Annotated in this window: 135 protein-coding genes and 2 pseudogenes; 29 read left to right on the forward strand and 108 right to left on the reverse strand. The window is 43.5% G+C overall.

Going from position 1 to position 115,343, the window contains the following annotated elements:
- Positions 1–51: 51 nt before the first annotated feature.
- From JG50_RS0114455 to JG50_RS0114490, 8 genes are all read right to left on the reverse strand, one after another.
- Positions 52–1,377, reverse strand: coding sequence for a pyrimidine-nucleoside phosphorylase (locus JG50_RS0114455; RefSeq protein ID WP_033101834.1), 1,326 nt, complete (start codon positions 1,375–1,377; stop codon positions 52–54).
- 81 nt (positions 1,378–1,458) lie between these two features.
- On the reverse strand, positions 1,459–2,280 hold the full coding sequence (locus JG50_RS0114460) for a purine-nucleoside phosphorylase (protein WP_033101835.1): 822 nt from the start codon (positions 2,278–2,280) through the stop codon (positions 1,459–1,461).
- A gap of 166 nt (positions 2,281–2,446) precedes the next feature.
- Positions 2,447–3,628 carry a phosphopentomutase gene (deoB, locus tag JG50_RS0114465; protein WP_033101836.1) on the reverse strand — a complete coding sequence of 394 codons (1,182 nt, stop codon included), beginning with the start codon at positions 3,626–3,628 and terminating at the stop codon, positions 2,447–2,449.
- 149 nt (positions 3,629–3,777) lie between these two features.
- Positions 3,778–4,020 (reverse strand): DUF4227 family protein, encoded by a 243-nt coding sequence (locus JG50_RS0114470; RefSeq protein ID WP_033101837.1) that lies wholly within the window; start codon positions 4,018–4,020, stop codon positions 3,778–3,780.
- Between the two features lie 74 nt (positions 4,021–4,094).
- Entirely contained in the window at positions 4,095–5,225 is a 1,131-nt protein-coding gene (gene ald / locus JG50_RS0114475) for an alanine dehydrogenase (protein WP_033101838.1), read from the reverse strand.
- Positions 5,226–5,321: 96 nt separating this feature from the next.
- Positions 5,322–5,801: a ferric iron uptake transcriptional regulator gene (gene fur, locus JG50_RS0114480; protein ID WP_033101839.1), complete on the reverse strand. Its 480-nt coding sequence runs from the start codon at positions 5,799–5,801 to the stop codon at positions 5,322–5,324.
- A 119-nt stretch (positions 5,802–5,920) separates the two neighbouring features.
- Entirely contained in the window at positions 5,921–6,562 is a 642-nt protein-coding gene (gene spoIIM, locus JG50_RS0114485; RefSeq protein WP_033101840.1) for a stage II sporulation protein M, read from the reverse strand.
- A gap of 75 nt (positions 6,563–6,637) precedes the next feature.
- Entirely contained in the window at positions 6,638–7,147 is a 510-nt protein-coding gene (locus JG50_RS0114490; RefSeq protein ID WP_152568597.1) for a hypothetical protein, read from the reverse strand.
- 346 nt (positions 7,148–7,493) lie between these two features.
- On the opposite strand from JG50_RS0114490, the gene JG50_RS0114495 reads away from it, so the two are divergent.
- Positions 7,494–8,387, forward strand: coding sequence for a DMT family transporter (locus JG50_RS0114495; protein WP_033101842.1), 894 nt, complete (start codon positions 7,494–7,496; stop codon positions 8,385–8,387).
- 249 nt (positions 8,388–8,636) lie between these two features.
- Positions 8,637–9,008, forward strand: coding sequence for a hypothetical protein (locus JG50_RS19000; protein WP_052154363.1), 372 nt, complete (start codon positions 8,637–8,639; stop codon positions 9,006–9,008).
- A 43-nt stretch (positions 9,009–9,051) separates the two neighbouring features.
- Here JG50_RS19000 and JG50_RS0114505 read toward each other — a convergent pair whose 3' ends face one another.
- A complete protein-coding gene (locus tag JG50_RS0114505; RefSeq protein ID WP_033101843.1) occupies positions 9,052–10,227 on the reverse strand; it encodes an endonuclease Q family protein in 1,176 nt (391 codons plus the stop codon).
- A complete protein-coding gene (locus tag JG50_RS0114510) occupies positions 10,224–10,772 on the reverse strand; it encodes an NUDIX domain-containing protein (RefSeq protein WP_033101844.1) in 549 nt (182 codons plus the stop codon). Before JG50_RS0114510 ends, JG50_RS0114505 begins: the two co-directional genes overlap by 4 nt.
- Positions 10,773–10,870: 98 nt before the next feature.
- On the opposite strand from JG50_RS0114510, the gene mciZ reads away from it, so the two are divergent.
- From mciZ to trhA, 4 genes and pseudogenes are all read left to right on the forward strand, one after another.
- A complete protein-coding gene (gene mciZ, locus JG50_RS19460) occupies positions 10,871–11,023 on the forward strand; it encodes a Z-ring formation inhibitor MciZ (RefSeq protein ID WP_081943959.1) in 153 nt (50 codons plus the stop codon).
- Positions 11,024–11,175: 152 nt separating this feature from the next.
- Positions 11,176–11,961 (forward strand): annotated as a pseudogene (locus tag JG50_RS18375) (fructosamine kinase family protein); the annotation flags it as partial.
- A gap of 172 nt (positions 11,962–12,133) precedes the next feature.
- Positions 12,134–12,976 (forward strand): EcsC family protein, encoded by an 843-nt coding sequence (locus JG50_RS0114520; protein ID WP_033101845.1) that lies wholly within the window; start codon positions 12,134–12,136, stop codon positions 12,974–12,976.
- Between the two features lie 483 nt (positions 12,977–13,459).
- Complete coding sequence (gene trhA / locus JG50_RS0114525; RefSeq protein ID WP_033101846.1) at positions 13,460–14,125, forward strand: PAQR family membrane homeostasis protein TrhA; 666 nt, start codon at positions 13,460–13,462, stop codon at positions 14,123–14,125.
- Between the two features lie 115 nt (positions 14,126–14,240).
- Here trhA and JG50_RS0114530 read toward each other — a convergent pair whose 3' ends face one another.
- From JG50_RS0114530 to JG50_RS0114550, 6 genes are all read right to left on the reverse strand, one after another.
- Positions 14,241–15,386, reverse strand: coding sequence for a M20/M25/M40 family metallo-hydrolase (locus tag JG50_RS0114530; RefSeq protein ID WP_033101847.1), 1,146 nt, complete (start codon positions 15,384–15,386; stop codon positions 14,241–14,243).
- Between the two features lie 284 nt (positions 15,387–15,670).
- Entirely contained in the window at positions 15,671–15,820 is a 150-nt protein-coding gene (locus tag JG50_RS20200) for a hypothetical protein (protein ID WP_160173890.1), read from the reverse strand.
- 59 nt (positions 15,821–15,879) lie between these two features.
- Positions 15,880–17,421 carry an acyl-CoA carboxylase subunit beta gene (locus JG50_RS0114535; protein WP_152568604.1) on the reverse strand — a complete coding sequence of 514 codons (1,542 nt, stop codon included), beginning with the start codon at positions 17,419–17,421 and terminating at the stop codon, positions 15,880–15,882.
- A 69-nt stretch (positions 17,422–17,490) separates the two neighbouring features.
- Positions 17,491–17,907 (reverse strand): methylmalonyl-CoA epimerase, encoded by a 417-nt coding sequence (gene mce / locus JG50_RS21015; protein WP_033101849.1) that lies wholly within the window; start codon positions 17,905–17,907, stop codon positions 17,491–17,493.
- A complete protein-coding gene (locus tag JG50_RS21020) occupies positions 17,900–18,316 on the reverse strand; it encodes a cobalamin B12-binding domain-containing protein (RefSeq protein ID WP_052154364.1) in 417 nt (138 codons plus the stop codon). The genes mce and JG50_RS21020 overlap by 8 nt, the downstream gene beginning before the upstream one ends.
- Before the next feature lie 14 nt (positions 18,317–18,330).
- Positions 18,331–19,974: an acyl-CoA mutase large subunit family protein gene (locus tag JG50_RS0114550; protein WP_033101850.1), complete on the reverse strand. Its 1,644-nt coding sequence runs from the start codon at positions 19,972–19,974 to the stop codon at positions 18,331–18,333.
- Between the two features lie 235 nt (positions 19,975–20,209).
- Here JG50_RS0114550 and JG50_RS20205 point away from each other — a divergent pair, with 235 nt between their 5' ends.
- Complete coding sequence (locus JG50_RS20205; RefSeq protein ID WP_160173891.1) at positions 20,210–20,386, forward strand: hypothetical protein; 177 nt, start codon at positions 20,210–20,212, stop codon at positions 20,384–20,386.
- Between the two features lie 98 nt (positions 20,387–20,484).
- On the opposite strand, the gene JG50_RS0114555 is transcribed toward JG50_RS20205, so the two are convergent.
- Together JG50_RS0114555 and JG50_RS0114560 are read right to left on the reverse strand one after the other, a co-directional pair.
- Complete coding sequence (locus JG50_RS0114555) at positions 20,485–21,309, reverse strand: phosphoenolpyruvate hydrolase family protein (RefSeq protein ID WP_033101851.1); 825 nt, start codon at positions 21,307–21,309, stop codon at positions 20,485–20,487.
- A 14-nt stretch (positions 21,310–21,323) separates the two neighbouring features.
- Entirely contained in the window at positions 21,324–21,686 is a 363-nt protein-coding gene (locus JG50_RS0114560; protein ID WP_081943962.1) for a Tm-1-like ATP-binding domain-containing protein, read from the reverse strand.
- A gap of 81 nt (positions 21,687–21,767) precedes the next feature.
- Here JG50_RS0114560 and JG50_RS0114565 point away from each other — a divergent pair, with 81 nt between their 5' ends.
- The 13 genes from JG50_RS0114565 to JG50_RS20210 all read left to right on the forward strand — a co-directional run bounded on the left by JG50_RS0114565 (position 21,768) and on the right by JG50_RS20210 (position 29,636).
- Entirely contained in the window at positions 21,768–22,760 is a 993-nt protein-coding gene (locus JG50_RS0114565) for a hypothetical protein (protein ID WP_033101853.1), read from the forward strand.
- A 134-nt stretch (positions 22,761–22,894) separates the two neighbouring features.
- A complete protein-coding gene (locus JG50_RS0114570) occupies positions 22,895–23,155 on the forward strand; it encodes a hypothetical protein (protein ID WP_033101854.1) in 261 nt (86 codons plus the stop codon).
- A gap of 15 nt (positions 23,156–23,170) precedes the next feature.
- Positions 23,171–23,377 carry a hypothetical protein gene (locus JG50_RS0114575; protein ID WP_033101855.1) on the forward strand — a complete coding sequence of 69 codons (207 nt, stop codon included), beginning with the start codon at positions 23,171–23,173 and terminating at the stop codon, positions 23,375–23,377.
- Between the two features lie 13 nt (positions 23,378–23,390).
- Positions 23,391–23,822: a hypothetical protein gene (locus JG50_RS0114580; protein WP_052154365.1), complete on the forward strand. Its 432-nt coding sequence runs from the start codon at positions 23,391–23,393 to the stop codon at positions 23,820–23,822.
- Positions 23,822–24,607: a P-loop NTPase family protein gene (locus JG50_RS0114585; protein WP_152568599.1), complete on the forward strand. Its 786-nt coding sequence runs from the start codon at positions 23,822–23,824 to the stop codon at positions 24,605–24,607. Before JG50_RS0114580 ends, JG50_RS0114585 begins: the two co-directional genes overlap by 1 nt.
- 13 nt (positions 24,608–24,620) lie before the next feature.
- Positions 24,621–25,466: a hypothetical protein gene (locus JG50_RS0114590; RefSeq protein WP_033101856.1), complete on the forward strand. Its 846-nt coding sequence runs from the start codon at positions 24,621–24,623 to the stop codon at positions 25,464–25,466.
- 16 nt (positions 25,467–25,482) lie between these two features.
- Complete coding sequence (locus tag JG50_RS0114595) at positions 25,483–26,931, forward strand: DnaB-like helicase C-terminal domain-containing protein (protein WP_052154367.1); 1,449 nt, start codon at positions 25,483–25,485, stop codon at positions 26,929–26,931.
- A 15-nt stretch (positions 26,932–26,946) separates the two neighbouring features.
- Positions 26,947–27,147: a hypothetical protein gene (locus tag JG50_RS0114600; RefSeq protein ID WP_033101857.1), complete on the forward strand. Its 201-nt coding sequence runs from the start codon at positions 26,947–26,949 to the stop codon at positions 27,145–27,147.
- Positions 27,128–28,111 (forward strand): toprim domain-containing protein, encoded by a 984-nt coding sequence (locus tag JG50_RS0114605; protein WP_033101858.1) that lies wholly within the window; start codon positions 27,128–27,130, stop codon positions 28,109–28,111. Before JG50_RS0114600 ends, JG50_RS0114605 begins: the two co-directional genes overlap by 20 nt.
- Positions 28,112–28,116: 5 nt before the next feature.
- Positions 28,117–28,425, forward strand: coding sequence for a hypothetical protein (locus JG50_RS0114610; protein ID WP_033101859.1), 309 nt, complete (start codon positions 28,117–28,119; stop codon positions 28,423–28,425).
- Between the two features lie 56 nt (positions 28,426–28,481).
- Positions 28,482–29,105: a hypothetical protein gene (locus tag JG50_RS0114615; RefSeq protein WP_033101860.1), complete on the forward strand. Its 624-nt coding sequence runs from the start codon at positions 28,482–28,484 to the stop codon at positions 29,103–29,105.
- Positions 29,106–29,167: 62 nt separating this feature from the next.
- On the forward strand, positions 29,168–29,428 hold the full coding sequence (locus JG50_RS0114620; protein WP_033101861.1) for an LITAF-like zinc ribbon domain-containing protein: 261 nt from the start codon (positions 29,168–29,170) through the stop codon (positions 29,426–29,428).
- A 61-nt stretch (positions 29,429–29,489) separates the two neighbouring features.
- Positions 29,490–29,636: a hypothetical protein gene (locus tag JG50_RS20210; RefSeq protein WP_160173892.1), complete on the forward strand. Its 147-nt coding sequence runs from the start codon at positions 29,490–29,492 to the stop codon at positions 29,634–29,636.
- 34 nt (positions 29,637–29,670) lie between these two features.
- On the opposite strand, the gene JG50_RS0114625 is transcribed toward JG50_RS20210, so the two are convergent.
- The 38 genes and pseudogenes from JG50_RS0114625 to JG50_RS0114810 form a co-directional block, all read right to left on the reverse strand.
- Positions 29,671–29,850, reverse strand: a complete 180-nt coding sequence (locus tag JG50_RS0114625; protein WP_033101862.1) for a hypothetical protein — start codon at positions 29,848–29,850, stop codon at positions 29,671–29,673.
- 179 nt (positions 29,851–30,029) lie between these two features.
- Positions 30,030–30,740: pseudogene (locus JG50_RS0114630) on the reverse strand (peptidoglycan recognition protein family protein); the annotation flags it as partial.
- A 159-nt stretch (positions 30,741–30,899) separates the two neighbouring features.
- Positions 30,900–31,115: a BhlA/UviB family holin-like peptide gene (locus JG50_RS0114635; protein ID WP_033101863.1), complete on the reverse strand. Its 216-nt coding sequence runs from the start codon at positions 31,113–31,115 to the stop codon at positions 30,900–30,902.
- A gap of 12 nt (positions 31,116–31,127) precedes the next feature.
- A complete protein-coding gene (locus JG50_RS0114640) occupies positions 31,128–31,487 on the reverse strand; it encodes a hypothetical protein (protein WP_033101864.1) in 360 nt (119 codons plus the stop codon).
- A gap of 9 nt (positions 31,488–31,496) precedes the next feature.
- Entirely contained in the window at positions 31,497–34,328 is a 2,832-nt protein-coding gene (locus JG50_RS0114645; RefSeq protein ID WP_033101865.1) for a phage tail spike protein, read from the reverse strand.
- Between the two features lies 1 nt (position 34,329).
- Complete coding sequence (locus JG50_RS19470) at positions 34,330–37,587, reverse strand: distal tail protein Dit (RefSeq protein ID WP_160173893.1); 3,258 nt, start codon at positions 37,585–37,587, stop codon at positions 34,330–34,332.
- A gap of 6 nt (positions 37,588–37,593) precedes the next feature.
- Positions 37,594–40,641, reverse strand: a complete 3,048-nt coding sequence (locus tag JG50_RS19005; RefSeq protein ID WP_052154369.1) for a phage tail tape measure protein — start codon at positions 40,639–40,641, stop codon at positions 37,594–37,596.
- A 26-nt stretch (positions 40,642–40,667) separates the two neighbouring features.
- Positions 40,668–41,003: a phage tail assembly chaperone gene (locus JG50_RS0114665; RefSeq protein ID WP_033101868.1), complete on the reverse strand. Its 336-nt coding sequence runs from the start codon at positions 41,001–41,003 to the stop codon at positions 40,668–40,670.
- On the reverse strand, positions 41,000–41,311 hold the full coding sequence (locus tag JG50_RS0114670; protein ID WP_033101869.1) for a hypothetical protein: 312 nt from the start codon (positions 41,309–41,311) through the stop codon (positions 41,000–41,002). The genes JG50_RS0114665 and JG50_RS0114670 overlap by 4 nt, the downstream gene beginning before the upstream one ends.
- A 28-nt stretch (positions 41,312–41,339) precedes the next feature.
- The gene (locus JG50_RS0114675) at positions 41,340–41,756 is read right to left on the reverse strand and encodes a phage tail tube protein (protein WP_033101870.1); all 417 of its coding nucleotides are present in this window, start codon (positions 41,754–41,756) and stop codon (positions 41,340–41,342) included.
- 32 nt (positions 41,757–41,788) lie between these two features.
- Complete coding sequence (locus JG50_RS0114680) at positions 41,789–42,136, reverse strand: hypothetical protein (RefSeq protein ID WP_033101871.1); 348 nt, start codon at positions 42,134–42,136, stop codon at positions 41,789–41,791.
- A gap of 2 nt (positions 42,137–42,138) precedes the next feature.
- Entirely contained in the window at positions 42,139–42,501 is a 363-nt protein-coding gene (locus tag JG50_RS0114685; protein WP_033101872.1) for a minor capsid protein, read from the reverse strand.
- 14 nt (positions 42,502–42,515) lie between these two features.
- Complete coding sequence (locus JG50_RS0114690) at positions 42,516–42,938, reverse strand: hypothetical protein (protein WP_052154370.1); 423 nt, start codon at positions 42,936–42,938, stop codon at positions 42,516–42,518.
- Positions 42,935–43,255, reverse strand: coding sequence for a hypothetical protein (locus tag JG50_RS0114695; RefSeq protein WP_033101873.1), 321 nt, complete (start codon positions 43,253–43,255; stop codon positions 42,935–42,937). The genes JG50_RS0114690 and JG50_RS0114695 overlap by 4 nt, the downstream gene beginning before the upstream one ends.
- Position 43,256: 1 nt before the next feature.
- Positions 43,257–43,664, reverse strand: coding sequence for a hypothetical protein (locus tag JG50_RS0114700; RefSeq protein WP_052154371.1), 408 nt, complete (start codon positions 43,662–43,664; stop codon positions 43,257–43,259).
- Positions 43,665–43,674: 10 nt separating this feature from the next.
- On the reverse strand, positions 43,675–43,908 hold the full coding sequence (locus JG50_RS0114705) for a hypothetical protein (protein WP_033101874.1): 234 nt from the start codon (positions 43,906–43,908) through the stop codon (positions 43,675–43,677).
- A gap of 73 nt (positions 43,909–43,981) precedes the next feature.
- Positions 43,982–45,091, reverse strand: coding sequence for an SU10 major capsid protein (locus JG50_RS0114710; RefSeq protein WP_033101875.1), 1,110 nt, complete (start codon positions 45,089–45,091; stop codon positions 43,982–43,984).
- A 59-nt stretch (positions 45,092–45,150) separates the two neighbouring features.
- The gene (locus JG50_RS0114715) at positions 45,151–45,861 is read right to left on the reverse strand and encodes a phage scaffolding protein (protein WP_033101876.1); all 711 of its coding nucleotides are present in this window, start codon (positions 45,859–45,861) and stop codon (positions 45,151–45,153) included.
- A gap of 103 nt (positions 45,862–45,964) precedes the next feature.
- On the reverse strand, positions 45,965–46,591 hold the full coding sequence (locus tag JG50_RS19010; protein WP_052154372.1) for a head fiber protein: 627 nt from the start codon (positions 46,589–46,591) through the stop codon (positions 45,965–45,967).
- Positions 46,592–46,605: 14 nt separating this feature from the next.
- Complete coding sequence (locus JG50_RS0114725; protein ID WP_033101877.1) at positions 46,606–47,475, reverse strand: phage minor capsid protein; 870 nt, start codon at positions 47,473–47,475, stop codon at positions 46,606–46,608.
- Complete coding sequence (locus JG50_RS0114730; protein WP_052154373.1) at positions 47,475–49,169, reverse strand: phage portal protein; 1,695 nt, start codon at positions 49,167–49,169, stop codon at positions 47,475–47,477. Before JG50_RS0114730 ends, JG50_RS0114725 begins: the two co-directional genes overlap by 1 nt.
- 19 nt (positions 49,170–49,188) lie before the next feature.
- On the reverse strand, positions 49,189–50,973 hold the full coding sequence (gene terL, locus JG50_RS0114735) for a phage terminase large subunit (RefSeq protein ID WP_235281699.1): 1,785 nt from the start codon (positions 50,971–50,973) through the stop codon (positions 49,189–49,191).
- Positions 50,974–51,025: 52 nt separating this feature from the next.
- Positions 51,026–51,307: a hypothetical protein gene (locus JG50_RS0114740; protein ID WP_033101878.1), complete on the reverse strand. Its 282-nt coding sequence runs from the start codon at positions 51,305–51,307 to the stop codon at positions 51,026–51,028.
- Positions 51,308–51,325: 18 nt separating this feature from the next.
- Positions 51,326–51,556 carry a hypothetical protein gene (locus JG50_RS0114745; RefSeq protein WP_033101879.1) on the reverse strand — a complete coding sequence of 77 codons (231 nt, stop codon included), beginning with the start codon at positions 51,554–51,556 and terminating at the stop codon, positions 51,326–51,328.
- Positions 51,557–52,116: 560 nt separating this feature from the next.
- A complete protein-coding gene (locus tag JG50_RS0114750; protein WP_033101880.1) occupies positions 52,117–52,476 on the reverse strand; it encodes a helix-turn-helix domain-containing protein in 360 nt (119 codons plus the stop codon).
- Between the two features lie 1,086 nt (positions 52,477–53,562).
- Positions 53,563–54,105, reverse strand: coding sequence for a hypothetical protein (locus JG50_RS0114755; RefSeq protein ID WP_033101881.1), 543 nt, complete (start codon positions 54,103–54,105; stop codon positions 53,563–53,565).
- Between the two features lie 60 nt (positions 54,106–54,165).
- Positions 54,166–54,330, reverse strand: a complete 165-nt coding sequence (locus tag JG50_RS20215; protein ID WP_160173894.1) for a hypothetical protein — start codon at positions 54,328–54,330, stop codon at positions 54,166–54,168.
- A 483-nt stretch (positions 54,331–54,813) separates the two neighbouring features.
- Positions 54,814–55,206, reverse strand: a complete 393-nt coding sequence (locus JG50_RS0114760; protein ID WP_033101882.1) for a hypothetical protein — start codon at positions 55,204–55,206, stop codon at positions 54,814–54,816.
- A gap of 3 nt (positions 55,207–55,209) precedes the next feature.
- Complete coding sequence (locus JG50_RS0114765; protein WP_033101883.1) at positions 55,210–56,097, reverse strand: hypothetical protein; 888 nt, start codon at positions 56,095–56,097, stop codon at positions 55,210–55,212.
- Positions 56,098–56,135: 38 nt separating this feature from the next.
- On the reverse strand, positions 56,136–56,648 hold the full coding sequence (locus JG50_RS0114770) for a hypothetical protein (RefSeq protein ID WP_033101884.1): 513 nt from the start codon (positions 56,646–56,648) through the stop codon (positions 56,136–56,138).
- A 64-nt stretch (positions 56,649–56,712) separates the two neighbouring features.
- On the reverse strand, positions 56,713–57,996 hold the full coding sequence (dcm, locus tag JG50_RS0114775) for a DNA (cytosine-5-)-methyltransferase (RefSeq protein WP_033101948.1): 1,284 nt from the start codon (positions 57,994–57,996) through the stop codon (positions 56,713–56,715).
- 69 nt (positions 57,997–58,065) lie between these two features.
- The gene (locus JG50_RS0114780; RefSeq protein WP_033101885.1) at positions 58,066–58,272 is read right to left on the reverse strand and encodes a hypothetical protein; all 207 of its coding nucleotides are present in this window, start codon (positions 58,270–58,272) and stop codon (positions 58,066–58,068) included.
- A 42-nt stretch (positions 58,273–58,314) separates the two neighbouring features.
- Positions 58,315–58,497 (reverse strand): hypothetical protein, encoded by a 183-nt coding sequence (locus JG50_RS0114785; protein ID WP_033101886.1) that lies wholly within the window; start codon positions 58,495–58,497, stop codon positions 58,315–58,317.
- Positions 58,494–58,865 carry a hypothetical protein gene (locus JG50_RS0114790; RefSeq protein WP_033101887.1) on the reverse strand — a complete coding sequence of 124 codons (372 nt, stop codon included), beginning with the start codon at positions 58,863–58,865 and terminating at the stop codon, positions 58,494–58,496. The genes JG50_RS0114785 and JG50_RS0114790 overlap by 4 nt, the downstream gene beginning before the upstream one ends.
- Before the next feature lie 14 nt (positions 58,866–58,879).
- Positions 58,880–59,356: a DUF7680 family protein gene (locus tag JG50_RS0114795; protein ID WP_052154375.1), complete on the reverse strand. Its 477-nt coding sequence runs from the start codon at positions 59,354–59,356 to the stop codon at positions 58,880–58,882.
- Positions 59,357–59,415: 59 nt separating this feature from the next.
- The gene (locus JG50_RS0114800; RefSeq protein WP_033101888.1) at positions 59,416–59,847 is read right to left on the reverse strand and encodes a DUF6557 family protein; all 432 of its coding nucleotides are present in this window, start codon (positions 59,845–59,847) and stop codon (positions 59,416–59,418) included.
- 33 nt (positions 59,848–59,880) lie between these two features.
- Positions 59,881–60,084: a hypothetical protein gene (locus tag JG50_RS0114805; protein ID WP_033101889.1), complete on the reverse strand. Its 204-nt coding sequence runs from the start codon at positions 60,082–60,084 to the stop codon at positions 59,881–59,883.
- Complete coding sequence (locus JG50_RS0114810; protein WP_033101890.1) at positions 60,081–60,536, reverse strand: DUF6557 family protein; 456 nt, start codon at positions 60,534–60,536, stop codon at positions 60,081–60,083. The genes JG50_RS0114805 and JG50_RS0114810 overlap by 4 nt, the downstream gene beginning before the upstream one ends.
- Before the next feature lie 139 nt (positions 60,537–60,675).
- On the opposite strand from JG50_RS0114810, the gene JG50_RS0114815 reads away from it, so the two are divergent.
- Complete coding sequence (locus JG50_RS0114815) at positions 60,676–61,119, forward strand: hypothetical protein (RefSeq protein ID WP_033101891.1); 444 nt, start codon at positions 60,676–60,678, stop codon at positions 61,117–61,119.
- A gap of 37 nt (positions 61,120–61,156) precedes the next feature.
- Here JG50_RS0114815 and JG50_RS19015 read toward each other — a convergent pair whose 3' ends face one another.
- From JG50_RS19015 to JG50_RS20220, 4 genes are read right to left on the reverse strand one after another with little or no spacing between them, the layout of a single operon-like run.
- On the reverse strand, positions 61,157–61,831 hold the full coding sequence (locus JG50_RS19015) for a GIY-YIG nuclease family protein (protein WP_052154376.1): 675 nt from the start codon (positions 61,829–61,831) through the stop codon (positions 61,157–61,159).
- Positions 61,832–63,046, reverse strand: coding sequence for a hypothetical protein (locus JG50_RS0114825; protein WP_033101892.1), 1,215 nt, complete (start codon positions 63,044–63,046; stop codon positions 61,832–61,834).
- 50 nt (positions 63,047–63,096) lie between these two features.
- Positions 63,097–64,080 carry a 3'-5' exonuclease gene (locus JG50_RS19020; protein WP_052154377.1) on the reverse strand — a complete coding sequence of 328 codons (984 nt, stop codon included), beginning with the start codon at positions 64,078–64,080 and terminating at the stop codon, positions 63,097–63,099.
- Positions 64,081–64,086: 6 nt separating this feature from the next.
- On the reverse strand, positions 64,087–64,239 hold the full coding sequence (locus JG50_RS20220; RefSeq protein WP_160173895.1) for a hypothetical protein: 153 nt from the start codon (positions 64,237–64,239) through the stop codon (positions 64,087–64,089).
- 96 nt (positions 64,240–64,335) lie between these two features.
- Here JG50_RS20220 and JG50_RS0114835 point away from each other — a divergent pair, with 96 nt between their 5' ends.
- A complete protein-coding gene (locus JG50_RS0114835) occupies positions 64,336–64,719 on the forward strand; it encodes a hypothetical protein (protein WP_033101893.1) in 384 nt (127 codons plus the stop codon).
- A gap of 3 nt (positions 64,720–64,722) precedes the next feature.
- Here the strand turns inward: JG50_RS0114835 and JG50_RS19025 are convergent, their stop codons facing one another.
- The 20 genes from JG50_RS19025 to JG50_RS0114915 all read right to left on the reverse strand — a co-directional run bounded on the left by JG50_RS19025 (position 64,723) and on the right by JG50_RS0114915 (position 79,036).
- Positions 64,723–65,355 carry an AAA family ATPase gene (locus JG50_RS19025; RefSeq protein ID WP_052154378.1) on the reverse strand — a complete coding sequence of 211 codons (633 nt, stop codon included), beginning with the start codon at positions 65,353–65,355 and terminating at the stop codon, positions 64,723–64,725.
- 13 nt (positions 65,356–65,368) lie between these two features.
- Positions 65,369–66,274: an FAD-dependent thymidylate synthase gene (locus JG50_RS0114845; protein ID WP_033101894.1), complete on the reverse strand. Its 906-nt coding sequence runs from the start codon at positions 66,272–66,274 to the stop codon at positions 65,369–65,371.
- Positions 66,267–66,497, reverse strand: coding sequence for a hypothetical protein (locus JG50_RS0114850; protein WP_033101895.1), 231 nt, complete (start codon positions 66,495–66,497; stop codon positions 66,267–66,269). Before JG50_RS0114850 ends, JG50_RS0114845 begins: the two co-directional genes overlap by 8 nt.
- Positions 66,472–66,738, reverse strand: coding sequence for a hypothetical protein (locus tag JG50_RS0114855; protein ID WP_033101896.1), 267 nt, complete (start codon positions 66,736–66,738; stop codon positions 66,472–66,474). The genes JG50_RS0114850 and JG50_RS0114855 overlap by 26 nt, the downstream gene beginning before the upstream one ends.
- 112 nt (positions 66,739–66,850) lie before the next feature.
- Positions 66,851–67,294 (reverse strand): dUTP diphosphatase, encoded by a 444-nt coding sequence (dut, locus tag JG50_RS0114860; protein WP_033101897.1) that lies wholly within the window; start codon positions 67,292–67,294, stop codon positions 66,851–66,853.
- Positions 67,291–67,464 carry a hypothetical protein gene (locus tag JG50_RS20225; RefSeq protein ID WP_160173896.1) on the reverse strand — a complete coding sequence of 58 codons (174 nt, stop codon included), beginning with the start codon at positions 67,462–67,464 and terminating at the stop codon, positions 67,291–67,293. Before JG50_RS20225 ends, dut begins: the two co-directional genes overlap by 4 nt.
- Complete coding sequence (locus JG50_RS20915; protein WP_258560233.1) at positions 67,461–67,592, reverse strand: hypothetical protein; 132 nt, start codon at positions 67,590–67,592, stop codon at positions 67,461–67,463. Before JG50_RS20915 ends, JG50_RS20225 begins: the two co-directional genes overlap by 4 nt.
- Positions 67,589–67,993, reverse strand: a complete 405-nt coding sequence (locus tag JG50_RS0114865) for a DNA ligase LigA-related protein (RefSeq protein ID WP_052154379.1) — start codon at positions 67,991–67,993, stop codon at positions 67,589–67,591. Before JG50_RS0114865 ends, JG50_RS20915 begins: the two co-directional genes overlap by 4 nt.
- Before the next feature lie 102 nt (positions 67,994–68,095).
- Entirely contained in the window at positions 68,096–70,378 is a 2,283-nt protein-coding gene (gene nrdJ, locus JG50_RS0114870; RefSeq protein WP_033101898.1) for a ribonucleoside-triphosphate reductase, adenosylcobalamin-dependent, read from the reverse strand.
- 66 nt (positions 70,379–70,444) lie between these two features.
- Positions 70,445–70,621, reverse strand: a complete 177-nt coding sequence (locus JG50_RS20230; protein ID WP_160173897.1) for a hypothetical protein — start codon at positions 70,619–70,621, stop codon at positions 70,445–70,447.
- Positions 70,618–71,094, reverse strand: a complete 477-nt coding sequence (locus JG50_RS0114875; RefSeq protein WP_033101899.1) for a crossover junction endodeoxyribonuclease RuvC — start codon at positions 71,092–71,094, stop codon at positions 70,618–70,620. Before JG50_RS0114875 ends, JG50_RS20230 begins: the two co-directional genes overlap by 4 nt.
- A complete protein-coding gene (locus JG50_RS0114880; RefSeq protein ID WP_052154380.1) occupies positions 71,091–72,146 on the reverse strand; it encodes a hypothetical protein in 1,056 nt (351 codons plus the stop codon). Before JG50_RS0114880 ends, JG50_RS0114875 begins: the two co-directional genes overlap by 4 nt.
- A 97-nt stretch (positions 72,147–72,243) precedes the next feature.
- Complete coding sequence (locus tag JG50_RS0114885; RefSeq protein ID WP_033101900.1) at positions 72,244–73,374, reverse strand: DNA polymerase; 1,131 nt, start codon at positions 73,372–73,374, stop codon at positions 72,244–72,246.
- Positions 73,375–73,471: 97 nt separating this feature from the next.
- Complete coding sequence (locus tag JG50_RS0114890; protein WP_033101901.1) at positions 73,472–73,900, reverse strand: HNH endonuclease; 429 nt, start codon at positions 73,898–73,900, stop codon at positions 73,472–73,474.
- Positions 73,897–75,681 (reverse strand): DNA polymerase, encoded by a 1,785-nt coding sequence (locus JG50_RS0114895; RefSeq protein ID WP_081943966.1) that lies wholly within the window; start codon positions 75,679–75,681, stop codon positions 73,897–73,899. The genes JG50_RS0114890 and JG50_RS0114895 overlap by 4 nt, the downstream gene beginning before the upstream one ends.
- A 33-nt stretch (positions 75,682–75,714) precedes the next feature.
- Positions 75,715–76,005: a hypothetical protein gene (locus tag JG50_RS0114900; RefSeq protein ID WP_033101902.1), complete on the reverse strand. Its 291-nt coding sequence runs from the start codon at positions 76,003–76,005 to the stop codon at positions 75,715–75,717.
- 74 nt (positions 76,006–76,079) lie between these two features.
- Positions 76,080–76,400 carry a hypothetical protein gene (locus JG50_RS0114905; RefSeq protein ID WP_033101903.1) on the reverse strand — a complete coding sequence of 107 codons (321 nt, stop codon included), beginning with the start codon at positions 76,398–76,400 and terminating at the stop codon, positions 76,080–76,082.
- Between the two features lie 53 nt (positions 76,401–76,453).
- Positions 76,454–77,287 (reverse strand): hypothetical protein, encoded by an 834-nt coding sequence (locus JG50_RS0114910; RefSeq protein ID WP_033101904.1) that lies wholly within the window; start codon positions 77,285–77,287, stop codon positions 76,454–76,456.
- Positions 77,288–77,608: 321 nt separating this feature from the next.
- A complete protein-coding gene (locus JG50_RS20235) occupies positions 77,609–77,746 on the reverse strand; it encodes a hypothetical protein (RefSeq protein WP_160173898.1) in 138 nt (45 codons plus the stop codon).
- 24 nt (positions 77,747–77,770) lie between these two features.
- Positions 77,771–79,036, reverse strand: a complete 1,266-nt coding sequence (locus tag JG50_RS0114915) for a tetratricopeptide repeat protein (protein ID WP_033101905.1) — start codon at positions 79,034–79,036, stop codon at positions 77,771–77,773.
- A 365-nt stretch (positions 79,037–79,401) separates the two neighbouring features.
- Here JG50_RS0114915 and JG50_RS0114920 point away from each other — a divergent pair, with 365 nt between their 5' ends.
- Both JG50_RS0114920 and JG50_RS0114925 read left to right on the forward strand, forming a co-directional pair.
- Positions 79,402–79,623: a hypothetical protein gene (locus JG50_RS0114920; RefSeq protein ID WP_033101906.1), complete on the forward strand. Its 222-nt coding sequence runs from the start codon at positions 79,402–79,404 to the stop codon at positions 79,621–79,623.
- 23 nt (positions 79,624–79,646) lie between these two features.
- On the forward strand, positions 79,647–81,185 hold the full coding sequence (locus JG50_RS0114925) for a recombinase family protein (RefSeq protein WP_033101907.1): 1,539 nt from the start codon (positions 79,647–79,649) through the stop codon (positions 81,183–81,185).
- A gap of 304 nt (positions 81,186–81,489) precedes the next feature.
- Here the strand turns inward: JG50_RS0114925 and JG50_RS0114930 are convergent, their stop codons facing one another.
- The gene (locus tag JG50_RS0114930) at positions 81,490–82,380 is read right to left on the reverse strand and encodes a Tm-1-like ATP-binding domain-containing protein (RefSeq protein ID WP_235281701.1); all 891 of its coding nucleotides are present in this window, start codon (positions 82,378–82,380) and stop codon (positions 81,490–81,492) included.
- Positions 82,381–82,638: 258 nt separating this feature from the next.
- On the opposite strand from JG50_RS0114930, the gene JG50_RS0114935 reads away from it, so the two are divergent.
- Positions 82,639–83,637, forward strand: a complete 999-nt coding sequence (locus tag JG50_RS0114935; RefSeq protein ID WP_033101908.1) for a phosphotransferase — start codon at positions 82,639–82,641, stop codon at positions 83,635–83,637.
- Positions 83,638–83,847: 210 nt separating this feature from the next.
- On the opposite strand, the gene lipB is transcribed toward JG50_RS0114935, so the two are convergent.
- From lipB to JG50_RS0114980, 9 genes are all read right to left on the reverse strand, one after another.
- Entirely contained in the window at positions 83,848–84,513 is a 666-nt protein-coding gene (gene lipB, locus JG50_RS0114940) for a lipoyl(octanoyl) transferase LipB (protein ID WP_232330876.1), read from the reverse strand.
- Between the two features lie 93 nt (positions 84,514–84,606).
- On the reverse strand, positions 84,607–85,896 hold the full coding sequence (locus JG50_RS0114945) for a dihydrolipoamide acetyltransferase family protein (RefSeq protein ID WP_033101910.1): 1,290 nt from the start codon (positions 85,894–85,896) through the stop codon (positions 84,607–84,609).
- Between the two features lie 21 nt (positions 85,897–85,917).
- Positions 85,918–86,901, reverse strand: coding sequence for an alpha-ketoacid dehydrogenase subunit beta (locus JG50_RS0114950; protein WP_033101911.1), 984 nt, complete (start codon positions 86,899–86,901; stop codon positions 85,918–85,920).
- Positions 86,902–86,922: 21 nt separating this feature from the next.
- A complete protein-coding gene (locus JG50_RS0114955) occupies positions 86,923–87,912 on the reverse strand; it encodes a thiamine pyrophosphate-dependent dehydrogenase E1 component subunit alpha (RefSeq protein ID WP_033101912.1) in 990 nt (329 codons plus the stop codon).
- Between the two features lie 20 nt (positions 87,913–87,932).
- The gene (lpdA, locus tag JG50_RS0114960) at positions 87,933–89,357 is read right to left on the reverse strand and encodes a dihydrolipoyl dehydrogenase (protein WP_033101913.1); all 1,425 of its coding nucleotides are present in this window, start codon (positions 89,355–89,357) and stop codon (positions 87,933–87,935) included.
- Positions 89,341–90,456, reverse strand: a complete 1,116-nt coding sequence (buk, locus tag JG50_RS0114965) for a butyrate kinase (RefSeq protein ID WP_152568601.1) — start codon at positions 90,454–90,456, stop codon at positions 89,341–89,343. Before buk ends, lpdA begins: the two co-directional genes overlap by 17 nt.
- Positions 90,457–90,582: 126 nt before the next feature.
- Positions 90,583–91,683: a Leu/Phe/Val dehydrogenase gene (locus JG50_RS0114970; protein WP_033101914.1), complete on the reverse strand. Its 1,101-nt coding sequence runs from the start codon at positions 91,681–91,683 to the stop codon at positions 90,583–90,585.
- 18 nt (positions 91,684–91,701) lie between these two features.
- Positions 91,702–92,610 (reverse strand): phosphate butyryltransferase, encoded by a 909-nt coding sequence (gene yqiS, locus JG50_RS0114975; protein WP_033101915.1) that lies wholly within the window; start codon positions 92,608–92,610, stop codon positions 91,702–91,704.
- A gap of 218 nt (positions 92,611–92,828) precedes the next feature.
- Complete coding sequence (locus JG50_RS0114980; protein ID WP_033101916.1) at positions 92,829–94,886, reverse strand: sigma-54 interaction domain-containing protein; 2,058 nt, start codon at positions 94,884–94,886, stop codon at positions 92,829–92,831.
- 91 nt (positions 94,887–94,977) lie between these two features.
- Between JG50_RS0114980 and JG50_RS0114985 the strand changes: the two genes are divergently transcribed.
- The 3 genes from JG50_RS0114985 to JG50_RS0114995 all read left to right on the forward strand — a co-directional run bounded on the left by JG50_RS0114985 (position 94,978) and on the right by JG50_RS0114995 (position 96,660).
- Positions 94,978–95,289: a DUF2627 domain-containing protein gene (locus JG50_RS0114985; protein WP_232330877.1), complete on the forward strand. Its 312-nt coding sequence runs from the start codon at positions 94,978–94,980 to the stop codon at positions 95,287–95,289.
- A 142-nt stretch (positions 95,290–95,431) separates the two neighbouring features.
- Positions 95,432–96,406, forward strand: coding sequence for a superoxide dismutase (locus tag JG50_RS19475; RefSeq protein WP_232330878.1), 975 nt, complete (start codon positions 95,432–95,434; stop codon positions 96,404–96,406).
- A gap of 20 nt (positions 96,407–96,426) precedes the next feature.
- Entirely contained in the window at positions 96,427–96,660 is a 234-nt protein-coding gene (locus JG50_RS0114995; RefSeq protein ID WP_052154381.1) for a hypothetical protein, read from the forward strand.
- A gap of 76 nt (positions 96,661–96,736) precedes the next feature.
- Here the strand turns inward: JG50_RS0114995 and spo0A are convergent, their stop codons facing one another.
- Together spo0A and JG50_RS20240 are read right to left on the reverse strand one after the other, a co-directional pair.
- Positions 96,737–97,528 carry a sporulation transcription factor Spo0A gene (gene spo0A / locus JG50_RS0115000; RefSeq protein WP_033101918.1) on the reverse strand — a complete coding sequence of 264 codons (792 nt, stop codon included), beginning with the start codon at positions 97,526–97,528 and terminating at the stop codon, positions 96,737–96,739.
- A 31-nt stretch (positions 97,529–97,559) separates the two neighbouring features.
- Complete coding sequence (locus JG50_RS20240) at positions 97,560–97,976, reverse strand: hypothetical protein (protein ID WP_160173899.1); 417 nt, start codon at positions 97,974–97,976, stop codon at positions 97,560–97,562.
- A 152-nt stretch (positions 97,977–98,128) separates the two neighbouring features.
- Here JG50_RS20240 and gltP point away from each other — a divergent pair, with 152 nt between their 5' ends.
- Entirely contained in the window at positions 98,129–99,400 is a 1,272-nt protein-coding gene (gltP, locus tag JG50_RS0115010; protein ID WP_033101920.1) for a glutamate/aspartate:proton symporter GltP, read from the forward strand.
- Between the two features lie 108 nt (positions 99,401–99,508).
- Here gltP and spoIVB read toward each other — a convergent pair whose 3' ends face one another.
- The 16 genes from spoIVB to accB all read right to left on the reverse strand — a co-directional run bounded on the left by spoIVB (position 99,509) and on the right by accB (position 115,132).
- Positions 99,509–100,876 carry a SpoIVB peptidase gene (gene spoIVB / locus JG50_RS0115015; protein ID WP_052154382.1) on the reverse strand — a complete coding sequence of 456 codons (1,368 nt, stop codon included), beginning with the start codon at positions 100,874–100,876 and terminating at the stop codon, positions 99,509–99,511.
- Positions 100,877–101,112: 236 nt separating this feature from the next.
- Entirely contained in the window at positions 101,113–102,843 is a 1,731-nt protein-coding gene (recN, locus tag JG50_RS0115020; protein WP_033101921.1) for a DNA repair protein RecN, read from the reverse strand.
- Positions 102,844–102,854: 11 nt separating this feature from the next.
- Positions 102,855–103,307: a transcriptional regulator AhrC/ArgR gene (ahrC, locus tag JG50_RS0115025; RefSeq protein ID WP_033101922.1), complete on the reverse strand. Its 453-nt coding sequence runs from the start codon at positions 103,305–103,307 to the stop codon at positions 102,855–102,857.
- Positions 103,304–104,191 carry an NAD(+)/NADH kinase gene (locus tag JG50_RS0115030; protein ID WP_033101923.1) on the reverse strand — a complete coding sequence of 296 codons (888 nt, stop codon included), beginning with the start codon at positions 104,189–104,191 and terminating at the stop codon, positions 103,304–103,306. The genes ahrC and JG50_RS0115030 overlap by 4 nt, the downstream gene beginning before the upstream one ends.
- Positions 104,192–104,217: 26 nt before the next feature.
- Positions 104,218–104,742: a hypothetical protein gene (locus tag JG50_RS19030; protein WP_152568602.1), complete on the reverse strand. Its 525-nt coding sequence runs from the start codon at positions 104,740–104,742 to the stop codon at positions 104,218–104,220.
- A gap of 87 nt (positions 104,743–104,829) precedes the next feature.
- Complete coding sequence (locus JG50_RS0115040; RefSeq protein ID WP_033101924.1) at positions 104,830–105,651, reverse strand: TlyA family RNA methyltransferase; 822 nt, start codon at positions 105,649–105,651, stop codon at positions 104,830–104,832.
- Positions 105,652–105,660: 9 nt separating this feature from the next.
- Positions 105,661–107,550, reverse strand: coding sequence for a 1-deoxy-D-xylulose-5-phosphate synthase (gene dxs, locus JG50_RS0115045; RefSeq protein ID WP_033101925.1), 1,890 nt, complete (start codon positions 107,548–107,550; stop codon positions 105,661–105,663).
- Positions 107,514–108,056 carry a hypothetical protein gene (locus JG50_RS18380; RefSeq protein ID WP_152568603.1) on the reverse strand — a complete coding sequence of 181 codons (543 nt, stop codon included), beginning with the start codon at positions 108,054–108,056 and terminating at the stop codon, positions 107,514–107,516. Before JG50_RS18380 ends, dxs begins: the two co-directional genes overlap by 37 nt.
- Before the next feature lie 736 nt (positions 108,057–108,792).
- Positions 108,793–109,689, reverse strand: a complete 897-nt coding sequence (locus JG50_RS0115055) for a polyprenyl synthetase family protein (RefSeq protein ID WP_033101926.1) — start codon at positions 109,687–109,689, stop codon at positions 108,793–108,795.
- Positions 109,690–109,950, reverse strand: a complete 261-nt coding sequence (xseB, locus tag JG50_RS0115060) for an exodeoxyribonuclease VII small subunit (protein WP_033101927.1) — start codon at positions 109,948–109,950, stop codon at positions 109,690–109,692.
- The gene (gene xseA, locus JG50_RS0115065) at positions 109,943–111,307 is read right to left on the reverse strand and encodes an exodeoxyribonuclease VII large subunit (RefSeq protein WP_033101928.1); all 1,365 of its coding nucleotides are present in this window, start codon (positions 111,305–111,307) and stop codon (positions 109,943–109,945) included. Before xseA ends, xseB begins: the two co-directional genes overlap by 8 nt.
- Positions 111,308–111,333: 26 nt before the next feature.
- On the reverse strand, positions 111,334–112,191 hold the full coding sequence (gene folD / locus JG50_RS0115070) for a bifunctional methylenetetrahydrofolate dehydrogenase/methenyltetrahydrofolate cyclohydrolase FolD (RefSeq protein WP_033101929.1): 858 nt from the start codon (positions 112,189–112,191) through the stop codon (positions 111,334–111,336).
- A 133-nt stretch (positions 112,192–112,324) separates the two neighbouring features.
- Complete coding sequence (gene nusB, locus JG50_RS0115075) at positions 112,325–112,756, reverse strand: transcription antitermination factor NusB (RefSeq protein ID WP_033101930.1); 432 nt, start codon at positions 112,754–112,756, stop codon at positions 112,325–112,327.
- A gap of 76 nt (positions 112,757–112,832) precedes the next feature.
- Positions 112,833–113,231 carry an Asp23/Gls24 family envelope stress response protein gene (locus JG50_RS0115080; protein ID WP_033101931.1) on the reverse strand — a complete coding sequence of 133 codons (399 nt, stop codon included), beginning with the start codon at positions 113,229–113,231 and terminating at the stop codon, positions 112,833–112,835.
- 6 nt (positions 113,232–113,237) lie between these two features.
- Positions 113,238–114,590 (reverse strand): acetyl-CoA carboxylase biotin carboxylase subunit, encoded by a 1,353-nt coding sequence (gene accC / locus JG50_RS0115085; protein ID WP_033101932.1) that lies wholly within the window; start codon positions 114,588–114,590, stop codon positions 113,238–113,240.
- A 23-nt stretch (positions 114,591–114,613) separates the two neighbouring features.
- The gene (gene accB, locus JG50_RS0115090) at positions 114,614–115,132 is read right to left on the reverse strand and encodes an acetyl-CoA carboxylase biotin carboxyl carrier protein (RefSeq protein ID WP_033101933.1); all 519 of its coding nucleotides are present in this window, start codon (positions 115,130–115,132) and stop codon (positions 114,614–114,616) included.
- Positions 115,133–115,343: the final 211 nt, after the last annotated feature.

Below are 115,343 nucleotides of genomic sequence, written 5' to 3' on the forward strand. Positions count from 1 at the left end.
CTTCTTTGTCAACAACCTCAGCCCTCTTCAGAGGGCCGGATTTATCTTTATTTACAGCGGGATGACGCCATCTTCCGTTACAATCGAACGAATTAATTTCGGAGCCGAAACCGGAGTGGTACCGATCGGGATCGCCTGGCGCATCCGCTGCTTCACCTCCTCCAGCGCTTCGGTTCTGTTTACATAAAGGGAAGCCAGCGGTTCTCCCTTTTGTACGCTGTCTCCGACTTTTTTATGCAACAGGATGCCCACTGCATGGTCGATTTGATCTTCTTTTGTGGCCCGTCCTGCCCCCAATTTCATGGCACAAAGCCCTACTTCTTCAGCATGAATTGTCTGGACAATCCCATCCTGCTCCGCTTCGAGCGGAATGATTTTCCCGGGCTGCGGCAACGTCTCCGGTTGATCAATTTGTACCGGATCCCCGTGTTGGCCGACGATAAATTCTTTCAGTTTGGCCAGGGCTTTTCCGCTGCGGATCAGTTCTTCCAGCGTTTGCCGGGCGGCTTTGCTATCAGGGTATTCACCCGAGAGAACCAGCATCTGCGTTCCCAGCACCAAGCAAAGCTCGGTCAAGTCGGCCGGTCCGTTCCCTTTCAACGTATCAATCGCTTCTTTTACCTCGACGGCATTTCCGACGGCGTACCCAAGCGGCTGGCTCATGTCACTGACAACCGCGATCGTCTTGCGTCCTACATGTTTGCCGATCGCCACCATCGCCTGGGCCAGGCGGACAGCATCTGCTTCATCTTTCATGAAAGCGCCTTCCCCTGTTTTTACATCCAGCACGATCGCATCGGCACCGGCTGCGATCTTTTTGCTCATAATAGAGCTGGCGATCAGCGGAATTGAATCGACTGTTGCAGTGACATCGCGCAAAGCATACAGCTTCTTGTCAGCCGGTGTCAAATTGGCTGTCTGTCCCATCACCGCCACTTTGTTGCGATTGACGAGCTCGACGAACTCTGACGTGGCCAATTCGGTTGAAAAACCGCGAATCGATTCCAGTTTGTCAATGGTACCGCCTGTATGTCCCAGGCCCCGGCCGGAAAGTTTGGCCACCGGAACCCCGGCAGCAGCCACCAGCGGTGCCAATACCAATGTCGTCGTATCACCGACACCGCCCGTGCTGTGTTTATCCACCTTGATGCCTTGGATTGCGGAAAGATCGACCTGGTCGCCGGATTCCACCATCGCCATCGTCAGATCGGCGGTTTCTTTTTCAGTCATGCCTTGGTAAAACACGGCCATCGCCCAGGCCGACATCTGGTAGTCGGGAATCCTTCCGGAGGTATAACCTTGGATCAACTCCCGAATTTCATTGGTTTCCAACGTTTTTCCATCTCTTTTTTTGCGAATGATTTCCACGGTACTCATCTTTTGATCCCTCGTCCATCCTTCGTTAATCACGCCTGACGCGTTGCTGACAACTTCGGCGGGAAAGCATTCCCTTCCTTATTACAATCGATCGAGAATCCCTTTGACCAGGCCAATAAATTTTTCCTTGACCCGTTCGGCCGTTTCCATGACCTCCTCGTGGCTGAGAGGCTGGGGCAGAATTCCGGCGGCCATGTTGGAAATGCAGGAAATTCCCAGCACGCGAATCCCGGCATGCCGTGCAACAATCACTTCCGGCACGGTTGACATGCCTACCGCATCTCCACCAAGCGTCCGGATCATGCGAATCTCGGCCGGAGTTTCATAAGAAGGGCCCAAAACGGCGGCATAAACCCCTTCCCGCAGGGAAAAACCTTGTTCTCTTGCCACTTGCTTCGCCAAATCGCGCAATTCCGGATCATATGCGGTTGACATATCCGGGAAGCGCAGCCCCAGTTCCGGATCATTCGGGCCAACCAGCGGATTTTTAAACATGAGATTGATATGATCCTTAATCACCATTAAATCACCGGGATCATATGATTCGTTTACACCTCCGGCAGCGTTGGTAACCAGGATCGTTCCAACCCCCAATTCTTTCATAACCCGAATGGGGAACGACACCTTTTCCGGCTCATGCCCTTCATAGAGATGAAAGCGGCCGGCCATCACAACAACGGGCTTTTCATTCAAAACGCCGATAATCAGCTTGCCGGCATGTCCCTCCACGGTGGAAACCGGAAAGTGCGGAATGTTTTCATAATCGATGGAAACAGCGTTCTGAATCTCTTCCGCGATCACTCCCAAACCCGAACCAAGAATTAAACCGACAGCAGGTTGAATCGAGATTTTGCCTTGAATAAATTCGGCGGCCTCTTTGATATGTACACGAGAGTAACGCATGATCGTGTTCCTCCTCTTTTCTCTGTATCCGTTTATTGCAGCTTGGTGGTATTGCCCCCTGACCGCCCCTTATCTCATTTCCAATGGCCGGTCAGAAGGGCCTCACTCCGCTTACGAGTTTGTGAAGGCTTTCATCCTCAGGTTACGCGAGTTGACGTGACCGTCGTTATTCCAGTTCATTCAAAAAGCTCCGGCCGATCGGCGGTGCCTGGACGGCAAAATTGTGGGCAATGGTCGCCCCGACATCGGCGAAGGTTTCCCTCACTCCCAGGGATTTTCCGACATCAGCCAGTTTTTTTCCGTAAACCAGGAGCGGTGTGTATTCCCGTGTATGGTCCGTCCCATGATGAGTGGGGTCATTTCCGTGATCAGCTGTAATAATCAGCAAATCATCTTCGCGCAACGCAGCCAATATTTCCGGTAGACGCCCATCAAATTCTTCAAGTGCTGCCGCATACCCTTCCGGATCACGGCGATGTCCGTACTTGGCGTCAAAATCGACAAGATTGACAAAGGCCAGCCCGTCAAAATCTTTTTCCAACGTACGGAGCAATTGATCGACGCCATCCATATTCGATTTGGTATGTATGGCCTCGGTTACACCTTCCCCTGCATAGATATCGGAAATTTTTCCGATAGCAATCACATTTTTGCCGGCGTCCTTGAGATAGTTGAGAACCGTCGGAGCCGGCGGTTTTACCGAATAGTCACGCCGGTTTGCCGTCCGCGTAAAATTGCCCGGTTCCCCGACAAACGGACGGGCAATGACGCGGATCACCGAGTAGCGGTCATCCAGTGTCAGCTCCCGTGCAATCTCGCAAATCCGATACAATTCATCAAGCGGAACCACTTCTTCATGTGCGGCGATTTGGAAAACGCTGTCAGCCGACGTATAGACGATAAGCGCGCCGGTTTTCATATGTTCCTCGCCCAACTCCTTGATGATTTCAGTGCCGGAAGCGGGCTTATTTCCAAGTACTTTACGGCCTGTCCGCTCTTCAAAAGTCTTGATCAGCTCTTCGGGAAATCCGTTCGGGTAAGTTTTGAAAGGTTTGTCCGTATAAATGCCCATAAATTCCCAATGGCCTGTTGTCGTATCTTTCCCCTTTGAGATTTCAGCCATTTTGGCATAATAGGCGGCCGGCTTTTCCACCGGATTCACCCCTTGGATCGGAGCGATATTGCCAAGCCCCATTTTTGCCAGATTGGGCAGATGAAGACCTTTTTTGTAATCAGCTATATGTCCGAGCGTATTGGCCTCCTCATCGTCAAAGGCAGCTGCATCGGGCAAAGCGCCGATTCCGACACTGTCAAGAACGATCAGCGCGATTCGAGAAAAACGATTCATTCCATTCACTCCTTCATACCTGCACTGAAAAAAAAGAACCGACGACGCTTTTTGCTCACATCGTCTCGGCCTTATCAGTGAGTTGGGAGCAAAGCTCCCTTTCATAGTTTGTCACTGATCGACAAAAAGTGCAACATTTTCCGAACGTTTCATTCCCCGATCCAATAAAATTCTAGCAATCGCTCTTTCACTTCCTCCAGAAAGGATGAAGGACTGCTTCTGTCGGCATAAGCAAACACTTTGACTGCCCCGCCCGCCGGTTGTTTATACATAAAATCCGGCTTGAAGAGAGGAGTCAAAAAAGAAATCAACTGGTACAACAACAAAGTGAACAGGATGAACAACAGGATGAATTGACACCAATCTTTCAGCTTGCGAAGCGAGATTACCATAAAGATCGTCCTTTCCTCATATTGGTATAACCTATGGAAAAGGACGATCTTTTATGAGAAAATCTCCGGGGCATTTAAACCACTTGGCGCCCCATTATCTCATTCAGCGATACATACGGCAAGTTCAGACTCTCTGCAACGGCCTGGTATGTAACCTGCCCTTTGTACACATTGACTCCCCGGGCTAACGGGCGGTTTTCGGAAATAGCCTTTTCCAGGCCTTTGCTGGCGATTTGCACGGCATACGGAATCGTCACATTGGTCAAGGCAAAAGTAGATGTCCGGGGAACGGCGCCCGGCATGTTCGCAACAGCGTAGTGAACGACTCCGTATTTGACATAAGTCGGATCGCTGTGAGTGGTGACATGGTCAATCGTTTCGATCGAACCGCCCTGGTCGATTGCCACATCGACGATGACTGCCCCTTCCTGCATTTCTTTCACCATCTCCTCGGTGACCAGATGCGGGGCCCGGCGTCCGGGAATCAGTACCGCACCAATCAGCAGATCCGCCTGTTTCACCATTTCGGCAATATTATAGCGATTGGACATGAGTGTGTGCAATCGGCCGGCAAACAAATCATCCAGCTGGCGCAAACGGTCGGCATTAATGTCGAGGATGGTAACATTGGCTCCCATTCCCAAGGCGATTTTGGCAGCATTTGTTCCCACTGTTCCCCCGCCTATAATGACAACATTTCCCGGAACAACCCCCGGAACACCACCGAGAAGAACTCCACGCCCTCCTTGAGGCTTTTCCAGAAATCTGGCACCGATCTGCACCGACATCCGCCCGGCCACTTCGCTCATCGGGGTGAGCAGCGGAAGCGAACCGTTGTCCAATTGCACGGTTTCATAGGCGATAGCGGCCACATTTTTATCCATCAGCGCCCTCGTCAGTTCCGGTTCGGGAGCGAGATGGAGATAGGTGAACAAAATCAGATCCTCACGGAAGTATTCATACTCTTCGGGTTGCGGTTCCTTGACTTTTAAGATCATCTCCGCGTTGTTCCATGTGTCCGAAGCAGATGGTGCGATCTTGGCCCCGTGTTCTGCAAATTCCTCATCTTTGAAACCGCTTCCTTCTCCGGCGCCTTTTTCGATGATCACCTCATGACCAGCCTGTACCAGGGCATCAACGCCCCCCGGGGTGATGGCCACACGATATTCATTGTTCTTCACTTCTTTGGGCACACCAATTCTCATCAAACTTCCCCTCCTTCTGTTGCTGAATTATTTATTTCTAGGATGCAACAGCTCACCTTTTTTAAACAAAAACGTGAGATCTTTTTTTCCAAGATCTCACGTTACCTTTGAACCAACAAGCTTTTTTGGATCGGAAACCTTCCCTTTACAACGATGACAAATTCCGTGAAATGTTAACCGGTGATCAATGATCTGAAAATCATATTCTTTTTCAACCTGTACTTCAATCGGTTCCAACAAGTCTTCCATGATTTCATCAACTGACCCGCAATTGAGACAGATGAGGTGATGGTGATGGTGTTCCGCCCCTTCCGCCCGAAATTCATAGCGGGTTACGCCATCGCCAAAGTTCAGTTTATGAATGATTTGCAATTCACTGAGGAGCTCCAACGTCCTGTAAACCGTCGCTAATCCGATTTCCGGTGCTTTTTCTTTAACCAACAGGTAAACATCCTCCGCGCTTAAATGATCCTCCTCATTTTCCAGAAGGACGCGGACAGTCGCTTCCCGTTGGGGGGTTAATTTATAATTATGGGCGGATAATTGTTGTTTAATTTGATTTACCCGTTTTTCCACAGAGACACCCCCCTGCCTATCTGACTCCATTATATTGGAGAGCAACAAGGGAAGTCAAACCAATCAAGAAAAAATATCAGATGAGAATCATTTTAAAAACAATCCATTTCAGTATTTAGTTAGTTAAGTGTAGGGATTAATTCTTTCATGATCTGCGGCGAAAGAAATGCTTCAAATAGCGAAGAAATCATCAGAACCGCTGCCATTCCGGTCACCAGAATGCAAAAGGAAACAAATTGCGGATAGATCCGGCCGCGATGGTGAATCAGGCGATTGCGCACCAAATCTTTCGAAAAGTTGATCCCGGCGACGGTTACGATGATCAATGCCGGAATAATCAGCAGATTTTGCGGCACGACGGAGACAAAGGCAAACCACAATCCCTGCCAGGACAGTTGATTTACCAAAAAACCGACGGTAAAGCCGATCACCAGTCCCTTGATGAAGATAAAAATCAACAAAAGCGGAATCCCGATTACCGAGAGGCCCAAAATCCACATCAATCCGATTGTTTTCAGATGATCACCCGCCGAATGTTGCAAAGCGATGGAGGAATCGGCAATCGAATCCTGTTTCAGGCCCTGAAAAAAATACCCCAGATAATGAATCAAGCCTTCTTTTTGAGTTGGGTCAAGGGCATTGACAATCAGGGAACCGAAAATGACTCCCATCATAAACAAAACAGTGACAAACAGATAGAGCGATTTTTGCTGTTTAACATGAAGCCCGATGGTAGACCCGAGTTGATTTTTCCTCTTCATTTCGCGATCCTCCTTATCCTGTCACTCTACTCTATGACAGCACAAGGAGAAATATACAGCCCGGCATTCCTAGATTTACAGATTCTTGCCGAAACGGGTTTTCGCCGGCTGATTTTCTTTTTTGGCTTCATTTTCGGAAACTTCCGCGACTCCTCCCTCTCCCAGCCAGCTGTCAATCACCCAGCCATCTTTGGAAACGATCTTTTCCGCCTTGGTTTCATCGGCCCGAATTGTCAATTTGCGCGCTTTTAATCCCAATATGCCGCGGGCGGGACCAATCCAAAAAAGGATAGCCAATCCCAAAATGATAATGGAGATGATCAGGTTACGCAAATTCCGCAAGTCTGAAAAGTTGAGAATTTGATAAATAAAAAATCCGATCAAGGAAAAATAGCAAACAAAAAATAAAACCCAACAGCTTTTATAAATCAAAAGAAAAGAAGCGATTCGCCGACGCCGCAGCATAAAAATGGCAAACTTGCAGAGGATGATCAGGCCGATACTAACCAGCACCGCGATCAATAGCCACTCGAGCACAAATTCCTGAGAGGAAAAAGGGAAGATCATGAAATCACTCCATTGCAAAAGTAAACTCCAACTCCGATGTGATCATGGTATTTTCGCTGCCTTTTTCTTGCATAGGCAGAATTCTGCTACTCTTATCATATCAAAATAAGCGGATCAATTTCGATTTATGTTTATCTATTTTCATCATGCTGGCAATTCCATGGTCTTGTGACAAAACGGCCCGCCAGCAAAAGACAATGAATCTGTAGTCAGCTTGTGTTGACAAAACACAGGAATCCGTCATGCCCTGGTTCTTCTCAAAATTATTAAAAGAATAGATCCATTATCCTGTTTTATTTCGATTCTCGTTATTTTTGATATACTAATATAAGATTTTCAGCTTGATATAACAGAGGTGTACCCATTGGCAAAAGAACGATTTCGAACAATTGGTTTCATCGCATTTCTTGTCATCGTATGGGGCCTGTGCTGGCCTATTTATAAAATGACCTTACAATATACCCCGCCGATTCTTTTTGCCGGAATGAGGACCCTTTTGGGCGGGATCGGTCTCTCCATCCTGGCTCTGTCCCGATACCGGCAAATTCAATTCCGCACCCATTGGAAAGTCTACCTGGTGTCCGCTCTGTTCAACGCGGTTCTTTTCTATGGAATCCAAACCGTCGGGTTAAAGTATTTACCCTCGGGCCTGTTTTCGGTCATTGTCTATCTGCAACCGGTGCTGGTCGGATTTCTCGCATGGTATTGGCTTCGCGAATCGCTTAACCTGTTCAAGGTAACCGGTTTGATTTTAGGCGTGATCGGAGTGGGGGTCGTAAGCTGGGACGGGATGGCCGGTCATTTGTCGGCAACCGGAATCATTCTGGCGTTGATCACTGCTATCAGCTGGGCGATCGGCACTGTATATATGAAAAAAGAAGGAACAAATGTGGACACCCTCTGGCTGGTCTCCCTCCAATGCGTCATCGGCGGCGCTGTCATGACAGTTGCCGGTCTGGCCGTTGAAGATGCAGGGCAAATTGTATGGAACCTGCCTTATGTCTCGGGGCTGTTATTTGGCGCTTTCCTCGGAATCGCGGCTGCCTGGGTTGTTTACTTCAAACTGGTGAGAACCGGAGAAGCCAGCCGCATTGCTTCCTATACTTTTTTCGTCCCTCTCCTCTCCGTCTGGTTTGGCGCCATCTTCCTGAAGGAGCCGCTGTCGTTCCATTTGGCGCTGGGCCTTCTCTTTATCATTTTGAGCATTCTCCTGGTAAACCGCAAAGAAAAAAGGAAAAAACCGCTTCCTTCCGCCTAGCCTTCAGGGGATAATCCTTAAGCCGTTTGAAAAGGGATTATCCCTTTTCATTCTCTGTCCATTGCCAAGCTTTTCCCAACACCAGCCCATATGCCCTTTCCGCCGCGCATGCCAACCCTCCGCAAGCACAATTGTCCACATTATTCCACATCTTTTACCGCTTAAGGGGAAGCCTTTTTTTCGTTTGCCAGATGAATAATTTCTCTGAAAAAAACGACATTATATAGATGAAAAAGGAGGGATTCCCTGTTGGAGCAAAAATATCTTTTCGGTTACTTCCGAACCATGGAAGCGGCCAAACAAGCTGCACAGGCTTTGAAAGAAAATGGCTTCGAGGCTTATATCGACCGTTTTTCCCCTCTTGGCGGAGGAAATTTGCATGATCGGGACGATGATTTGAAAAATCCCTTTACTGACCCGACCATGTCGCTGCAGGCGAGCACGCTGGGCGGTGACCGCTCGGACCGGGATATTTTAAAAGCTGTCCATCCCGATGCCAGCGGCCTGTCCGGCGGGCAACCCTTTGATTCAATGGAAGATGTTTGCGTCACCGTTTTTACGGAGCCGGAACGATCGGCGCAAGCGCAACAAATCCTGGAACAGTTTGGCGCCCGTGACTAACAGAAAAGGACCTTGGCACAAAGCCAGGCCCTTTTTCTTTCATCTAGGTGATTTTCACTTTTCCGTATTTCCCGCCGCCGCCTTCTTCCAGCTCGAGCCTCTGCTCCCTGGCCAACCGGATCTGCCAGGCAATTTTCTCTCCGGCGACTGCGGCGATTTCCTCCATCCCGGCATGATGCAACACATTCATTTCCGTACCAAATACCGCCAACAATTTCTCCAGGGTTCGTTTGCCGAGTCCCGGGATAAATTCGAGAGGAACCTGATAAATATAAGGAGGGCGGTGATCAGGATGGACGCTTTCCTGGTCGGCGATTTCCATGATTCGGTCCCGTACGCCTCGTACCTTTTTCGCACTTCCGCATTCCGGGCACCGGTCTGCTTCCGGATAAGCCGGCCACAGTTCCTCACAATTGAGACAACGGGTTCGGTAATATTTCCCCAGTCTCGGATCCAATCCGTAGTTGGCGCACACTTTTCGCCCTTCTCTTCTTGACAGTGCCAGCTTCAATTCGGCAAAACTCGGTTCCTTGATCAGAAATTCGTTATACTCCCGCCCGATTTTCGGCAATGAATGAGCGTCGGAATTGGTCACAAAAGTTAACGGGGAAAGTTCGGACAACTGATCGGCCAGGCTGGAATCCGAGCTGAGTCCGAGCTCCACTCCCGCGACAAGATCAGGATTGAGCAGCTTGCTCATGCGGTCAGTCGCGTTGCCGTACACGCTTTTGAACGGGGTAAAAACATGAGCGGGAACGATGATCCCGTCAAGTTCATACACCTTTTCCTGCAAAGCTTGGGCAGGCCTGTACAGTCGCTGGGTGCTCAACTGGACATTTTTCATGTAGTTGCGGCACCACTTCGTAAACTCACGCATGTGAGCCAGCGTCGGCAAGTAAGCGAGAATGTGTGCTGCACCCATGCCCGGATCTTTAACCTCAATCTCCGCCCCAAGGATACAGATCGTGTTATGGTACAAAATCCCTCCGTCAGGATGTTCCTTGTACAAACCGGAGGAAAGACCGGCTTCAATATCTTCCTGCACCGGCGGTGACTGGGCATCAATCACTCCGATCATGCGGATTCCTTTGCGGTGTTCCGCTTCCTTCACGATACTTTCAAATGTCAGATTTCGCGCCGCTGTGATTTTGACGGGAAGATTGCGGCTGGTCCGTCCGATGTGAATATGCAGATCAGCAAAAAAAGGTGTTAAACTCATTTTTCAGTCAGCACCCGATTTTGCCACAGATAAACGGCGGCCACCGTTTTGGCATCGCAAATCTCTCCTGATCTGATCCGTTCAAAACACTCCACCAGCGACAGCTCCATTCTCTCCACAAATTCGTCCTGATCCAGATTCACCCTGCCGGCAGCCAGATTTCTCGCCTCGTACAGGTGCAAATATTCATCGGCAAAACCCGGGGAAGTATAAAAAGAAACAACGTGTTTTACCTCGCCCGCTTTGTATCCCGTTTCTTCCTCCAATTCCCGCTTGGCACAATCCAGCGGATCCTCCCCCGGCTCCAGCTTTCCGGCCGGAATCTCCAAAATCGTCTTCTCCAGCGGTTTTCTGAACTGACGGACAAACACCATTTTGTTTTCATCCGTTACTGCCATTACCGCGACAGCCCCGGGATGTTTCACGATTTCGCGCTTGGAGGTATTGCCGTTTGGCAACCGTACCTCGTCCACTTGCAGACGGATGACCTTTCCCTCAAACACCGTCCGGCTCGAAATGGTCTTTTCTTCCAAATCCCGTTTCATCACAGTCACTCCTGTTCACATCCTCTTCATTATACATATCTTGCGGGCAGAATGCGTATCAGAAAGATAATCCTCAAAATGGAAGCGAGTGAAAAAACATGAAAAAAAGATGGGACGAACGTTCTGTCTGGATCAGCGGAAAAGCATGGCAAATCCGTCTTTATCTTCACCATCTGGCCCAAAGCAACCTCACCGTCAAACAATATATCCGAAAGCGATCAGCCGTTTTCCACTATAATAGAAACAGATAAAATTGACGAGCAGGGCACAGTTCTGACCATGCGGCTGCAAAAATCAGACAGAGAACAGGGAGATGATCCTTCTTGCTGGCAACTCTTCAGGCACTTTTGCAGGGAATTGAGAAGGAAGCTGAAATCATCCGTTACCGCCCCGTATCCGGCGGATGCATCAATCGGTCATTTTATGTACAAACCCGGACCCGTGCCTATTTTGTCAAGGTGAATGAACAAATGGATCACCGTTTTTTTCAAGCGGAAGCTCACGGATTGAAGTTGCTGAAAAAAACAAACACCATCGCCGTTCCTGACGTAATCGGCATCAGCCGGGAAGAAACGGACAATCGCCGTTTCTCGTGTTGGAATGGATTGACGGGGAGGAGAGCTTCCGGACCGAGGAGGAGCTCGGGCGGGGGGTGGCCGGGCTGCACCGCCACAGGGGAACGCATTTCGGATTGGAAATGGACAATTATCTTGGCATGTTGCCGCAAAAAAACGGCTGGTCAGATGATTGGCCCGCTTTTTACCGTGACCGTCGCCTCGGAGTTCAATTGAAACTCGGACAGAAAAAAGGCGCCATCTCCCCTCTGCGCTCTCAAAAACTGGAGAGATTGATGGCCCGTCTCGATTCCTTCTTACCGGCTGATGTCACCCCATCCCTGATCCACGGAGATTTGTGGAGCGGCAACTGGATGGCTGGTCCCGGCGGACGTCCCTATTTGATCGACCCGGCTGTCCAGTATGCCCATTCCGAGATGGAGCTGGCATTTACCGAGCTGTTCGGCGGTTTTTCGCAGCGTTTTTACCGCGCATACACGGAGATGAATCCGCTTGATCCCGGATATGAAGAACGGAAGCCTTTATATCAGCTTTACTATCTGCTCGTGCACTTAAATATCTTTGGGGAAACCTATGGCCCGGCCGTGGACCGAATTTTGGATTATTATCTTTAAAAATCCCCAACGTGGTCTCAGGCCGGTTCGCGTTTCTTCACTCCCAATTTTGCTTAACTTTGATGCGGTTGTATATGACAAGACATGAATGATTTCTAACATTATAGTGAAAAAATTTCTGACTCACAAGACAGGAAATATTATTCAAGCTTATCCAAGGAGAGGATCAAACTTGCACACCTCCTTCCCGACTGACAGCAAAGAGCAATTGCTGAGGGAACTCAGCCTGATTCAAAAATGGGAAAAGGATCAAAAAGATTTATGGTTTTGGGAAAAACTCGGTCGTCTTCCCTTTGTGCTTTTGGACCGCATCACACCCAAAGCCGTTCAGGACTTCTTGGGAAAGGTGCTGGATGAGTTGGGAGGCTTTATCCAGACAGGCGGCAAATACTTAATTTCCGAAAAAGAGATCATCAACGATTTGGAAAAGCACGCAGGTCTCCCGTCCGGCGGGCTCACGCTCGATCAGGTGGCGTCACTTCCTCTCGGTACAATGAATAAAGCGGCAGAAAAACTGAAGGAATCCCGGAGCGAATGGGCCATGATCCAAGGAGCCACAACCGGAATCGGCGGCATTTTCACACTGGCGATCGACATCCCGGCTCTGCTCGGTCTCTCCTTGAAAGTGCTTCAGGAGATGGCTTTGGTTTATGGCTATAATCCCCTGGAAAAAAGGGAACGGATCTTTATCGTCAAGTGTCTCCAGTTCGCTTCAGCCGATTATGTGGGGAAACAGGCGGTCATTTCGTATTTAACCCGTTTTCAGGAGGGGGAAATCCAGCGGGAATCGATTTCGGAATTACAGGGATGGCGTGAAGTGGTCGCCACCTATGGCGAAAATTTCGGATGGAAGAAGCTGTTCCAAATGGTTCCCGTCATCGGAATCATCTTTGGCGCGTTTCTGAACCGTTCCACGGTAGAAGATGTTGCAGAGGCGGGAATGATGCTGTACCGCAAGCGTCGGATTCTGGAAAAACTTGAGAGTCTCAACGCTGAACGGCATCCGAACCGCTAGAGTAATAAAAAACGGGCCGCGATCCGCTGTTGCGGCGGATGGCCCGTTTTTTGATTTTGCATTTGAAACCGTTATCTGAGCAATCCAAATATCCAGCGATGCAGTGAAGGCCATTTAAATCTCCGCAACCAGAACCATACTTTCCTGAACCACCAAATCCGCCAAATCCACCGAATAATGGCCATTATACACCCCCGGCAAACAGGATTCGCTTCATCCTATTCCCATATGTGAAAGGTGGAAGTGCATTCTCCCCATTTCAGCCGATTTTAAACGAATGTTGACTCAAAACAAGCTCCTCCCCATCCGACCAGTTCCGGATTTGCCCTGTACAGTCAGCAAACATAAATGCTAGAATAGCTAACAACAAGCTGGAAAGGTGTGGGAGGCTTTAAACAAAATTGTCTTAAAATAACGAAATCACTCCTGCTGCTCCTTTTGTGAAAGTCCGCATATGATCCTGAACCCACCGGAGGTTATGAAATGAAGCGATTGAAAATGAAAGAACCTGTTAATACCTGGACCCATTTCGTCACATTCCTTGCAGCTATTGCCGGTTTGGTGTTTCTGATCAAACTCAGCTGGTTTCACCCCTCCGCACTCGTAACGATGACCGTCTACGGTGTGAGTGTCATTTTATTATATGGCGCCAGTTCCCTCTATCATTGGGTATCCACGACTCCGAAAAAAGAGCTTTTCCTGCGAAAGATGGATCACTGTGCGATTTATCTCTTAATTGCCGGATCCTATACCCCGGTCTTTTATTATGGCTTGGATGGCAATTGGAAATGGATCATGCTGTCCAGTGTCTGGAGCCTGGCGCTGATCGGGATCGTTTTAAAGGTGTTTTTTATCCACGTCCCCCGCTATATTTCCACGGCATTCTATGTGACACTGGGCTGGATTGCCTTGATTCCCTTCGTACAACTGATTCATAATTTGCCTGCGGGAGCGATTACCCTGATGGTCGCAGGCGGCGTTTTTTACACGATCGGCGCCATCATCTATGCGACCAAGTGTTTTAATTTTTTCCCGAACAAATTCGGTTTCCATGAGATTTTTCATCTGTTTATCATGGCGGGAACCGCTTTTCACTTTGCGATGATGGTTCTCTATATTCTGCCGATTGGCCTGGAAACCACGCATTGAACCTGTTTCACCGCGGATGGATGAATAGATGGCACGCTTTCAATGCACACTTAATCATGTCGTTTAAAACAGAGGAGCATCCTCACGATGAGGACGCTCCTCCCAATTTGGCTCCTTATTTTGATGTCGTACTGTGTACGGGAACTTTTGCGCATTCACCGACCAGCTCGACAACCAGTTCTGCCGCTTTTTCCAATTCGGCGATCGGCATTCTCTCTTTGGTTGTATGGATATTTTCATACCCGATCCCCAGATTGACCGTTGGAATGCCATGGCCGGCAATCACGTTGGCATCGCTGCCTCCGCCGCTTGCAGCAATTTTGGGCGTGCGGCCCACTTTTTCCACGGCAGCTTTCGCTTTTTTCACGACAACGTCTTCTTCCGTAAATTTAAAACCGGGATACAGCACCTTGGTTTCCACTTCGGCACGTGCGCCAAATTGCTCCGCCGCCTCTTCAAACGCTTGTACCATATGTTTAACCTGTGCGCGCAGCTTCACTTCATTGCGGCTGCGTGCTTCGGCTACGATCTCCACCCGGTCCGGAACGACATTGCTGGCGATGCCGCCCTGAAATTTTCCTATGTTGGCTGTGGTCTCGGCATCAATGCGCCCCAGACGCATTTTTGAGATCGCCCGGCTCGCCACCTGAATGGCGCTGATCCCATTTTCGGGATCGACACCGGCATGAGCGGACTTTCCATGAATGGTGGCCAAAATTTTCACCTGCGATGGGGCTGAGGTGATAATCGTTCCAACCGGCCCGTCCGAATCAAAGGCAAAACCAAAATCGGCATCAACCAGCTTCATCTCCAAATGACGCGAGCCAATCAACCCCGATTCTTCTCCGGCCGTAATGATCAATTGAATCTGACCGTGAGGCAGTTTTTGTTCCTGCATCACACGCAAGCCTTCCAAAAGAGCGGCAAGTCCGGCTTTATCATCGCTTCCGAGAATGGTCGTGCCATCGGAAACGATGTAATCTCCCTGAATCGACGGTTTGATCCCCTTACCGGGAGCAACCGTATCCATATGGCATGTAAAATAGATCTTCGGCGCGCCTTGTATCGTCCTCGGCATCGTGGCAATTAAGTTTCCGGCTCCGTGTCCCGTCAGCTTGGCCGAGTCATCCTCGATCACCTGCAACCCCAGCGAGGTCAATTTTTCTTTGAGAAGATCACAGATCGCTCTCTCATCACCAGTTTCACTATCCGTTGTCACTAGCTCAATAAATTCATCGATTAGGCGTTGTTTGTTTATCAACGGGGTGCGCCTCCAATCGCTATTTAAATTTCTTCCTATTTTACCACGTTCAAGCCGTTTGTCATGGGAATAATCAAGGCGATAAACGGCCAAAATACCGGGTATCCGCCAAAAATACCTAATTTTAACCAAATAAACCCAACATTGCTGAGAAATTGACGAAAATCAGCACGCCCTTGGAAGAAATCGAATGAAATTTTGTGTCCCTGGCGCGGATCAAATTTCCGAAATCTTCTTTTTTATACATTTTCCCCGATCACCATCGTTTTATTCACCGATGACCCTCATCCGTGAATCTCCGCCGCAACCATCCTCCGTCCCGTCTGCCGGCGAAGTGCCTTGGCCAAACAGGGCTTGCCCCTGACGGCCAGTTTGGCCTTGACCGAATGGTATGCCCTGCATACAATCGCGCCACCCGGCCCATCGTTTTCCAACGTGAACGATCCACGGAACCCCGGATAAAGAAAATCTCCTTATTCACTTTATCCCTCCATTATAACGGAATATTGCCGTGCTTTTTCGGCGGGCGTGTCTCCCGTTTGTTTCGCAGGATCTCCAAGGCGGTTTTTAATTTTTGTCTCGTTTCCCGCGGATCAATGACATCGTCAACCATTCCATGGGCTGCTGCGATATACGGGTTGGAAAACTTCTCTTTGTATTCTTCGATTCTGCGTTTTCTCGTTTCCTCCGGATGCTCGCTCTCCTCAATCTCCCTGCTGAAAATGATATTGGCCGCGCCTTCCGCCCCCATGACGGCAATTTCCGCACTGGGCCACGCGTAGACAAGATCTGCGCCGATCGCTTTGCTGTTGAGCGCCACATACGCCCCGCCGAATGCTTTGCGCAAAATGATCGTAATTTTCGGCACGGTCGCTTCCGAATAAGCGTACAGGATTTTGGCGCCATGGCGGATGATCCCGTGATGTTCCTGGTTGACTCCCGGGAAAAAGCCGGTGACATCCACGAAAGTAATGATGGGAATGTTGAAACTGTCACAGAAGCGAATAAAGCGGCTCAATTTATCCGATGCATCAATATCCAGGCTTCCTGCCATCACTTTCGGCTGATTGGCGGCAATTCCCACCGTCCGTCCGCCGATTCTGGCAAATCCGACGACGATATTGCGGGCAAAATCGGGATGAACTTCCATGAAATCCCCTTGATCGACAATCAGTTGGATCACTTGTTTTACATCGTAGACCCGGCTGCCGTCAACGGGAACGGCCCCGGCCAGCTCTTCGATCCAGCCATCATCCTCTTTTTCATAGACTCGCGGCGGGTCTTCCATATTGTTTTGCGGCAAATAACTCATTAAACGGCGGACTTGTTCCAGCACCTCCGGTTCGGTGGCAGCCGTGAAATGGACGTTGCCGCTCAGGCTGGCATGGACTTCGGCTCCCCCCAGCTCTTCTGCGGAAATTTTCTCCTTGGTCACCGCTTCGATTACTTTTGGGCCGGTGATGAACATCTGGCTTGTATTTTGCACCATAAAGACAAAATCGGTAATCGCCGGAGAATAAACCGCTCCCCCGGCACACGGACCCATGATGACGGAAATCTGCGGAATCACCCCGGAGTAGATCGAATTCCGGTAAAAAATGTGGCCGTATCCGTCCAGAGAGACAACCCCCTCCTGAATGCGCGCTCCCCCCGAGTCATTGAGTCCGATGACCGGAGCTCCGTTTTTTGCGGCCAAATCCATCAGGCGGGCGATCTTTAAAGCATGCATCTCTCCCAGCGCACCGCCAAACACGGTAAAATCTTGGGCAAACACATACACATCCCGTCCGTGGATCTTTCCGTAACCGGTCACCACGCCTTCCCCCGGCGCTTCTGTTTGATCCATGCCAAAATGGGTGGCGCGATGCTCGATAAACGGATTGAGTTCCACAAAAGAGCCTTCATCCACCAACAGGTCAATGCGTTCCCTTGCGGTCAGCTTTCCGCGTTTGTGCTGGGAGCGGATCCGCAATTCCCCGCCGCCCTGCTCAACTTTGGCCCGTTTTTGATTCAGTTCCTCAATCTTTTGATACATATCCATCTCTCTGTCGCTCCCCATCAAGTTTTATCCTGGATATCCTTTCCACAAGATTGGCAAAAGCGTTCAATCTTCAACCAAATGATTCGGTTCGCACAGTTCCACCAGAACGCCGCCCGCCTGTTTGGGATGTAAGAAGGCGATATTCATCTGATGCGCGCCGGGCTTGGGCCTTTCATTGATGAGGCGAACCCCTTTTTCGCGCAGGGCTTTGAGGCGCTCCTCCAATTCCTCCACCTCGAGGGCAATATGGTGAATTCCTTCTCCAAACCTGGCAATATATTTGGCGATGGCACTGTTTTCCGAAAGCGGTTCCAGCAATTCAATCCGGCTCTCCCCCACTTTAAAAAAGGCCACCCGTACCTGCTCGCTCTCGACGGTTTCGATCCCCTCCAGCGGCAATTCCAGCACATCTTGATACCAGGAACAGGAAGTGTCGAGATTTTTCACGGCGATGCCGATGTGGCTGATCTTTTTAGCCATTTTTCATCCCCTCCCTGTCCAAAACGGCTTGGCGAATAAAATCCGCTGTCTCCTTGGTCGTAGTTCCGGAGGTGAAAATCTCCGCGATTCCCTGCTCTTTTAAAAAAGGGATGTCGGCTTGCGGAATCACACCGCCGCCCACAACAATGATATCCTCCGCTCCCTGTTCCCTGAGCAGGCGCACCACCTCCGGAAACAGCTCATTATGGGCTCCGGACAGGCAGGATAATCCGATCACATCCACATCCTCCTGAATGGCTGTAGCCACAATTTGTGCCGGAGACTGCCGCAAACCGGTATAAATCACTTCCATCCCTTCATCGCGCAGTGCTTGGGCAATGATTAACGCTCCGCGATCATGCCCGTCGAGCCCCGGCTTTGCCACCAAGACGCGAATTGGTCTGTTCATTTTGCTTCCTCCCTCTATACCGATTGATATTCGCCGAAAACACCACGGAGTGTATGGCAAATTTCACCAACCGTCGCATACGCTTTTACCGCTTCCAGAATTCGTGGCATCAAGTTTTCCGATGTCTGTGCCGCCTGTTTCAGCCGGTCCAGACATGCTTTCACCTTCCCGGCATCCCGCTGTGAACGGACGCGTTTCAATTTTTCAATCTGCTGTGTGGCGATTTGCGGATCTACCCGCATCAGTCCGGGCTGTTCCTCCTGCTCCAGCCGGAAACGATTGACGCCGACCACCACTTCTTCACCGGATTCAATCTTCCGCTGGGTATCAAGGGCGGTACGCCGGATCTCCCCTTGCATGAACCCTTGTTCAATCGCTTGGACAGCCCCGCCCATCGCATCGATCTTTTCAATATATTCAAGTGCCGCCTGTTCAATCTGATCTGTGAGCGCCTCAATGAAATACGATCCTCCCAACGGATCAACCGTGTCGGCGACTCCGCTTTCGTAAGCGATGATCTGTTGCGTCCTCAGGGCGATACGGGCTGATTCCTCCGTGGGCAAAGCCAGCGCCTCATCGCGCGAGTTCGTATGCAGGCTTTGCGTTCCCCCCAGCACCGCGGCCAATGCCTGCAGCGTAACCCGGACAATATTGTTATCCGGCTGTTGCGCGGTGAGGGTGGAACCCCCGGTCTGCGTGTGAAAACGCAATTGTAACGAGCGCTCGTTCGAGGCATGGAAACGCTCCCGCATGATTTTCGCCCATAACCGCCTCGCTGCCCGGAATTTGGCGATCTCCTCAAAAAAGTGATTGTGCGCGTTGAAGAAAAAAGATAAACGCGGAGCGAATTGATCTACTTCGAGGCCGGCCTTCAGCGCCGCTTCGACATAGGCGATCCCGTTTGCCAGCGTAAACGCGACTTCCTGAACCGCGGTGGAACCAGCTTCCCGAATGTGATAACCGCTGATGCTGATCGTATTCCATTTGGGCACTTCTTTCGCACAATACGCAAAAATATCCGTGATCAGCCGCATCGACGGTTTGGGTGGAAAAATATAAGTGCCGCGCGCCACATATTCCTTCAAAATATCGTTTTGAATCGTCCCGCGCAGCTGGTGTGGCTTCACTCCTTGTTTTTCTCCGACGGCAATGTACATTGCCAGCAAAATGGCGGCCGGCGCATTAATCGTCATCGATGTGCTCACTTTATCCAGGGGAATTCCGGCAAACAAGGCTTCCATGTCCTGCAAACTGTCAATCGCCACTCCGACCTTGCCCACTTCGCCCGTTGCCATCGGATCATCGGAGTCATAACCGATCTGCGTGGGTAAATCAAATGCGACGCTCAGCCCGGTTTGCCCCTGCTTCAACAGATAGTGAAAGCGCTGGTTTGTCTCCTCCGCAGTTCCGAAACCGGCATATTGACGCATGGTCCACAAGCGGCTTCGGTACATCGTCGGCCGAATTCCTCTGGTGTACGGAAATTCTCCCGGCAGTTCCTCATCTTCCCGTGCCCTGTCCTCTTTGGTATATAAACGCTTCACTTCGATGCCGGAAAGCGTAGTAAACGGGTTTTTGCGTTCAGGAGATTTGGCCAATAAAGTCTCCGTTTTCTCTTCCCACTTTTGGATCCGTTCGTTCCATCTCTCTTTCTCCACGCGGACAATCTCCTCTCCATCTGAAATAAAACGCTTTCACTTCTTAATATAACAAATATTTATCCTGTTTGGATTCTTAATTATTGGCCGATAGATAGACATCATCAGAACAGTCGATTAAAATAAATGATTGAGGCCGTCTATTTTCATGTTTTTTTCACTGGAAGTTGATTTATACTGATTAGTGAAAACGCTGTAGCAAAGCGCGGATGAAAGAGGAAAGCGGGTGTGAAACGTGCAATACTTTATGGTTCCATTACTGGTCTTGATCAGCATTTTCGCGATTCGCGGCACCTATTACAACAAAAAGACCGGCAACAAGCCGGGTTTCATCATCGGCGGAATCTTCACATTGGGTCTCGTCGGTGTCACTGTACTCGCTTTGTATGATTTCTTTGTCGGTCTGCAATAAGAGTGAGGAGACTCCACTAGGCACGGAGTCTCCTCATTTTTTTAACGCATCGGATCATAGCGAAGGGATCGCTGTGCGTTCCCGGCTTCACCAGTTTGTCACAGCGATTTAAACTGTTCCACCTGAGACCGGATTGCCTTTTCCGTAGGCAGTCTCTCTATGCTGGATGCTCCGAAGAATCCGGCCACCCCTTTGGTGGATGCGAGGATTTTTTGCACATCGGCCGGTTCGGCAATCGGTCCGCCATGGCACAAGACGATGATGTCCGGATTCACCTCTTTTGCCGCATCATGTATGGCTTGAATCCGTTCAGCTGATTCTTCCAGCGTGAGCGCTGTCTCCGCGCCGATTGATCCTTTGGTGGTCAGACCCATATGGGCAACCAGCACATCCGCTCCTGCTTCTGCCATCGCAATCGCTTCCCGTTGGTTAAATACATAGGGACAGGTAAGCAGATCCAATTCATGGGCGATTCGGATCATTTCGACTTCCAGGTTGAACCCCATTCCCGTTTCTTCGAGATTTTGGCGAAACACCCCGTCGATCAGGCCGACAGTGGGGAAATTTTGTACTCCGTCAAAGCCCATCTCTTTCAATTGTTTGAGAAACACGGGCATCTGACGGAAGGGATCTGTTCCGCACACTCCGGCCAAGACAGGAGTGTTTTTGACAATCGGCAATACCTCCGCTGCCATTTCCACCACAATCCCGTTCGCGTCTCCATAAGGCATCAGCCCGGCAAGTGAACCGCGGCCGGCCATGCGGTACCGACCCGAATTATAAATAATGATGAGATCTGCGCCACCCTGTTCGGCGAATTTGGCGGAAATGCCTGTCCCCGCACCGCAGCCGATAATCACCGATCCGTCTTCGATCGTCTGTTTCAAGCGCTTCAGTGCATCATCACGAGTGATAAAAGGCATAAAAAAACCCCCTCTTATTTTTCTTCATTTTGCAGAAATTCAAGCAGTTTATCCGTCACGGCCCGGGCGAATAAGGGATCGTTAATATTGCAGTCAAGTTCGATAATCGGGATTTCGCTCTTTGTATTCTTCTTGATCGCATCAAACAGAGCCTGATCAGCTTCCGGCCACCAAAAGTCTCTATCCGGGGCATCCAATTCGGATATGCCCTGAAGCGGAAGGAAAATGGCGACAGGCCCTTTGGACTGGTTTGCCTTCTCGGCCAGAATCCGGCCCAGTTCTTCATTCTCTTCCGGAGTGGTTCTCATCAGCGTGACATTCTCATTCCAGGCATAGAGTAACCGGTTTTTATACTTGTCGGGTACACCTGAAGTCACATTTGCTAAAAACTTTTTTCATCATGTATGTAACGTCAGGTTATTCGATGTCACCAAAAAACACTCTGGGAGGAATTCAAAATGAAAAAACATATCAAAGGCCAACAAGTTGAACGGAAAGGTTTGCACCATGTTTATGGAGAACCTGCTGACAATTTCAATAATCGCTGGCAACCAATGGCCTACACCACAAAAGAAATGAATGAATGGGCAATCGAAGCAAAACCTTTTGTTGAATGGGCACAAAATGAAACTGATCCACAAAAGCAAAAAGAAATTCTTGAAATGTCAGTTGGTTTGAACAAGTTGATGAACATCTATTTTGGTTATCGTGGTGAAGGCGGGAAAAATGACGTTCAACGGTTGACAGAAAAACTTTGGTATCCACTTCCCGATGAATCAATTATCACAAACAATGCTTGGAAGCTGCTGAAGGAAGCAATTCTTGAATACGACATTTCAATTGGTGATTTCAAACCGTTCTATGACAAAAAGTTGAAAAAACGTGCAACATCGGATTTGAACAAAGTAAAGGAAAATCGTGCAGAAAAGCAGGTCCCAGTCAGTCAATTGGAATCATACAAATCTAAGAATTCAAATGATGATGCTGATCAGTCGGAATTTGTTTATGGAATCGTCGAAGATAACTACTCACTTGAAGTTGATGACGAACTTCAATATTACGTGAAGAGATTGTTGAAGAATATTCCGGGAAGAAAAAATGCCAAAGAAAAACAAAAATTCATCCTTGATTTTATCATAAAAGATATGGTGAAGTCACAAACCGAAAGGAAAGCATTGATTGAACGGAAATTCCCAACAAAAGAAGTTGCTGAAAATTTAACAGAAAAATTTGGTGGAACTTTTGATGCAAATAAACGGTTTGTCATTCGTTTCAGAGAGCAAGCAATGGAAGAACTTGAATTGCTTGGGCACAAATTGAACACCACTTACACCAACGACAAAAAAGTGCTGAAAGAACGGAATATGAAAAAATTCTTCAACAAAGAAACACACGAGAAAAACAAGCACTATTCAGAATACCTGGAAAAATTCAAGAAAGGTCTTGCTTAAAATAGATAACTTGTAGAATTTGCAGATTTCAAACAAGGTGGGGAAATTCAACCTTCCCCACCACAAAAAAAATTTCTCCTTATGTCACCTTTGAGTAAAACGTTCCCCATATATATAGTGAGGAGGTAAAAACAATGAAAAACAAAACAAAAGAACAACTGAAAATTTGGTCCGCTGGAAATGGTCGGTTCTTCGCTTACACTGAAAACTTGAAGCTGAAAAACAAACTGGAAAGCATTGATGGAATTAGATTGATTGGATCATATCATACGCAGAAAGGTAAATTGTTTGGCCTTCAATTTGTGATTGACAATATTGAACTTAAAGAACATTTTGTCAAAATTGCTAAAGATGGAAACGTTGCAGAAACTAAAAAGCAACTTTCACTTTTCTAAAAGGAGGAATTGAAGATGAAAAAATCCCAGACAAAAACAATCTGTTGTGTCATTTGTGGTGCAGAAGAAGCAGTCAATGAGAAAACTTCCACTGATGGAATTGCACCTGATTGGTTCATCTTTAATGAAACGATTAATGAATTTGTTTGTTCTTGGGAATGTGATGAAATTGCAGAAGGAATGTTCAATTGTGGTTCTGGATATTTCATTGAGGAAATTTGAGGAGGTGTAGAAATTGCCTAAAGAAAAATTGCCATCTGCAAAAAATTGGCGGGAACGGAAAATTGAAACCTGGAATGCGACAACTTTTCATGAATATTTGAAACATAAACATCAGGAGAGATTTTCCCTTTCCTATCGGGCAGGCAACATTAGAGGCCAGAATTCACAGATAAAACGGTTGTATGAAGAAATCGGAAAAGAAGCAACTAAGGAATTCATTGACCTGTGCTTCCAAACCTACAAACCAAGGCAAGGTTACAATAGTTTAAATTTCTTTTACATGATTAGAAGCATGAATTTCCTGATCCCAAAAGCAGTTGACAACATTGAACGGAAAAGAAAAATTGCAGAAATGAAACAACGTCAACAACAACAAGAAATTCAACAACCTGAAGTTAATAAAGGTGAAGTTGAAAACATTCTTAAATATTGGGGGATTGAGTAATGAGAAAAACTAATGAAAAGAATTGCATTCTTCGGGGAGTTTGTGTAAAAGCAGGTTCTGAATCGCATTGTAATAAACTTTGTCCACTTTACAATTCTATGCACGGTCATAAAGGAATAGGTGGTCGTGTAGCAATGGCAAACATTCCAAAGGATTATCAGAAAATGACCATTTCTCACAATCCAGTTCGTGAAGTACAAAAACAAGCATATTTCCTGATTGACCGTTGGGCAAAGAAGTTTTTCCCTCTGATCTTTGAAGAAAATGCGGAAAGAATTAAACCACTTTACCTTTATTCAAAAGAAGTCGGAACCGGAAAAACAGCAACTGCTGCTTCTATTGCAAATTCATTTTTGGTTTACACCTTCACAGAAGCATTGAAACGTGGACAGCAGCCATTAGAACGTCCAGTATATTTCTTGGATTTTAACCAATGGCAAAGGGAATTTGCTGCTTTCAATAATCCAAAGATTCCCCGTGATATGGGAGAAAAAATGGCACGTAAGTTTTACGAAATCCGGGATATTGCAAAGGACGTTCTTTTACTTGTGGTTGATGATATTGGAATTGAGGACCCAAGCAATGCTTTCCATGGAATTGCCCATGATTTGATCAACCACAGACTTGTGAATTGGTTGCCCACAATATTTACGTCAAACGTTGAGATGGAAGATTTGCTTTTACGTTATGATAAACGGCTATTTGATCGAATTCGAGACCACAATTCCCAAATTGAATTCATTGGAACTTCCCACCGTGGAATGAGACAGGATTTTGACGTTTAAGGGGGAAACCTGAATGGATTATAAATCGAAGTTCAAAATTGGTGATTTGGTTGTTGTAAAAAAGATTCCTAATGAAGTTTGGAAAATTGATACCATTCATTATGGAGTGGTCAATTTTTACTACATCATCAATACAATGTCGAATCTTCCTTATTTCTGTGCAGAATTTGAACTTGAACATGCAGAAATGGGTTCAGATCGAAATTCTAAATTTAAGGTTGGGGATTTGGTTGTTGATAAAACTATGCCTGATGCTGTTTTTAAAGTTGAAGAAATTAATTATGGAAAAATGAATGGGTACACAGTGAGTGATTTACAAAACGGAACCTTATTCTATTTTTTGGAAATTGAACTTGAACATGCAGAACCGTCAAAACCAGAACTAAAATTGATTGGATCAAAATTCAAACCTGGTGACATCGTGATGGTTGATGGATATATTGGACAATTTAAAGTAATTGAATGTACTGGTTATGAACCAATGGTTGAAGATGTTATTTATAAATTGATCAATATTCACACTGGTGAAGAAGTTTTTGGTGCTGAATGGGATATGAAATTTTTTGGTAAGAAAAATGAAATAATCAATATAAAATTGAATGTTGAAACTGGTTATATTGAACAATTGCCAAAGAAACAACCACAACCAAAGAAAACACCAAAACATAGAACACTTGAAGCTGGAATTATTTCCAAACTTGAATACAATAGATTCCTTGTAGAAAAAGGAAAACAAATGATTGATGATTATCTTGATTTATTTAGTAATTTTGGTGACGAAAAATACCTAAGGAGAATCAAACGGATCAACAATTTTATCAATAAAATTCCTGTTCGTGCATTTCAAATTGAAGATTGAATGGGAGGAATTTTGAATGACCATTGCAAGCATGAAATTCTTTTCAAAAATGCTCGATCTGAAATTTACTGATGCATTTGTTCAATACGGAATTACTGAAGAAAAATTGACCACAAAAACAGAACGGGAAATTTTCAACTTCATTGACGAATACATCACCAGAAATGGTGAAACTCCCACGCCTGAAGAAATTGCAGTTAAGTTTGAAGGGTTTGTTTATACTCCAACCAATTCTTCCTTTGATGTTTTGGCTGAAGAAATTAATCAAAACCACGCAAAGAATGAATTGATCCGATTGATTCAAGGAAGGATTAACGCTGAAGATGAATTTGAGAAGAAAGAAAACCTGAATGATCTTTTGAACAAAAAGTCAGGGTTTGAATTGATTGATCTGTTGCAGAAGCAATTGGAACAAATTAAAACGGAGACTTTGACACAAAAGAAAGTTGGCCTTTCTTTAACTGAAGATTATGATTGGTTCTTTGAAGAGTACGAAAACCGGAAACAAGGGAAATCGTTTAAAGTTTGGGAATCGAAATTCCCTAAACTGAATCGTGTTTTAGGTGGTGGTTATGTTTCTGGCAACCTTTACACCTTTTATGGTCGATCTGGTCGTGGTAAGTCAATCATCATGTTGGAAGAAGCAATAAACGCAGCAGTTCACGGTGCAAAAGTTTTGTATTGGGGATTGGAAATGATTGCTTTTGAAATGTTTTGTAGGGCTTATGCATCTTTATCCTCCCGTCAGAAATTGTTTAGGGGAAGTTTGACAGACGAACAATTGCAGCAGATTTTTGGTAACAGTGATGAAATCTTGGAACAGATTCGGGAAGTCGGAATGGATATTGATGCTGGTTTCCCGCAAAAAGAATTGATGATGACAAAACTGTCTGATGATCTATTTGTTTTGCTTAGGGAATTTGCAAAATCACTGAACGACATAATTCCTGGAAAGTTGATCTTTAAAACTGTGGACATGAAGGCATTCAAAGACAAAAGCATTAAAGCACTTCATGCTGATATCATTCAAACCAAAGCTGATTTTGTTGTGGTCGATCCAGTTTATTTGATGCACCGGGAATTCAACACCAGCAGAACTGCAGGAGGAGATTTAGCAAAAACGGTTGTTGCTTTACGTGAACTTGCAGGAATAACCCAAACTGCAATTCTAACCGCAACACAAGCAGATGAGGTTGACGAAGAAGAAAATGAAAATGGTGTTCGTGAACTTAAACCACCAAAACGAAAAGATGTTAAGAAATCAAGTGAAATCAGGGATGGCAGTTCCTATGTGATTGGTTTGGATACTATTGATGGCCGTGGAATTCTTGTACCACGGAAAGCAAGAAGTGGCGGCGAAGGTGAAAGAATTGAAATCATCTTCCTTCCCAACTATGGAATCGTTCGTGAACTTCCAAGCATTGAAGAAGTTAAAGAATATTTGGCTGACAATCCATCATTCTGATAAGGAGTGGTTTACATGAAAAAATATGATGTGGAACTTTTTTATCAAACCGCAGGTGTAACCCGTTTGACCGTTGTTCCCGTTTCTGCACAAAACAAGCAGGAAGCTGGACGAATGGCCATGATTATTTTGATAGATCAAGTTGAAGACTGCAATATGGTCAGCGTGAAATATGTACACTTAGTAGGTGAAGAAAATGGCACAGATGAAACTTAATGATCAGATTGTAGAAATTGATATTGTTTCTGAGCTTGAAGAATTTGAATGGAAGTGTGCAACTTGGAAACCTGATAAATTAATTGCATGTTCCCCCTTCCGTGATGACCATTCACCTTCATTTTATGTTCGATTTGAAGATGGTGAAAAAGTTTCTGCTGGTTTTTGGCAAGATTCAGCCGGAATTGATGGTTATGAAAAAGGTGATTTTATAACTTTACTTTCATTTCTTCGGGAAGAAACACCAGAAGATGTAATTGAATATTTGCTTGAAAAATACGGTTCCAACAATGGTTCCACCTTCCAATTCAAAAAACTGAAGGTGGAACAACAAGGAACCAGAAAACCAACCCTTCCCCATTCCTTGATTGAAGGTTTGGAACCACACAATTATCTTGTCAATCGTGGCGTTTCACCAGGGATTCAAAAAGCACTGAAAATTGGTTTTGATCCTGATAAAAATGCAGTTGCTTTGCCCTGGTTTCTTCCAAATGGTGAACTTGCAAATGTGAAATACAGACGAATTGACAGCAAACGATTCTTTTATGCAAAAGGTGGATGGTCCATTGGAAAACTGTTATTCAACATCCAATTGTTCCATCAAAAAGATTATCTGGATCTTGCAGTGATCACAGAAGCAGAAATTGATTCCCTTTCATGTATTGCTGCAGGTTTCCCTTCCTTGGCCGTTGGTGGTTCCAAATGGTCAAAAGAAAAAAAGGAACTAATTTTAGGGACAAATATTAAGAAGATCATCATCGCATCAGACAATGATGCAGCAGGTGAAAATTTGAAAAGTGCAATCACGGAAAGTTTGAATGGTTATGTGCAAATTTTCCACGTTACCTTTCCAGATGATTGTAAAGATTGCAATGATGTTCTTTTGAAATATGGAAAAGAAGGTTTGAGGCGAATGATTGAACAATCAAAAGCAGTTCCGCAGTTTAAATTAAGGAGGAATTGAAAAGTATGGCTAAATTCAAAGGATGGGATTTTATTGAACTTGCTGACCATTGGGGTTTAGATTATGAAGATGTTGAAGATGAATATGAATTGATCAGAGAATATATTTACTCAAAAATGACGTTTGACTATTCAGCAAGTGAACAAAGAAAAGCGGAAATGAAACAAATTGCAGATGATATTAGAGAATATTTGAAATCATTGTCTAAATATGAAACTCATGATAAACCTGTTTGGGAAGGATTATTGAAGGTTAAAGATGATTTTACTTTTCTCAGATTTTGTGCCGATCTTTTGCACCATATGTGGATTTAATCTCTCCCCCACTCTCCAATTGGTGGGGGAATTTTTTATGAAAAGGTGGTGATTCCATGAACCTAAAGGACAAGTTGAAAGATGGATTTTTTCATCTGTTGGCGAAAATGGTGGACACGGTTCCAAAGGACGGTGAACTTCATTTTGTTTCTGAAGATGATTTTAACTCGATTGAATATGAACTTTATGGTGGACACGCAACCTATATTGACTTAACTAAATTTGAAGATAAAACAAAAGATAAGGCTGAACTTTATGATTTAAGTTCACGATCTGCACCCAAATGTTCTTTTCTTAATTGTAAAAAGAAAAAAGAACCGCCACGAATCTTCTTCCATGGCCGGTTGTATCACCTGGATTGTTTTTTAAATGAAGAATTGATAAAAGCAGAATTAAGCGATGACATTAAACGGCTAAAAGTTCCCGTTGGAATTGTTGTTTTGAAAAATGAAAAACGAATCCCCATTCTTTGGGATTTTCGTATTGATACGATTGAAGAATACGAGCAGGCAAAGGAAGAAGGACGTACAGCGTTGTTTTTTGATCCTACAGGTTCCCCATTTTATCTGGAACCTGAAAATGTTCTTATGCTGAAACGGCCTGTAGATGCCAGCACTCATATTTGGTCACTTCCGCCCAAAGAATTGTATGATAAAATTCGTGGAGCTGCTGATTTGTGAGGACATAAATATTTAGGATAATGCGAATATAAAAATGAAAAGGAAAAAGGAGTTGGGTAATCATGAAAAAATCATTTTTTGAATGTCCCAATTGTGGGCAACATAAACTTGAAAAGCACGGAAAGAAATGGGCATTGTCCGTTTTTGGTGTTGCCGGTTTAATCGGTTGCGTTATTACACTTGGAGTTTTCTTCTTCATTTACCTTCCTGTTTTACTTTGTATTGTTCTATTTAAGAAAGAAAATTACAGGTGTAGATATTGTAAAGTGTTAATTCACGAGTCTGAATATAATAAAATGATTAACCAGAATATCAATGGATAATAACGGTTCCCCACAAAACAAACTGGTGGGGAACTTTTTCCATTTAAAGGAGGTTTGCCAATTGGAAATTATACGTGCTGTCATTGGAAACCTGAAGCATGAAGGAGTTGAACTTGAACTGGATGAATTGCAGATGTTGCAGAAATTGATTGATGGTGAAATTTCTGAAGAAGAATTTGATCAGTGGGCAATTGAAAAGGTTATGTAAATGCAGGCAGGGGATTTTCCCTGCCACTTTTTTTTTATTTTTCCCCGTCAATGATTCCGGCCAGAACAGCCACATAAAGAACTGCTTCCACAATTTTATTGTATTGTTCATCAACAACGTTGACGTTCAATTGGTGCAGAATCAACAATACCAAAGAAGCAAACGCTACCCACAATGTTTTAGACCGCAAACGTCCTTTCAATTTTTCCCACATTAATAATCAATCCTTTCAATTTTGATTTCTTTTGCTTTATTATCTTTAATGGCATCTGCAATTGCTTTCAAAACATTGACATCAATCGCAGATGTCATAACATTTTTGCCATCAACGGTTACATCATAAGCAGGTTCCCTTTTCTGTTGTGGTTTTTCATCCGGGAACATAGCGTAATATGTTTTTTCGCCGACAATGCCGTCAGCAACCAAGCCTTTTCCTGCAGGAACTGCTTTTCCATTTTCATCATGCAAGGATTGCCACATTTTCACATCAGCTTCAGTTGCAGGACCAAACAAACCATCAACCACTTTACACTTCAATCTTTCTTGAATTTTCTTCACAACTGTACCTTTAGCACCTTTGGCAATTGGAAGAACATTATCTTCAATATATTGGATCGAAGGAGAAACAGAAGCTCCTTTAATTTGTTGAACAAAAGAATCCCAATAAGTCAAAATATGGCGTGGACAATTTTTCCCACTCCAATGCTGATGTGGAACCACCCGGTCAATTGGAATATTATGTTTGCTCATCAATTGGCGAATCAACCAGATGGCGTTAGATTTTGCTTTTTCAAAATCCCCATCAGAGTTTACGCAAATTTCCACAGCAAGAGATTGACGGTTTCCGGTGCCGTTATGACCATCACCAGCATGCCATGCAACCTCATCATCGGGGATCGACTGCCATATTTCGTGGTCGTCAACTGTATAATGCCATGAAGCTGTGCGTGAGTTTCCGTTATATTGCAATCTGGCATGTGCTGCCGCTGTAGCCCCTTTGCTCGTATTGTCGGTTTCATGAACCGTGATGTAGTGCGGAACCAATTTAATTCCCGGTCGTGTTTCTGTGAGACTTTTGGGAATGAACAATTGTTTTATTTCCATATCATCACCCCATGTTGATTTTTTTCAATTTTATGACACCTAATAACTGAATCGCTTTTGTTGCATCACCCCTTTCACTTCACTTATTTTCATGTTAAAATTAAAATCGGCAATCACAATTTTGTCTCCATTCCCCCAAGAATGGTTTGTGATTGCCTTTTAATCCCCACTCACTTTTTCCCTGATCTTATCAACATCTTCTGCCAACTTTTCAAGATTCCAACTTAACTTTTCAAAATTATCCGACATTTCATCAATGAAATTCATAAGTTTTTCTTCTCGTTTTTCTGCTTGTCTCAAAGTGTACAACAAAAGAAACACAAATAATGTTGCCCAAACACCATTGTTTTTCACAATATCAAGTAAAACTTCCACAATTACACCACCTTAACCACCTAACGCAGCAATTCTTGCTTCTAATTGATCAATTCTTTGTGTTAAGGTTTTAATAGTTTCTTGGGTTTTTGTATCGATAGTTGCAGGTTCAGGATCAATATTTTCAAGAATATTAACCCTTCTATTTATGGTTTTGCAACTATCCGACAAATCAGCAGTTTTGATTGTATCATTTATCGGATCACCAACTTCAACAGAAAAATCATCAGGAACAATTAGAACTTGGCTTTTTGCACCAAAAATTGCATTTGCATGGTTGTTCCAGTAAATGTTTTGGTCTTCAATTTCAACATTTTGAGCATCAATTATATAGGAAATGACGGTACAACCGTCATGGAAAACAATTTTCATAATCAACACCTACCAAGTAATTTCAAGTGTTGCTGTTGGTTCCATTGAAGCATAATAATATTGTGAAGTATTTGACGTGTAAATTGCAATTCCCTTTGCCGTTCCATCCCTCAAAGCATTTGCAAAGGAAATGGGAAGATTCACCCACTTTTCTTCACCTGAATCAAAGTTTGCAAGATTTCCCGCACTATTTGAAAGTGTGGGTTCACCGCCGGTTGCACTGGATAAATTGTGTGTCCAGAAATACAAAGGGATTGGTTTGTAATATCCTCCTTTTGACTGCCTTTTTAGTTTAACCCTGATTGATTTTGGTGTTTTTCCTGCTAGTGTATTTTTTATGTCTTCGTAGTCGAAGAACCACAAACCCTTGTGGTTTCCTGCTGGTGACCAACTTCCACCATCTCCTTGTTTTGGGTTGTTCGCATTCCAACCATAAACCGTATCCCAAGATTTTGTGGCTGTTGCATTCCACGTTTTCTTTCCAGGAACTGAAGTTGATGGTGCAATTCCACCACTATTTGGTTCTGACCAACTACCATAAACAACCCCACCATTGATTTGAATCATTTCATTTGCAGCGTTTGCTGCTGACGGTCTTGTTCCATATCCTGCAATTTTCCCTGTGTCTGATGCCTTCATAGCATTATAAGATGTGGTTCCTGAGCAATCGACAACCTTAATTAAACCACCAAAAACAGCATAAATCAGTGAATCAGTTGCACCGTAACATTCAGTGTTCAGAATTGTCATATTCGCACCTTCAGAAGCAGCACAAAACAATGCTTTATTGCTTGCTTGAAGTATCATTGAATCGACAACCACCCAGTTTGAAACTAGTGTTCTAACACATGCATATGGACCACTATCTTCTGGATGGGTTTCACCAGTATGAACAATTGTTCCATTTTGAATGGTGATTCTTTGAATGCATGATGCAATTCGTATATAACCATTCACGGTTGATCCACCAAAATCAATTTCTACGATTCCACTCCCTGATTTACCTTTTAATTCAATCACTTCATTCAATGTGGAATTTGGAGCAACTTCAATTGAAATATATCCTTCATTAATTTCTGGAATCATATAAACTGCTTTTTGTAGTGATTTGAAAGCAGTTTGCCATGATAAACCGTCATTATTATCTGAACCGTTGGCAGGATCAACATAATAATGGATTGTTCCGAAATTCTTTGTCACAACATTATTTCCAGTCAATGTTCCCACAAACAATTTATCAAAACCAACCGTTTCAGCATCCATTTGGCAAACAATCTCATCTTCAGCATTCATCAAATAAAACTTTCCATCTTTTCCTATTCCGTCAACAACGCCACCCAAGTACAATTCCCCACCACGAACACGGTCAGCCAACATTGTTCCAGCCACAATTTTATCAGCAAATGCACCGTCACCTGTTAGGAAAGTTCCATTGGAAAAATCCCAACCTGCTGCAGTTGCTGGATCATTGGCAGGATTCCTTGTGTTTGATAGTGCAATGATTCCATTGTTCAAAAGAATTGCTTTTGTAGGATTGTTGTCTGGTGCTTTGTCCAACAATAAGATTCCATCATTTGTTTGCCTGACGGTTCCAGCACCACCAATAACTTCATTCTGAAGTGCGTCAATGTAACCATCCAACCAGGAAGTGTTAATGGTTCTGTCTTGTTGTCTTTTTTCATTATCATAATTACGTTCAGCATCTTGGAATGCATTTTGAACGTTTCCCATTGTGATTTTGGTGTTGTTTGGTTCCAACAAATCCCGTTCTAATTCCATTACACGTGCCGTCAATCTCAATTCCGGTTTAAACTTCTTATCAATAACTGCAACCGTGTCACCCAATCGAACAACTTCATGTTCATATCCTTTAGCACTTTCAAGATCAACAACTTCTAATTCATAAGTAACCACTGAATTTTTCATTTCTTGAAGTGCATCCCAAGTTTTTTGTAGAAGAGCAGCCGGGTCTTCTTCATCCGGGAATTCAACAATTCTTGTTCTGTGAATCAATCCACCTTGACCATCGGGACGGCCAAATTGTTGTAATGCAATTGGGTCACTTACCCAATCTTGCCCTGCTGGTTTATCTGCAGGATCACCATTGGATTTTGACCAAACCACATCCGAAAAATCTAACTTCCTTCCATAACCAGTTCCATCTTCAGTTTCTACACCTTTCCCACGTCCAACAAGTGCGGTTACAAGATTTGCTGTATAAACCTTTCGGTTAACATGCGTTAAATCTTTTCCGTAAACAAATCTTTTTCCACGATTTGTTCCCCGTTGTGCCAATAAATCAACATACCTTGCAGTAATTTTGTTTCCCGTGAACTCCGTTCTGAATTGCAATTCCCCACCAAAAAGATCAACCACTTCATGAATGCATTCCAGCACGGATTTATTATAGAAAACATGGGTGTTGATTCCGGCGACAGTTACATTTCCAACTGACCATCTTGTTCCTTGCAGGATTTGATTCAACATATAAGCCGCATCACGGTTTTCCGGCCTAATGTCCCTAATCACATAATCATTCAATTCTAAACTGGAAGATTCACAGGTCACACGTTTGAAAAGACCGTCAGCATGTTCATCTTCAATGTGTCGAATCACAAATTCATTCCAATTCCCATCCAAATCTTGATATAAAACAATGTTTTCTTCAATCAAAAATTCTGCTTTTTCGTGGTCTGCTGGTATTGTGAAATCAAGATAATTTTCCCCGTTAATTTCTTCATGGTGAATTGCATCAATCAAATCGGAAGCGGTTCCCCGATTTTGGAGAACCGCCACAATTTTTTCATCACGATCTAAAACCCATAGTTTTAAATTTGCCATATTACAACCACCTTTCCACAAAGGAAACATCAACAGTTGCAATTCCTGCTGGGTCAATTGCGATTACATCGCCGCTTTTCACATTGAAAAAGTCAGAATCCAAATCCAAATATTCCATTATTGAAGCACCATTTAAAGTTACCAGTTGTTTTTCACAATCAACAATTAGAACATCATTGGCCGCAAAGTTTCTTGTCACCTGAACATATTCGCTGTCATTTGTGATTTTAAAGTTTGTTGTGCTGGCCGCAAATGTGATTGTGAAAATCGGGAAAGTTTCAGCAGTTCCGTTATAGACAATTGTCGAATCCCCAATTGCAACTAGGGATTCATCAAATGGATAAACTTTAGATGTCAAACTGTTCTGTGATGGAATTGTTGAATTCGCACGTTCTACAAAATAGTTGATATCTTTAAATTCCTGCGACACAACCAAATCATCAATTAAGCTATTCCATTGGTTTGTTCCCGATTTGGTACATCCGATATAAAAATAATTTGTTCCTGTTAAGTTGATCCCAGAAATTAAACTTGCAGAACCTGCTAAATTTCCGTCCAAATAAAGATTTAAGGTTGAACTGTTCCAAGTGATTCCCACGTGATGCCAACCAGCAGACGGAGAAGCAGCCACAATTTGTTGTGATCCGTTATGCCAGACTTCATATTGATTATCCGAATTTCGGAATAAAGAAAATCCATAGGTTCCATCTGCATCTATTAAATATCTTTTGAAATTTTCTGCTTCCTCATATGCAAAGAAGTCAATTGTTCCTGTGTCTTTTCCGTCATTTACAATTTCTTGTGCAAAAACTTTTAGTACTTCAGAATTTCTAGTTCCCGTGTCATTCCATCCCGTGGCATAAGGTTTTTGCTCCAACTGCCACCTGGAAACATTAGTTGGTGTTAACCTTAAAGTTGAAGTTGCTGGTTTAATTTTGTTTGGTTCTTGTTGCTGGATGAACCAAGTGATTGATGAACCAAGTGTTGGTGTTTTGCTGTTATCTGATGTTGAAAGTGTGTAACGCAAATATAACGTTTTTCCCGTCAAATCGCTTCCAGCAGGAAACAATGTTCCACCATTGGTGACGGTTGACCAGTTGGTTCCATCTAAACTTGATTCAAAAACAACATTTGTTCCTGAAGGTTTTGTTTCTGACCATTCCAAGCTGGAATTTGCAGATGTTCCAATACTCCCAACTGGATATCCTGCAATTGTTATTGTTTGGGAAGGTTTATATCCAGTTGTGAAAGAGTAGGTTGTTTTATCCAACTTTGGTGTAACTGCAACATCTGAAGTTGACAAAGTGAACTTATATTGGAACCTTGCATTTGACAGATCAGTGGTTTGTGTTATTCCCGGAATGGAACTGCCATTGGTTGTGTCTTGGTATGCTGACCAAGTTGTTCCACCATCGGTTGAAAATCTTGTTTGCAAAGAAATTGATGTTCCTGCTGGTTGTGAGCCATAAGCAGTCCAGTTTTGCAAAGTTGAAGATGCTTTCTTAACTTGTGAAATATCAATTGCAGGTGATTCATAGGTTCCTGAAGTTTTATATCCAGATGTTAGTGAAATTGTTTGGTCATATAGACATGGTGCATCGCCGGAATCTTGCATCGAGAGATGTACCCAATATTTTAATCTTTTATTTGTCAGGTCGTCCCCTTTTGTGAATGGCATAGTTGAAGACCAAGTTCCTGACCATGTGGTTGTTCCGCCTGTATTTGTTCCCAATTGGAACTTAACATCATTTGTACCACTTACACCTGAATATAAAGATTCCAAAGAAGCTGTACTATTGGAACTAAAAGTGTTTACTAAACCAACATCAGAAAGATCAAATTCCCTTGAATAAAAATCACCTGTGTAAATATGGTTTGCTGGTGGTTGGCCATAGTTTGCACCGATTTTATAATAAACTGCATCAAAATCCTTTATGATTCCTGCTGTTCCTGCTGATTGATAACCTAATAAAATTCTGCGTGTTGCATATGATTGTGAAGTTAAGTTTTTCACTAAAGTTCCATTCTGATAAAGAGCACCAGAACTTGAATTTGCAATTGCAATTCTGAACCATGCCCAATTGTTATTTGTGTTTGGAATGTTATCAATGAAACCAACTGTTCCATCAGAAATGTAAAAAGATGAAGTTCCTGTGGTTCTTGCACGAAAATCAATAGTAAATCCATTTGTGAATGTAATTGCCGGCCTTTTATCAATGCCTGTTGCTGCTGAAGCAGATGACGTGACACGAATAAAAGTTGTTCCGCCTTCAGTTGTGACAGCAGCACCAGCGGTTGAAGCACCATTCCATTGTGTTAGATCATTCATACCATCCAAATCATCCCAAGAAGGGAGTGTGATTGTAATATAGGAATTCGTTCCAGTTTGATAAACTGTGATATTATTTGTTGTTCCAGCGTTCCAATCTGAATCCGTTGTGTCCACAAACGTTTTGTCTGTTCCAGATTTAGCAAGTTGAAGAACTCCATATTGGTTTGTTCCATCTGACGCCGCAGCCGTTCCTGTAAGAGTTCCTACATTCCATGAATTGTCATTGCTGCCTGAAAAATCGGTTCCTTCCTTATCAATTGTTGTTTTCGGTGCAGTTTCCGTTCTTTTGTGTTCAATAGTTGCTAATCCATCAACTACGGATAAGTAATAGTCTTGACCAATTTCAACCTGAACCTCTTCTTGAGTAGGATTGGCAGCAGAATCTAATAAATTGGCGGTTCCTTCTTCAACCAAGATTGCCTGACCGAACTTTCCGGTTTTGTAAACCGGGTAATTGTCGGTCACTTCTGTTCCATCTTCCCGATATCGAATCCCGGTTCTTGAAAATTGTGCTGAAGCCGAACCAACCCTTTGTTCTTTTGTTTGTCCTTCAGCAACCGCATCAGGTGCAATGAATCGGATGGTTCCAATTCCAAACTCTAAAATTTCGTCAATGTCTAATTCTTTCACACAAACCGCTTGATATGTCAATTCCGGCTCATCATCAAACACCAGTTCTTTCAATTCGTCCTGCAACAACCAACCGTTTGCAATTCTAATCTTTCGCCAAAGGTCTTCACGATCTGTTCCTTTAATCAAAACACTGCATTCAATTTCATAAACATCTGTATCTACTCCGAAAAAATAAGCACCTACTTTTCCGGGAATAGATTGAAGTTTTGGTGAACGTGGTGCAGACATTCCACGTTTCACATCCAAAACTTTAGAGAAATAAACATTTGCATGTTTTCCGTTGAATGAAAACACCACGCATCACCTGACCTTTCCTTGTGATCTTAACCGTTGGTTTTTCAACCGATCTAATTCTTTTGCAAGTTTGCGAATATCGTTATCAGAACGCATGTTAACCGGTCCCGTTAAATTGATAATAGTACTTCCACTTTGCACTGCTGGCACATAATTGCTAGAACTTGCTGTATAAGAACCTGCAATTGCTGGATTGTTCAATTGTGGATTAATAGGAACGACAGATAAAGATTTCATTTGACTGGCCATTGCAGAAAGTTGTTTTTGAACTAACGGTTGTGATTTCCGCAATCCATCAGCAAACATTTTTACAAAGTTTGGTGCCCAAGTGTCTGAATCAGATGCTGGTCCCTCTTCAGTTGGTGAGTGGAATCCCAAAATCTTGGCAATTGCTTTTGCTGCATCTTTTGCTGCAGTTATTACTGCTGAAACTTTGGATTTAATTCCATCGGCAAACATGGTCAGCAAGTTTTTCCCCCACTGCAACGCCTGAGATGCCAAGCCACTAAGAGTTGATTTGATGCTATTTCCCACATTTGAAATTGTAGTTTTAATCGAATTCCAAGCAGAAGAAGTTGCAGACCTAATGCTATTCCAAACACTTGTAATCTTTGATGATATCCAAGACCAAACCGAAGAAACAACAGATTTAATTCCGTTCCAAATTGAAGAAAGAACGGATTTGATCCCGTTCCAAACGGTTAATGTTGATGTTTTTATTCCATTCCAAGCAGTTAGAATTACACTGCTAATAGCATTGAACACACTGCTTGCAACAGATTTAATACCATTCCAGACAGAAGAAACAAAAGATTTCACTGCATTCCAGACCTGATTTGTCACCTGTTTTGCAATGCCCCAAACCTTCACAATGAAGTCAACCAAATCTTGAAAATAATAGTTGTGGTTATACATCCATTCAAAGGCAGTTACAACAGCAGTTTTAATTGCATTCCAAACAGTTGACGCAAATGTTAAGATGCTGTTCCAAATTCCGACAATGAATGAAACAAGGTTATTCCAAATTGTTTGTGCAAACGTCACTATGCTGTTCCAAATTCCTGTGAAGAATGAAACGATTGAATTCCAAATAGAAGTTGTGGTTTCCACAATTCCATTCCAAAGATTAGAGAAGAATTCACCAATCGGTGCCCACAAAACCTTTAGTACTGCAATCAACCCGTTCCAAAGTGCAGTGAGAATTTGAACGAGTGAATTCCATAAAGTTTGGGTTATTTCCACCACTGCATTCCAAACCTGTTTCCAGTTGCCTGTGAATACTCCAGCGAAGATATTAATGATGTTGATGATTATGGTTATGGCTGTTGAAATGACCGTTTTAATTATGTTCCACGTAGTTTTAACAGTTATGATCATGGCCGGGAATGCCCACTTGAAATAAGCCATCACAGTTTTTGCAAATGGAGAAACAAGTGCAATAATTCCGTTTAGGATATTTGAAAATGCTTCTTTTAGGTTTGGCAAAATTTCGTGAACCCATTGGGTGACAATTCCCCACTGCTCCATAAAAAAGGAAGTCACTTCTTTAATTGCAGGTTGAAGATAAGCAACCAATTTTGAAAAACCTGCTTTGATTGCTTCCCATGTTTGGTTCACAAATTTCCTAAACCCACTGAAATGATTGTAGGCATATACAATGGCAGCACCGATTGCAATAATTGCAGCAACAACACCTGCAATTATTCCAATTGTTGCGGCAACGGTTCCAATAGCAACACCAAAAGCAGCAGCCATTGCCCCCAAACCGGCAACAGCTAGTGCTATAACACTCCCAACAATGAGAAGGATAGAAACAATTGCTGCTGAAATTGCAAGGAAAGATTTCATTGGCTGGGAAAGGTTATTGAACCAATTGGCAAGTTTAGTCAATGCTTGAGCGATTACATTAATTGCTGGTGAAAGTGCATCCCCAATGGAAATTTGTAATGTTTCAACAGCACCACCTAATTGTTCGATCGAACCTTTCAGGTTTTCTTTCATTTGTTTGGCTGTTCGTGCTGCCGCACCGTCCGATTTTTCAAGTCCAGCAACCAGCTTATTAAATGCAGATGGGGATTTATTTAATAGTACTAGCATTCCAGACATTGCTTCCGTTCCAAAGATGGTTGAAGCTGCTGCGGTTCGCTGTTCTTTTCCCATTCCTCGCAGTTTTGTCATTACTTCATTTAATAACTGGGGAGTTGGTTTGATTTTTCCATTTGCGGTTGTCAAACTGATTCCCATGGCTTCAATTGCTTTTGCTGCTTCTTTAGGTGGATCGACCAGTCTTGCCAATGCCATCCTCAATGTCGTCCCTGCTTGTTCACCTTTTAAACCTGCATCCGTCATTACCCCAACTGCTGCGGATAACCATTCCAAGGAAAAACCAAGTTGTTTTGCAACTGGTGCTGCATATTTGAATGCATAACCTAAATCATTAATATCTGCTGCTGATTGGTTTGCAGATTGTGCAAGAACATCTGCAACGTGTGAAGCTTCACTTGCTTTCAATCCAAAACCGTTCAATGCTGCAGTCACTACATCGGTTACGGTTGCCATATCTTCACCAGATGCTTCTGCTGCAGCAATAACACCAGGCATAGCAGCAATGATTTGATTTGTACTGTAACCTGCAGCAGCCATTTGCTGCATCCCTTGTGCAACTTCACTTGCAGATTTAGAAGTTGATGCACCTAAATCAAGTGCTGCCTGCCTTAACCTTTGCATATCTGAACTTGAAGCACCTGCAATTGCACCCACTTTATCTATTTCTGCTTCAAAATCTGCTGCTTTTTTGATTGAAAATCCTAAAGCCGCACCAATAACCGTCCCAGCTGTCCCCAAAGCAGCACCGACTGCAAACCCTTGGTCTTGAATTTTCCTGCCAGCTTTTTCAAAACTGGTTCCGGCCTTTTCAAAGGATTTTCCCATGTCATTCCCAGATTTTTCAATTGCAGCACCAGCAGCCTGTACTGATGCTTGTGCCTTAACCATAGATGCCTGGAGTTGGGAAATGTCCGCAGTAAATTTTGCTGCAACCTGAGATATTGCCAAATAAAAAACCTCCTTTCTTGGAGGGATTAATTAAAACCAAATGTTTTCTTCAACTCATCTAGTTTCTTCTTTTGAATTTCTTTATCCATTTTCTTTGTTTTCTTCTTCTTGCCTATCAATTTTTCAACCGAAACTGGCCGTTTCAAATTTCCTGAAGCGTTCATGATATTAGCAGCGTGCCATGCAAGCATTTGTTGATAAATTTCCCATTTTCTTTCTTCTACTTCATTGTAAGAATCAACCAGTAAAAGAAATTCACTAGGGACGAGTTCCCAAAATTCGTTTGGTTTCATCCCTAGTGGTCCATATGCTAATTTTTGAAGTTCATCCCAATTCCATGACAAACTGTCATCATCATTCACTTTCCCGGTTCTTGTTCACCTTTGTTTCCCAGTGCAAGTTGAATTGCTTCTGCAACTGCTTCAGAAATTTCTTTAAGTTCTCCTTGGTCGATCATTTCACCAGCTTCTTCAACAGTTAAATCAGGAAGTTCATGCAGCAATCCTGCCCAAAGAAGCAAACGAATATCTTTAAACTTAACTTTTCCATCCTGCAATTGCATCAAATCCATTCCTGCATCCTCAAGTTCGCAAAAAGCATTGAACGTATATTTCAATTTTCTAGGTTTATCGAGGTTAACAGAAACAAATCCTCTTTTTTTGTTTGCCATAGAACCACCAACTTTCTATTTATGTGAATTAGTTCGTGATCGTTAATGCACCAGAACCGGAAATTGTTAAAGAATAGGTTGCACCGTCATCATTGGGGAACTCCAATGGGAAATCAGTGATGTATCCGGCTCCGCTATATTTTTTGCCACTGGGCAACCGCAGTTCGACCTGAACAGGTTGTCGATCTTCAAATAAAGTTTCCAAATGGTCAAGTGCTTGATCAGAATCAACAATAAATCCTTCGCACTCGATTGACCAATTTTTTCTTCCTATGATCGTATCACCATAACCTGCCGGATCAGTTTTAGAACTTACATCAATTTCATCTGCACCACGGTTTAAAGTTGCGTCACCTTGGCCACCTAAAACAACATAGTTTGGTGACGCATCCGTTCCAACATTCACATAAAGCAGAACGTCAACACCAGCAATTTTGTTAGACATGAAGCACTACCACCTTTCAATTGTTAATTAGATTAAAGGGAAACCTTCAAAACACAAACATTGCCCGTTGCACCTGCAGAAAAGTCAACATAAACTGTGCTGGCAGAATCCTGATTATACAAATCAGTGTTGAATGGTCCAATGACCTTTGTCGCCCCAGCAGCAACCACAACATCTTTTTGACCAGTACGGCCAAATTCATCAGCAGCAAATTTGACCGTTACGGTCATATCCGAATCACCAGTATTTTCGGCAAACAAAATATGCCTTCCACTATTGCCAGTGAAAGACATTCCATTGGTTGCATCAATTGTGGTATCAATTGCAAAAACAAAACCGTTATCTGTTGCAACATCAACCGGAATTGAAGTCCTTGCCATTCTCATTCCTCCTGATCAGTGATGAATTGAAAATCAACCGAATATAAAAAACAACCATCTTCCATCTGTTGAATGAAAGAAGGTTGTGAAGCAGTGCAAAGAATTACATAGGCGGTTCCAACCTGGAAACCTGTTTTCATTCGCAATGACTCATATATTTCCCATGATTTTGACTCTGCAGTTTGCATATCAGTATTTTTGATTAAACATTGTGCGTTGATGCGGTTGATAGAACTGGAATTGGTTTGCGTTGGAAACATTCTCACCATTCCGATGTTGGGATTTTGAACAGATGGGAATTGATTATTAAAAAATGTGTAGTCGAAATTAGATTCCAGAAATGATGAAAGTTCATAAACGTGCAATTTCGCATCACCACCTATTCAAAAGAATCAAGAATGTTTCCAATTCCATCATTAACGTACTTAGCATAAGTTTCAGCTTCGCCTTCAAGGGGTCTTGAAAGGTATTTAGGCCCGACTGAATAATGCTTTCCTGACATACCAATCCCACCTGGTTTTGCTCTAGAACCAGGCCCAAGGTTATAAACTCCATCATGCATTTTAACCGCATAATCACAACCATTATTAAAAGCAGAAAATGAAACGGTTGCTGATCTTTTTGTTAATTCTACTTTATAACTCTTTTCAAGAATCCCCTCATCGTGTGGTGCTGCACCTGAAGAGGTCAACGCCAAAGAATCCCCGATATCACGAATTCTATTTGCAGTTTCTTTATCAATCAATTCGTAAGCAATCCCGAAATTCTTCACGTCAATGTCCACTTTTGCTTTAAACTTCATTGGGCAAACACCACCGTGAGCACAGCCGTTCCATCTATAAATTTAATCAACTGAATTTTTGCCGGCGAACGTTCAACGGTTTGATTCAACTCATTAGTAAAAGAAATTTTGTCCACATACTGAACATCGACAGCACCTTCAAGAAAAATTTTGAAGGTGGTCATGATTGTGTTTCCATGTTGATCCACAATTTGTTGGGAACCTTCTTCAATTCTGCAATTGTAGTCAATTTCTTCACCGTAGATAGGTTTCCCCCAAGAGTCAACACCAGTTGCTTTTTTGATGGTAATTTTATCGGGCAATGGAATCAATGCCATTTCACATCACCAACCAACCAATGTTGCCATCATAGGAAGTGTTTCCACGGTTGCTTTGGTCTTCAGCAATGATCCTGCTTGCTTCCGGTGCAATATATTGGACAGGAACACCTTTTGTTTGAATACTAATTCCAGAAACACCAATTCCCGTTACTCCCATTTCAGCTTTCAGAATAGTGTCGTCCTGTCTCAGCATCCAAAGTGCTTGTTCATAGATTGCAGGTAAAGGAATTTGGTTGACAGGGTTGCTAATATCATAAAGACCACGAAATTCACGATATAGAACAATTTCAGCATTGTTTAGTGCTTTTTGTTTAACAGTATCATCTGCTTGATCCCAAGGTTGGGAATGAAGAACGTTTTCATCAAAATAGGCGTTGGCATCTGTTAAACTAACGGTTTTTGCCATCATAAACCACCTACTTCTTTTTAGAAACTGGTTTTGTTTTGGCCTTTGCTTCCTCTTTAGGTTGATCTTTTGATTCAGATGTTTGTTCAGATTGCGGTTGATCCACCCGTTCAACATCAGCTAATTTTTCTAGTGCTTCAATTACTTCCTTAATAGTTGTTTTAAATTTTCCGTTGCGGAATTTGTAATAGATGCCATTTACTTTGAAACTTAGTCCTTTGTATATGGATTTGAATTCTGCCAACAAAACCACCACCTTTTAGATTGAGATGAAAAATAATTCCCGTGGAATTGTTAACCACGGGAATCAATTGTTATTAAGCAAGGTTTTTAATTCGTCCATGTGCTTTTTCTTGTTTGAATTCCAAAGTATATTCCCCAACAATTTGCCCCGTGACATAGTCACCTTTTTTGCCCAGGTATTCATGGAAGAATTCACGACCAGCCAAAGGACGAATTTGAATCCGGTTCAGATCAATCATGAACAATTCATTTGGATCAAGGTTGTTGTTCAGGATCACCGGGAATTTACCGAAATCAGTTACAATCGTGTCAACAACTTGACCACGGAAAGTTTCTTGCTGAGTTAGGCGAAGTTTGTCAGCTTGCAGGTTAGAAATAACCACTTTTTGTTTTGCAGGAACCATGATGATATGTTGACTTCCACCTTTGAAACCACCAGCTTCATAAATATCTTGTGCCAATTGGTTGATGTCGTCCAATTTCAAAGTAGCCCCTTGAAGATTAGAAACATTGGTGTTTACGAATTTACGCACACCATTCATTTGGCGAACTTGACCATTTTCATATTTAATGCCGTTAATCAATGCTTTTTCCAATTGATGAGCAACAACCATCAATTTTTTAGCACGTTCATATTCATAAGGATCTTGCCCATTCGTTCCATAAAGAGACATAGACAAAGCAGTTCCAGAAACTTCAATCGTTTCATCAATAATTTGCGTGATATTATCAACACGCACACGGGAACTTTTGCGTGCCGTTCTTGCATCAGCACCTTCAGTTCCTTCTACGAACATGAATTGTACTTTTGCGTCATCAGCAATTGCTGCTGCAGTGGTTCCAGCATAACCACGAACAACCGTGAGCGTATTGGTTCCAGCATCAACAGCAGTTACCAACAACAATTCTTCACCAATTTTGATTACGTCATTTGCAGCAAAAATGGAGGCATCATCAACAACTAAAGAAGTATCGGTTGCAAGATAACCTTCACCATTATTAATTGCGGTTTCATCCGGCAACATTGCATCTTCGATCCATTCGTGCTTGACATTGGTAATCGGTTGACCAAAACCAAGCAAAGAAATCAAAGGTGTGTCATGGGGATTAAGCAACAGCATTTCATCAACAACAGATTCTTGAATGCCGACAAGATCAGCTTTGTAAATCGGATTTTTTGCCATTAAAAATCATCTCCTTAACAATCATAATTTTCATTAAATATAATTTATAGAAATGCGGTTTAACGGTTATAGAATCCGTATTTCCGCTTTAGCATCACCAAGTTCACATAATCAGCAGGTGAATTTGTTCGTTTATATTTTTCTTCAGCTTCTTTAACCAATTGCTCAGCTGTTTTTTCAGGTTTTTCAACATCAGGATTGGAAGGTTCACCAATCGGTTTTGGTTTTTCCTTTTGTTGGCCAACCAAGAAAGGATTTTGTTCAATCAGGTTTTTCACAACATCTTCAAGACCAACAAAATTTCCTTCTTCATCAATTTCTACATCAGAAAGATCAGCCAGTTTAAGTGCAGCATCTACATATTGGATATTGTTTTGTTGTGCCAGTTGGCGGAATTGGAATTGAAGTTCTTTTTGTCTCATTTGTTCCTGCATTGCGTTGTACTTGTTCAACAACTCATCCCGTTCTTGCTGCAGTTTTTCAAATTGTTTCTGCATCTTTTCTTGTTCGGAAAGTTGTTGAAGTTCCACTTCTTCTTTGAACTTCTTCAATTCCTCGTACTCTTTCTTGATGTCGTTAAATCCTTCATATTTCTTACGTTCACGGTTCAAGCGGTCTTGAACTGCCTTTTGAATGCGTTCATTCAATTCTTCCTCCGTGAACATCTTTTGTTGCTGTTGGTTTTCAGTTCCCGTGTTTTCCGTCCCGGCAGACGATTCACCAACAGTTTCACTTGATTCTATGCTGATCATATTTTTGTTATCTTCCATATTAAACATCCTCCTTTACTCGTATAGCTTTTAAGGACTTCAAACGGTTTGGTCCATAAATACACGACAGTTTAACGACTTATCGGAGGTCAACTATTTTATATTACTCGGCCATAATTCCGGCCGCTCTCAACTTCGCAAGAAGTGCATTAAAGTCAGCAACAAGCCTCGCCACATCTTCAGCAGAAGAATCCGCTTGTGCTTCTGCCTGACTAGCTGAAAGCTTAGCCGCAAGCTTTGAATCAACTTCTGTTTTTGTGTAAACGGAACTTGCATCAGCTTTAGCAGAAACTAAGGAATCCACTTCAGTTTTTGTGTAATAACTTCCTAAGCTGTTTTCTAACTCTGATGCATCAATAAATTTAGAATCAGCTTCCGATTTTGTATAGTAATTCGAAAGATCGGCGGACTCTACAAATTTGGTATAAACAAATTTCCCACTCTCATCCTTTTTAACAAGAGTAAACGGAATTGCTTTTACCCCGTTGACATCTTCATCTACAACTTCTTTTTTGCCCCTCGTGTCTTCCTCAATGTCTGTTTTCATCTTATTATTAATGGGTTTTGTCACATCAGGATTGTTGCTGTGTCTAAACTTCCCGTCTGATTCTTTGGCAACAAAAACAATAGGAATGGCTTTTTGTCCTGCAGAATCTTCATCCACAACCATGGCCATTCCTTCGGAATCTGTTTCAATGGGATATTTCATTTTATTGTTCAGGTCTGGCAATTCATTCACCACCTTTAAGAGATATTGTTTTTCGCCTTAATCTGTGGCGGTAAAACCTCGAGTGTTCTAAACGGTAAGACGTGATGCTTGCAATTTGGATGGAAAATTCCGCTTCCTCTCATTCTTAGAGTAGAAAGCAACGGATAATCCCCAGGTGCTCTTTCGTCCAGTTTGACAATTCGACCTTCCCACCTTGCACAGGAAGCATGTTTTGATCCATGGGAACTAATCACTCCATAAAATGCTTCACGTGTTAGTGATTCATTAACAGTCCCGTCAATTTGTGCTTGCATGATTTTTGTTCTGGCAATCATTTTTGAATAAGATTCAATTGTCCAATTCTTTCCTGCACGGTCAATGATTGAAAAGTGTGCATCCTTCATTGCTTGTTCTCGCAAATCGTTTATAATCTTGCGGGAAATTTCTTTTGAAGAACGGTTTAATTCCCGTCCTTTCAGATTTTCAACAACTACTTTAGTAATTGTGTCTTTAATTCTTTGTCTGGTGTTATTGGTCATAAGAAGAAGGTCATTATATGTGACTTGACCAATTGATTTCATGGTTGCTTGGGCAAGTTGATTTTCCAAATCAACCATTTTTCGTGCAATTGTCATTGACCTGGCATCTCCAAGCGTGTAAATGGCATTTGCTGCACCAGTTTCATATGCAAATTCAACTGCTTTCTTCACCCATTTGGATGCTTGAGTATCTGCATCAGCAAGAATTTTATTGACGTTTCTTTCAACCTTGTCATAATTAGTTAAGGAATAAAAATCAATGGTTCCCAAATAAGAAACTAATTTTGAAGCTGCCTTTTCATAAATGGCAATTAGTTGGGCAACAATTTCTTCATAAGATTCCCGTGGTGGGATGTTGAAGGTCATTATTGACCACCACCATTATCTTGTTGGGCATTGTCTTGTTGTTGGTCATCTTGCTGCTGTTGTTCATTGTCGTTCCAATTTAAATCCACAGACGGTTGGATTTTCATTTCTTCAAGTGCTTGTTTCTTTTCTTCTTGAATTGCTTCATAAATCATTTCCGCCTGTTTTGTATCCATGTTTTGCAGATATTTAATGGCCGTCAGTGTATCAATGGTTTGTTTATTCCCTGTTCGCAATGCCATGATTTGTGCTTCTTCTAATTCGTTCTGTGGCAATCCATCTTTCCAAACAATTTTCGGATAAACAGGTTCATATTCGGGAATGTCGGTTTCAAATTTTTCACGAACATATCGTTCCATTTGCATTGCTGTCCAAAGTGCATCCCGAATTGCTTTGTCAATGTTAACCCGAATTCGTTTTACTTTAGACAAGATTGGCATGAAACGTGCCTTGATTGCGGCACCATCCGTGTGTGAAGTTCCCGTTCCCCCATTGTCAATTTCGGTGATTGTACTTCCGAAAATCCATTGTGGGGTTTCAGAAATTGCAAACACCATTCCAATTAGTCGATCCAATTCACGGAAAGCAGAATCTAAACGGGAATCAAATTGGATAACACCCGGCACAACGTCACCAGGATTAATTTTCATATATCTGCCGCCCATTCGGATATCATCATCATGATTGATAGGTGGTCCATAAAGTGTGGGATCGGCATGTTTCCATAAAACGTAATCAATCTGTACTAAACGATCTTCAATTGCCGTAATCAAAGATTCAATAGGTTCAATATTGTTCCTGCCTTGCCAATCATCATCAACTGATAGATATGGAGCATGAATGATCGGAATGTGATTCAATCCCGTTTCCTGAACATCGCTTGATCTGCCAGTGCTAACCCTTTCAACAATCCTATAAAGCTGAATGTTTGCACCAAATTGATCAAACACATCTTTTTCTTCTAGTCTATATTTCTCATAAAAAATGAATCCTGGGATGTGACGTTCAACATTCAGGTATGGCGTTTCCTTTTTCACTTCATCAACATAGGAAACATAACAAATGTTAACCGCTTTGTATTTCTTTCTATCCTTTTCTGAAACCTCAGGGAAAACTAAGTTTGCCGGGATTGGTTCAATAATGACTTCAGGTTGAATTCCAATTTCAGAAAGGTCTTTGATTAAACCAGTTGCAAGCAATTCACTATAATCTTCACGATAACCATAATAAACTTTTAGCCAACCATCACCACGTATTCCACTGCCTACAACTAAATCATATCCAACCTTGTTCAAATCGTTTTCCTCAATCAAATATTCAAGCCTTTCCTGTTCTGGTGATCCATCACTTTCACCTGAAAGATAGGTCGGTGGTTCACCGAACATCAAATCGGCAGGTTTTGTAGTTAATGCTTGAACAAGATTACATGCAATGTACAATTTCGCTAATTTATCAGCATGCGGTGTATCCTTCAAAATGCTGGTTGCCCGCTCAACCAGTTCTGCTTGTCGTCCTTCAAAGTAATATTTGCCTCTAATATATCGGGATAACCGCCTCAATGACGCATCATCCGGGAATTGTTTCCCCACATCAAACAGTTTATTTGGAGAAATTGCAGGATAATAACCTGTTTCAAGTACACTATCGTTATCATCGTTTAAATCTCCATCATAAATTGGTTTTATATAATCCATCGATTTCACCACCTTTCTGTTACATCCACCAGGGTTTATCTATCACTTCGACATTCCCAGTTTTAGCAACATCAAGCGACATGGACAAGGAATCTGGACCGTCATCATTAGCGTTCGCCCCGAACAGTTCAAATTGTTCAAGCAATCGCACGTGTTTCCGGTTGAATTGAATATGGCCGTTCACAATATCAGGTTTCATTGCTTCAATTCTCAATTCTTTCTTGGTACGGTTTTTGATTTCTTTAACTCTTGTATAACTTGGATAACCAACGTTCTTCAACCGTTCCTTCAAAGTAAAGGTTAAAAATTCCTGTGCAACGTTGGAATCTGCTGCAATTCCGTCAGGTTCCCAATATAGAACCCGGTCAACAATGTGATCCAAGAATTGATCAGGATGAATTTTTTCAATGAAAGATTCGGCTACATATGATGTTCCGGTTCTTTTATGCTTTGCAATTACTGTCAAAGCATTATAATCGCCACGTTCTTTCTTGCCCATTGCAAAGTCAATTCCAAAATAGATGTAGTAATTTCCATCCTTGAAGTTCTTCTGTGTCGGTTCGTAGAAATGAAAGTCACGTTCAATGTTAAAGATTTGACTTTCTTCATCAATGGGATTGTTCTGAAATTCTGTGTTGAATTTCTTTGAATCCGTCCATTTAAATGTCATCAAATCCCAAAGTTCTTTTGCTTCCCAAAGAACAATTGCACCTTTGTCCATTTCTTCTTTGTGTTGTTCATAAAAAAGACGTGCTTGCTTAGCACGTTCTTCTTTAGGAAGTTCTTGATTTTTATAAATTTGCTCACATTCCGCCCACAAATCCATTCTTTCAGGCGGTTTTACCAAAGCACGATAGATTTTAGTTTTAAAATCTGGCCGTTGATGGAGAATATCCATCAATAAACATTCAGGATGAACTGTCGTTCCCATATAAACCATTGCCGTTTTCTTCCCTTTGGGATCACCCAATGGTTCAATCTTGCCCACAAACCAATCTTTTAATTTTTGACGTTGTTCTGGTGTTGCTGCGTTGCTATGGTCATCTTCCAAATCATCACAAATAATTAAATCTGGCCTAGTTCCCATCCAGTTTGCACCACGTATTGCTTGCCCGGTTGAATATGCTTCAACCAATGTCAACAGCTTGGGGGAATCGCCATGGTCTTCCCATGCAATGAAACTTGTGGCATTATCCTGTTTGTTCCGCTGTTCTTTTGGATGAAGAAGTTCCCCGTAATCTTCCCTTAACTTATCGTTATATTTAAGTTGTGTTTTTAGCCAGTCAAGATTTTTTGTCGATACGTTTGGTGTTTCAGAAATTGTGATGATGTATTTTCTTTTCCTGAAAACCACTTCATGGCATGGAAAAGCCTTAGAAAGATAAGTTGATTTTGCATGACCACGTGGTGCGGCCACACAAACCTTTGCGTTCCTTTCAACTAAGGAAACGTGATTCATGATATCGCAGATTTCACGGTGAAATTGTGCAAATTCATCCGGCGATTTTAAATCAAATCCATCGAAGTTTCCAGCTTTGTTTTCATGATTGCCTACTTCGCTAAAATACTCCCAGGTGAAATATGCTAGATCAACTTCTGAACGGTGAATTCTTTTTAACCGTTTAAGTTCCTTGGCAATTTGCCAAACCTCAATTGCTTTTTCCTCATCCATTTCTGCTAAAAGTGATAAATCATCAATTTGATAATCGGATTTGATTTTGGTTAAGTATTTTTCATAAAGATCAATTAGTTCTTGTCTTTGTTTACGATTTAGGAATCGTTTTTCAGAAGCTATCCATGCCATTTCTGAAACCACCACCTTTCATGACCATCCAAGTAGTTCCTGGAACAGCTTTCTAAATTCGTCTATTCTTTTCTTCAATTTTTTTGTTTTCCAGTTCTAAAGCAACTTTTGCTTTGAAATCTTCATTCATCTTGTCCCAAAGCCAGGCATTCATTTCTTCCAAATTTACATTTCTTTTGATTAATCTTTCTTTGTCGGGATTATTTAGTTCCTTGTTGGTTTCTTTCAATTGTCGTTCCAAAACATTAATCTGAGATTCCATCATCTTTACCAGGTCTAAATCAATTGCAAAATTGGCCAATGTTTCAATCAAAAACTTTCCGTCATCATTCATTTCGCATTTCCCCTTTCATTAGTCAAGGTCTAACGGTGGTCGTTCTAACTTCCCACTAAATCTTCCTTCTAAAATCAGAGTGTTTACAGCGGACTTCTTCAATTCATACCAAGATGATGTTTTTCCATTTTCCCAATGTACACGGGCAAACTTTCGGCCAGGTTTATGATTTACCCAAACATTCCCGTTCTCATCATGAATTGGCTCACCCTGCAATTGCTCAGTAACAAATTCTACGGACTTCAACATTGGCATCCACCTGCTTTTTCCTGAAATTGTTCGGCACACAATTGTGCAGATACTTTTACTTCACAATTCCGGCTCACAATGTCGTTACCAAACCATTGAGCTTTAGTTGCAATTGCTTTATCACAATAAAGTCAAAGTTTAAAATTGATATCTAGATATATTTCCCACAAGCCGCACGGACATCAGATACCCGGCTTGGGGGTTTTGTTTGACCATCTTTCACGGTCAATTTTTGTGTTGGCAAACTTTTGGTTCACAAATTTATAAGGTTACGTTTCTGCGGTTTTGTAACCTTATCAAGCCAAACCATTGATCCTACAAGCATTTGAACCCAACGGTTTGCCCCACAATTGTTACGTAACCACCATTGCTTTGCTCCTACAATTGTTGCCTCGAAAATTTTTCAAGTCGCTTTCCATTCCGGGCCTGCACGAAGTGTTTTTAATGCATTTCTGACGTTTAAGACAAGAAAAGCAACATAAAAACAGCCATCAATTTTTCCTAGAAAATCAATGGCTACTCTGCAATCGTGCCCCCTAAAATTGTTAATGTCGCAACTGTCATAAATTCTTTAATTCTTCACGCAATTTGCTGATGTCAATTTGATTATTAACCGTCACTTGTGCATCCTTATCTGGTGTCAACAATCCATGACTGGACAAAATCAATTTTGTCATGGCTGCATTCTTTTCAACAATGGCCGCCTCATATGCAGCATCCAAAACTGCTTTTAATCTGTGCTTTCCGCTATCTACGATCATTTGATTAAGGCATTTTCTGAAATCAGGATCACGTTGCCATCTGTACAATTGCCGAACAGAAACTTCAACCTTATCCTTGTGTTGCTTGGCAATTTGTTCAATAGACATTCCTTCAAGTAATTTTTCCATCACAAAATAATGCCTGCTGTCTAGTTTCATCTACAAACCTCCTCACTTTTTAAACTTATCCAAAAACTCAGTTAGATAATGATGCCAATATATTTTTGTTAGCACAAACAGATAAATCCACAGAGGAATTGACTTGATCAGCAATCGTTTGATTCTCAATTTTATCTTTGATTGTTTCTGAATCACTTTTCATCAAAACTTTCTATGTCAACATTCAGGCACGAAAAATCGGCCATGTGTTGACCGCAAATGCTCGTGCCGGCGAATCTCGCTGCCTATCTATTTTTAATTGGGAATTGCATGCAGAAGAAATGAAAGGTGTAAAGATTGTTTATGTGAAAAGTTGAAGATAAAACACTTTAATCTAATTCAATTGTCTTTTCTCTGCGATTTCTTTTTATAAAAGATAATCACAAAAGAATAATAGATCTTGCAGGAAGAAAATCTTTGATTTTCTGACTGCACTTGCGTAAGCAAGTCTATATAATGAACTTTGATATGTGATTTAATAGCATTAAAACCCTTATATATCAATGGTTTTAATTATCGCTGCAATATTTATTTATTTTATAGTTATATTTTTTTTAGTTTATAATTCTTTTTTTTATTTATAGTTCAACCGTTTGAACTTTGACATGAACTTGTAACAAAAACAAAATCCCCGTCACCTGGCAAATGGCAACGGGGAACGTTCTCTTCTGGGAATGGTTCAATTCCATTCCAGCGTATAAACTTAGGTCAACCAAGAGTGGTCGACAGAGTTGGTCGCATGGACCTAACATTCACTTAAGGTTGGATTCTTTGACCCAACATAATGACAAGTGATTGCTTTGCAGCAATGCAAACATGTCGTCTTACTCAATTGCTTCTGTGCAATTGGGATGTTATTCAATGAAAGGGGAATGGGAAATGAAAAATGGTTTTACAACGTAAGTTCATGATTAATGAGAATTTAGGCAGGGCGACATTCCTGCATCTCCAATTTGATGGTGATGGCTGCCTGTTCCATCCTCTAAATTCTCATTTGAGTTTGAGGAAAAAATAATTTTTCCCCTATAATAACGCGAAAAAGTCCCGTAACTCATCATTTTTGTGTTTTTGAACAAAAAAAAACCATCATACAAGCTGAGGAATTGTTTTAAGGTATTCCGTTTTGATCCGTTCTAATTCTTCCATCTGACCATATGGTATGGAAACAAATTCTGTGCCCAATCTTATATCAATCTTTTCGGGCAACTTATATGTATCCCACAACCACCTGCAATTGTCGATCAAATCCAATATATCCCCACTGCATCCAATCCCTAGATGGTACATTCCAACCTTTCTTTTTTCCAATTCTGGATTCAACTTTGCCTGGACAAAGAATTCAACAGCCAACGGTGGATAACCTAATGTGATTCCCAACAGTCTGTGGAATTCGGGTGAATTTGCTTCTGTGTATTCAAGTTCTTTTTTGAACCGTTCCTTTTGCTCCTGATCTTGAAAAAAGACATAAGTTTCAGCACCAGGAATCAGAACAATCTTTTCAGTTTCTTGGCTGCTTATGTAAGGAAAGTTTTCTACAAGAAAAGGCAGTCTCTTTGCAAACTCTGATTCCAATGTTGTTCTGTAAATGGCCGGTTTCAATCCTTGGATAAACATCTCAAAGAAATTCATGTTATTCCTCCTTAGCGAAAAGAGAGAGGAACCAAAAAGTGGTTCCTCCCCCATTATAGTTTACCATTGTGGCGAGTCACACTCAGTGCAAACAATTTTTCCGCCGTCTGTCCAGACTAATTTCTCAGCACCACAAACTCTACATCGACCTTTAACTTCCCTGCCAGTTGGGACAATCCCAAAAGCGACAATCAAATTTTCCATCTCCAATTTCTCTTTTTCCATCGGGCATTCCTCCCTGAAAATTTGAAAATTTTGATGTCTGGAAGTTGGAATGTTGGTGGAAAAAGATTTTGTTGTTATATTTTGAATATTTCCATTTCTTATTTTCATTATATTCAATTTCTGTAATTTGTTCAATATGTCTAACACTTATTTTTCAGAAAATTTTCCGCCCGGAATTTTGACCTTATGTTATGAGCAACAATGATTAAATTTCACAAACTCATGAAAAGCACTTCCAGGCCTTATGTATCAATGGTTTCAGCGATTTTATCCTCTTCCAACCACCCATCTAAAATCCTCTGTAAGCAAAGTTTGTGAAAAAGAGAAAAATGGCGGAATCACTTGCCATTCCTGAGGTTTCACGATCACGACAATTTTGCAGGTGTCATAGGTATCTGGATTTAAAAGTTGCCTTAGAAAGGCGTATAGAAGGCCATTTTGAACAAAAAAATTGCTGGCAGTTCCATCAAGGAACCACCAGCGTTAAAAGTTAAACATGGGTACGTATACGTTTTTTGCGTGGCCTTCATAAGGTATCTTAAATTGTTCAATCAACTGTTCCTTAACAAGTATTTCATTCAATTTTGCAATTCGTGAACGGTGAACCCCTGTGTTTTTAGTAATTTGATCCATGGAAGGAAAAGCACAACCTTCCAATTCATGACCTGGAATTCTGCAGACCATTGACAGATAAAACATATAAAGGACAATAGCATCCCGTGCATCTGACTTTTTGTACTTTTTCAGCATGGCTGGCAATTTCTTTTGATAAGCAAAAAGCGGGAACATCCCAAATTTGATGTCCCCACATTCTAACTTCTTTCTTTGCTCTTCTGATTTCTTCACGGATTGTTTAATCAAATCCATCTTTTTCATTTTTCATTCCCCTTTGTTTAAATCTTCAATTCGATAAGTTTTTACTGGTCGATTTTCATTCAGTTTTTCGATTTCCTTAATCCTCATTTCCTCTCTCAATTTGCGAAGTGACTTTTGCCCAACCGTTCCATGATCAACTTCCAGATCTCCCAAATAGTGCATCCATTGTTCAAACGATATGGTTTCAACATCATTGTGTGGTTTCCAATTTGGAGATAAAACCCGGTTTTCTTGCCAACTTCTTTCTTCCCGTCTTTCACTTATTCCGAATAGTTCTGATTGTGTCAATTTCGATCCTGTTTCCCGTTCCCGTTTCAAAGAAACCTTGTGCAATACCTTGCAATGGTTACTGCAAAATTTTGTTCTTCGATCAAAACCACCTTTGCCAACATAGAACACATTGGAACAACGATAAAATTCACACGTTTTGAGATCCTTCAAAATTCGTTCTGCTTTCTTCTCAGTAACCAAACCAACATCCACATAACCTTTCATCAATTCCTTAATCTCATCAATTGTGGTTCCCTTGTTTTGTTGTTTAACTTCTTCAATCAAACTGTTATATTCCAATTCTTCAAGCTGTACTAATTTATTTTCAAAATATTTTGCTAATAAATATTCATCTAAATGAATAATCAAATTTCCAAGTTCCTGCAGTGTGGTGATTCCTGAAGTTCGTTTCCTGAACTTTGGAATTGCTGCATTGACATTTCTGTTTTGTGGAAGTTCTGCAGGTGGAAGTTGATCGAAATGCTGTAGATAAGAATCAACTGTTTCTTCAATTGCAGTCAAAAGAAATTCCATCGAAATTTCATGATCCTGCACCTTTTGCTTTAAACGATTGCAGGTTTCATTGTATTGGTCGATCACTTGTTGATTCGTCAGATTCATTCAACATCAACCCTTTCATTAAACTTTTGAACTACAAATTAACTAACTTCTTCAATTTCTTCATCAAAATCAATACTAATAGGAAACCATACATAATCATCTGCGTTCAGTTCATAAACTAATTTATTTCCCCAAGGGAAAAATGGTTTTGGCTCACAACCGTCAACAAGAAATTGCAAATCATGTTTTTTCATTATTGTGAATAATGGTTGTTTAGTGGTTAGACCATTTACCCACAAGATTCTAACATCTTGTTTAAGATAGGAATTTACCTGGTATGTTTTAATCCTGAACACTTGTTGCATTTCACGGTTGAATTTCACTTCCAAAGGAACACCATTCACAAGAAAATCCGCTTTTGTGGTTACTCTCTTCTGTACCTTTCCTGTGTTATCCGTCCCGTTGTCCTTAATGGTTAATTCAATTCCAAATTTATTAAATATGTGATTTGCGTAAGCATCAACAATTTTCCGTTCAATCATAGTACATTCAAAAATATCTTTCTTAAATTGTTCAGGTGTGCGATTGTCCATCCGATATGCTAAACTCATGTCTCCATTCCCCCATTTGTTTTTGGAAATAAAAAAGGACTAGGAAAAATCCTAGTCCCTCAATTCATTTCAAATATCCATTTACGATAACTTTTCCAAGTTCTCCAATAACGTTCACAGTGACAGCATTACCTGCCATTTTGTAAAGTTGTGAATCTGAAATCCCTTCACCCTTTAATTTGTGGTAAAACTCATCGGGAAACCCTTGTAGTCTGAAACATTCAAGTGGTGTTAATTTTCTTATCCTGTAAATTGGGAAGTGACCAATGGCAATTCCATGCCTATCAATTGCAGTTAATGTAAAAGCAGGTTCCCCATCTTCTTTGAACCTTCTTCCGTTTTGTCTTTTGTTTAATCTATCTGGTGTTAAAACCGGACGAACTTCTAACACATGTGTTCTTCTTCCTTTTCCAATTGAACCAGGACCAATACCCTTTCCATAACTAGCATCAACGCAATATGAAATTCCATAGCCATCTGAAAATTGTTGTGGTTCAATTATCTTTTCCCTGTGACCACCACCCATTGTGGTTAAGGTTGGACAAATACCAGTTGGATCATAAACACGTTTAACACAATCAGCACCTTTCATTTCCAAGTGTCCAACCATTTTCAAATCATTTGCAGGTGCTTGATATTTTTCGTTCAGTTTTTCAAGCAATTTTTTGGCCTTTTCTTCTTTGATGTAATATTTTTCAGCAACATTTTCTTCAAGAACGTCAATCAATTTTGTGGCCACTTCATTGTTTGATGGAAATGGAAAGTTAAAAGTTTTCAATCCAAGTTTGTTCAATCGTTTCTTTGCTTTTGCAACCGAATTGTTTCCAACCACTTTATAAGGTTCTGTTTTTCCATCCAAAATTCCAATGATGAATATCCGTTCCCTGTTTTGTGGAACACCAAAATATTTACTGTTCAAAACTTCAAAATCAACTGCATATCCAAGTTCAGAAAGTGTTTGAATGATGACTTCCAACGTTCTTCCTTTGTCGTGGCTCACCAAACCTTTCACATTTTCCAACAACAAAACTTTAGGTTTCTTTTCTGCTGCAATTCGTGCAACTTCAAAGAATAAGGTTCCCCTGGTGTCTTCAAACCCTTTCCTTTTTCCTGCGATACTGAATGCTTGACACGGAAAACCTCCAACTAGCAAATCATGATTGGGAATTTCAGTAGCATCAATTTTTGTTATGTCCCCGTGCGGTTTGATTCCATGAACAATTTCAAAGGACTTAGCAGTTTTTTGGTCAATTTCTGAAGCAAAAACACATTCACCTCCAAGTTTGTTCAATGCAGTTTCAAAACCACCAATTCCAGAAAACAAAGAAGCATATTTGAACATTTCCATTCCCCCATTGTTTTGTGGAATAAAAAAGACCACCAACATCAACTGCTGGTGGTTAATCAAACCAAAATTCTATTTTTCCAAATCCATTTCAATAAATCTTCTTGGTATCTTCTCCCCAGGATAATCAGGGTCATGTTCAAAAATCACGTCAACCCATCCCCAACCTTTTTGGGGCGATGGTCCAATCCTGACAACCTTTCCGATTAGTCCTTTAAACTTTGGATCAGCGTGTCTTGCGTCCTTACGAACTTTTACCTTGTTTCCACGTTTGAACATTTCGTCATTCCTCCAATTTGTATAATTAGTTTAATTTCTACATCACGAATTGAAGTGCTGCTTTGCCAATTCCAGCACTTCCTTTTTGTGATGAACCAATTCAGTTTTAACCAATCTTCCCTTCTTAAACAATTTCACTTCCCAATGATTCCCGTGACGTTTTGCGTTAATGCTTTTTCCTTCAATCGTTTCAATATAAGCAGTTCTGGGGTTCAAGTTAATCATTTCAATTCCCCCTTTAATTGTGCAATCCACATACCTTGTTCATATGGAAAAACTTCTTTCAATTTAGCAACAAATTTCATAGCTTCTTCATCTGAGGTGAAAACAATAGCTTCATTAGCATTGAATGAATAGATAACTTGAAGCGTTCTTTCATCAATTCCAGCATAATAAACAATTTCGTCAAGTGTGATCTTTGTTAGAACAAAACCACCAACTTCACCATCTTCCATTTCTTCCTTCATAATTCTTGTTTGCAAGTGCTTATAATCTTCCTTTAGGTTAGATTCAGCAATTTTTGCATTCTCAATTTCTTCAAATTCATCCCAATCCTGCCATTCGCCATGTAAGTAAATTTGAAGGATATACAATTTTCATTTCCTCCCTAATTTCTTTTTATTTTTCCAATCATTCTGATAACCAACTCATCATCACCCGGTTTTCCTGATCCGCACAATATAGTTCTAAGACCTTCAATTGCCCATCTAGCAGGATACCCGGGAAGATCAACAATTCGTGACCACCAATATGTTGCTTCTTCTTTACTGAATCTTTCAACCCGTAAAGCAATCAATTCTGCACGTTTTCTATCCTGCAAACGTTGTTGTAACTTCATAATTAAAGCCAAATGATAAAATGATTTCTCTGTAATGTTCATCTTCTGCCCTGGTACAATTTTACTTTGCAATTCTGCGGGTGCACCGTAATCATCCGTCTCATATGAAATAATTCGTTTGATAACAGGGAGGCAAGCAGATAGATTAGTTCCATAGATACTACATTTGTTTGTTTGATTGTTCCTTTTCTCAGTCAGCGTGAGAGTAAGACCGTTTTTGGTGCTTTTGGATACTGTTAAAAGCACAACTCATTTCCCCTTTCCTTGAGAAATTAAAAAGGACCGGTAATTGGTTTCTGGTCCAATCACTTCAAAGATTTAATTGCTTTAATCAAATCATTCTTTGTATCTTCAACTTTCCGTTCGGAAAAACCGTGAAAAGTCATTTCCCATAAACTGTGACTAACAATTTCAGCAGGTGAAAACCGTTTTAATGAATCTTCTGATACCTGCATTCCCAACCATTCATTCCAGGGTGTAAAGGATGGAACGAAAAATTCCCCATTGATCAAATGGGAGACTGCAATAAATTCCCCACCATCAATGAAATTTTTCGCATATCCAACAACAATTTCCCCTTCAACTTCTTCAGGTTCCATTTCATTCAAACGATTGAACACATTCTCAAATCCAAAAAATGATTTATTCCAATCTTCTTCATATTCAACTTGTAGAACTTCTGCAACTTCATTCCAAGAAACACGATCAACCAACTCTTTGAATTTCACGTTTTTCATGTCCATGTCTCCATTCCCCCAAGAACAGTTTTATTAATCGCTTGAATCCCAACTGTGGATCAAAACGTTCCCTTCAACCTTATGGAAACCGTAAGGATCAATAAAAGGATATACTTCACTGTTCCAATATTCTTCAATAATTTCATTTTCATCAAATCCTTCATGTCCTTCAATTTCAATAGCACGTTCGTGAAAACCATATCTTGAACTTTTGTGTTCTTTCACTTTAAATTTCATTCTCCATTCCCCCATTCGCCGGGCAACCGGCCAAAGATTTTCATGTAGTTGTTTTTTATTTGTCGTGGCGAAAATCCGTACTCCGTCATTTCAAACATCACCATGAAAACCACGTCAGCAGCATCAAAATCTTCATCATCAATATCTTGAACTTCCATTCCCAAAACTTCTTCCCAAGGTATGAAATCAAAACTTGATGTCTGGCCATTGTTATAAACGATAATTGGTTCAACTTCAACAAATTCTGCATCTTCGTTTTCATCAAGAATTGTAAAATCAAATTCGATCACGGCATCTGTTTCTTTTGGTTTCATTGCCTTCATGATCTGATGAGCAATCGAAAATCCTTTTGTGTAGCTGTCGATCTTTTCAGGTTCAAGTTCAAAGTTTTCTTCAATCCGTTCCTTTATTTCATCAAAACCAACACCCAAAATGTAATCTTTGAATTTCATTTTCATGTTCTCCTTTCTTTTTCCCCTTCACTATATATATGGGGAACGTTTTACTCAAAGGTGACATAAGGGAAAACTTTTTTCTCATTAATTTTTGGTGTAAAATATTCCTGATTAATCCGAATTGGGGGAATGGAAATTGAATGACGAGATATTGGGGAAACTAAAGGAGATTGAAGCGAAACTTGACCAGATGGTTACATATGAAGAATTCAAACAAGTGGTCACCACATTGGAAACCATTGTTGAAGGTGAAGTTTCTGCTTCTAAAGAAAAAGTGGAAGACAAAGCTGAAGCTGGTGACATGCTTCTAAAATCATTGCTGGACGGTTTGGAAACCAGGATCAACCGCAAGTTTGGCGTTATTGAAACAAATCAACTAACGATCATGGAAAACATAAATGGCCTATTGGAAAAGCTGGACAAGAAATTTGAACAGGATGAAATTCACAAGGAAAAATTGAATGATCTGTTAGAAGAAATTGTGGATAAGCATAAAACATATGATGATACTTTCCGTTTCTTTGATGAGCGGTTAAGAACCCTCGATTTTATTATCAGAAGGAAATTGGGCGAATTATAAAAAGAGGAGGGAACCGTTTTTTGGTTCCCTTTTTTTGTCAATCCAGGTGTCTGTTTTTCAATTCAGCCAAGGCAAGCTTTGCATAATGTTCGCTGCATCCCGTTCTTTTCATCAAACTATGCCTTCCTACACGTCCAACTTCCCTTTTAATATCTAGTGCAGCAGCCATTAGTGCATTTAAATCTACTAGCACATTCTTGCTTTCCACTTTTATGTCGTTTTCCTTGGCTATTTCTTTAAAGGTGTTGGTTCCTTCTAATGTGCCTTTGAGAGATTGAAGTAGATAAATGTTATTCTGATGCGTTTTTATTTCCATGTCAATGATCACGTTAATGGCTTCAGTCACAGTTAATCCTAAGTTATAGCAATAATTTTTGAATTGGTGATATAGTGCATTACAAATTCTTTCATGCATATCTTTGTTATCTTCACAAGATTGCAACCGCATATTATATCCTTTATCATAGGCATCGAGTTTGTCAATCCATTTTTGCTCTTTAGCATCCAATGAGTCAACATCGCATATTTCTAAAATCTTGAAAGCAAAAGCACCAATTCCCATTGAATCATATGCTTTTTGTAGTTTGATTGAATGATGCTCACCTTTTGCTAGCATCGCCATGTGCTGTTGGAATCGTGCTTCAATGTTTTTACTCTGCCCAACGTAGCATTCACCAGTGACTGTATTTTCAATTGCGTAGATTCCAATCATTTATACAACCTCCCTATTTTCTTCTTCCAATTGTTCCAGTGCTTTTAGTGCTCTTCTGGCCTGACCTTGTGTACATCCGGTCAATTTTTGCAATTTCACCCGGCCAATCTTCCCATGCTCTCTTTTATAACGTTTCGCCACTTCAATGATTTCTGCCAATTCTTTTTCATCATCTACCAATTCATTGCCTACCATTTTTTCGTTACCGTTTGCTAACTTACCATTATCATTTACCATTTTTCCTTCTACCATTTTTTCTTTACCAATGTTACCGTCTACCAATTTATCATCTACCGTTTTTTCCTTACCAATATCAGCTACCATTTCATTACCTACCGTTTTACCGCCTACCGTTTTCTTACCGTTTGCTTTTCTTTCCGGTAGGCTTACCACTTTACCGGATTTACCACCTACCGTTTTGTCTACCGTTCTTACCATACCATCGTTACCGTTTTGTTGCTCATCTACCGTTTCTACCGTCATTGCTTGTCTTACCATTTCTTTATCGTCTACCGCTTCTTTGGATGGTAGGTCTACCGCTTCCCTACCGCTTACCGTTTCCTCTACCGTCTTACCACTACCATTTGTTTGCTTACCATTACCACTTACCACTCCTACCACTTCATTCGGTAGGCTACCGTCACTTACCGTTTCGTGTGGTAGGCTGTTACCACTTACCGTTTTATTCGATAGGTCATTATGGTATTGGCTACCGCCTACCATTTCGCTATTCAATGTGGTAGATGGTTTGACTACCGCTTTTTTGGTGCTTACCATTTCATCTTCTTGCTCGCTACCGGATTCAGTTTCAATTCCAAACAGGTGTTTATTCTTCTCCATCCAAGTCAATAGTATTTTGATCAGAAGCAAAGCAACCACCGTTGAAGCTCCAACCGCTACACCTTCCCAATTCCCTACCTTTAAAGCATCACGAATATTTGACCACAATGTAAAGGACAATCCAAAAATCAAACAAAACCATGGGGGAATACCTCTCCCCCGCGATTCGGTCAGCACAATCACAGACAAAATGAAAACTGTATCTAGCGAAACCACACCCACATGATAGAGTAGGGGAGATGGGAAGTATACTAAATCCATAAACAATTGTAAACAATGCACATAGCTAATAATCACATTACAAAGCAAAATGAGGTAAGCACCAAAGCGAACGACATAGAAAACTTTCTTTTCTTTCTTTCTTTTCGCTTTCACCTTTCGATCCCCCATTTATATAAAATTAGGTGGGAACCTTTGGAGGTTCCCTAACTTGTTTTCTTTAACTCTTCCCTGGAAATGATTTTTGTGTAATCATTCGGCACATAATAAATCGGCCGTTCAGGTGAAGCCACAATTAAGTTTGTATAATCTTTTTCGTGCAATCCTTTTTTCCGCAACTCCTCTTTCAAAATCCTAAATAATTCAACTTCAGCTTCCACATCGTTCATAGCTTGATGTAACCGTCCATGTTCAATTCCATATCGCTCAACTAAATTTCCCAAACTTGCTTTACCTTCAGGATCAGCAAGAATTGCCATTGACCGGGTACAAATAAACCGTTCAACTGGAATGTGCTTATGGTATCGGGAAAGGAAACCAAGATCAAATTGTGCATTATGAGCAACAACAATTGAATCACCAATGAAACCATCCAAACATTGAAGTGCTAATTGTTCAAGCATTCCTGACTTTAAATCAACTTCATTAATTCCTGTAATTTCTTTTATATGGTCACTCAATGTAATCCCATCATTTAATGCAACTAAAGTGTGGAACTTTCCGATTTCATTCAGTCTTTTGTCAAGTTTAACCGCTGCAATTTCTATTACCTGATCACTTTTATAATCTAAACCTGTAGTTTCTACATCATATACAACATATGTTTTCGTTCCCATGTAATCCATCTCCTTCTTTTCCCCACAATAGGATTTTGAAATTTTGTGAAGTGATGCCTTCAAATCGTGATGAATTTTTCCTTTTGACAAACCTGTTTCAACTTCAATTTCATTAACTTCAAACTGCTTTTCATAAAAATAATAGATCACTTGTTTTTCTGTCTTGGTCAATCCTGCATTCCGAATTACACGTTGAAGATCAACCACAAAATCAATGCAAGCATGATTTTGATATTTTTCAACGTGTAATTTATGGATATCCCGTAATGCTGCATGCACGCCACTTGTTTTATTCATTGGATATCGCAATTCTAATTGCTTCATCTGGTGTTCTGTGTTATATCCAACAGCCATATCCTTTCATCTCCTTTGCTTTAACCATTCATTTTCCTGCAACTTCTTTATTGAAATTGAGGCCTTATGAATGTTTTCCATCTGTTTTTTAATTTGTTTAATTTCTGGTTTCAATTCTTCCATTTCTTTAATTAAATCCTGATATATTTTTCTATCCAATCGTGATCCCTCCATTAGGCGGCATAAGTTTGTCAATTTGTTCAATTTCATCTATAATGTAAGCAGTCAGTGATAATTGGAAGGTAAGGTGATTAGATGCCAATCATCCCTTTTAACAATGAAGATTTTAAGTCGACTGGTGAAATGGTCGTGACGGTTGATAAAAACAGAAGGATTTATATCAACCGTCAGGTTCAACGTTATTTTGATGCAGTTGAAAAACCGATTAAACTTTATTTAGGTTATGATCCAGTTAATAAAAGAATTGCACTTGCAAAACCTGATGTGGTGAGACTTACGAACCACAGACCAGTTCAGTTCAACAAAGCAGGTTTCATAAGTGCTAGAACCTTCATTGATAGGTTTAAGATTGAATATAAAGATGGACCATATCATTATATTTATGACGGCAAAGAAAATGGTTGGCTAACCTTTCGGCTCCAAGGTTATGAAGCACCGGATCAGCCAACCAAAAGTTGAACATCAAAGCAATAAATGAGCACCTATTTTAATAGCGTGGTACGTCCAAATAAGGTCTTCTTGTGATTCTGTCAGCGGTTGTGAATTATCAATCAATGCATCATAAGCCAAAATATCAATCCATTTTTCCGTTTCATGGTTCAGCAGATCATAAGTTGGTTCAACGCCACGTGCCTTAATTCTTTCCATTCTTTTTACAACGTCACATTCAATTTTGATTACTGGAAAATCGTACTGAAAACAGAACAACCGTTCATTCGGTTGTCTTAAATCCGTAATCACAAATTTTCGATTGCCAAATTCATATTGGCGATAAAGATTACAAATCAAACAATCAATCCAAATGTCTTCATATTCTTTTCTGCAATTTTGGCCAAACCATTGATATAGATGTTGTGGTTTTGGTTCCTTTGGTATCCCCGTCATTTTATGTGCATAATGTTTCAACCAATTCCCAAAAGACGTTTGTACATGACCAAATTTTTCAGATAAAAAATTGGCAAGCGTATCTTTGCCGCTTGCCATTTTACCCATAAAAGCAATGACTTCAATTTTATCTAGGAAATCTAGATAAGGAACTTTTGATTTTTCACGAATTTCAGCAACCACATTCTTGAAATCAAGATCAATGTTCATCTTCATTCCTCCATTACCAGATAGATTTTTGCTTTCCAAACTTTTCACGGAAAAATTCTTCAATGTCAGCATCCCAAATTTTATTTAAACCATGAGAAATAACACCATCATAAGCACCTTCATCATCATAACCATATCGATCAATCAATTCCTGCTGATATTCCTTACCACCACCAACTTCAAACAGCAATTCTGCAAAGGTGGTTTTCTTTTTTCTCAACTTTTTCTGAACATCTTTCCACTCCTTTGTGTGCGGTCCGTAAAGTTCATAAACCGTTTCCCATAATTCAGGATCAACAGCATGACAGAGTGCAAACATCCCTTTCACAACTTCAACCGTTAACCCTTGGGCTCCGACTTCAAAAATTCTTTGTGGGAAAAGTGCTTGAATCAAGGTTTGAAAGTTGAACTGAAGTTTGAAGGTGTTCATGTTTGCATTAACTGGCATTGCTGCACGGGCAACCTGTGGTGATTCACCTGCATCAATTAAATCATGATATGCATACATTGATTCCTTAATTTTTTCAGCAACTAATTCTTTATTTTTTATTTTGTCCATCGGCAACGTGCATGAAGTAGAAATCAAAGCACGATTTCCACCTGCAACTCTCATATTCATTGTTTTGTACGTAATTAGATGATCGTACACCTGCTTTGCTACATCGTAAAATTTGAATGTAGCAGTTTCACCACGGAAAATTTCAAGTGCATGACCTAGTTTTAATATATTCAACGGTCGTCTAATGTTGTCTGTATCAGGTTTCCCAAGATAAATTGCAGCAGAATCTGCAAGGTTTAAACGGTCAGGATCAGAATATCTGTAAAGCTCAATCTGGAATGTGCCATTATCATAAACCAAATTTCCCTGCTCATTCTTTTTAATAAATTTCCCCATTTCCTGGATCATTGCTTTATTCATCTTTACCACCACTTTCTTCTTGAGTAAAGAAAACTTGGTTTGCTTGATCCCGTAAGTCTTGGAATTCATAGTACAGTTTTAGTTTATACATGGCACGTTCTTCTTTTGAACCTCTTGTCTTGTCTCTTTTAGATAAACGGTTTCTGGCTTCTTTCAACCTTTTTTTAGTTGTGTGATAAACCATTCCATGGTTAATCTCATTTATCCGTTTTTCTTTGTTCATCTTCTCTAACCTCCATAAAAGTAATTAGAAAATCCAAAGCTGAAACAACATCTTTAGCCAATTTCCTCAAACATTCAATTTTATCCTCAACAGGTGCTTCTCTGTCTGCACGGGCAATAATTTCACCGTCCATCAATATTTGAACCTCAAACTTTGACGTTTTATGATCATTCCATAATCGTTCATACTCACGTAAAAATTCAGCTTGGTTTTTCTTATTGCTGAACATTTCATTTTCCATTTCCCACTCCTCCTTTTAATCAAATGGTTCAATATCATCTTTATCAGAGAACTGACGAAGCATGATATTCACCACCTTTAAAAGAAATGGACGGGAAGAAAATTCCCCGTCCTTAAATGTTTGTGCTACCGAACCCACCACCCCTATCATAGCCTGTAAGTTCATCAACAACTACAATTTTTGCAATAATGATTTCTTTGATCAAAGCTTGTGCTATCCTGTCACCATCGTGAACAATAAAATCATTTTCACCATGATTGATGAGAATCACCCCAACCTCATTTTTAAATCCATGGTCTACAGTCCCCGGCGAATTAAGAACCGTAATTCCGTGTTTCAATGCCAAACCTGAACGTGGACGAATCTGCAGTTCATAACCAAATGGAACTGCAACAGCAATTCCCGTCCCAATAACAGCATGTTTGCCTGCTTCAATAACCATCGTTCCATCTGGAATTCTTGCATGCAGATCAAACCCTGCACTTCCAAATTTCTGATATTCAGGAACCAAAGATGCATCAGAAAGAAGTTTCACTTCCAATTTTGCATGTTTCATTTTTCATCTTCCCCTTTATCTGGAATAATTCTAATACCATGAATCGTCAACCAAACACCAGAACCAACTAACCTATCGAAAATGTGATTTAAAACAAAAGCTTCTGCTTCACGTTCAGTTCTAGGTGTGAAACCTAGAAAATGAATAGACAAGTTTACTTTAGCCATCATTTTTCGTCTTCACCTTTGCTTCTGTAGATTTTTTCATAACGATCTAAGTTAAGATTTCCAACCACAAATTCAGATTCATCAATTTCACCATTCTGATATAATTCATATAGTTCTTCAAATTTGGTCATGGGTTGTTTCCTCCTTTGATTTGATCAAGTAAACCTTTTTCCTTCAACCATTCAACAGAGGATTTTAATCGTCGTGCAGCTTCAACAATTTCAGGAAGATGAATTGGAAGGTCAAAACCACTTGTTGTTTCTGTGTAATCTTTGAAATATTCATGATAAATAACTTCCTTCGATAGTTCGGAAAAAGTTTTTTGAAGCAATTGAAGATCCTTCCCTAATTGGTCATATGTGTGATCATCAATTTCAGTATGATTCATTCGATAATAAAGGCAGCTATGAACCAAAATCTGTTTTCGTCTACGTTTGATCAACTCCTTAATCAAATCATTAAGGTTTGCATCTTTCATAAAGGTTTTCTTCATTCGGTTTAATTCTTGTTTTAAATGTGTTGGAAGTTTCATTTATTTTTTCCCTCCTCATTATATATATGGGGAACAAATCGACCAAAAGTGACATAAAAAGAAAAAAAATTCCCGGCCTAGATTGACCGGGTGTTGTTTTCATTATTTAATTGGGCAATGGCCACCTTGACATTCCCCAACCACATCATCACTATCATCAAAGGAATTCAATGAATCGATCAATTCCCAAGGTTTATGTCTAATGCGTTTAATTTCCTGCTCGTAACGTTCCTTGGAAATGGTTTCTTCAGGCATTTGGCGATAAGCACCAGATTCAATATAAGGCAACAATGACGTTGATTTAATCGTGTCTTTATATTTGAACAGTAGTTCTGCAATTTGATTAACAACTTTTTCATCTTCAATTTCATTTGTTCCTTTGTGGAAATTCAACGTTGCAGAAACTGCATTGTCAGACCAATATTTTGCAAGAAGTGCTTGAATTGCAAATTGTTCTTTCAAGCTGATTGTTCCCCTGGTCTGAAAATCTGGATGCTCTGCAGTTGGTGCTTGAATTGGGAATTCAAACACCATGGTTCCATGATCCCAAATATCATTTTTGTTTTCATCATATCCTTTGTGCAAGAATTCCCACTTATAATTGCATCGAATAAGAATTTCCACCAAAGGATTGTTTGCAGCAAACCGAATTCTTCTGATTAGATAAGGTGCTTGATGTGCGTGCATGCCAGCAGAAACGCCCATCATAATGGAAACTGTTCCGCTTGGTTTGACCGTAGTCAATTTGATTGAAGGATTAGCAAGCAATTCTTCAGCATGTAGTTTGTTGGTTTCCTTCACCCATTTGTACATTTGATCCAAGCATTCAACAACTTCTGCTTTATAAATTGGATTATCATTTTCGTCAAAACCAAGAACTGCTTTTCCGTCAAATTTCATCAAAACCCAGTCCATGAATCCAGTTAAACCAACGCCCAACCTTCTTTGCTGGTTAATAATTTTCCTTGTAACTTCCCAATCATATTTACGGAAAGTAACACGGTAAGCATATCTTGTACCAAGATAACATGCTTCCTTATATAAATCTTCAGTTTCAATTCCTTTTTCAATCAATTCATGAATTTTTGGCAAGTTGATTTCAAACAAGTTACAAGGTGAACCGTTTGGCAGCGTGATTTCCCCGCAAGGATTAAATATTTCAACAAACCCATCAATCATTTCTTGCCAACCGTCAATAATTCGTCCTGTGTTTTGTGCCAGTTCAATGTTGGTGTACCCAGGTTCACCGTTGCAATAAATATTGTTAGCCATTTCCTTAAATTCTTCTTTTGTCGTTTCCCTTGTTACAGAAACAGAGTTATTGCTTGCCCATCTCCACTGACTAGCAACCAGGTTTTCAGGTTTGGAATAGTTTTTGGATTCAACAAATTCTAAATCCTCAACATCCCCAACAAGGATCAATGCTGATCTTCTTACATTGCCGGCGACAACACAGCAACCGATATTCTGAATAATATCGCCCCAATGCACTGGGGAAACTTTTTGTCCCACATTTTCATTCAAAATATCGTTCACCACTTTCAACAGGTGAACGAGCGGTGCAGGACCTGATGCAATTCCTCCAAAACCTTTGATTGGATCACCTTTTGGACGAACATCAGAAATATCAATTGCTAAACTTGAATATTCACCAATAAAATGGCTATCAATCACCAATTGCAAAGATTCTGCCCAACCTTCACGAGAGTCAGGAACTTTAAAAACCTTGTCAACCACTGCATGATGATCATTAAATTTAATATGATCCTTCTCTGCTTGTTCTGCCAAATCACCATTAAAATCTTTATGATTTGGATCACAAATGAAATGAAGATTTATTTCTCTCTTCACGGTTGGCATCTGATTAACGTTTTTCCGTTGAACATTGACGCCAACTCCTCCGCCTTTCATTAACTGGTCAAATGTGAAAATGGCTGCAAACGAAGGAAGCAGTTCGTCAGAAGAACCAATGACGGGTTTTAAATGGGATTCGCCAAATTTTTGTGGCCGTGCGACAACGCCCCAACAATTGTTTTCTGCATCACCAGTTCTCAATGAAAATTTAGTTCCCGACATCCACAATCCACGGCCAGGAGGAGTGATGACAAGATTAAACATCAGGTGATAAAACCGTTGTGCTTCTTTCATCAATTCAGCTTCTTTTGCTAAATTCCATTTGCCGATTTGCTGCAATCGATCCATTTCTATTCCAAAATTACCTTCTGTCACACGTTTGCATGTTTCCCACCATTGTTCCATTGTCCCATCTTCTTTTGTTCGGGAATATGTTCGCAAATAAACGATATATCCTAATCCACCATATCCCCATTTCGGATTTTTCCCTTTATATTGAGACAAGAATTTTTCAGGTAAGTTGAATTTCATACGGCAACATCTCCTTTAATCAATTTTTATGAAAAAAGAAAAAGACCGTGAAGTTGTGGTTCACGGTCAATCAAATTCAACTTCTGCTTGAAAACGAATATTTTCCCAAAGTTCGACATATCCCTCATAATCTTCATAACGTTGAAAATTAGGATTGTTTAATTCAATGTTCTTCCCAACCTTTCTTTCAAGATGTTCTTTGATGATTTTAATCAATTCTTCTTCAGAAAATGTGATCATCATTTTTCCATTCCTCCAATTAACTCATTTTCAATTGCAAAAGCCAAAGCAACAGCACCAGCATCAGATGCATCATTGGATTCAAAAGTAAAATCTTCTGCCAGGTTCAAGAATTTCCTAACAGAAGATTCAACCGTTTCTTTTGAATTTGCGTTCATCAACTTTTTAATCTTTTGTGGTGCAATTTCTTCAATTTCAACACCAAAGGAAACATAAACTGCACCAACCACACGTTCCAGTGCTTTTGTTGCTTTGTTGAATTTCACAAAGGAATTTTCACGAACAACCACATCAATTTCATGGTCCCAATAGACACGTAATAAATGGCTGGTGATCCTTTTCAACTTTTGGTTCAGGTTATGCTTTGGATTTGCTTTCACAATTCCTGATTCCAGCAATTTCACTTTTCCATTTTTCACTTCAACAACTGCATATCCAGGTGAATTTAATGATAAATCAAGTCCTAATATCTTCACATTCCTTTCACTCCTTTGATGTAGGTCAAAACTGCTTCTAAATTCTGCAGATGTTGTTTGTCAAAAGCGGTTGGTTTCATGATGTTTAGGCATTCTTCATATTCTTGTTCAAGTTCTTTAATTTCTTCATCTGTTGCAGATTCAGCAATTGCCCGTTTGAAATTGTTGAATGCCCACTTGTCAACGTCAATTTTAGGTGGTTTATTTTCTTTCACTGCTTCAACCACTTCTGCGAATTCATCAAGCAGTTCAATCTTATGTTCTTCATCAACGTTGACATAAAAAGCACGAATATCTTGATATTTCAATTGATCTTCTTCATTTAGTTCCCAAGATTTTTTGGCAAGATTCACATAAACAATAAGGTATTCATTCAAACCATAAAGTTTGGAATATGCATAAACTTGCTTTACGTGGTCTTGTTGTGCTTCACGTAAGGAGTAGTTAGAGGTTTTATTGTAACTGGTTTGTTTTGTCTTGAATTCAACACCAACCCTTTTTCCGTCTTTATAGATCAGAATTCCATCTGGTTGACCTTGAATTGGGATTTCTAAACCGTTGTGGTTGTACACTTTTTGAACCTGGGCAAAACCTTCCCAAGCTGGAACTTTAAGGCCATTCATATTTAAGAACAATGGTTTGAAAGGTGGTTCTTCACCTGTCAATTGTTTATAATGTTTTGCGATGAATAGCAATTTCCGTTGCATCATTTTTCCGGTTAAAGTTCCAAGCTCTTTCCAACGGTTTTGATGCGGCTGTTGAGGTTCACGATCACGTTTATCACCTTTCAATTTGTGATAAAGTTCTCGTTTGCAACTATTAGCAGAAGAAGGCGTGAAACCAATAAACCGTTCATAAGGTTCATTCATTTCTTTTTTCAGAAGTGCAACTTCAGTTTCCAAAAGATAAAGGTCAATTTGTTTATCGTGAATTTCAGGGAAAGAATCGTAGGTGTTGATCATGCTTAAGAAATCGTGCTCTAGCATATCTTTCCGTTCTGCAATTTTTGCTTCTTGACGTTCCTTTTTAACTTCAGCAGCAGTTATGAACATTTTTGTTCCTCCTAGTTTTTTTTTTTGATTTTTAATCTCTCATTATATATATGGGGAACGTTTTGCTCAAAGGTGACACAAAAACAAAAAAAAAAAATTACACAGTTCTTTTTCCTGCAAACCATTCTTCAGGTGAAATTTCTTCCATCCAACGGTTCATGATTACAATATCCGTCTTCAATGGAACGTTCAATTTAACCGTGTTACACATAACGTCTTCAATTAATGCAATCGTTTCAGGTGTTACATCTTTTTCAGGAACCATCATCAACAATTCATCGTGAATAGAAGCAGGCAAGAACCAATCACCTTTTTCAATGCAAATTTTCCCCATTCTGTTACCGTTTTGCTTCAGAATATCTGCACCAGTTCCTTGAATTCTATGGTTGAATGCTTGACGTTCAAACCTTTTGAGTTTGCCAATTAGTTGCCTAATTTCATTAATTTCTTTTTGGATTTGTTTAAACCGTTGTTGTTCTTTGTAAGTTGGTTTTCCTTCTTTGTTCAACAACTTTTTCCGTTCCCTGTAAAGTTTGGTTAACTTATCTTCATTCATTGCAATTTCACGTTTAAGAATCTTGTATTCTGGAAACCTTCTTTTGCGGCCAAATAATGTTGGAACGTAACCGTTTATTTGCATGAAAAGAATTGTTTCTGCAACCATTTGTTCAAATTTGGGATAAAGTTCATTGAATTTCTTGATAAAGTGTTCACCAACTTCAATTGGAACGCCCATTGATTCAGCAAAACCTTTTGCAGATTGGCGATAAGCAACCGCCAACATTCCTTGTTTTGCTAATTTGCGGGGTTCAAATGCGGTTGCTGGTTTTTCATCCTTCTTTGTTCCACCGTCGCGGGAAACAGGATCAAACCAACATTTATCTTGACACCATTCACGTTTCAATTCAGGATAAAGAAATTTGAAAACAATCAAGGCAACATCAACATAAGGATCTTCGTCATTCCAATAAGCCTTAATCATGCTATCATCTTGATATTCCGTCCAAAGAATTTCAGCTTGAATTCTAGGTTCAATAGATGATAGATCGGCTCCAATAATCACATAACCTTCAGGTGGAATGAAGCACTTTCTTACTAATTCACCATCACCTTTAGATGGTAAGTTTTGCAAGTTCGTTCCTTTTTGCACTTTCCGTTCATCAGTGACAAGATAACGAACAATATCTAGGAAATTGGAATCATTCACGAAATTGTAATGGGTGTTCATACAACATCCTCCTTATGGTTTAATGGGGATTTTGGCATATGTTCTATTTCCCATAACCTTCTGGCTTCAACTGCTTCTTCTAGAGTCTTGAATTGACCTAAGTAATAATGTTTTCCATTAACACAACCTTGTGCTTGCCATTTGCCATTGTTTTATTGTCAATCCTAACGAAAGTGTTTTGACTATTACCTGAATGGTCAACCCATCTCAAATTTCGTTTTCTATTATCTAACGTATTGTGGTTTATGTGATCTACATGTAGCTGTTCATTTGGTGGTTCTCCAAGTACAATTCTGTGAAGGTAAATTACTTTTTCCCAAGGTTTTTCCCTGTCTGGTAACCATACTCTTTCTTTATTACAAACATAAAACCCAGATCTCTTTTTTGATAAATACCACTTCCTGTTGTTTGGTAATTGAACCTTTTCAAGGTCTTCAGTATCAATCAAAACTTCGTAAACTTCACCATTTCTTCTTTCAATAAAAATAACCGTGGTTTCACCACGGATTTCATAGCGATTTTTCAATTTTTACCCCACCTTTCTTTAATTTCTTCATAAACTTCAATCGGCCTACCATCATAACCGCTTGATGCATAACGACCTGTTTGTGCTCCTGTGCTATCAAACCGCGAATGAATTTTCCCGTCAATTTCAACTGCTTCGGGCAATTTACGAACATAAGTTGTCAACAATTTCTGAAGTGCTGACACTTCTTTTAATGGTTTCAATGCAGGTTCGGTTTCAAAATATTCTTTCAAAATCTTGGTTGAAGTGCTTCTTGTTTTTCCTCTCTCAAACTGCGGCGTAATGTCTTCAATCTTCAGGTAATCATAAATCAGATATGAGATGTGGTTATGGTTGGTCAAACTGAATTCAGTGATCCTGAATTTATCAGGAAGATTTTCAATTGTTGCTGCAACTGGTTTTTGTTTCAACAATCTATCCAATTCTTGTTTTGTCGTTTTGTAAGATTTCAAATGTGTCTTTCCTTGCTGTTCCCATTCCTTCAGTTTTTGTTTTTTCTTCTGAACACGTTCTTCCCAAGTTTTGATCCTTTTCTTTTGCGATTCAATCCAGGCATCGATATCTTTCTTTTTCAACTTCAACGTCATATTCCACAGGAATTCATCGTTAATGTTATAGGTTTCAAAAAGTTCCCTTTCCAATTCAGCAAGTTTTGACGTGAATTTTTCATTCAATTCATTCAACCGTTCAGAATCCAAATTGAAACCAGTTCTTTGAAGCATGAAATCAGTGGTTGGAAGGTTTTTATCAATTAAGGTGTAAACGTTGTATAGCTTATCGGTTTTTTTCATCACTTCCATTTGCCACTCAAACAGTTTCCAACCGTAAAGCGTATCTTTGATGGCATAAATTCCAACCAATTCAATATCGAAAGGTGCAGGTGAACAATTGCCGAACAAATCATCGAAGGTGAAAATTTCTCCGTCAATCCCAAAGTGTTTCCCATATTTCCGAACCAACGGTTTCAAACCGTAAGATGGTTCATGTTCGTTCATCACTTTCATTGCGTTCAAAGTGTCCCAAATTAAACCGTTGATCTGATAACCGTCATTCACGGCCATGTGCATATCAAGCAACGTTGCACCCATATGAAACGTTTTGCCTTCAGTTTCTGCTTCCATGAATGGTTTAATTGCTTCCAGAACTTTGGAACGTGTCAATTGTGGATCATCTTTTTTATGCTGAAACTCATAAGGAATTTCCATCTTTCCAATTCGGTCAATTCCATGAACATGCCCATATGGAAGATAATAACCTTCATTCAAATAAGGTAACCAAATTGAAATACCAATGGTCAAGTCAATATAAGAATCAATTCCCGTGGTTTCAACGTCACCAGCAACCATTGATTTTACTCCCAAATCAATCCAACGGTTTTTCCAATGTTCTCTTTGCAACTTGCATTCTTGTCTTAACCGTTTCATGAATTGTGGAATCTCATGGTCATGACGAAGAATAAAGAAATTGTCAGGTTTGGTTTCAATCACTTTCCTTGCACGTTCACGTTTCAAATCCAATTCTTGTTGTTCTGCAATTTCTTTTCCGTAACGAACCAATTCAGCTTTGGAAATTGCACCATCTTTTTGACGTTGAATTTTCCCTGATAAGATTGCTTCTTTTCCAAGTTTGAACCAATGCAATTCACGTTCATTTGTGGGAATGTCTAATTGTTCGATTTGTTCAGCAAGCGGTTTATGCAGGTCGTTAACCTGCTTGATTCGTTCTTTTGCTGATTTTGCGTTGAATTGGGAATTTTGGTTTAAGGTCAATTTGATTTCCATCAATTCACACCTCCGAATTTATTAATTCCTTGTTTACTTATCGGAATTTATCCCATCAATTTTTTCCTTCACTTTTTCTAAATGCAGAGACATAAATTGATAAAATTGTTCAAAAGTTTCTTTTCTGGTTTTAAGCCAAGTGACAACAAATAATTTAGTGGTCTTTTCAACAATAGCCCAAGCTCTACGTGACCTTATAAGGTAAAACCCCATTCCTTCAAACTCAAAAAACTGCCCCAAATATTCAGATTCCTCGATACGACCCCAGAAATTCTGTTTAATTAATACTTTTTCCTTTTGTCTATTAAGTTTTATTTTATCCAATCTTCCCACCTCCAATTGAAATAAAAAGAAAAAAGAGGAATAGCACGAAACAACCTGCTATTCCTCCAAACCGTTCATTTGTCTGGAATCAAAGAATCAAAAATTGCATTTGAAATATTCATCCCACCAGCCGAATATAACAACCAATAATCACCTTCATCAAATCCCATTCGATCATAAATCAAATAACGAAAAGTTCCACCTTCTTGAAGATGTTCGTTCAACTTTTGAAACACCCAAGCAACTTGTTCAACTGTTGGCCGTTGTTCTTCAATCTTCTTTTCAACCTGCTTCTTCAATTGCTGGAATTCTTCTTTCCCTTCTTCCCAAACCTTTTTGAATTCTGGATTCTTCAATTGTTCTTCCAGGAATTTTTGAAGGAAATCTTTTTCCATTTCCCATTCCCCTTTCAAAATTGAAGGGGATGGAATTGAACCATCCCCAAATATTAAAACGGAAATTCATCACCTTCATCAGCAGCAGAAATAGGTTCAGTTTGGCCTTTCTTTTCTTCAGCAGCTTCAACTTTTTGTTCTTTCTGTTCAACTTCTGCATTTTCTTCATCAACTGGTGCTTCATAACCAATTTTGGTTACGTCAAATCCAAGTTTCACAAGGTCAAGCACTTTCTTATCTTCAGGTTTTACATACACCATTTTTTCAAACAAACCCATATCAAATTCACCGAATTTTGAAACATCCACTTTTACAGGTTTACGATCCTTGTCACGAACAACTGTTAATTTATATGTGGCTTTAACTCCGCTGCCTGTTTTTTCAAGAATCATTTCGCAATCAAGTTTTCCATCTGCTTCAAGTTCGATAATTCGATCAACCAAGTCATCACCTTGTTTTCCTCTGGTTCCAACAATGACAGGTTGACCAGTTTCCAGATTCCAAAAACCAAACATGTACCTGCGTTCCGCCTTTAATTCACGAACCAAAAATTCAGCGTGTTCCAATTCTTTTCCCTTCAGGTTTTTCATGTTTTTACGCAAATAACTAACTGCTTTATCATAAGCATCAGGTTCAATGTGACGTGTACAAATGCTAGGATAAATTTGATATTGTTGTGATAAAACGTATGATTGGTGGCTCCAAAATTCAACGTATGTTTCAGAATTGGGAAGTGCAACTTTCACTTTGTCGCCAATCTTGAAGTTCTTGCGAAGTTTTTTCAGTTCGTTTTGTTCTTGCTTCCGTTTTTCTTCTTCCAACCGTTTTTGTTCTTCCAATGCTTTTTTCTCAGCAATTTCTTTACCTTTTCCGGTGAACATGTTCATTTAATCATCCCCTTGGATTAAGTTTGTAACGGGGATTTTCATCCCTCACTATATATATGGGGAACGTTTTGCTCAAAGGTGACATAAGGAGAAATTTTTTTTTTGACTAGAATTGCGGTTCAGGTGGGGAATTGTTACAAGTTCATTTCAAAGTTCAAATCAAAGTTCAAACGGTTGAACTATAAATAAATAAATACTATAAATAAAAAAAGAACTATAAATAAAAAGATTCAGCATATAAATACTATCGTATTTATATGCTGGACGTTATTTCAATATTTTGCTTTTTCACTAAGACTTATCTATGCAGAGAAGGATTAATTAACAACACCAAGGTTCACCCATCTGTGCAGATTCAAAAGCATAATGATCCTGTGTTAATATGGTTTGTCCGTCTTCTGCGTTTACAATAAAAACTGAAAGTAATAAAACAAACATCACAATCAACGCATTTTTCATAATCCAGCACCTTCCCTTTTATCATCATGTTTGACTTAACTTAAAAAATGTGTTCAGATACTCAAAGTATTTCGGTTCGTTCTCTTGTAAACAACTAAGAAGCAACGTAACAATGTTTTGTGCCGCTTCCTTGGCTCCGAATTTTTCTGCAATCTTAACACCTTTTTCCAAAATTGAAACCGCTTGTTTCATCTTTCCTTTTCTAATCCACAACCTCCCCTGCAGACAATACGTTTCTAAGATTCGTGGGCCAACATGATCAATTGAAAATGCATGATTGATATATTCTTGCACTTGATCCAACTGATCTTGCTTGAGTTTAAGATATCCAAGTCGGTTATAAATCGTGGTCAAAAGTTTTTGATCAACCTTACCTTCCAGTTTCAATGCTTTTTTGTAAGCTCTTTCTGCCGTGTCAAAATCTCCTTTTTCCTCGTAAACTTTCCCCAAAACTTCCCAAAGTTCAACCGACCGGTCAAATTTTTGTTCCTTGGCTGCAATTTTCAGGCCGGCAATTGCAGAACAAATTGCTTTATCATATTTTTTCCGCTCAAGCTCATTTCTTGCCTTACACTCAAACACAAGGCATGTGATGTGTGCGTTTTGAATTTGATGATGGTTCTGAATCAATTCTTCCAATTCTTCATAGGAATTTCGCAAAAGCAAAACCTTAAAGCTAAGAAGGCCATAATAAACATCCATGCGTGATGATCCTTTAAAGGATTTAATTCCCTCTTCAATTTCCATTAATGCAGATGGAATATCATTGTTTGCATAATAATAGTTGGCCAATAGGTTATGTGCTGCACTTTTTAGATTTTCTGAATTGGCCTCTTCCGATTCAATAACCTTTGTTGCTGCAGCCTTTGCTTTTTCTAATTGTCCCAAATAGAAAAATGCTTTTGCTTTCAGGAACGTGATCCATGCTTTTTCTTTTGAATAAACTTCTGCATAAACTTCAAGTTGTTCTAACCGTTCGATATCTTCCTTTAAGGATTGTTTTAAATCAATGCTGACCTCAGCAATTTCAAGTCGGGTTCTTAGCTCATCAGGTTCTTCTAATCTAATGATTTGATAAACTTCCTCAACGGTGAATCCGAACAGTGAACAATATTTTTCATATGCTTCAATGGCTTTTTCAATTTTCTTTGGACCATCCCCCTTTTCTAATCTACACAGTGTTGTGATGGATTGCTCTCCCTTCATTGCCAAATATTCAAGTGAATAACCTTCTTCATTCCGCTTTTTCTCCAGGAACTTTCCGATCTTTTTAAAATCGTACTTATTCAAGATGTCCCCTTCTTTCCCTATGTTATCACGTAATTCCAGCAAATGTGATTTATGAAATATTTCATGTTTTGGTGCGGAATTTTTCAAACCAAATGCCGTTTCAAATCAACATGCAATTATTTATTCGTTTGTTTTGTCCATTTTTTGTCCGATGTCCGTGAAAATACTCCTAGTTTTTACGATTATTTTCTTATTTTCTGATTTGACTTTACCTAAATTTTACATCAAAAATTTGATTTGTATTTTTTTTCTGACTAAAATTAAATCACTAATGAATGAAGTTGCTCGTTCAAATTCCCCCTAAACAATCGTGTCAACCTCGTGTTCTGGTTTCCTACTATAAAAATAGAAAGAGGGAATGTGTAATGCCAAAAAAAGCATTCACTTGTAAGGAACACAAAGGCAATGCTGATTTTGTAGAACTTGCAGTTGATGCAGTTGTTCAATATGTAAATGACCAAATTGAACAAAATGTTTTGGTTGCTAATGATGTAAAGATTGAATCTTCTAGAAAACTTAAATTTAAAAATCACATTGCTAAATTTGACACAGAATCGAAAATTTTCTACAATAAGAAAGGAATGTGAATTTTTGTTTTGGGGGAATTTAATTGGAGACTCGCAGCCTAGATGAAAAGGAACCTATTTGTGCAGTATATGCACGCGTTTCAGTTGAACGAAATAGCGAATCAGTCGAACACCAAGTTTCATTACTTAGGGAATTTGTCAGATCAAAAGGACTAGGTGTCATTCCAGATGAATTTATATATGAAGATGTTGTTTCCGCTTCAAAATACAGTATCTGGGAAAGGCCGGCAATGAAACGACTTTTGGAAGACGCAAAAGATGGAAAGTTTTCTATTCTTTTATTTAAGGGTATTTCCCGATCTGTTCGTGATACGCAGGAAGCACTTGAAATCCTTGAACGATTCAAACAAAAAGGAATTCGTGTAATCTCATTCGAGGAAAATTACGATAGTTCCCGTGAAGATTCCAAATTTATATTTGGCATTCATGCACTTTTGGCCGAACAGGAATCAGAAAAAATTTCTGTTCGGGTTAAACTTGGAATGAAGGAAAAGGTGAAAAAAGGTGAATGGGCAGGATTGTCACCATTCGGCTATCGAGTAAAAGACAAAAAATTGGTGGTCGATCCAGAAGAAGCTGAAATTGTTAAGAAAATATTTGATATGTACGTGGACGAGAATGTTGGAACGTCAACAATTGCAGTTCACCTGAATGAGCACGGATATAGAACTCGAAATGGAAGGCCTTGGTCCAGGAAAACCGTTAGGGACATGTTGAAAAATGAAGTTTATATTGGTCGGATTACGTATAATAAAAAGTCACTAAAACGAATAAGAGATTTTGACAGTGAAACCCAAAAGAAAAAGTGGGTACGAATTCCTAATAGTCAAGATGATTGGGTTATTGTAGAGAATAGCCACGATGCTATTATTGATAAGAAAAAATTTGAAAAGGCACAAATAATGCTTGCTGAAAGAAGCAGAAATTTAGAACCATCCAATGTTATATTTCCGCTAGCTGGAATCCTAAAATGTAAAAAATGCAAGAAATCAATCGTAGGTCTGACTTCAAAAGCTAAGGGGAAAACTTATAGATATTATTGCTGCAATACTTACCTCAGATTTGGACGTTCCTTTTGTAGTCAGCCAAATATAAATGCAGAAAAGATCGAAGCGTATATTTTGGAATTATTAGCAGAAAAGCTAAAGACAATCCAGGATCAAATTGTGCTTGGAAAAAATATTGGAGTGGTTAAACCCAACACAAAGGATATTGAAAAGAAATTAAAACAAGTTGAAGCTCAGATTGAAAAGGTAAACCGTGATACTTCAGAACTTTATTTTGAACGTGACAACATGGAGCCACTTCAATATCAATTCATTATGCAACAGCTACGTGAAAAAGCCAAATCACTAAATGAAGAAAAGGAGCAGTTACTATCAAAACTCCAAATTTCAGAGGAATCAGAGGAAATGATGAAAGAAGTAGAGAGTCATCTAACTGAATTTTTCAACCTCGACATATCGGAACCTAGGAAAGTTAGGAAAGTCCTTCGCCATTTTATTGAAGTCATTTGGCTTGATGATAAACATCTTGATATTCATTACAAATTCGATTTTTAATCAGTTCCAAGAACCTAGAAAGTCTAGGTTCTTTTTTTTATTGCTTATATCCGTTTTCTAAGATTTTTTGATTACGTAACTAGTTTTATTTAATTATGTAACCTGAAATATTCATTAGCAATTCCAAGATATACGCATCTAATCTTTCCAAATGGCCATATATTGAATTTGTTTTACTCTTTATGACTATATATACTGATGTTACGTAACACAAAAACAAACGAACATTCGCCAAACACTCTATAGCCTAGAATGATGTATCAGAAAATTAGATCGGGCATATACTGTAATATCTACTTTTTAATCATGTAACATCGGGTACGGTGGACATCCCCCAAAAATTGACCATATCCAGACATCCCGGGGCAATCACCTGCGGCAATCCCCATTTCGCGGCTGCACTCATGCGATTGGGACCGGCTGACAAAACACCACCCGCCAGTTCATCGGCCAGCTCGGTTGGCGTTACTTCAAGCACCCCGGAAATATAGCCTCTTTCAATCAAGGATTCCATCGTTTTGCCCCCGGTGCCAGTGGCATGAAACACCAACACTTCATAATCTTTTTCATCCAAATATTTTTTGCATTGATTGACCAAGGTTGTCGTATTGCCAAACATGGAAGCCGTAATCAACGGTTTTGATTCTATAGGCGGGACTTGAGCTTCCAACATGCCGACAATGGCGCCGACAGCATTGGCGTAAATGCGCGCACTGATGCGATTCACACCCGATACATCCAAGATGGAAGGAATCATGACGATATCACTGATCCCCACATAAGGCTGGGTATCCCCTGACGCCACCGTACTCACCATGACTTTGGGAACTCCGATCGGCAATGCCCGCAGTCCAGACGTTCCGATCATCGTTCCATTGGAACCTCCCATGGAAAAACCGGCATCAACCAGTCCTTCCTGATAAAGCTCCTGCATCACGATGGCAATCCCTTTCGTCATAATCGTCATCGCGAGCGATTTATCGGCGATTCGGCGAAGCTCGCTCAAAGCGACACCGCCTGCTTTGGCCACTCTTTCCGCCGAAATGTCAGGTTCAAATAAAGGATCCCCAAGCACTCCGGTATTGACCATCAGCGCCCGGTGTCCCTTTTTTTCAATTTCCGCCTTGATAAAAGCATAGTCATCTCCCTTGGTATCAAACGCACCGATGACTGCAATCGTTTTACTCACACTCACTTTGCCCCTCCTCACATTTTTAAATTGATAAAAAAAGATTTATCTACTATATTTGCTTCCATTTCTACTAAATCATTTCCTTCTAAACAATTAAAAAATTGTTTTCGCGACAATCCGGCACCGGGGCATAATTGCCTCCGCTCATCCGTAGGTATATAGAAGCATATTCTTTCTCAGGAAAACATTCATATCCTTTTCGATACCATCCGACCCACCATGCACAATTTCGGGTCATGTTTGGCAAAAGAGGTGTCTTCGATGCGAGTAAAAGCCGATGTTCATATCAGTCCCGAAGAGGTAACCAGAATCATTGAAACCCGATACGGACTCAAAGTCCATTCGTTAACCAAAGTGCGTGCCGTGTACAAAGCCAAAACGTCCCATGGCGTCTACGGTTTTAAAAATGCCGAGGAATTGCCCGACCTCCCCTTTATTATTTCTTGTTTAAATTGCATCAGGAAAAATGGCTTTCGGCGCATGCCCAGCTTTCTTCCTTCCATCGAAGGTGATTGGCTCGTCGATGATCACGGCGAAACTTATTTCATGGAGGAGTGGCACGATTTAACCGAAGTCCCCCCAGACAGTTATCCGTATTGGATAAAAATCGCAGGCACACTGGCTGAATTTCATGAAGCATCGCGGGGAATCCCCCACGGTGACCACAACGAACGGGAATATCTAGGAAGAAGACATCAATACCTGCGAAAGATGCTCGAAAAATTGCGAAACTGGCGCCAGTCATGCCGCGATCACCGGCAGGCGGCCCTGCTCGATTTTGCTTTAACCCGCGCGAAACTGGCATACCATCTCATCCAAGATGTTCCGGAAAGGGTGATGCCGGAGCATGCCGTCTGGTGTCACGGCGGTCTGCAGCACCGCAACATCATGATCGACCGCAAGCGGCAGATCTGGCTGATTGATTTTGAAACGCTCACCTACATGGAACGGGTGGCTGACCTGGCCCAATTTGTCCAATACCACGGATATGCCTACAACTGGCCCCCTTCCGCCATTTGGCGTTTTCTTTCCGCCTATGAAAAAAGAGCTTCCAAACCGCTCGATCCTGATGAATGGAAAATGTTTTTTTCCTATCTCCTCTTCCCCAAACGCTTGGGCAGCAGGTTCCAGCGTTACTATGGAAAGCGCTCCCCGGATCAGAAGGACTGGGAAAAATGCACAAACACGGTCACCAAAGAGTTCCTCAAGGAAACATTTCTCCAGCAGATCCGGCCGATGCTGGAAAGAAGGGGATTTTGAAAGCGAACCACCTTTGCCTCTCTGCAGGGGATGAGCATAATAATGGAAAACAGCACCAGTGAGAAACGGAGCCGAAGGAAGACTGAGCCAACCCCCGCTCAAGATCCCTGATCCGGAAAAGGCGAGGTAAAAGGTGGCCCCGCTCTCCTGCCAGCCATTCCATAAAACAAGTGGAGGGGATCATGAGAGATCCGCTCCACTCTTTTTTGATTAAACCGGCTGCCCCGCCTTCCATCCGAAGACTTCCTCCGTGCTTTTCACGATTTGCTCCATCACTTCTTCCATATCCACTTCTCTGCCTAACAGCTCTTTCATCGAAGTAACCCCGTATTCCTGGATTCCGCACGGAACGATCAGATTAAAATAGCGCAAATCGGTGTTCACATTCAGGGCAAAGCCGTGATTGGTGATATATCCCCGTTTTTGCCGTCCACGGTTAAACTTCACCCCGATCGCGGCAATTTTTACGTCTCCCACCCAGACACCTGTGTAGGGGGCTTTTCGTCCGCCCTGAATATCAAAGTGTTTCAGCGCACGAATGATAACCTCTTCCAAATCCCGCAAATAACCGTGGGAGTCGTTGCCGCGCTCTCCCAAGTGAAAAATGGGATAGCCGACCAATTGGCCGGGACCATGATAGGTTACGTCACCGCCGCGGTCAATCTCCACAACCTGAATCCCCTGTGCTTCATAATATTCTTTTGAAAAGAGCAGATTTTCCTGGTGAAAACCGCGTCCCAACGTAAATGTATGGGGATGCTCAAGCAACAAGAGCTGATTCTCCGCCTGCCCTTGATCGATTTTCCGAACCCATTCCTTTTGTTTGTCCCAGGTTTCCATATAAGGAACCAGACCGAGACGCTGTACTTGAAACATAGACATCCACCTTTCCAAGCGGAAAAGGCACCGCGTCGGGTGCCTCCATATGATTGTTGCAATCTTCTTCTATTCTACCAGAGCAGCGGCGTATTAAATTTCTGAATTGGGCCCGTAAGCTTCCAGACGCTCTTTGACCCGTTTCAGGAAGCGGCCGGCCATCAACCCGTCGAGAATACGATGGTCCAGCGACAGGCAGATATTCATCATATCGCGAACGGCAATCATTTGATTGGTGACAACCGGTCGTTTGACAATGGATTCAAAGGAAAGGATCGCCGCTTGCGGGTGATTGATGATCGGTGCGGATAATACCGAGCCGAATGAACCGGTGTTGTTTACGGTAAACGTTCCACCCTGCATATCTTTCAAATCCAGTTTACCCGCACGCGTTTTTTCCGCGAGCTGGCTGACGGCCCGTGCCAAGCCGAGGATGCTTTTCTCATCGGCATCATGAATGACGGGTACATACAAGGCATCATCAGTGGCCACGGCGATGGAGATATTGATCCGCTTCTTCAAGATAATTTTATCTCCGCCCCAAACTGAGTTGAGATAAGGGAATTCCTTGAGCGAATCAACCACCGCCTTGATGAAGAACGGCATAAAGGTAAGGTTGACCCCTTCCCGTTTTTTGAAATCCTCTTTGAGGCGGTTACGCAATTCCACCAGGCCGGTTACGTCCACTTCCATCATCGTCCAGGCGTGCGGCGCTTCGTGTTTGCTCTGCACCATCCGCTGGGCGATGGTCCGCCTTACTGCGGTCACGGGGATTTCGATATCTCCGTTTTCCAGCGGAACGCCGGCGGCTTCAGCAACAGGTGCCGGCTGTTTGGGTTGTGCAGGTTCCGGTTTTGTCTCTTCTCTTGGAGCAGCCGATTTTTCGGCAGCAACCGGTTGCTCGGCAGCGGCGGGAACTCCCTGTTCGATCGCGCGCAGAATGTCTTTGCGGGTAATCCGTCCGCCCCGTCCGGTTCCCGAGATCCGGGTCAGATCGATATTATGTTCGTTCGCCAGCTTCAAGACGGCAGGAGAATAGCGCTGTTTCATCGATGTTTCTTCCTGAGCCGGCACTTCTGCTTTGGCCGATGCTTTTTCTTCTTTTGCCGCTTCCGCTTTTGGCTCTTCCTCAGCGGCGGCGGTACCGGCTTCCTGAATGCGGCAAATCAGATCCCCGACGGAAACCGTCGTTCCTTCCTCAACCACGAGCTCCACGATCGTCCCTTCAATCGTGGACGGAACTTCTGCATTTACCTTGTCCGTGGAAACTTCACAAATCGGTTCATATTTGGACACCGGATCTCCCGGTTTTTTTAGCCATTTTGCGATGGTACCCTCTGTCACACTTTCTCCGAGCTGCGGCATCAAAATATCGGTTGCCATAAGGAACCTCCTCGTCTCATTCTAAAATTCCGCCAGTTCGCGAATCGCATTGGCGATTTTTTCAGGATTGAGCATAAATTCCTTTTCCATCGTCGGGCTGTAAGGCATCGCCGGCACATCGGGACCGCACAGACGCTGAACGGGTGCATCCAGTTCAAAGAAAGCTTCCTGAGCAATCAGTGCCGCCACTTCCCCACCGACGCCGCCGGTCAGATTGTCTTCATGCACGATCAGCACTTTGCCCGTTTTGGCTGCTGCTTCAATAATCGCTTCTTTGTCCAAAGGCAAAATGGTGCGCAAGTCAAGGACGTGAACACTGATTCCCTCTTTTTCCAGCATTTCTGCTGCCTGGAGCGCGAAATGGAGCGTCAGTCCATAGGAGATGACCGTGACATCATCCCCTTCGCGCTTCACATCTGCCTTGCCGATCGGCAGCGTATAATCCTCGACGGGAACCTCGCCCTTAATCAGTCGGTAACAGCGCTTATGTTCAAAAAAGAGGACCGGGTCTTCATCGCGAATCGCTGCTTTAAGCAGACCTTTTACATCATAGGGAGTCGACGGCATGACGATTTTCAGGCCGGGAACTCCGTTGAACATTTTTTCCACACTTTGCGAATGGTACAAGGCCCCGTGCACGCCGCCTCCGTATGGTGCGCGAATGACCAGCGGACAGGTCCAATCACCATTGGAACGGTAACGTATTTTCGCCGCTTCGCTGACAATCTGGTTAACTGCCGGCATAATAAAATCGGCAAACTGAATCTCCGCCACCGGACGTTTTCCGTAAGCTGCGGCACCGATAGAGACGCCGACAATGGCCGATTCAGTCAGAGGAGTATCCAGAACCCGCTCCGGACCAAACTCTTCATAAAGTCCGGCAGTCGCCCTGAATACGCCGCCGCGAACACCTACATCCTCACCCAGCACAAACACGCGGGAATCCCGTTTCATTTCTTCCTGCAACGCCTGGGTTACCGCATCGATATACGAAATGACTGGCATCTTGAACTCTCTCCTCCCGTCTTAAGCATACACATGCTTGTAAGTATCTTTCGGATCAGGGTAAGCCGCTTTTTCGGCATATTCGGTCGCCTCGTCCACTTCTTTGGCAATCGACTTGGTGAGCTCTTGCTCACTTTCTTCGGTCAAAATTCCGTGTTCGGCCAAATAGTTTCTGAAAACGAGAATCGAGTCTTTCTTTTTCTCCTCTTCCACCTCTTCCCGCGTGCGATAACTGCGGTCATCATCATCGCTGGAGTGGGGAACAAGCCGGTAGGAAACCGCTTCGATCAGTGTCGGCCCTTCGCCTTTCCGTCCGCGCTCGACCGCTTCTTTTACCGCTTGGTATACAGCGAGCGGGTTGTTTCCGTCCACTTTGACTCCGGGGAACCCATAACCTTGGGCGCGCTTCCAGACTTCCCCGCCGGCAACTTGTTTGGCCAGAGGCACGGAAATCGCATATTTGTTGTTCTCCACCATAAAAATCACCGGAAGCTTGTGGACACCGGCGAAGTTGCATGCTTCATGCCAGTCACCCTGGTTGCTGGAACCTTCACCGCATGAGGTTAAGACCACGTGATCCGCTCCGTCCAGCCTTCCTGCATAGGCAATTCCGACCGCATGGAGAACTTGGGTCGTTACCGGACTGGAACCTGTCAAAATGCGATATCGTTTATCCCCGTAATGCCCGGGCATCTGGCGTCCGCCGCTGTTCGGGTCTCCCGCTTTGGCAAATGCGGACAGCATCTGATCTTTTGCTGTTTGGCCAAATACCAGTACCATTCCCAAATCGCGATAGTACGGGCACAGCCAGTCTTTGTTCCGGTCCAAGGCAAAGGCCGCTCCCACCTGAATCGCTTCCTGCCCCTGACAGGAGATCACAAAGGGGATTTTTCCCGCGCGGTTCAAAAGCCACATCCGTTCGTCTATTTTGCGCGCCAACAACATATAGCGGTACATTTCCAAGACCTGTTCATCCGTCAAACCCAGTTCCCGATGGTTTAACTCGCTCATCCGTTTTTCGCTCCTTTCAGTTAACCGTGAATTGGTTTGCCATCCACCGCCAAAGCGGCCTCTCCGTACACTTCCGACAACGTCGGGTGTGCATGGATCGCATGAGAGATTTCCCAGGCAGTGGCATCCAACACTTTGGCCAGTCCCGCTTCGGAGATGAGTTCTGTCGCATGGGGACCGATAATATGAACTCCCAACAAATCATCCGTCTCCCGGTCGGAAATGATTTTGATAAATCCATCCACTTCGCCCTGGACGAGGGATTTGCCGATTGCGCGGAAGGGGAATTTCCCCACTTTCAACTCATATCCTTTTTCCTTCGCCTGCGCTTCCGTCAAGCCGATGCTGCCGACTTCCGGACGGCTGTAGGTACACCGCGGCACCTGAGTGGGATCAATCGGATGCACGTCCAGTCCGGCCATGTATTCCACGGCCAAAATCCCTTCATGGGAAGCCACATGGGCCAACTGATAACCACCCACCACATCCCCGATGGCATAAATATGTTTTTCCGCCGTCTGCATGAATTCGTTAACGGCAATGACGCCTTTTTCCACCTGGATCGATGTATTGGCAAGGCCGATATCGTCGATATTCGCCTGTCTGCCCACGGATACCAGGACGCGTTCGGCAGAAAGAGAAATCGTTTCCGATCCTTGTTCTGCCTGCAAGGTTACCCGGCCGTCAGCGATATCCGCGGTTTCACCGAGCACTTTGACCCCTGTTAGAACTTTGACTTTTCTCTTTTTCAAAATGCGTGTCATCTCTTTGCTGACATCTTCATCTTCAAAGGGCAAAATCCGGTCGGCGTATTCGACAACGGTCACTTCCACGCCGAAATCGCTCAGCATCGAGGCCCATTCAATGCCGATGACACCCCCGCCGATGATGAGAATCGATTGCGGAAGATCTTCCATGGCCAAAGCATGGTCGGAATTCATGATCGCTTTTCCATCCACTTCGAGCCCGGGGAGCGAACGCGGCCGGGACCCGGTGGCAATCAGTACATATTGCGGCACAAGCATGTCCGGTTCGCTGCCGTCTTTTTTCTCCACGGAAATTGTCCCGGGCAGTGGCGAAAAGATCGACGGTCCCAAAATGCGCCCGGTTCCTTCATACACGTCCACTTTATTTTTCTTTAACAGACCCTGTACCCCTTTATGGAGCTGATCGATCACCTTTTGTTTCCGTTTCTGCACAAGCCCGAAGTCCAGTTCGACGCCGGCAACATGAATGCCGAACTCTTTGCTGTTATTCATATTGTGGTACAATTCAGCGCTTCGCAAAAGAGTTTTGCTGGGTATGCATCCTTTATGTAAGCACACCCCGCCCACCTTTTCCTTTTCGACAACGGCCACTTTCATCCCCAATTGGGCAGCGCGAACTGCGGCGACATAACCGCCGGGCCCTGCTCCCAAGATCACCAGATCATAATTTTCCGCCATGGACCATCTCCGCTCCTTTTTCCACAAATGGGTAGATTTTGGCTTCTTCTTCTCCGCGTATAACTCGAAGCGCTCCTTCAACCAGTGCCTGCAATTCATTTTCACCAGGAACCACATAGACCGGCGCGATCCAATCAATCCGCTCTCTGATCAAATGGATAAAGTATTCGCTGTAGGCAAGTCCACCTGTCAAAATAATGCCATCCAGTTTTCCGTATAAGACGGTTGAACAGGAACCGATCTCTTTGGCAACCTGATAAGCCATTGCCTCATAAATGAGCTTTGCTTTCTCATCTCCCTCGGCGATCATTTTTTCAACCTCACGGGCGTCGGATGTACCCAGGTACCCCATCAGTCCGCCGCGGCCCACGATCATCCGCATGATTTCACCGGAAAAATATTTGCCCGAAAAACTGAGCGCAACCAAGTCGCCCACCGGAATGGTTCCGGCCCGTTCCGGAGAAAAAGGTCCTTCTCCGTTCAATCCGTTATTCACATCAATCACACGGCCGTGCCTGTGAGCGCCAACCGTAATCCCGCCTCCCATATGAACGACGATTACATTGACATCTTCGTAACGTTTGCCCATTTTTTTGGCGATCCGGCGAGCAACCGCTTTCTGATTCAGCGCATGGAAAATGCTTTTGCGCTCAATTTGCGGAATGCCGGAGATCCGGGCGATCGGTTCCATCTCGTCGACGACAACCGGATCGACGATAAAGGCGGGTATGCCCAACCGACCCGCGATTTCCTCGGCGATGATCGCACCGAGATTGGAGGCATGAACTCCATATTCCCCGGATCGAAGATCATCAATCATCGCTTGATTAACACGATAAGTCCCCCCTGGAATGGGTCGCAATAACCCACCCCGGGCGACAACGGCATCCAGACGGTTGAGGTTCATGCCTTCCCGATCAAGCGTATCCAAAATCACTTGCTTGCGAAAAGGGTATTGGTCAAATAACTCCTTAAATCCTGCTATTTGTTTCGGGTCATGTCTGAGCGTCTCTACGAGAATCGGTTTCTCGTCAACGAAAACACCGATTTTGGTTGATGTCGATCCCGGGTTGATTGCAAGAACCCGTTTCGGTTCCACCTTAAACACTCCGTTTCTGTTTACACCATTTTCTGTGAAAGTGTGTTGGTCGGGGGTGGCACCTCGCAACCTCCATGGCCGTAAGGCACCATCCCCTCTCAGTTTTGCTCAGGCTTTCACTCCGGATTAACGTCCGTTCAAGTTGAGGATGCTGTACTCGTTTTGCAAAAAGGTACTGCGTGTTTTGCGCATGGTTTCGATGCGCTCTTCCGCCATGCGGTCTGCCGCCTGATAGCTCGGAATTCCATCCCGGCGGGCAATCTCAAACACCTTCAGAATGTTGTCATAAATCGTTTCCACTTTTTTCATGGCCCGGTCACGATTGTACCCCAGAAGTTCATCGGCCACGTTGATGACACCGCCGGCATTGATCACATAATCCGGTGCATAGACAATGCCTTTTTGCTCCAGCATGTCGCCATGGCGCTCTTCCTTCAACTGGTTATTCGCCGAACCGGCCACCACTTTGCATTTCAGGCGTTCAATCGTTTCATCGTTGATGATCGCACCGAGCGCGCACGGGGCAAAGATATCGCATTCCACGTCGTAGATTTTGTCCGGGCTAACCGCTTCAGCGCCGAACTCCTGAACGGCACGGTCGACGTTCGCCTTGTTGATATCGGTTACAATTAATTTTGCACCTTCTTCGTGCAGATGTTTGCACAAGCTGTAAGCAACGTGGCCCACACCCTGAACAGCCACCACTTTGCCTTTGAGCGAATCGTCTCCGAAAGCCTCTTTTGAAGCCGCTTTCATTCCGCGATATACCCCATATGCCGTTACCGGAGACGGATTTCCGCTCGAGCCGAACGCAGGCGAAATACCTGTAACAAACCGGGTTTCCATCCGGATGGTATCCATATCCTCAACCGTCGTCCCCACATCTTCCGCCGTGATGTAACGTCCGTTCAGCCCTTGAATGTAACGTCCTAGGGCGCGGAACAACGCTTCGCTTTTATCTTTTTTCGGATCACCGATCACCACGGTTTTCCCGCCGCCGAGGTTGAGCCCGGCAGCCGCGTTTTTATAGGTCATTCCACGGGCAAGGCGCAGGGCGTCTTCAATCGCATCATCCTCAGAGTCGTAGGTCCACATCCGGGTCCCGCCCAGCGCAGGACCCAGAGTCGTGTCGTGGATGCAGATGATGGCTTTCAGTCCGGAAGCTTCATCATGACATAATACGAGTTGTTCATAATCGTATTTGCCCATGTACTCAAAAATTTTCATCGAGAGTTCCTCCTAACCTCACTTTTGGTTTGCCGCTTGCAACACCGCCAATGCGATGGAATACAGCTTTGCTTCAGGAGAATCCGCACGGGATGTCAAAACAACCGGTGCTGCGGCTCCAAGCACAAGCGCGCCGATTTTGGCTTTGGCAAAATAGACCATTGATTTGTAGAGGATGTTTCCGGCTTCAATATCCGGCACAAACAACACATCGGCCTTGCCGGCTACCGGGCTCACAATCCCTTTGTGCTCGGCTGCCTCCACGGAAACCGCGTTGTCCAGGGCGAAGGGGCCATCGATTACCGCACCTTTCAGCTGACCGCGCCGATTCATCTGCGCCAGCGCTGCTGCATCAAGCGTCGGCGGCATATTGGGGTTCACGACCTCAACCGCACCAAGGACAGCGATTTTGGGCTCCATATTTTCAAGCGAATGACAATAGGCGATGATGTTTTGCGCGATTTGTGCTTTCTCCGGCAATGCCGGTGCCACATTCAAGGCGGGATCGGTCACGTGGATGAGCCGGTCATACCCCGGTACTTCAAAAGTGGCAACATGGCTCAACACTCTTCCCGTCCGCAATCCTTTTTCCTTGTTGAGGATGGCACGCAAAAAGTCGGCCGTTTGAATCATCCCCTTCATCACCACATCCGCTTTCCCATCGCGGACTGCGGCCACGGCAAGCTGTGCCGCTTCCTGCACGGTATTAGCATGGCCGATTTTCGAAGAGTCAATGTTAAGGCCGATTTTTTTGCTCAGAGCCTCAATTTTTTCCTGATCCCCAAACAAGAGGAAATCGGCGATTCCATGTTCGATGGCATTCCGAACTGCTTCGAGAACGTCTTCATCCGCCGCTGCGGCCACGGCGACAGTGACAGGTGGCAAAGCTTCTGCTTTTTTTACTACTTCAGCAAATGTTCTAATCATCCTACACACCTCGTTATTCCGACCAAGTTATTTTTTTAACTAGCACTAGTTTTCGCAGACTGATCAGTCACGATACCCTATATGCAAAAGTAATGCCAAGCGATTAAAAAAACGGATAAGCCTTGAAAATCAGCATGTAACTGGCTGAATGAGATTTTTTTCGTTTTGCAGACAATTGCAGACTGTATGCAAAATATTGCAGGCAAAAGAATTCATTTCTACAATAAACCGTATCGCTCCAATTTGTAGTACAAACTTCGCACGGAAATGCCCAATTTGCGCGCTGCTTCTGTTTTGTTTCGCCCGCAAGCGAGGTAAATGCTCCCGATATACTCCTTCTCCACCTCACTCAACCGCTCTTTCAAAGTTTGGATTCCTTCGCTCTCCTGATGTTTCTCCGGATGATCGGGGAATGTCAGCTTCGTCAGATTCAAGGGGGGGAGATGCCGTTTTTTCATCACTTTCTCATTAAAAGCCATATTAATCATGGCCCTTCCCAAAACATTTTCCAACTCCCGCACATTGCCCGGCCAGGAATAATCCGAAAGCGTCTGAATCGCCTCCTGGTCGATTGACTCAACATTCCGCCCGTACTCTTGGTTAAACTTTTTAATCAGATGAAGGGAAAGTTCATATAAATCTTCTTTCCGCATGCGCAATGGAGCGATATGAATGGGCAGCACATTTAACCGATAGTACAAATCTTCCCGAAAGCGTTTCTCCTGGATCGCCTTCTCCAGGGACATATTGGTAGCGGCAATCACCCGGACATCAATCGGAATAGATTTGGTTCCGCCGACGCGGGTCACTTCTTTTTCCTGAAGAACGCGAAGCAATTTCGCCTGGGTATTTGGCTTCAGCTCACCGATTTCATCCAAAAAAATGGTTCCCCCGCTCGCTTCTTCAAACAACCCTTTTTTTCCGCCCCGCTTCGCTCCGGTAAATGCTCCTTCTTCATAACCGAACAATTCGCTTTCCAACAAGCTTTCCGAAAGGGCAGCACAATTGACGCGCACAAACTGGCTGTATTTCCGGTCGCTCGCATTATGGATGGCATGGGCGAACAACTCTTTTCCCGTCCCCGATTCCCCACGCAGCAAAACGGTTGCCCGCGTCTTGGCAGCCTGTTTTGCCTGGTCAAGGGAGACTTTCATCGCTTCACTGCTCCCGATAATATCCGCAAAAGTATACTTGGCCTCCAGCGTGCGGATAATGCGTCTGGCCCGTTCCAGATCCCGGTTCAATTGTTTGATCTCCGATACGTCGTGGAGAATTCCGACACTCCCTTTCAATTCCCCGCCAATAATGATCGGTGCCACATTGACGACCACCTCTTTATTATGAGGCCCCACTTTCATGTGTACTCCGCGCACCGGTTGCTTGGTGGTCAGCACCTTCATATGCATGCTCTCCCCTTCGGAGATATCGGTTTCAGCCGGTTTGCCGATCACCTGATCAGGTTCAAGACCGGTCAATCTCGTGTAGGCAGGATTGATCAAAATCCCCAATCCGTTGGCATCCACCACGGAAATGGCATCATCGGAGGAGTCGATGATCGCCTGGAGCAAACTCTTCATGCTTTTCAGGTCCGTCACTTGCTGGGTCAGATTTTTAAGCTCGCTGATATCGCGAAAAACTGAAACTGCCCCCATCACCCGGCCATCCGCTCCTTTGACCGGAACGCGATTGGTCACCACCTCCATACCGCTGGGCAAAATGTGCTTGCGATTCAGCTCGGGCACTCCTGTTTGCAGTACATGATCCAATCTCGAATTTGGAATGATCTCCTTAATATGCCGTCCCAAAGCATTCCCGGTTTTTACTCCGGTCACGCGTTCCGCGGAAGCATTCATAAGCGTAATCTCTCCCCGCTGGTTCAAAGCGATCATACCGTCATGAGTCGAATTCAAAATGGCTTCCAGCTCTTTTTGTCTGCGCCGCCATGCATCAAACCAACGGTCTTTCTCCTCAACGAGGCGAACCATCAGGTGGGCGACAGCCCCGGAGATGAGCGTGGTTCCCGGCAGATCGCGTTCCGCCAGCTCCCGGAACACGTCGGGGTCACCCGTTACTTCGAGAATCACGTCCGGCTTTTTATGTAAAAACGGTTCCAGCTCTGAGCCTGTGGGAATCCCGAGCTTCTTCGCTTCGATCATGGCCGGGGCGTCGGAACGATGATCGATCACTCCGATGACCCGGACGAACTCAACTGCGGAAAAGGTTCTTAAAATTGCTTGTCCTCCTTTTCCCCCGCCTACGATTAGAATCGATTGCAATGAAGCCCCCTCCTTTTTCCATCCATTATGTTAACATACCCCTTTACGCCTGGAAGGGTGGTAATATTGGTAAAAATGAGGTACTATAGCCTTGAGAAACAGAAAGGACGGTTACACGGCCATGAAACCAGTCTACCAGCGCATTATCGCCATCATGATCATGTGCCTGCCCGGGGTCTTGGCGATCTATGGCTGGACTTTGATGCGCGATATCCTGTTTGATTCCTTTGCCGGCAAACCTTTTGCATGGTTCCCCTTTCTCGGCGGATTGATTGCCTTTCTCGCAGGAATCTTTGTCCTCGGCAGTTTTATTTTTTATCGCGATAAAAAACGTAACAAGATTCAGGCCAAATTACTGGGTAAGGAGAAAGATCTCCACTACAAGAACAAACCCGGCTTTTAACCACTCGTCATCCATGGCGGGTGGTTTTTCTTTTTCCCGGAAATCTGTCATTCCCGATTTGGATTCCATTTTCACCCTTTGCCCATGGTTCACATATCCTGTGAAAAAAAGAGCCCATCACAGGGGAGGGAACAAAAACCATATGCACCATTTCGAGCAAACTTGGCTGATCAATTGGATCCAACGCCCTCTTTTGTCAAGCATTCGTTTCTGTAAAAAATGGCTGGAAAAACAATTGCAAACCACAAACGATCCTGAAATCTCCTCCGCCATGCGACGTCTGCTCAACCAGCTGGAGCACAGCGAAAAAAAGGCATATCACCTTCATCCCTTTGCCCTGGATGAATGGTTTGACCGCGTGGCAGCTGCACTGAAGCAATGCGCCCATTGGCTTGATCTTTTGCCGGCCCAGCATAAACTGAGCACCTCCTCACATGAAGAGATGCTGAACCTCGAACCCGCCCGTTCCACCCACCGTTTTGCCGAACCGCGCGTTCCGATCGGCAAACATAAATTGCCGCCTCTCCCTTATCCCTATGATGCCCTGGAACCCTACATCGACGAACAAACGATGCGTCTGCATCATGACGAACATCACCAAAGCTATGTCAACGGTTTGAACCAGGCGGAAAAAATGATGGAACTCGCCCGACAGTCAGGAAATTTTGAACTGATTAAACATTGGGAGCGGGAAGCGGCTTTTCACGGGGCCGGCCATTATCTGCACACGATCTTTTGGGAAACGATGAATCCCCATGGCGGCGGAAGCCCGAGCGGCCCCTTGCTCAAGCAGATCGAACAGGATTTTGGCAGTTTTGAAGCCTTTAAAAAACATTTTTCTTTGGCGGCGGAAAAGGTTGAAGGGGGCGGGTGGGCTCTCTTGGTTTGGAGTCCCCGCGCCCATCGCCTGGAAATCCTGCAAGCGGAAAAACATCAAAACCTCTCTCAGCAGGACGTGATTCCGCTCTTGCCGCTGGATGTCTGGGAACACGCCTACTATTTGAAATATCCCAACCGACGCAAGGAGTACATCGAAGCCTGGTGGCACGTCGTTTACTGGCCACAGGTGCAGCAACGCTTCAAGGTGGCCCGCCAGGTTATCTGGCAGCCCTTTTAAACCACGGGAGGTGCGTGTACATGGGCAAAAAAAGAACCCGGGAAAAAGGTGTCAATCGCCCCGCAAAGCCGAGATACACCTGCATGTCCAATGTTTATCACCAAAAAGAGATCGCTCCGCTGGAAAAGAAGTACCGGCAGGCACTAAACGCCAAAAATTACGAAGTGGCGGATACATTGTTACGGGAACTGACCAAGGCGCAGGAAGAACACCGCCTCTGGCATCACCGCAAAGAAAAAGTAAGAATCAAATAGATGCTCAGTCCATAAAAACCCCCTTTTTTCTGAATGCCAGACGATCCAGAAAAAAGGGGGTTTTGCAGCGATTTGCTTAACCTGCCCGGTGCTCAATCCGCAATTTATCAGCCACCATGGCGATAAACTCACTATTGGTCGGCTTCGCTTTGCTCACATTGATCGTGTATCCGAACAGGTTGCGAATCGATTCCATGTTTCCGCGACTCCAGGCCACCTCAATCGCATGGCGAATCGCCCGTTCCACCCGGCTCGGCGTCGTATTGTACTTTTCGGCGATCCGCGGATACAGCGATTTGGTGATCGCCCCTAACAAATCGACCTCGTTATAGACCATTGAGATCGCTTCTCTCAAGTACAAATAACCCTTAATATGAGCCGGGACACCGATCTCATGGATCACATTGGTGATATTGGCGTCAAGGTTATTCGCTTTTGGTGCGTTGGATTTCGCTCCGGCTGCGCTTTTGACAAACGCGGATTCTGTCCCACCGATCCCTTTCATCTGCCGGATGCGATGGGTCAGCACATCCAAATCGAACGGTTTCAGTATGTAGTAGGACGCTCCCAGCTCAACTGCCCGCTGGGTGATATTTTCTTGGCCGAAAGCCGTCAGCATAATGATTTTGGGAGACGGTTCGAGATGAAGCTGCTGGATTTTCTCCAACACACCCAAACCGTCCAGGTGAGGCATAATAATATCCAATACGAGAACATCGGGGGTACTTCGCTGAAGCAAGTCAACCACTTCCCCGCCATGGTGTGCAACCCCGATGACCTCAATATCTTCCTGATTTGTCAAATGTTCTTTTAACAGTTCAGCAAATTCCCGATTATCATCTGCCAATATGACACGGATCTTGCTCAATTGAGACCCTCCTAATCGCCGCTTATCCAATCTACTTTTTTCCTTTCGACAAACAATCGAAACTTCCTGCAACTGACAGCCGGGCGGTCATCGAAAAAATTCCAGTTATTGTTATAACCCCGCCCCTTTTGATCCATACTTTACTTAAAAGGGGGGACAAGCATGCCAAAAGAAAGCCGAAGTCTTGAGCAGGAAAAAAAGGCGAATGACAAACCCGCAAAAAAACAGCCATACCAAGAGGAAACGGCTGCGGGGTTTGGCGATAAAAAAATGGAAGGCCCGAATCGCCCTTCAACATAAAAAAGCGCGGACAGGCATACCCGTGCATCAGCTTGATGACAAAGCGCCCATAAAGGTGTTCCGAATCCACAATTTCCTCTCCAAATTTGAAAAAGAGTTTTGCCGACAGTGTGCGAACAGGCATACATGTCTCCTTTTTTTGCTTCAAAATGTAAAAATATTCCCATTTATATTATTGTTGTTATAAAGATTGATTCATTTAATCAAATGTTTTATTATGGTATATGCTGAGTTTATTTACTTAGTTAAATATTTATTATTAAAATTTTTACTAATATTATTCATATGTGAGGTGGTTAAATGAAGAGGAAAAAAATCGCCTTGGCATGGCAAATCTTAATCGGCCTTATCTTAGGGATTGTTGTCGGTGCAGTTTTTTACGGTAATCCTTCGGTCGCCACATGGCTTCAACCCATCGGTGACATTTTCCTTCATCTGATCAAAATGATCGTGATCCCGATTGTGATCTCCAGCCTGATTGTCGGGGTGGCCGGCGTCGGCGACATAAAAAAACTGGGGAAACTGGGCGGTAAAACGATCCTTTATTTTGAGATCATCACCACACTTGCCATTATCGTCGGGTTATTCGTCGCCAACGCATTTCATCCCGGAACGGGCGTTAATATAAATACCTTGCACAAAACCGATATCGAACAATATGTACAAACGACACAGGATGTTGAAAAGCACAGCTTTATCGATACTTTTGTCAACATTGTTCCGACCAACCTGTTTACCTCGCTGGCAAACGGGGATATGTTGGCCATCATTTTCTTCTCGGTCATGTTCGGCCTCAGCATTGCCGCTGTCGGCGAAAAAGGAAAACCGGTTCTGAAGTTTTTCCAGGGAACGGCGGATGCCATGTTCTATATGACCAATGTCATTATGCGTTTTGCCCCGTTTGGCGTGTTTGCCCTGATCGGGGTGACGGTTTCCAAATTCGGCATCCAATCGCTGATCCCGCTCAGCAAATTGGTCGTCCTTGTTTATCTGACGATGATTTTCTTTATTATCGTCATCCTTGGGTTGGTTGCCCGTCTCATGGGAGTGAATATTTTCCACATTCTCCGGATCCTGAAAGAAGAACTGATTTTGGCTTATTCCACTTCCAGCTCGGAAACGGTTCTGCCTAAAATCATGGAGAAAATGGAAAGATTCGGCTGTCCCAAAGCAATTACTTCTTTCGTCATTCCAACCGGCTATTCGTTCAATCTGGATGGTTCCACCTTATATCAGGCAATCGCCGCCATTTTTATCGCGCAGATGTACGGTATCCATCTTTCCTGGTCTCAGCAGATCACATTGCTGTTAACCTTGATGGTAACCTCCAAGGGAATTGCCGGCGTACCCGGAGTTTCCTTCGTCGTCCTTTTGGCAACGCTCGGTTCGGTTGGGATTCCGGTAGAAGGACTCGCCTTTATCGCCGGGGTTGACCGCTTGATGGATATGGCGCGCACAGTCGTCAACGTCATCGGCAACTCTCTTGCCGCCATTGTCATGTCCAAATGGGAAAAACAATACGACCAAAACCGGGCCAAAGAATACCTCGAAGAACTGAAACAAGCGGCTTAAGGTTATCCATTCCAACAGACTGCAACCACGCGCAGTCTGTTTTTCTTTAAAACGAGTTTTATTTTAAACTTTTCCGATGCACGATGCCATCTCAAAAGCAAAAAAAAATTAACACGTTTGTGAATGTCGATAATCATTCTCAATTAAAAAAAGCGGGCTGTTCATAGCGCCCGCTTGCGAGTGTAACACTCCTGCATCTTGCAACATCCATTCAATAAAAGTACCGTAGCCTGACGTCGGATCGTTGACAAAAACATGCGTGACCGCCCCTGCCAATTTTCCGTTTTGGATAATCGGGCTGCCGCTCATACCCTGGACAATCCCTCCTGTTTTTTCCAGAAGCCGTGGATCGGTCACCTTAATGATCAATCCCTTTGTAGCGGGAAACTTCTGCCTCAGCACATGGACGATTTCAATGTCAAACTGCTCCACTTTTTGTCCGTCAACAACGGTCAGAATTTTAGCCGGCCCTTCCTTGACCTGTTCTGCCAAGGCCACTGGAATTTCCTGGTTGAGCAATCCCTTTTCCGGCAAGCGATCCATTTTTCCAAAAATACCGAAAGGCGTGTTTTTTTGGATATTCCCGATCACCTGGTCTTCCTGGAAGAATATCGCCCTTTTTTCGCCAGGTTCACCCGACTCCCCTTTTTGAATCGAAGTGACATTGGATTTAACGACTTTTCCATCCCCTACCCGGATCGGCTTTCCTGTATCCATATCCGTAATAACATGTCCGAGGGCACCATACACTTTATGTTCCGGATCATAGAACGTAAGTGTTCCCACACCGGCCGCCGAATCGCGTATATACATCCCCAACCGGTATACACGCTCTTTTTCGTCATACACTGGCTGGATCTCCACGGTCTTCTCTTTGCCATCGCGGAGCAGCGTAATATGCAGACTCTTTTTATCTTTTCCGGCCAGCTTTACCCATCTGGCGACATCGACCACTCTTTGCACCGGTTGTCCGTTAATCTTGAGGAGATAATCCCCAACCCGGATATCCGCTTTTTCCGCAGGCGACTTTGCGTCGGACTGCTTTGATTGTACAAGATGATGTCCAACCACCATGACCCCTTTTGAATGCAATTTGACCCCGATCGACTGACCACCCGGAATCACCTTGAGATTCGGATAGACATGGACAGCAAGGCTCCGAATCGGCACCGTTCCAAATAATTTCAGGGTGATCAGCGCGTGGCCGACGGCATGAGGCTTCAGTTGAAGCGGCCTGTGCAGATCAACGGGTACCCGCGCCCCGGTGGAACCATTCACCTCAATAATATCCGGATTGGAAATACAAGCAGTAGCAGAGACCGGCATCGTTAAATGCAATTTGCTCCATTGCCCCATAAAGAGCCTGAGCTCATGGGGAAATTCGGTGAATTGACGAAATGTCGGTGTAGTACTTCCCAACACGAGGAGAAGCACCAGGAGAAAACCCAGCCACTTTTGCTTACTCTGTTTGTGCAACCTCACCACTCTCCTGAGCTTCCCGCCTATCCCTTGCCGTCTCTAAAAATAAGTTAACCCAGGGCCTTCCCTTTTATGTTCTTCAAATGCTTCCACTATTGACAGCTTCCCACTGTCCCCTTCCTTCCGGTGCAAAACAAACGCGATCATGATTTGGTGACTGAAACGGTGATCCGACCAACCTGGCTTTCGCCAAGCACTTTCGCACTTATACAAAAAAAGGCCTTTGAACAATTTCAAAGGCACTGTCCGCGAGACATTTGCTTTTCTTCAGCCATGGCTTGCTTGACCTCTTCCGCTAAGCGGATCATTTCCTGCGCATGTTCTGTTGTCGTGTGGGTCACCTGAGCTCCGCCGAGCATGCGGGCCAGTTCCCGGATGCGACGATTGAGGTCAAGCCGCTCCACTTTCGTGCGCGTTTCATTATCCAAGGCTTCTTTGGCAATGCAAAAATGATGGTCGGCCATACATGCGACCTGGGGCAGGTGGGTTACGCTCAGCACCTGATGTTTCCGGCCCAATGCGGCCATTTTTTCCGCAATCGCCTGCGCCGCACGTCCACTGACCCCTGTATCAATCTCGTCGAAGATGAGCGTATGACTCTGGTCACTTGAGGCGAAAATAGTCTTAAGGGCGAGCATAATCCGTGACAGCTCCCCGCCCGACGCGATTTTTGCCAACGGTTTCAACGGTTCGCCCGGGTTGGGGGCAATCTGGAATTCGATCAGATCCTGCCCGTGCGGAAGGAGTTGCACTGCGCGCTCGCGATAAAAGGCCACATGAAAGACAGTCGAACCCATATTCAGATCAGCCAGCTCTTTCTCCACGCGTGTCTCCAAAAGAGTTGCCGCTTTTTTGCGTTTGGCGGTCAGTTCCTTCGCCAAGGCGAGCAACTCCTCTTGCAATTCATTCCGCCTTGCCGTCAATTCCGCTTCCGTTTCCTCCCGGTGGTTCAGGGAGGACAGTTCCTGTTTGATCTTTTCTCCGTAAGCTAGGATCTCGTCAATGCTTTCGCCGTACTTTCGCTTTAATTGCTTGATCAGATGAAGGCGTTCTTCCACCTCATACAAGCGTTCGGGATCAAACTCAAGCCCATCACCGTAGCGCGAAATCTCCCGGGCAGCCTCTTCCAGTTGGTAATAAGCCGATTGCATGTTATCCCAGGCGGGCTTCAAACTGTGATCCACCTCGGCCATTTCTTCGGCATGCGAAAGGGATTCCTGAAGCAGCTCCAAAGCCCCCCGCTCGCCAAAAAGCGCTTGATATGCCTTGGCGGTATGCTGCATTAACTTTTCCATATGGGCCAGCCGGTTCCGCTCTTGTTCCAGCTCTTCATCTTCTCCCGGAACCAATCCGGCCCCCTCTATTTCCTCTCGTTGAAACTCCAAGAGATCGATGCGATGGGCCAGCTCCTGTTGGTCGATTTTCAACCGGTTCAATTCTTGGTCAATTTCTTTAAATTCCCGGTAAAGCGACTGATATTGGCTGCGCAGGTGAATAATCTCAGCACCGCCGAATTGATCCAGCAAAGACAAATGCTCTTCGGCGGAAAGCAAGGATTGGTGTTCATGCTGCCCCGAAATGTCCAGCAGTTTTGAGCCAATCTGCTTTAACAGGGCCAGCGTCACCACCCGGCCGTTCACGCGGCAAGTGCTCTTCCCACCCGAGGTGATCTCCCGCCGAATGATGAGCACGTCCAATTCGTCGGACGCAAATCCCCATTCTTCCAGCAGCGGGCGCACCGGGTGGGATTCAGCCAACTCAAAAACGGCTTCAATTTCCGCTTTCTCTTTGCCATGCCGCACGAAATCAACCGAAGCCCTCCCGCCGGCAATCAACCCCAACGCATCAATCAAAATGGATTTGCCCGCGCCCGTTTCGCCTGTGAGAACATGAAAACCCCCGGAAAATTGGATATGCACTTCTTCAATGATGGCCAAATGGCGAATAACGAGTTCTTTGAGCATCCCATCGCCCCCTACAACAGTTCAAGGAAGCGTCCGACCACAACCGGTGCGTTTTCTTTGCCGCGGCAGATGAGAAGCACTGTGTCGTCACCGGCGATCGTTCCCAAAAGTTCATCCCAATCTAGATGATCCATCAGGGCTGCGACCGCATCGGCATTTCCCGGCAATGTTTTCAACACGATCAGATTTTCGCTGTAATCAATGCTGACAAACGACTCCTGTAGCGCTCTTTTTAATTTTTTCAGCGGATTAAACCGTTTTTCATCGGTTGGAAGCGAATATTTATAAGTTCCGTTATTGGTCGGCACCTTGATCAGTTGCAATTCTTTTATATCCCTGGAAACGGTGGCCTGTGTTACGTTATACCCTGCTTTTTTCAATTCTTCCACCAATTCATCCTGGGTCTCGATTTCCTGATTGGTAATGATTTCACGAATTTTTATGTGACGCTGTGCCTTCATCATCTTCCTCCTGCTCTGCTGTCATCCATCGCGCTTTCACCTTGCAATTTTTGGCGAACCACCTCAAAAAACGAGCGATCCTGCCATTTGATGAGCAAAGTGGGGAAAGGGGAACGCCTCACTCTTACCATATCCCCTTGTTGCAAACAATAACCCACCTGTCCGTCGATCGTCATTCCCATCTCCTGATGTACGGCGGAAACGACGATTTCCAGAACCCCCTCCGCCGGCAAAACCATCGGACGCGAGGTAAGGGTATGCGGACAGATCGGTGTCAACAGCAATACTTGTTGAATGCTGGGATGGACAATCGGCCCTCCGCACGAAAGCGAATAAGCGGTTGATCCCGTGGGAGTCGATATAATCAGCCCGTCTCCGGAATATGTTCCCAGTACCATGCCATCCATATAAGCGGTACAGGTAATCATCCGGCCAAACGAGCCTTTGGCGACACCCACATCGTTTAAAGCAATCCCTTTTTCAACGACACGGCCGTCGCGAACCACTTCCGCTTCCAACATCAGTCTTTCCTCAACGAAATAATCCCCCGCCAGCACCCGATCCACAGCCATTGACAGATCTTCCGGTTCCGCTTCCGACAAAAAACCCAACTGTCCCACATTAAAGCCGAGAATGGGCAATCGGTGTTGCGCAAACTGCCTGGCCACCCCCAGCAGGGTGCCATCTCCCCCGAGCACAAACACCAGTTCGACCTTTGTGCAAAACTGATTCAGCGGAAGCCCCCATTCGGGCCGTTTCAGTTCAACGGCCATCTCCGGTTCCAAATAGACGACCACTCCCTTTTGTTCCAGGAGAGAGATCAGTTCTTCCGCTACTTGGAGAGCCTTGGGCTTGCTTTTGTTTATGGTAATCCCGATGGTCTTCAAGCAATTCCACCTCAGCAAACAATCATTTATTGAACCAGCCAGATAATGAATAAGAGCAAGACGACCGCTGTGGCATACAAGGGCCATTTCCTACGGCTTTTCTTGGAAAATGTCAATTCGGGGATCTCAAGATGAACCACTTTGACCGTCTTTTTCTCCTTGTCCACATAGAGAATGCCATCAGGCTGAACCAGCAGATAATACGGGAGAAAAAAATCGCGAAGTCCGGCGCCGGACATCCTCAGCGGCTTTCTGTCCCGTGCGACCACAACCACATACAGTTCATCTTCGCGCCGCGCGATGTAATCGATGAAAATCCGGCTTTCATAAACCGCATCATCCACCCCGAACACAAGCGGAACCCGCTCTTTGAAATGCATGACCTCAAATCCGTGAGCGCGTAAAAGATCCGGAACTTCTCCTTTGATCTGAACAGGTTCCTCCTCTTTCTTTCCCCACTTTGCGCCGGAAAGCGGAATCTGTCTGATGATAAAATAAAGGATGACTCCGATTAGCAGAAAAAGCACAAGGGTGTCACCTGGCTTAGCCACTTTTCCTCCCCCTTTCTCTACTAATTCGAAGTTCCTTCAGATGAAACCTGCCCTGATGCCAAACTTGAGGCAGGGAATCCGGACCGGTTACCCTTGAGCGGATGATAAGCGGCGGTGCGCCTCTTCGACCACTTCCGCAATTCGCTCATCCCACGGATCCGGAGTCTCCGCTTTTTCCAGACGCAGATAAGCCAAAAACTCAATATTCCCTTCCCCGCCCTTGATCGGAGAGAAGGTGAGTCCCATCACATGATAACCGAGCATGTGAGCCATTTCAACAAAGCGGCGCAGCACTTGCCGGTGAACTTTGGGGTCCTTGATCACCCCTTTTTTTCCCACTTGCTCTTTTCCAGCTTCAAACTGCGGCTTGACTAAAGCAACTACTTCCCCACCGGGTGACAAAAGCCGCTTTAAGTTGGGCAAAATGTGGGAAAGAGAGATAAATGAGACATCGATGACGGCAAAATCCGGCTGTTCTCCCTTCAGGTCTTCCGGATTTAAATAACGGAAATTGGTGCGTTCCATCACGATGACACGCGGGTCTTGGCGCAATTTCCAGGCGAGCTGGCCGTATCCCACATCGATCGCATACACCTGTTTCGCATCGTGCTGCAGGGCACAGTCGGTAAACCCGCCGGTAGAAGCCCCGATATCCAGCATGACGCGATTTTGCAAGCGGATGGGAAAGACTCGGAGCGCTTCTTCCAATTTCAACCCGCCGCGGCTCACGTAGGAATGCAACCTGCCTTTCACCTCAATAATAGCATCTACGGGGACTTTCGTCCCCGCTTTTTCGACCCGTTCGTTATTCACAGAGACCAGACCGGCCATAATGGAACGTCGCGCTTGTTCCCGGCTCGGATAATACCCTTTTTCCACCAATAAAAGATCGATCCGTTCTTTCTCCACTGGTAACCCTCAAGCTTTCTGTATTTTTTGCGATAAGAACGTATTAACAGTATCGGCAATTTGCTCCGGAGTTAATCCGACTTCCTCCAGCTGCTCGCGAATGCTTCCGTGCTCCACATAATAATCGGGAACACCGAGGATTTTTATCCGGATATCACTGATTTCCCACGCCGCGAAATACTCGAGCACCGCGCTGCCGAAACCGCCTTCGATGCACGCTTCTTCCAGCGTGATGATCGGGATTTTCTCATCAGCCAGCCGGTCGAGCAATTCCCTGTCCAGCGGCTTGGCAAAACGGGCATTGATGACACGGGCATTGATCCCTTTTTCCTCAAGGAGCCCGGCCGCTTCCAGAGCGGTTTGCACCATGGTGCCAAAAGCCAGGAGCGCCACATCAGTACCCGGGCGGACTTCTTCCGATTTTCCGATGGGGATCAGCTTAAATTCTTCATCCATCGGAACCCCGACGCCCGCCGCTTTGGAATAACGCACGGCAACCGGCCCTTTATCATACTGAACTGCCGTATAGAGCATGTGTTGCAGCTCATTTTCATCTTTCGGCATCATGATCACCATGCCCGGCTGGTTGCGCAAATAGCTAATATCGTAGACGCCCTGGTGCGTTTCCCCGTCTTCCCCGACAAAACCGGCACGGTCGACGGCGAACACGACGGGCAACTTCTGCCGGCACACGTCGTGGATGAACTGGTCGTACCCCCGCTGCAAAAACGTGGAATATATCGCCAGCACCGGCTTCAATCCCTGTGTAGCCAATCCGGCTGCAAACGTGACCGCATGCTGTTCGGCAATACCCACGTCAAAACAGCGTTCCGGGAATTTTTCACAGAATTTCTCCAGTTTTGAACCCGTCAACATGGCGGGCGTAATGGCAACGATTCGCTCATCCTCTTCGGCCAGGCGAACCAAGGTGTCTCCGAAGACGGCGGGATAAGCCGGAGCACCGCCTGCTTTCTTTTGGAATGCACCCGATTCAATCTTGTAAGTCCCCACGCCGTGGTAAACGACCGAATCGTTTTCAGCCGGTTCATACCCGTAACCTTTGCGCGTTACGACATGAACCACCACCGGTCCTTTGGTTTGCCCGGCCATGCGCAGGCTTTCCATCAGTTCATCCAGCTTGTGGCCATCCACCGGCCCCAAATAAGTGAAGCCCAACGTTTCAAAAAAAACACCGGAAACCAGCAGATATTTGAAACTGTCCTTTATCCGTTCCAGGGTCTTGGCAAACGGAACGCCGACAGTCGGGATTTTTTTCAGGAGTTGTTCCACTTCTGCCTTCATTTTGTTGTAACTCTTATTGGTCCTAAGCCGCCCCAGGTGATTGTGAAGCGCGCCGACATTGGGACTGATTGACATTTCATTATCATTCAGGACGATCATCAGGTCTTTTTTCGTTTCACCGATATGATTGAGCGCTTCCAATGCCATCCCGCCGGTCAGGGCACCGTCGCCGATCACGGCGATCACCTTGTAATCTTCCCCTTTCAGATCACGTGCGGTCGCCATTCCCATCGCACCGGATAACGACGTGCTGCTGTGACCGGTCTCCCAGCAATCATGTGCGCTTTCTCTCATTTTCGGAAAGCCGCACAACCCTTTGTATTGCCTGAGTGTGGGAAACAACTCCCGGCGTCCGGTTAAAATTTTGTGAACGTAAGCTTGATGGCCCACATCCCACAACAGTTTGTCACGGGGACTGTCAAACAAATAGTGAAGAGCGATCGTCAGTTCGACCACCCCCAGATTGGACGCCAAATGTCCGCCTGTTTTCGATAAACTCTCGATCAGAAACCTGCGAATTTCCTCCGCCAGCTTCGGGAGTTCTTCCACAGGCAGTTGTTTCAGTTGATCCGGCGAATTAACTCGTTCGAGGAGCACGTAAAACGCCTCGCTTTCGCTTTCTTTTCTTGTTCGATTTCACATGAAACAAGGAGAGATGAAGTTTTCGGTTTACCCAGTAAAATACAATTCCCACTCGATAAATGATTTCGTTTGCATAATGAATGGCAACGGTTTTGGCCAACGCTTTCCCCCCCTACTGTCAGGGCGGAAATAACCGAGACCAAAACCACATCAATCAGCCATTTCTGCTTCCCCCATTGGGGAAAGGTGGCAATAAGCGAAGCCGCCACGGCAAAACTGGCTGATCCGCTAATGACCCCGCTGATATCTCCAACCACATCGTTGCAAAAACTGGAAAATTGATCTGCCCGGCGAACAATGCCAATCGATTCCTTCGCTCCCGGAATCTTTTTGGCCGCCATCGCGTGAAATGGCTTTTCTTTAGCCGCCGCTGCTGCGATCCCCAACATATCGAACAAAATGCCGAGCACTACGATCGCGAATAGAACCACAATCCCTCCACCCCAGGTGAGCCCGGCCATCAAAGTGCGATTCTCCTTCTCCAAAGGCCAGTATCAGAAAATCGCCGGTCTTGAAATAGACCGGTTCCCCAATAGTTAGTATGTAATTTCCCCGGTTTCAAACCTTATATGTGGGAGCGAGTGGAAGCTATCCAGGTAAATTCTACGGCTTAGGTCCAGTAGGATTTCCCAAAGGGGTATCCCGATCGTCGCCGATCAGGCGGTTTCCCTTTACAACCCCTCTCGGCGCCGTCACCGGTCACCGGACTGGATTGCCACTTAGTCCGTACTTTAATCCCTGAACAGCCTTGCCATCACCGGCAAACAGTCTAGGAGTTTTCCTCAACAGCCCGAGCTCCCCTCCTAGCCTCTTTTGCAACAGAGCTTTCAATTCGGAACAACTCCGAATATCCCCACTTTGCCACTCAAGGCAGGCTACGCTGCACCCAGGGTTGACCCGAATGCAGGTTCATCCCCCAAGCCATCGCTGAAACGAAGTCTCAAAGCGACGAACTTGGGCCTCCGCGGGAGGAGGGTCAACGCCCGCATGCCCTTGCGGATCGCCCTTCTCCCTTAACTCCCAGCATCAGCCCGCAGCTGGGCGCCACAAGCCAACACCAAGAACTTCATCGCTGTGCCCTTTAGCGGATTTTTAGCCCCGCCTTCAGAGGGGGTGAGCTGACTAGAATACTGCACCACTCTTCCTTAAGTAAATTTTATTATAACATAAGCCGGATATGTTGGCATCATGCAGAACTTACCGATCGCGCTGTAACAGATAATCGGCGATTCCCATCAAACTGGCGGGATTCAATTCTTCATAACCTTCGACATGGCGTTTGGCCCGGTTTGTGATCTCTGTCAGTTTCCTTTTCGATTCCTCCAGTCCCAGGAGAGCGGGATAGGTAGCTTTATGCTTTTCTTCATCACTCCCCACCGGTTTGCCGATCACTTGCTGATCTCCGATCACGTCCAGAATATCATCCTGAATTTGAAAAGCAAGCCCCAAATCATAGGCAAATCGGGTCAAGGATTCAAGGACCTCCGGAGAAGCTCCTCCGAGATAAGCTCCCGTCCTGACCGAGTAGGCCATCAAATCACCCGTTTTGCGGCGATGAATGCTTTCCAGCTGCTCGAGGGAAACCGCACCGTTTTCCCCCAGCAAATCATCAACCTGGCCGCCGACCATCCCTCGTGCTCCGGCAAAACGAGCTCCTTCCTCAATAATGGTGAGCAGAATCTCCGGCGCGAGCGCAGCCTCTTTGCCCCCTTTTGCCATCAGACCAAACGCTTCGGTCAAAAGCGCATCCCCGGCCAAAATGGCATAAGCCTCGCTAAATACCTTGTGATTGGTCAATTTTCCCCGGCGGTAATCATCATCATCCATGCTCGGCAAATCGTCATGGATCAAAGAATACGTGTGGATCATCTCGATGGCGCAAGCAAAGGGAAGAGCAGCCGTTTCTTCTCCTCCCAGCGCTTCCACGGTCGCCAGCACCAGGACAGGGCGCAAGCGTTTCCCGCCTGCCAGGAGCGAGTACCGCATCGCTTCTTTTAAAAGAGGCGGAATCCCTTGCATCCGGGCCGTATACTCGTCGAGCGCCTCATGCACCCGCTCCGCTTTTTCCTCAATATAGGATTTGATCGTTTGCACCTACTCCGAATCCTCCTCAACCTTAAACAATTTTTTCACCCATTCCCCGTTCTCCTGCACCAGCATCTCCACCTGCTGTTCTGCCCACTCCAGCTTTTTGCCACAGATGTGGGCCAGCTTCATGCCTTCATCAAAAAGTTGAATCGCCTGTTCCAGCGGCGTATCTCCTTTTTCCAAAATCTCCACCACTTCCTCCAGCCGCTTCAGCGCCTCTTCAAAAGGCAGCGATTCCAAGGAAGAATTTTTTTGCGGTTCACTCATTCTCTGTCTCCTCCGATTTCCACACCTGGCATTTGAGTTGGCCTTCAGCCAGACGAACGTGAATCAGGTCCCCCGGGGCAGCCTGCCGATATGATTTTACCAGGGTTTTTCCATCATGGCGATAAACGAGCGAATATCCCCGGAGCATAACCTTCAGCGGGCTTAAGCTATCCAGTTTGGCAAGCAGATGCTGGTACTGTTTTGCCTTGTCTTTGAGCAAATTTCGCAAATGCCAGTTGGCATCCCGCTTGAGCAGTTCAAGACGCTCTGCTTCTTTCTCCACTCTTCTCTGCGGATGAAAGGCTGTTAACCGGTACACCCTTTGTTCCAACTGCCTGTCCTTTTTTTCAATCAGTTTGCCCATTGCATTTTGCAGACGGATCTCAAGCGAATCGACATGCTGGGCATATTGATACAGACGGGCATTGGGATTAGTGAAGATCGGACGATCCACATTTTTGTGCAAGCGCTCCTTTAAGCGGTTCATCAGGCTCGTTTGGGCGTAGAGCAACCTCTTGTAAAGATGGGTGAGGCGGTCATGAAGCTCGGCGATGTGCGGAACCACCATTTCTGCCGCCGCTGTCGGGGTGGCCGCGCGCGCATCGGCGACAAAATCGCTGATCGTCACATCGGTTTCATGTCCGACTGCGGATACAACGGGGATCACGGAGCGAAAAATGCTGCGGGCAACGATCTCCTCGTTAAATGCCCACAGCTCTTCCAATGAACCTCCGCCACGGCCGACGATCAGGACATCAACCTCCATCAACCTGTTCATATGATCGATCGCCTCAGCAATCTCCTTCGCCGCTTTTTCTCCCTGCACCGAGACGGGATAGAGCAAAATCGGCGTCATGGGGAGGCGGCGCCGCATCGTGACAATAATATCACGAACGGCTGCCCCGCTGGCTGAAGTGATCACGCCCACCCTCCTGGGGAAGGAAGGCAATTTCTTTTTGGGGACATCAAACAACCCCTCAGCCTGCAATTGTTCTTTCAAGCGTTGAAACGCAACATACAAATCGCCGATTCCGCTCAGGCGCATATCCTGCACATATAACTGCAAATGCCCGTCCTTCATGTAGATGGAGACGTAGCCGCGAACCAAAACCCGGTCGCCATTTTTGGGTGTAAAGCGCAAGCGGCGGTTATTCCCGGCAAACATGACCGCATCGATGGCGGTTTGTTCATCCTTTAACGTGAAATACATATGCCGGCTTTTGCTGTGCTGGGAGAAGTTGGTGATCTCACCTTCAACCCAGATTTTTTTCAGATTCTCATCCAAATCCAATATATCGTAAAGATACTGAACCAATTCGGTGACAGACCAGACCTCGCGTTCCGGTTCGCGAATCATGCGACTCCCCCTTTGAAGTGAAGGGATTAACTGATGCCGTGAATCTGTTTGGCTGCGATGACGGTGTTTTTCATCAGCATGGCCACCGTCATCGGCCCGACGCCGCCCGGCACGGGAGTGATGGCCGATGCGAGCGGAGCCACCCCGCCAAAATCGACATCGCCGACCAATTTCCCTTCGCGATTGCGGTTCATGCCCACATCGATCACGACAGCACCCGGTTTCACATGATCAGCGGTAATCATCTCCGCCATACCGACTGCGACCACAAGAATGTCAGCCTGCTTTGTAAAAGAAGGCAGATCACGCGTACGCGAATGACACATCGTAACCGTTGCATTCGCTTGCTGCAACAAGAGAGAAATCGGTTTGCCGACGATATTGCTGCGGCCCACCACCACGGCATGTTTGCCTTCTGTCTCGATGCCGGAACGCTTCAGGAGTTCCATGATTCCGTAAGGTGTGCAAGGGATGATTCCCTCCAACCCGACCAAAAGGTTCCCCATATTGATCGGGGTAAAGCCGTCGACATCCTTATTCGGTGAAATGGTCGCGATCACCTTGTTCGGATCCATGTGGGCCGGCAGCGGCAATTGCACCAAAATCCCGTGAACAGCCGGGTCCTCATTTAACTGTTTCACAACGGCAAGCAGCTCTTCTTCCGAAGCTTCTTCACTCATGCGCACCAGATTGGAACGGATTCCCACCTCTTCGGATGCGCGTATTTTTCCTCGTACATATGTTTCCGAGGCAGGATTGTTTCCTACCAAGATAACGGTAAGTCCAGGTTCAATCCCCTGTTCTTTTAACCGGATCACTTCTTGTTTTAACTCATTTCTTACCGTTTGTGCAACCTCTTTCCCATTGATCAACTTTGCAGTCATTATCCCAACTCCTTAACATTAATTGATGTAAACCTCGTTAATGTTCAGTTTATATCGTTATTTTTTGACTGTAAAGTTTCAGGTAATGTTCGTGATTTAAAAAATATGAGAGGGTGTACTTCCCCTCTCTGCGTCAACTCTCTTGTATCTGCTTTTGTTCTTGCTTGATTTGTTCCAAATTGGCGACGACACTACCGAGCACTCCATTGATAAATCTTCCCGACTCGGGCCCGCCGAACGCCTTGCCAAGTTCAACCGCTTCGTTTAAGACAGCCGCTTTTGGCGTATCTTCAAAAAGCAATTCATAGACGGCCATACGCAGGATGGTACGGTCAACCGAAGAGAGCCGGCCAACTGACCAACCTTTTTTCAAAAACCGGGTGATAATCGCATCAGCGCCGGCGGCATGTTGCCTGATCCCGTGAGCCAGGCGCAAATAAAACGACCGATCCTCTTCGTTCAGCTTTCCGCCGCGGCTCGCGATTACCTCTTCTACATTGTCCGGGTGAAAATCGCACTCATAAAGTGCTTGAACCACTTTTTCTCTTACCGTTCTTCTGCTCATTCCAACTTTCCTCCAAAAAGAAGCCCGAGCCGTAAAGCCCGGTTCAAATATACGCCCCTGAAGGGCTGATCATTCTCTATCTTACCCTCCCGGAAGATTCCTGTTCGGTATTTTTTTCCTGAGGGAATTTGATGCCGTCAACCCGGACTACCACCTGATCGACAATCAATCCGGTCATGCTTTCCACAGCCGATTTTACCTGCTCCTGAATTTCCTGACCCACTTCGGGGATGTTATATCCGTACTGTACGACTACAGCCAGTTCAATCACCAATTGATCATCCAGCTCTACGCGAATCCCTTTTTTAACATTTTTTCTCCCCAACAGCTGGTTCAGGTTGCTGGCAACGCCACCGCTGAGACCGACCACACCTTCAACACGGGAAGCGGCAATGCCGGAAATGATCTGAATCACCTCGGGAGCAATCTCCACTTTCCCCAATTGGTTTTCGTCGTAGCGATATACTTCGTTCATTTGATCCTAACGCTCCTCATCTAAATTAGTCGTTTCCAAAAACTGGATATGGAAATCACCGGAGATGAATTTTGAATGGTTAATGACTTGTAAATGGAACGGGATGGTGGTGTAAACCCCATCGACAGCAAATTCCCGCAGGGCGCGATTCATGCGATCGATCGCTTCCTGGCGGTCTTTTCCCCATACGATCAGCTTGGCGATCATCGAATCGTAATACGGAGTAATCCGATATCCCTGATAGCAGGCGCTGTCCACGCGCACACCGTTTCCGCCGGGCGGCAGGTAAAATTCAACCGTTCCCGGAGAAGGCATAAAGTTTTTATCCGGCCGTTCCGCATTGATGCGGCACTCGATGGCCCAACCGTCAAACCGGACATCTTTCTGGCTGATTTCCAATTTCTTTCCGGCGGCGATGAGAATTTGCTCTTTCACGAGATCGACACCCGTAATCAGTTCCGTCACCGGATGCTCCACCTGAATGCGTGTGTTCATCTCCATAAAGTAAAAATTGCCTTCGCGGTCAAGCAAAAATTCGACTGTTCCCGCTCCGGAATAATTTACCGATTTCGCCGCCCGAACAGCCGCCTCCCCCATTCGCTCCCGCAGCTCGGGATTTAAGGCCGGCGAAGGGGCTTCTTCGATCAGCTTTTGATAACGGCGCTGAATGGAACAATCCCGTTCTCCCAAATGGATGCAATTCCCGTAGTTGTCGGCCAAAATCTGGATCTCGATATGTCTTGGTTGCACCAAAAATTTTTCCAGATAAACACCCGGATTGCCAAAATTGGCTTCCGCCTCTTTCTGTGCGAGATTGATGGCGCGTTTTAATTCTTCTTCGTTATGAACGATGCGCATTCCTTTGCCGCCACCGCCCGCAGTCGCTTTGACAATGACGGGGTAGCCGATTTCTTTCGCTGTTTTGGCGGCTTCATCCAGATCCTCGATAATGCCCTCCGTTCCCGGAACCGTCGGTACCCCGGCCTCCTTCATCGTTTCTTTTGCTGTGGTTTTATCGCCCATCCTCGTAATCGCTTCCGGCGATGGTCCGATAAAGGTAATATTACATTCGGCGCAGAGTTCGGCAAAATCCGCGTTTTCCGCTAAAAAACCATACCCCGGATGGATGGCATCCACTCCGACGAGCGTCGCAGTACTCAGCAGGTTGGTCATATTGAGATAACTCTCTTTTCCCGGTGCCGGACCGATGCAATAGGCTTCATCCGCCAATGTTACATGAAGCGCATCGCGATCGGCTTCGGAGAAAACCGCGACCGTGCTGATACCGAGTTCCCGGCAGGCCCGAATGATCCGGACCGCAATTTCGCCGCGGTTTGCGATCAATACTTTCTTAAACATTCAGTGTCTCCCCTTCCACGGCCTTACGAACGTTTTACCAGGAACAGCGGCTGACCGTATTCAACCAGTTGACCGTTTTCAACCAGCACTTTGACAACAGTGCCGCGCACTTCCGCCTCGATCTCGTTCATCAGCTTCATCGCTTCTACGATGCAGACAACCGTATTCTCCTGAATTTCATCCCCTTCTTTGACATAGGGGTCTGCATCCGGCGAAGGAGCGCGATAAAACGTTCCAACCATCGGGGATACAATTTTATGTAAGTTTGCGTCATCCAGTTCATCTGCCGGCTTTTTCGGTTCGGCCGGTGCTTCGGCAGCCACTGAGGCAGCTTGGGTTTCAACCGGTTTTACCGCAGCCGCCGGTACCGCTGCGGGCTTTGCCTCTCCGGCAATTCCCGGTTGCGGCAAAATCGCTTCCGCACGTCCGGTCGCTTTTTTGATGATTACTTTTGCCCCTTCGTTGTCAAGTTCAAATTCCTCGATTTGCGATTCATCAATTAAACGAATGAGTTCGCGAATTTCATGCATTTTGAATGCCATTTCCAGCCCCTCCTGGTTTTCGGAAAAAATGTAGTTTCATAAGTCCTTATAACCGTTTTGAGTGTTTCCGCACTCCATGGCCTATTATACTTGTGCCCTCAGCACACCCACAAGGGGGAGCCCGCTCCCCGGGGGAAAGTCAGAAACCTCCGCCCGCTTCTCATAAAAATCAGTTTTTTTACCGACACCGCTAATAGCATAACTTTTTTTT

Source organism: Thermoactinomyces daqus (assembly GCF_000763315.1).
GTDB lineage: Bacteria > Bacillota > Bacilli > Thermoactinomycetales > Thermoactinomycetaceae > Thermoactinomyces_A > Thermoactinomyces_A daqus.

Bases quoted from the DNA above. Each gene is read 5' to 3' on its own strand.
- JG50_RS19025 (WP_052154378.1), bottom strand. From the start codon at position 65,355: ATGAACATTGATCTTGATTTCAAGAATGTGGTTGCTGAAATTCGTGAA.
- JG50_RS19020 (WP_052154377.1), bottom strand. From the start codon at position 64,080: ATGGCTGTTGGATATAACACAGAACACCAGATGAAGCAATTAGAATTG.
- ald (WP_033101838.1), bottom strand. From the start codon at position 5,225: ATGAGAATTGGTGTGCCCAAAGAAGTGAAGAACAATGAATATCGTGTG.
- JG50_RS0114585 (WP_152568599.1), top strand. From the start codon at position 23,822: ATGAGAAAAACTAATGAAAAGAATTGCATTCTTCGGGGAGTTTGTGTA.
- JG50_RS0114680 (WP_033101871.1), bottom strand. From the start codon at position 42,136: ATGGCAAGGACTTCAATTCCGGTTGATGTTGCAACAGATAACGGTTTT.
- JG50_RS0114595 (WP_052154367.1), top strand. From the start codon at position 25,483: ATGACCATTGCAAGCATGAAATTCTTTTCAAAAATGCTCGATCTGAAA.
- JG50_RS0114725 (WP_033101877.1), bottom strand. From the start codon at position 47,475: ATGACCTTCAACATCCCACCACGGGAATCTTATGAAGAAATTGTTGCC.
- JG50_RS0114575 (WP_033101855.1), top strand. From the start codon at position 23,171: ATGAAAAAATCCCAGACAAAAACAATCTGTTGTGTCATTTGTGGTGCA.
- JG50_RS0114455 (WP_033101834.1), bottom strand. From the start codon at position 1,377: ATGAGTACCGTGGAAATCATTCGCAAAAAAAGAGATGGAAAAACGTTG.
- JG50_RS0114740 (WP_033101878.1), bottom strand. From the start codon at position 51,307: ATGAATGATGACGGAAAGTTTTTGATTGAAACATTGGCCAATTTTGCA.
- JG50_RS0114865 (WP_052154379.1), bottom strand. From the start codon at position 67,993: ATGAAACTTCCAACACATTTAAAACAAGAATTAAACCGAATGAAGAAA.
- mciZ (WP_081943959.1), top strand. From the start codon at position 10,871: ATGAAAAAAAGATGGGACGAACGTTCTGTCTGGATCAGCGGAAAAGCA.
- JG50_RS0114710 (WP_033101875.1), bottom strand. From the start codon at position 45,091: ATGGCAAAAAATCCGATTTACAAAGCTGATCTTGTCGGCATTCAAGAA.
- JG50_RS0114730 (WP_052154373.1), bottom strand. From the start codon at position 49,169: ATGGATTATATAAAACCAATTTATGATGGAGATTTAAACGATGATAAC.
- JG50_RS0114855 (WP_033101896.1), bottom strand. From the start codon at position 66,738: ATGGAAAATGAAATGTTCAGCAATAAGAAAAACCAAGCTGAATTTTTA.
- accC (WP_033101932.1), bottom strand. From the start codon at position 114,590: ATGTTTAAGAAAGTATTGATCGCAAACCGCGGCGAAATTGCGGTCCGG.
- nusB (WP_033101930.1), bottom strand. From the start codon at position 112,756: ATGAGCAGAAGAACGGTAAGAGAAAAAGTGGTTCAAGCACTTTATGAG.
- JG50_RS18380 (WP_152568603.1), bottom strand. From the start codon at position 108,056: ATGGCCGGGCTCACCTGGGGTGGAGGGATTGTGGTTCTATTCGCGATC.
- JG50_RS0114640 (WP_033101864.1), bottom strand. From the start codon at position 31,487: ATGAAAATTGTTTTCCATGACGGTTGTACCGTCATTTCCTATATAATT.
- JG50_RS21020 (WP_052154364.1), bottom strand. From the start codon at position 18,316: ATGAACAGACCAATTCGCGTCTTGGTGGCAAAGCCGGGGCTCGACGGG.
- JG50_RS0114780 (WP_033101885.1), bottom strand. From the start codon at position 58,272: ATGTTCAAACGTGGAAACAAGGTAAAAGTTCGTAAGGACGCAAGACAC.
- accB (WP_033101933.1), bottom strand. From the start codon at position 115,132: ATGGCATTCAAAATGCATGAAATTCGCGAACTCATTCGTTTAATTGAT.
- dcm (WP_033101948.1), bottom strand. From the start codon at position 57,996: ATGGAAATGTTCAAATATGCTTCTTTGTTTTCTGGAATTGGTGGTTTT.
- lpdA (WP_033101913.1), bottom strand. From the start codon at position 89,357: ATGGCGGAAAATTATGATCTGGTGATCTTGGGAGCAGGGCCCGGCGGT.
- JG50_RS0114555 (WP_033101851.1), bottom strand. From the start codon at position 21,309: ATGCCTTTTATCACTCGTGATGATGCACTGAAGCGCTTGAAACAGACG.
- JG50_RS0114565 (WP_033101853.1), top strand. From the start codon at position 21,768: ATGAAAAAACATATCAAAGGCCAACAAGTTGAACGGAAAGGTTTGCAC.
- JG50_RS0115080 (WP_033101931.1), bottom strand. From the start codon at position 113,231: ATGAACGAAGTATATCGCTACGACGAAAACCAATTGGGGAAAGTGGAG.
- yqiS (WP_033101915.1), bottom strand. From the start codon at position 92,610: ATGATTAGAACATTTGCTGAAGTAGTAAAAAAAGCAGAAGCTTTGCCA.
- xseB (WP_033101927.1), bottom strand. From the start codon at position 109,950: ATGAGTGAACCGCAAAAAAATTCTTCCTTGGAATCGCTGCCTTTTGAA.
- JG50_RS0114535 (WP_152568604.1), bottom strand. From the start codon at position 17,421: ATGTATCAAAAGATTGAGGAACTGAATCAAAAACGGGCCAAAGTTGAG.
- JG50_RS0114615 (WP_033101860.1), top strand. From the start codon at position 28,482: ATGAACCTAAAGGACAAGTTGAAAGATGGATTTTTTCATCTGTTGGCG.
- JG50_RS0114800 (WP_033101888.1), bottom strand. From the start codon at position 59,847: ATGAAAAACGTGAAATTCAAAGAGTTGGTTGATCGTGTTTCTTGGAAT.
- JG50_RS0114880 (WP_052154380.1), bottom strand. From the start codon at position 72,146: ATGTTCATAACTGCTGCTGAAGTTAAAAAGGAACGTCAAGAAGCAAAA.
- JG50_RS20225 (WP_160173896.1), bottom strand. From the start codon at position 67,464: ATGATGGCTAAAGTAAACTTGTCTATTCATTTTCTAGGTTTCACACCT.
- JG50_RS20230 (WP_160173897.1), bottom strand. From the start codon at position 70,621: ATGATGATCACATTTTCTGAAGAAGAATTGATTAAAATCATCAAAGAA.
- JG50_RS0114895 (WP_081943966.1), bottom strand. From the start codon at position 75,681: ATGGAAATCAAATTGACCTTAAACCAAAATTCCCAATTCAACGCAAAA.
- JG50_RS0114695 (WP_033101873.1), bottom strand. From the start codon at position 43,255: ATGGCATTGATTCCATTGCCCGATAAAATTACCATCAAAAAAGCAACT.
- ahrC (WP_033101922.1), bottom strand. From the start codon at position 103,307: ATGATGAAGGCACAGCGTCACATAAAAATTCGTGAAATCATTACCAAT.
- JG50_RS0114970 (WP_033101914.1), bottom strand. From the start codon at position 91,683: ATGAAAATTTTTGAGTACATGGGCAAATACGATTATGAACAACTCGTA.
- JG50_RS0114935 (WP_033101908.1), top strand. From the start codon at position 82,639: ATGCGAGTAAAAGCCGATGTTCATATCAGTCCCGAAGAGGTAACCAGA.
- terL (WP_235281699.1), bottom strand. From the start codon at position 50,973: ATGGCATGGATAGCTTCTGAAAAACGATTCCTAAATCGTAAACAAAGA.
- JG50_RS0114470 (WP_033101837.1), bottom strand. From the start codon at position 4,020: ATGGTAATCTCGCTTCGCAAGCTGAAAGATTGGTGTCAATTCATCCTG.
- JG50_RS0114950 (WP_033101911.1), bottom strand. From the start codon at position 86,901: ATGCCAGTCATTTCGTATATCGATGCGGTAACCCAGGCGTTGCAGGAA.
- deoB (WP_033101836.1), bottom strand. From the start codon at position 3,628: ATGAATCGTTTTTCTCGAATCGCGCTGATCGTTCTTGACAGTGTCGGA.
- JG50_RS0114910 (WP_033101904.1), bottom strand. From the start codon at position 77,287: ATGAACATGTTCACCGGAAAAGGTAAAGAAATTGCTGAGAAAAAAGCA.
- JG50_RS0114505 (WP_033101843.1), bottom strand. From the start codon at position 10,227: ATGAGTTTAACACCTTTTTTTGCTGATCTGCATATTCACATCGGACGG.
- JG50_RS0114605 (WP_033101858.1), top strand. From the start codon at position 27,128: ATGGCACAGATGAAACTTAATGATCAGATTGTAGAAATTGATATTGTT.
- JG50_RS0114715 (WP_033101876.1), bottom strand. From the start codon at position 45,861: ATGGAAGATAACAAAAATATGATCAGCATAGAATCAAGTGAAACTGTT.
- gltP (WP_033101920.1), top strand. From the start codon at position 98,129: ATGAAGAGGAAAAAAATCGCCTTGGCATGGCAAATCTTAATCGGCCTT.
- JG50_RS0114620 (WP_033101861.1), top strand. From the start codon at position 29,168: ATGAAAAAATCATTTTTTGAATGTCCCAATTGTGGGCAACATAAACTT.
- recN (WP_033101921.1), bottom strand. From the start codon at position 102,843: ATGCTCAAAGAACTCGTTATTCGCCATTTGGCCATCATTGAAGAAGTG.
- folD (WP_033101929.1), bottom strand. From the start codon at position 112,191: ATGACTGCAAAGTTGATCAATGGGAAAGAGGTTGCACAAACGGTAAGA.
- JG50_RS0114805 (WP_033101889.1), bottom strand. From the start codon at position 60,084: ATGAAATTTAAAGTGAAAGAACACAAAAGTTCAAGATATGGTTTTCAC.
- JG50_RS0114845 (WP_033101894.1), bottom strand. From the start codon at position 66,274: ATGAATAAAGCAATGATCCAGGAAATGGGGAAATTTATTAAAAAGAAT.
- JG50_RS0114675 (WP_033101870.1), bottom strand. From the start codon at position 41,756: ATGTCTAACAAAATTGCTGGTGTTGACGTTCTGCTTTATGTGAATGTT.
- JG50_RS20915 (WP_258560233.1), bottom strand. From the start codon at position 67,592: ATGACCAAATTTGAAGAACTATATGAATTATATCAGAATGGTGAAATT.
- JG50_RS0114600 (WP_033101857.1), top strand. From the start codon at position 26,947: ATGAAAAAATATGATGTGGAACTTTTTTATCAAACCGCAGGTGTAACC.
- JG50_RS19475 (WP_232330878.1), top strand. From the start codon at position 95,432: ATGCACCATTTCGAGCAAACTTGGCTGATCAATTGGATCCAACGCCCT.
- JG50_RS0114690 (WP_052154370.1), bottom strand. From the start codon at position 42,938: ATGAAGTTTAAAGCAAAAGTGGACATTGACGTGAAGAATTTCGGGATT.
- JG50_RS0114510 (WP_033101844.1), bottom strand. From the start codon at position 10,772: ATGAAACGGGATTTGGAAGAAAAGACCATTTCGAGCCGGACGGTGTTT.
- nrdJ (WP_033101898.1), bottom strand. From the start codon at position 70,378: ATGAAATTCAACTTACCTGAAAAATTCTTGTCTCAATATAAAGGGAAA.
- JG50_RS0114885 (WP_033101900.1), bottom strand. From the start codon at position 73,374: ATGAACACCCATTACAATTTCGTGAATGATTCCAATTTCCTAGATATT.
- JG50_RS0114760 (WP_033101882.1), bottom strand. From the start codon at position 55,206: ATGAAAAAGATGGATTTGATTAAACAATCCGTGAAGAAATCAGAAGAG.
- JG50_RS0114945 (WP_033101910.1), bottom strand. From the start codon at position 85,896: ATGGCAACCGATATTTTGATGCCGCAGCTCGGAGAAAGTGTGACAGAG.
- JG50_RS0114700 (WP_052154371.1), bottom strand. From the start codon at position 43,664: ATGGCAAAAACCGTTAGTTTAACAGATGCCAACGCCTATTTTGATGAA.
- dut (WP_033101897.1), bottom strand. From the start codon at position 67,294: ATGAAACATGCAAAATTGGAAGTGAAACTTCTTTCTGATGCATCTTTG.
- JG50_RS0114460 (WP_033101835.1), bottom strand. From the start codon at position 2,280: ATGCGTTACTCTCGTGTACATATCAAAGAGGCCGCCGAATTTATTCAA.
- JG50_RS0114755 (WP_033101881.1), bottom strand. From the start codon at position 54,105: ATGAATTTCTTTGAGATGTTTATCCAAGGATTGAAACCGGCCATTTAC.
- JG50_RS0114905 (WP_033101903.1), bottom strand. From the start codon at position 76,400: ATGGAAAAAGATTTCCTTCAAAAATTCCTGGAAGAACAATTGAAGAAT.
- JG50_RS20215 (WP_160173894.1), bottom strand. From the start codon at position 54,330: ATGGAAAAAGAGAAATTGGAGATGGAAAATTTGATTGTCGCTTTTGGG.
- JG50_RS0114590 (WP_033101856.1), top strand. From the start codon at position 24,621: ATGGATTATAAATCGAAGTTCAAAATTGGTGATTTGGTTGTTGTAAAA.
- JG50_RS0114570 (WP_033101854.1), top strand. From the start codon at position 22,895: ATGAAAAACAAAACAAAAGAACAACTGAAAATTTGGTCCGCTGGAAAT.
- JG50_RS0114750 (WP_033101880.1), bottom strand. From the start codon at position 52,476: ATGAAACTAGACAGCAGGCATTATTTTGTGATGGAAAAATTACTTGAA.
- JG50_RS0114785 (WP_033101886.1), bottom strand. From the start codon at position 58,497: ATGATTAACTTGAACCCCAGAACTGCTTATATTGAAACGATTGAAGGA.
- mce (WP_033101849.1), bottom strand. From the start codon at position 17,907: ATGGCTAAAAAGATCAGCCACATCGGCATCGCCGTGAAAAATCTCGAC.
- JG50_RS0114625 (WP_033101862.1), bottom strand. From the start codon at position 29,850: ATGTGGGAAAAATTGAAAGGACGTTTGCGGTCTAAAACATTGTGGGTA.
- JG50_RS0114835 (WP_033101893.1), top strand. From the start codon at position 64,336: ATGCCAATCATCCCTTTTAACAATGAAGATTTTAAGTCGACTGGTGAA.
- JG50_RS0114920 (WP_033101906.1), top strand. From the start codon at position 79,402: ATGCCAAAAAAAGCATTCACTTGTAAGGAACACAAAGGCAATGCTGAT.
- JG50_RS0114670 (WP_033101869.1), bottom strand. From the start codon at position 41,311: ATGGCAAACAAAAAAAGAGGATTTGTTTCTGTTAACCTCGATAAACCT.
- JG50_RS0114810 (WP_033101890.1), bottom strand. From the start codon at position 60,536: ATGAAATTCAAAGATTACATTTTGGGTGTTGGTTTTGATGAAATAAAG.
- JG50_RS0114765 (WP_033101883.1), bottom strand. From the start codon at position 56,097: ATGAATCTGACGAATCAACAAGTGATCGACCAATACAATGAAACCTGC.
- xseA (WP_033101928.1), bottom strand. From the start codon at position 111,307: ATGATTCGCGAACCGGAACGCGAGGTCTGGTCTGTCACCGAATTGGTT.
- JG50_RS0114610 (WP_033101859.1), top strand. From the start codon at position 28,117: ATGGCTAAATTCAAAGGATGGGATTTTATTGAACTTGCTGACCATTGG.
- JG50_RS0114745 (WP_033101879.1), bottom strand. From the start codon at position 51,556: ATGTTGAAGTCCGTAGAATTTGTTACTGAGCAATTGCAGGGTGAGCCA.
- JG50_RS0114955 (WP_033101912.1), bottom strand. From the start codon at position 87,912: ATGAGCGAGTTAAACCATCGGGAACTGGGTTTGACGGATGAACAGGTC.
- spoIIM (WP_033101840.1), bottom strand. From the start codon at position 6,562: ATGAAGAGGAAAAATCAACTCGGGTCTACCATCGGGCTTCATGTTAAA.
- JG50_RS0114645 (WP_033101865.1), bottom strand. From the start codon at position 34,328: ATGGCAAATTTAAAACTATGGGTTTTAGATCGTGATGAAAAAATTGTG.
- trhA (WP_033101846.1), top strand. From the start codon at position 13,460: ATGAAGCGATTGAAAATGAAAGAACCTGTTAATACCTGGACCCATTTC.
- JG50_RS20235 (WP_160173898.1), bottom strand. From the start codon at position 77,746: ATGAAAAATGCGTTGATTGTGATGTTTGTTTTATTACTTTCAGTTTTT.
- JG50_RS0114770 (WP_033101884.1), bottom strand. From the start codon at position 56,648: ATGAGTTTAGCATATCGGATGGACAATCGCACACCTGAACAATTTAAG.
- lipB (WP_232330876.1), bottom strand. From the start codon at position 84,513: ATGTTTCAAGTACAGCGTCTCGGTCTGGTTCCTTATATGGAAACCTGG.
- JG50_RS0114995 (WP_052154381.1), top strand. From the start codon at position 96,427: ATGGGCAAAAAAAGAACCCGGGAAAAAGGTGTCAATCGCCCCGCAAAG.
- JG50_RS0114850 (WP_033101895.1), bottom strand. From the start codon at position 66,497: ATGAACAAAGAAAAACGGATAAATGAGATTAACCATGGAATGGTTTAT.
- JG50_RS19015 (WP_052154376.1), bottom strand. From the start codon at position 61,831: ATGATTGGAATCTACGCAATTGAAAATACAGTCACTGGTGAATGCTAC.